The following is a 108839-nucleotide window of genomic DNA, read 5'->3' as shown; positions in this document are numbered from 1 at the left end:
GATAGGCCGGAGATGTAAGCCAGGTAACTGGTTCAGTCGACCGGTACTAATAGGCCGAGGGCTTAACCACCTAAAATTTGGTGCTCGATATGCGTCCACTGTGTGATTCACAGCAAACAACCACCCCCCAACACGCCCTGGCTAACCCCAGGGTGTGGGGTTTGGGGAATGTGTGGTTGTGCCGCTGATAGGTGTTTCGGTGGTTATAGCGGAGGGGAAACGCCCGGTCTCATTCCGAACCCGGAAGCTAAGCCCTCCAGCGCCGATGGTACTGCACTCGGGAGGGTGTGGGAGAGTAGGACGCCGCCGGACTCAACGTGATGGTGACGCCCGTCCAGGACTTAACAGGTCCCGGACGGGCGTCACTCTTTTGTATGCCCTGCTTTGTTGTGATGGCCGGCCCGATTACACGGGACCGGCCATTCTGCGTTTCTGGGGTAGGTCAGGAGCGGGTTTGCGCGGCGGAGCGAATCTCCTGGAGGAGCTTTGCTGAGTCTGGCTGCGTACGGCCGGGGAACATGGCTAGGGCGAGGCTTCCGTGGTCTGCCCAGCCGCACACTGGCATGTCCGTACCGTCGGATTTGGTGGTTCCACATTTCATCGTGCCGCCGAGAGGGCCGGCTGGGACCCCGTGAAGGTCGGTGACCGCGCCTTGGTCGTCGGAGACCAGGTCGAAGGCGGTGTCGAGGTCGCTCTCCGGGGTCCAGAACAGGGTCGTGCCGCCGAAGAAGAGGACGTCTTTGCCGTCGCCTGCGGAGTAGACCGCTCCCACGGCGTTGTCGAGGTCGACCTCCGCGGAAAGGGCCGTCTGGAGGTAGTCGGCCGTACTCTTGCCGTTGTCACTGGTGTCGAGCTTGAGGGCGCCGATCTGCTGGGGAGCCGTGAGGGTGGCGTCCTTCTGCGAGGCGATGCGCCAGCCGGCGTACCCGATGATCCCTGCACCGGCCAGGCTCGCCGCCAGGAGCGAGGCGAGCACGATGGTCTTGGTCCGCGACCTGGGTTCCTTGCTCTCCGGCTTCGCCTCGGAGGGCTCGGTGAGCGTGAACGGCTCCGGTGCGATCTCGACCGGCTCCGCCGGGGAATCGGACATCGGGCCAGGACGATCGGACATCGTGCGAGCCTAACAACAGTTATCCACAGGCAGGGCATGCGGCCGCGAGTCACCCCCGCGGGCTCCGTAGACTTGGCGGGTGACCGAAGCAACCGACACCCGTACCCCCGACAGCCGGCCCACCGGTGGCCTCTCCGCCCAGTACCAACCGGGCGAGGTAGAGCAGCGGCGGTACGAGCACTGGGTATCGGCCGGCTACTTCACGGCGGACCCGGCGAGCGACAAGCCGCCCTTCTCCATCGTCATCCCCCCGCCGAACGTGACGGGTTCCCTGCACATCGGGCACGCGCTCGACCACACCATCCAGGACACGCTCAGCCGGCTGAAGCGGATGCAGGGCTTCGAGGTCCTGTGGCTGCCCGGCATGGACCACGCCGGCATCGCTACGCAGAACGTCGTGGAGCGCCAGCTCGCCTCGCAGAAGCTGTCCCGGCACGACCTCGGGCGCGAGAAGTTCGTCGAGAAGGTCTGGGAGTGGAAGGCCGAGTCCGGGGGCGCGATCCTCGGGCAGATGCGGCGCCTCGGCGACTCCGTCGACTGGAGTCGCGAGCGGTTCACCATGGACGAGGGGCTGTCGCGGGCCGTACAGACGATCTTCAAGCGGCTGTACGAGGATGAGCTGATCTACCGTGCCAACCGGATCATCAACTGGTGCCCGCGGTGCCTCACCGCGCTCAGTGACATCGAGGTCGAGCACTCCGAGGACGATGGCGAACTCGTGTCGATCCGGTACGGCGACGGGGACAACGCGATCGTGGTCGCCACCACGCGGGCGGAGACGATGCTCGGTGACACGGCTGTGGCCGTACATCCGGATGACGAGCGGTACAAGCACATGGTCGGGACCGAGGTGGAGCTGCCGCTGACCGGCCGGCGCATCCCGATCGTGGCGGATGAGCACGTGGACCCGAGCTTCGGGACCGGTGCCGTCAAGGTCACGCCCGCACACGACCCCAACGACTTCGAGATCGGGCAGCGGCACAACCTGCCGAGCATCACGATCATGGACGAGCGGGCCGTGGTGACCGTACCCGGGCCGTTCGAAGGTCTTGATCGTTATGAGGCGCGGCCGGCGGTGGTGGACGCGCTGCGCGAGCAGGGGCGGATCGTCGCGGAGAAGCGGCCTTACGTGCACTCCGTCGGCCACTGCTCTCGGTGCAAGACCACGGTGGAGCCGCGGCTGTCGCTGCAGTGGTTCGTGAACACCGGTCCGCTGGCCAAGGCTGCCGGAGATGCCGTGCGGGACGGCCGCGTGGCCATCGAGCCCGCCGAGCTGTCGAAGCGGTACTTCGCCTGGGTCGACAACATGCATGACTGGTGCATCTCGCGACAGCTGTGGTGGGGGCACCGGATTCCGGTCTGGTACGGGCCGAACGGCGAGGTCGTGTGCGTTGGGCCGGACGAGGAGCCGCCGGCCGGCGAGGGCTGGAAGCAGGACGAGGACGTGCTCGACACGTGGTTCTCGTCGGCGCTGTGGCCGTTCTCCACGATGGGCTGGCCTGAGCAGACCGACACGCTGGCGAAGTTCTATCCGACCAGCGTGCTCGTCACCGGGTACGACATCCTGTTCTTCTGGGTCGCCCGGATGATGATGTTCGGCCTGTACGCGATGGAGGACGTGCAGCCGTTCAACGTGGTGAACCTGCACGGCATGGTCCGCGACGGGCACGGCAAGAAGATGTCGAAGTCGTTCGGCAACGTCGTGGACCCGCTGGACTGGATCGACCGGTACGGCGCCGACGCCACCCGGTTCACGCTCGCGCGGGGCGCCAACCCCGGTTCGGACGTACCGATCAGCGAGGAGTGGTGCCAGGGCTCGCGCAACTTCTGCAACAAGCTGTGGAATGCGACGCGGTTCGCCCTGATGAACGGGGCGACCGTCGAGGGCGAGCTGCCGCCGGTCGGTGAGCTGTCCTCCGTCGACAAGTGGATCCTGTCGCGGCTGCAGCACGTCATCGGTGAGGTGGACGAGCAGTTTGCGGCGTACGAGTACGCGAAGGTGTGCGACACGCTCTACCACTTCGCGTGGGACGACGTCTGCGACTGGTACGTCGAGCTGAGCAAGCCGGTCCTGGCTGCCGACGGAGCGGAGGCGGCGCGTACGCGGCGGGTGCTCGGGCACGTGCTGGACCAGCTGCTGCGCCTGCTGCACCCGGTGATCCCGTTCGTCACCGAGGAGCTGTGGACGGTGCTGACCGGCGCCGAGACCATCGTGCGGGCCTCGTGGCCGACGGTGGACACCGCCCTGATCGACGACGCGGCCGAGGAGGAGATCTCCGCGTTGCAGAAGGTCGTGACCGAGGTCCGGCGGTTCCGCTCCGACCAGGGCCTGCGCCCCGGCCAGCGGGTCAGCGCGGCGCTCACCGGGCTGGGCAATGTCGGCATCGACACGCACGAGCCGTTGATCCGGTCACTGGCCCGGCTTGACGCGCCGACCAGCGAGTTCAGCGCAACGGCGACGCTGGCCATCACCGGTGGTATCACCGTGGACCTCGACACCCGGGGGACGATCGACGTCGCAGCCGAACGGGCGCGGCTCGAGAAGGACCGCGCGGCGGCCGAGAAGGAAGCGGCCCAGTGCCGGGCGAAGCTCGACAACGCCGCGTTCGTCGGCAAGGCGCCGGAGCCCGTGGTGGCCAAGATCAAGGACCGGTTGGCAACCGCGGAGGCCGACCTGGCCCGGATCGCGGCGGCCCTGCAGAGTCTGCCGGCCGCATGAGCGGGCGGTTCTCGGTGTTGGCCGGCCGCGTGAGCAGGTTGTTCTCGGGGGAGGCCGGCCGCGTGAGCAGGCGGTCCTCGGTGTTGGCGGGCCGCGTGAGCAGGTTGTTCTCGGGGAAGACCAGCCGCGTGAGCGGGCGGCCGTCCGTGGAAGTCGGTGTGGCATGAGTACGTATGACGAGGTGGTGGCCGCGCTGAACGGGCGCGGCTTCACCCGCATGGCGTTCGACATGCAGAAGATCCGGGACCTCATGGATGTGCTGGGGAGCCCGCAGCGGGCGTACCCGGCCATTCATCTGACCGGGACGAACGGCAAGACGTCGACCGCGCGCATGATCGACAGTCTGCTCCGGGCGCACGGGCTGCACACCGGGCGCTACACCAGCCCGCATCTCGAGACCGTCCGGGAACGGATCAGCCTCGACGGGGAGCCGGTGTCCGAGGAGCGGTTGGCTGCCACGTACGACGAGGTGGCGCCGCTGGCCGACCTTGTCGACAAGCGGGCGGCCGAGCCGCTGACGTACTTCGACATGACCACGGCCATGGCGTACGCGACATTTGCGGATGCTCCCGTGGACATCGCCGTGGTCGAGGTCGGGCTCGGCGGTGAGGAGGACGCCACCAACGTCATCGAGGCGGGGGTCTGCGTCATCACGCCGATCGGGCTCGACCACACCGAGTGGCTCGGCGACACGATCGAGGACATCGCCTGGGCCAAGGCCGGCATCATCCACCAGGGCGCGACCGTGATCAGCGCGGTGCAGACCGAGGAGGCGATGCGGCCGCTGCTGGAGCGCTGTACCCAGATGGGTGCCACGCTCGCCCGGGAGGGCAGCGAGTTCGGGGTGATCCGCCGTGACCAGGCGGTCGGCGGGCAACTGCTCACCCTGCAGGGGCTGGGGGGCGTGTACGACGAGGTGTTCCTTCCGCTGTTCGGCGCACATCAGGCTCAGAACGCGGCGCTGGCTCTCGCGGCCGTCGAAGCGTTCCTGGGAGCCGGGAGCGGGCGGCAGCTCGAGGCTGAGCTCGTACGCGAAGGCTTTGCGGGGGTGGATTCTCCCGGCCGGTTGGAACGCGTCCGCAGCGCGCCCACGATCCTGCTCGACGGCGCCCACAACCCGCACGGCATGGCCGCGACGGTGAACGCGCTGGAGGAGGAGTTCGCGTTCCGCCACCTGGTTGCGGTCGTCGCCGTGCTCGGCGACAAGGACGTGTCCGGGCTGCTCGACCTCATGGAACCGGTCGTCGCGCGACTCGTGGTGACGCAGAACAGCTCGCCGCGGTCGATGCCGGTCAACGAGCTGGCTCAGATCGCGTCGGACATCTTCGGCGAGGACCGGGTGACGGTCGCGCAGACGATGCCGGATGCCATCGAGGAGGCCGTGGTGCTGGCTGAGGAGGACACCGGTGGGGAGCTGAGCGGGGTTGGGGTGCTCATCACCGGGTCCATGGTGACTGTGGCGGATGCTCGGAAGCTGCTGAAGAAATGAGTGAGGGGGCTGGGCCTTCCTCTTTGCCTGAGGAGTCGGGTTCTCCTTCTGCCGGGCGGTCTTCGGAGGACGGTTCCGCTTCCGGTGAGCCACGGTCGGGGCTTCGGAATCCGGCTGGGGCCGTACGGGGGCTCGGAGCCGGCACGTTGGTGCTCGAGGCGATCGTTCTGCTGCTTGCTATACAGCCGATTCGGATTCTCGGCGGGGATTTGAGCGGGTGGGGGATCGGGGCTGTCGTCGGGCTCGCCGTTCTGGCCGCCGGGGTGGCTGGGAGTATGCGGCGGGCATGGGCCTGGCATGCGGGTACCGGGATTCAGGTGCTGTTGCTCGGGTGTGGGCTACTGCATTGGTCGTTGGCTGCTTTGGGGCTCATCTTCGGGGCTGCCTGGGCTTATGCGAGCTATGTGCGGCGGACGATTCTGGGGTGATGGATCGCCGCGGCGGGGTCGGCTAGAGGTTGGGCTGATCTCGCTGGCGGGCGCGGCGTTGTGGTAGTTGGTGGCGCTGTGCGGGCGTCGCTTGTGCGTCTTTGGAATGGTGACGGCCGCCGGGGCTGGTGCTCCGGCGGCCGTCTCTCGTGCGGCCGTCTCTCGTGGTGCTTCGCTGGGCGTCAGCCTGCTTCGCTTGTGTCAGCTTTGCTGGGTTCGGCGCGTTGTGCTGTGGGTGGTCAGCGGATGGCGCGCCATTGGGTTATGGCGATGTTGTGGTCGTCCGGGTCTCGGAATGAGGCCGCCCAGAGTTCGAGCTTGTCGCCGCGGTTGACCGGGCGGGGGCCGTGGACGAACGTCACGCCTTTGCGCTTGAGCTCCTCGTACACGGCTTCTACGTCGCCTACCTCCAGGTTGAGGTGGATGAGGCGGCCGGCCACGGTGGAGAGGTCGTGGACCGTACGCAGGACGAGGCGGGTGTCTCCCGAGGCCAGGACCGCGCTCGCTGAGCCCGCGTCGATGACGTAGAAGCCGAGCATGTCCTTGTAGAAGGCGATCGAGCGGTCGAGGTTCGTCACCAGGACCGTGATGCCCACGCCGTGGATGGCTGCCGACGGGCCGGGGCGGGCGCTCGGGTACGCGGTGATGAGGTCGTTCGTGCGGTCGTCCGGTTCGAAGCCGCCTTCGAGGGCTGACCAGGGGCTTCCGGGCTGACCTTCGCCCGCCGGCGGAGCGTTCTCGGCGGCGCGCTCCGGGGGCTGGGGCGGCGTGGTGGACACAGGAGTGGGAGCCGGCGGCTGCGTGGCAGTCGAGGGCGGCTGCATGGGCTGCGTGTCGTGCGTGGGCTGCGCGGCGGTGGGCGGCACGACGGGCTGTGGGTCGGGTCGCGGCGGGGCCGGTTGGGGTGCTTGGTGGGTGGTGGCTGCGTCGGGGGCCGTCGGTTGCGGTGCTTGGTGGGTGGCGGCTGCGTCGGGGGCCGTCGGTTGCGGTGCTTGGTGGGTCGCGGCTGCATGCGCGGCCGTCGGTTGCGGTGCTGGGTGGGTGGCGGCTTGCTGGGGGGTCGTTGGTTCGGGGGTGGGCTGCTTCGCTGATGGGTGGGGGGAGGTGGGCTGCGGCGCGCGTGGGGGTTGGCCGGCGGTGGGGTGGGGGGTCGGTTGCGGCGTGCGTGGTTGGGGGGACGGCTGTTGGGGTGCCGGTTGAGGTCGCGGTGCTGGGTGGGGTCGCGGTGCTGGGTGGGGGGTGGCTGCTGCTTCTGCGTGGGCGGTGGGGTCGGGGTGGTTCTCCTCGGGGCGGGGGTCGTTTCTGGAGCGGAAGGCGTTGCTGATGGCTGATACCCCTGCGGCGACCGCTGCGGCCAGGCCGGTGGCGGCCGGCTTCGGGCGGAGGGTGGGGTGGTCGGCCGCGGGGGCCGATGCCGCTACCACGCCCGTCCTGGGGGTGGCTTGGGGATCGGGGCCTTCGGGTCTCGGCTGAGGCTGCGGGGTGGCCGACGAGGGCACTTCCGGCCGGCGGGTGGGCGGGGGCGAGGCGGTTTGCGGGTCGGCGGCGGCCTGCGGGGCGGCGGGTTCCGGGGCGGCGGCCTGGGGGGCGGCGGCCTGGGGGGTGGCGGCGGGTTCCGGGTCGTCGGCCTGGGGGGTGGCGGCGGGTTCTGGGATGGCCGCGGGTGCCGGTTGGCGCGTGGGTGCCGGGGCCGGGGTGGGGGAGGTGCGCTGCTGCCAGGGGGGTGGTTCGAGGTCGCCCAGGAGGTCGTCGTCCAGCGGCTTGGGGGCTGGGGGGCGGGTGGATTCCGTGTCCAGGAGGCGGGCCGCTCTTGCCTGGGTTGGGGGGTGGCCGCCTGAGGTCGACCCGGTGGTCGTCTCGCTGCCGGCCGCGGAGGTAGGGCCGGTTGTGGGTGCGGACGCGGGGGTGGCGCGGGTGGGGGTTTCGGTTGGCGGCGGGGCCAGGATGTCGGTGGCCAGTGCCTGCTGGGAGCGGAGTTGGGTTTCTGGGGGTGGTTCCGGGTCGCCGTCCAGGGGGAGGTCGATGTCGTCGTCGCGGAGGTGGGGGGGTGCTTGATCGGCCGGGTGGCCTGTGGGGGGTTCCGGGTCGTCCGGGATGGTGCGGTCGGCCGTTGCCGGGGCGTCCGGAGAGTTGGTGACGGCTTCGGCGGGCGCAGGTGGGGTTGTGGGTGACGCCGTCTGCTCAGCTGCGGTTGTGGGCGTCGCCGTCTGGGCGGCTGGGGTTGTGGGGCGCGCCGGCTCGGTGTCGTGGGGCTTGGTGGCTGGGGCTGCGGGGGCTGGGGCTGCGGTGGCTGGGGCTGCGGGGGCTGGGGCTTCGCTGGCTGGGGCTTCGGGGGCTGGGGCTTCGGGGGTCGCTGACGGCGCGGCTGGGGTGGCCGCGGTGGCAGTGGGAGGTTCCGGGGGCTGCGGTGGGGGAGCAGTCGGGGTTGCGGCGTCTCGGGGTGGGGCTGTCTCTGGGGAGGGGGCCGGGCGGGGCCGGGGGCGCGGGCTGGGGCGAGGGCTTGGGCGGGGTTCTGGGCGCGTGGGCGGTGTGGCTGTGGCTGTGGCCGTACGGGCTCGTTGGGGGAGGGGCTGGGTGTAGTCGCCCTCCACGACCTGGCCTTCGAGGATCGGGCCGCCCGGGTCGTCGCGGACGATCACGTGGGCTGGGGGTGGTGGGGGTGGGATGTCGTCGTCGAGGGTGCCCGTTCGGGGGGCTGGGGGTGGCGGCGGGGGCGGTTCGTCCGGGCCTCGGCCCCATTGGCGGTCTCGGGTGGCCCACGGGGGTGGCTCCGGGTCTCCGCCGAGGAGGTCGTCGTCCGGCAGGTCCTCCTCGTAGAAGGCCGGCGGGACGTTGGTGACCGTCGCGCCGTGGGTGTCGGCCTCTTCCCAGTCGATTTTCACCCGGCGCATGTCGTCGACGTCGACCGTGACCGGCAGCATGTCGCCCGGCTGGGGCCACTTGGCGACCGGGACGCGGGGGTCGCGGACCGTCACCTCCCGGGCCGGCAGGCCCGGGGCGATGATCACGACCTGGAGCTCGGCCCGGCCGTAGATCGACGTCGTGGGCGGGTCCGAGACCGCCTTGACCTGGGCGGAGCCCGCCACCCAGGCGCGGGCGCCGCGGCGCGCGACGTTGACCATGCCGATGCCGATCGCCAGCGCGAGCATCGCCGCGCCCAGGGCGACGATCGCCCAGCTCGACATGCCGAGGCCGAACACCATCACGAAGCCGGCGATGGTGCCGACCACCGCGGCCACGACCTTGCGGGCCGGGGCTACCGGCCTGCCGTTCTGGTTCGCCACTGTGGACCTCCCGGGATTACCCATGAGGTTACGTAGCGGCGAGCACCCGGGGAAAGGGCGCTACCCGGCGGTTGGCACCCGGGCCGAAAACCGTACCGATAGGCTGACCTCCCGGCCGCGTACCCGGCGTGTCGGCTTGTCACGTGCTCACTCAGGAGGCCCTTCCCGTGTCCACCAGCACTGCCGAGCGGACGCTCGTGCTCGTCAAGCCCGACGCGCTGCGGCGCGGTCTGCTCGGGGAGATCCTCGGCCGGTTCGAGCGCAAGGGCCTGGTCATCGAGGCGCTCGAGCTGCGGACCATGGACGCGGGGCTGGCCGACCAGCACTACGCCGAGCACGTCGACAAGGCGTTCTACCCGCCGCTCAAGGAGTTCATGACCGGCGGGCCGCTGGCCGCGCTGGTGCTCTCCGGCGACGAGGTGATCTCCGTCGTGCGGACGCTGGTCGGCGCCACCGACGGGCGCAAGGCCGCCGCGGGGACGATCCGCGGCGACCTGTCGCTGTCCAACCGGGAGAACCTGGTGCACGCCTCCGACTCCCCGGAGAGCGCGGCCCGCGAGCTCGCGCTCTGGTTCCCCAAGCTCTAGGCGGCCTCTTCCAGCGCGGGCGGCTCGTTCTGGACGGCGATGGAGAGCCGGTTCCAGACGTTGATGGTCGCGATGGCCATCAGCAGGTTGCCCAGTTCCTCCTCGGTGAACTCCTTGGCGGCCGGCTCCCAGACCTCGTCCGGGACGCCGTGCTCGCCGAGGCGGGTCACCGCGTCCGTGAGAGCCAGCGCGGCGCGCTCCTTCGCGGTGAAGAAGGGTGCGTCGTGCCAGGCCGCTACCGCGAAGAGCCGGCGGCTGGACTCGCCCATCTTCAGCGCCTCGGTGCTGTGCATGTCGGTGCAGAACGAGCAGCCGTTGACCATGGACGCGCGCAGCTTGACCAGCTCGTACAGGGTCGGGTCGACGTTCTCGCGGCAGTACTTCTCCATGCCGTAGACCGCGCGGTACGCGCCCGGTGCCACTTTGTCGATCGTCAAGCGGGGCATGTGTTCCTCCTGGTGGGGTGCGTTGTCGGTACCTGGACGAGTCAGGCCGCCGCGATGTGACATTCACCGGGGATTCATGTCCGGCCGATAGACCTGCCTCATGACCTCGATCGATCGACGCAGCCTGCTGCGCGCCGGCCTCGCCGGTGGTGTGCTGAGCGCCCTGCCCGCCGGGTCCGCGCTCGCCGGCGGACCCTGGAGCGGGTGGAGCGCCAGCCGTCCCGTCATCACCCACGGCGTGCAGAGCGGCGACGCCACCGCCTCCTCCGCCGTCGTGTGGACCCGGGCCGACCGGCCGGGCCGGATGTGGGTCGAGGTGAGCCGCCGCCCCGACCTGCGGGGTGCGCGCCGCATCCGCGGCCCGGTACTCACCCCGGACACCGACTTCACCGGCAAGGTGCGGCTGCGCGGGCTGCCGCCGGGGGAGCGCTTGTTCTTTTCCGTACGGGTGGAGAGCCTCGACCGTCCCGGCCTGCTCAGCGAGCCCGTCGACGGGCAGCTCGGCACCGCACCCACCCGGCGGCAGGACGTCTCGTTCGTCTGGACCGGTGACGTGGTCGGGCAGGGCTGGGGCATCGACCCGGCGTACGGGGGACTGAAGATCTTCGAGTCGATGCGGGCCCGGCGCCCCGGCTTCCTGCTGCACAGCGGCGACACGGTGTACGCGGACGGCCCGCTGAGCGCCCAGGTGACGCTGCCGGACGGGCGGATCTGGCGGAACCTGATGACCGAGGAGAAGTCCAAGGTCGCGGAGACGCTGACCGAGTACCGAGGGCAGTACGCGTACAACCTGCTGGACGAGGCGTACCGGGCGTTCGCCGCGGAGGTGCCGCAGGTGAACCAGTGGGACGACCACGAGGTGCTGAACAACTGGTATCCCGGGGAGATCCTCGACGACGCGCGGTACACCGAGAAGCGGGTGGACGTCCTGGCGGCTCGCGCGCATCAGGCGTACCACGAGTGGGTTCCGATTCCGTCGCAGTCGGGACCGGTTCATCGCGTGATCCCGTACGGTCCGCTTCTGGATGTTTTCGTGCTGGACATGCGCACCTTCAAGGACCCGAACGACGGCAATGTCCATGCCGACCCGAAGCGTGGGCTGCTCGGCAGTGAGCAGCGGGAATGGCTGATCCGCGGGCTGAAGGAGTCGCGGGCGACCTGGAAGGTGATCGCCAACGACCTGCCGCTCGGCGTCGTCGTGCCGGACGGGCCCGCCGCGCAGGAGGGTGTCGCGCAGGGTGACCCGGGCGCGCCGAAGGGGCGGGAGCTCGAGTTCGCGCAGGTCCTGCAGGAGGCGCACCGCGCCGGGGTGACCGGGATCGTCTTCCTCACCGCGGACGTGCACTACACGGCCGCGCACCACTACGACCCGGCGCGGGCGGCTGTGCAGGACTTCACGCCGTTCTGGGAGTTCGTCTCCGGGCCGGCGCACGCCGGGGCGTTCGGGCCGAACAAGCTCGACGCGACGTTCGGGCCGGACACCGCGTTCATCCACACCCCGCCGGTGGCGAACGCGTCGCCGGCGGAGGGGTACCAGCACTTCGGCGAGGTGCGGATCGACGGCCGCACCGGCGACTTCCGGGTCGACCTGCGCGATCGTGACGGCGTGTCGCTCTGGTCGACCACGCTGAAGGCGCCCCGTCGGCGGTAGGGAACATTTGCGGGCCGGTATCGTTGTCTCCTGCAGGCGTCGATCCGGCCATCACCGGGGAGCCTCCGGAAGAACGGACCTGTCCAGGTCTCAGTAGAACCGGGCGGCACCGGCCCGCACCCCAGCCGGCGAATGAGCGGGCGGCTCGCATGGGCCGTCAAGCGAGGTGGTACCGCGGGCCCAGGCTCGTCCTCGCAGTCCACGTGACCTGCGAGGAGAGCGAACCACCGATGGCGTATCCGCAGCACACCGACGGCGTCGTGCCCGCGAGCCCGGACCTGCCCGCGGTCGAGCGGGCCGTGCTCGAGCACTGGGCGGCCGACAAGACCTTCGAGGCCTCCGTCGACCAGCGCCCGGCCGGGCAGGACGGCAGCAACGAGTACGTCTTCTACGACGGCCCGCCGTTCGCCAACGGGCTGCCGCACTACGGCCACCTGTTCACCGGGTACGTCAAGGACGTGGTCCCGCGGTACCAGACCATGCGCGGCAAGCACGTCGAACGCCGCTTCGGGTGGGACACCCACGGGCTGCCCGCCGAGGTCGAGGCCGAGAAGCAGCTCGGCATCAGCACCAAGGCGCAGATCCTCGAGCTGGGCGTCGACAAGTTCAACGAGGCCTGCCGCACGTCGGTGCTGACCTACACCAAGGACTGGGAGCGGTACGTCACGCGCCAGGCGCGCTGGGTCGACTTCGGCAACGACTACAAGACCCTCGACCCCAGCTACATGGAGTCGGTCATGTGGGCGTTCAAGACCCTGCACGACAAGGGCCTGGTGTACGAGGGCTTCCGGGTGCTCGCGTACTGCTTCCGGTGCGAGACGCCGCTGTCGAACACCGAGACGCGCATGGACGACGTGTACCGGGACCGTACGGACCCGGCGCTGACCGTCACTTTCCGCCTGGAGACCGGCGAGGACATCGCGGTGTGGACCACCACGCCGTGGACGCTGCCGTCGAACCTCGCGCTCGCCGTCGGCCCCGACATCGAGTACGCCGTGCTGGAGAAGGACGGCCGGAAGGTCATCCTGGGGGCGGGGCGCGTCTCGGCGTACGCGAAAGAGCTCGAAGGTTTTGAGCAGGTCGGGACGGTACGCGGCAGCGAGCTGGCCGGCCGCCGGTACACGCCGATGTTCGACTTCCTCGTCGAGCGGGCCGGGCCGAACGCCTTTCAGGTGCTGGCCGCCGACTACGTGAGCGACGAGGACGGCACCGGGGTCGTGCACCAGGCGCCCGCCTTCGGTGAGGACGACCAGAACGTCTGCAACGCCGCCGGCATCCCGACCATCGTGACCGTGGACGAGCACACCCGGTTCACGGCGCTGGTCGGGCCGTGGCAGGGCGTGCAGGTCTTCGAGGCGAACAAGCCGATCATCGCCGACCTCAAGGGACGCGGGCTGGTGCTGCGGCACGAGGGGTACACGCACTCGTACCCGCACTGCTGGCGCTGCGACACCCCGCTGGTCTACAAGGCCGTGTCGTCCTGGTTCGTGGCGGTCACGACGTTCCGGGACCGGATGGTCGAGCTCAACCAGGAGATCACCTGGACGCCCGCGCACATCAAGGACGGCTCGTTCGGCAAGTGGCTGGCCAACGCCCGCGACTGGTCGATCTCGCGGAACCGCTTCTGGGGCTCGCCGATCCCGGTGTGGAAGTCCGACGACCCGACCTACCCGCGGGTCGACGTGTACGGCTCGTTCGAGGAGCTGGAGCGCGACTTCGGGGTGAAGGTCACCGACCTGCACCGCCCGTACGTCGACGAGCTGACCCGGCCCAACCCGGACGACCCGACCGGGAAGTCGACGATGCGCCGGGTGCCGGAGGTGCTCGACTGCTGGTTCGAGTCCGGGTCGATGCCGTTCGCGCAGGTGCACTACCCGTTCGAGAACAAGGACTGGTTCGAGCACCACTACCCGGGCGACTTCATCGTCGAGTACATCGGCCAGACCCGCGGCTGGTTCTACACCATGCACGTGCTGGCCACCGCGCTGTTCGACCGGCCCGCGTTCCGCAACTGCCTCAGCCACGGCATCCTGCTCGGCGAGGACGGGCGCAAGATGTCCAAGAGCCTGCGGAACTACCCCGACGTCTACAAGGTGTTCGACTCGTACGGCTCCGACGCGATGCGCTGGATGCTCATGTCGTCGCCGGTGCTGCGGGGCGGGGACATGCCCGTGACCGAGACGGCGATCCGGGATTCCGTACGGCAGGTGCTGCTTCCGCTGTGGAACGTCTGGTACTTCTTCAGCCTGTACGCGAACGCCTCGGGGCACACGGCGACGCTGCGTACCGACTCCACGCACCTGCTGGACCGGTACATCCTGGCGAAGACGAACGAGCTGGTCGCGGACGTCCAGGCGAAGATGGACGACTACGACATCTCCAGCGCCGCGGGGTCGGTGCGGGCGTACCTGGACGCGCTGACCAACTGGTACGTGCGCCGCTCCCGTGACCGGTTCTGGGAGGGCGACGCCGACGCGTTCGACACCCTCGCCACCGTGCTCGAGGTGCTGTGCCGGGTGCTCGCCCCGCTCGCGCCGCTGACCACCGAGGAGATCTGGCGCGGGCTGACCGGCGGCCGTTCGGTGCACCTGACCGACTGGCCGCAGGCCGACGCGTTCCCCGCCGATCACAAGCTCGTGGCCTCCATGGACGCGATCCGGGACGCGGCGTCGGCGGCCCTCTCGCTGCGCAAGGCCAAGGCGCTGCGGGTACGGCTGCCGCTGGCGAAGCTGACCGTCGCCACCCCGGACGCCGCGGGCCTCGAGGCGTTCAAGGACCTGCTGGCCGACGAGGTCAACGTCAAGGACGTGCTGTTCAGCGGCGACGTCAGCGCGTACTCCCGGCAGGTTCTGACCGTGGTGCCGCGGGCCCTCGGCCCGCGCCTGGGTAAGCAGGTCCAGCAGGTCATCAAGGCCGTCAAGGCCGGCGACTGGGAGCTGGTGGACGGCGCGCCGGTCGCGGCCGGCGTCGCCCTGCAGGAGGGCGAGTACGAGCTCAAGCTCGTCGCCGCCGACGCGGACAACTCGGCGCCGCTGCCCGCGGGCCGGGGCGTGGTCGTCCTGGACACCGAGGTCACCCCCGAACTGGCGGCCGGGGGCCTGGCCCGCGACGTCATCCGCGTCGTGCAGCAGGCCCGCCGCGACGCCGACCTGGACGTCTCGGACCGCATCGCGCTGACCCTGGCCGGGTCCGCGGCAGTGGAGCAGGCGGTCGACGCGCACCGCGACTTCGTGGCCGCGGAGACGCTCGCGACGTCGCTGACCTTCGGTGAGGTGGCCGGGGGCTTCGCGGGGGAGGCCGGCGAGGGCGAGACGGTGACCGTCTCGGTGACCCGCGCCGTGTGAGACACGCCTCGCCGGGCTCGGCATTTGCCGTGTTGCGCGGTAAATGCCGAGCCCGGCATCCAAGATCAACGGGTTGACGGCCCTGACGTCGGATAATGTCTCTGCGCCCCCCGCTTTTTCGCTGCACGTCCCCGCCGGAGGAACACGTTGCCGCTGCTCTACTCGATCGGCAAGGTCACAGTCGGTAACGTGATGAAGCTCGGCTGGCGGCCGCACGTCGAAGGTCTCGAGAACATCCCCGCGACCGGCGGCGCGATCCTGGCCGGCAACCACCTGTCCGTCGCCGACGAGCTGTTCCTCGGCTCCACCGTCCCGCGGCACATCGCGTTCTGGGCCAAGTCCGAATACTTCCGGGGCGGCGGCCTCCGCGGGAACGCCACCAAGTGGTTGATGGAGGGCCTCGGCGCGATCAAGGTCGAACGGGCCGGTGGCCGGGCGGCGCTCACCGCGTTCGACGGCGCGATCCCGGTGCTCAAGGCCGGCGACCTCGTCGCGATCTACCCGGAGGGCACCCGCTCCCCGGACGGGCGGCTCTACCGAGGGCGAACGGGCGTGGCGCGGCTGGCGGTGGCGGCCGGGGTGCCGATCATCCCGGTCGGCATGGCGGGTACGGACAAGGTGCAGCCCATCGGGCAGCCGTACCCGAAGCTCGGCAAGGGCAAGGTCGTCGTGAAGTTCGGCAAGCCGATCCCGGTCGCCGGGCGCCCGAACGACCGGACCGCGCTGCGTGCGCTGACCGACGAGGTCATCGCCGAGATCCAGAAGCTCACCGGCCAGGAGTACGTGCCGCGCTACGCGCCGCCGCGTGCAGCGCCCGAAGAGGCCTAGGGAGCTCTGTCGCCGCGGGCCCGTTCCTGCTCGACGAGCGCCTCGACGTCCGGGAGCCGGTCCAGGCCCTGCATCGGGCGGCGCATGCGGTGGTTGGCGCGCAACCGGCCCTCGTTGCGCTGCAGGAAAGCCCAGTAGCCCGCGGTGTACGGGCACGCGTTCTCACCCACGCGGACCTTCGGGTCGTACCGGCAGCCGCCGCAGTAGTCGCTCATCCGGTTGATGTACGCGCCGCCGGCCGTGTACGGCTTCGTGCTCATCCGGCCGGCGTCCGCGTACTGGCTCATGCCGACAACGTTCGCGGTCATGACCCACTCGTACCCGTCGACGAACGCCCGGTGGAACCAGTCGGACAGGGCGCCCGGCTTCCAGCCCCGCTGCAACGCGTAGTTGCCCAGCACCATCAGCCGCGGGATGTGGTGCACCCAGCCGCGGTCGCGGACGCCGGCCAGCACGTCGGACAGGCAGCGCGCCTCGACGGCGTCCGCGTCCAGCTCGGCGAACCAGCGCGGGATCGCGTCGTCGGCGTGCAACTCGTTCGAGGCCCGGTAGGTGGGCTCGAAGTGCCAGTACAGGTGCCAAATGAAGTCACGCCAGCCGATGATCTGCCGGACGAAGCCCTCGACGCTGCTCAGCGGCGCGGCACCCGACCGGTACGCACCCTCCGCCTTCTCGACGATCTCCAGCGGGTCCAGCAGGCCGAGGTTCAGCGGGGCGCTGAGCATGCTGTGCGCCATCCACGGGTCGCCGGCCAGCATCGCGTCCTCGTACGGCCCGAACGCGCCGAGCCGATGGGTGACGAAGTGGCGCAGCCGGGCCAGCGCCTCCCGCCGGGTCGCGGGGAACTGCCGCGGACCGTCCCGGCCGATGAACTCGACGCCGTCGTCGCGCTCCCACCGGTCGAGATCCGCGCGGACCTCGGCGTCGATGTCGTCCTCACGGATCCGCGGCGGCGGCGGGACGTCGAGCTTCTGTGCCCCGCGGGGCGGCGGCTCCCGGTTGTCCGCATCCAGGTTCCACTTGCCGCCCACCGGCTCGTCGCCGTCCATCAGCACCGCGTGCCGGCGCCGGGCGTCGCGGTAGAACTCCTCCATCCGCAGGTGCTTGCGGCCCTGCGCCCACGCCACGAAGTCCCCGGGCGCCGTGGCGAAACCGCGCGGCGGCAACAGCTCGACGTCCAGCCGCTGCACGAGCTCGCGGGCGGCCCGGGACGTCGGATGGCAGACGCTCAGCTCGTCGGGGTGCGCGCGGACGATCTCGCCGTACGTGTCCGCGCGGGCGTACTCGGCCTGGTCGCCCAGCTCGGCGGCCCGGTGCCGGAGCGCGGAGAGGATCAGGTGCGCCTTCTGCCGGTGGAAGCGGCGCCGGCGGAACACCGCCTTCGACTCGATCAGCAGCACCGGCTGCCGCGGGTGGTCGAGGAAGTGCGGGCCGAGCTGGTCGGCGAAGATCCAGCGCCTCGTCATGCCGACGTTCTACCCCTGGCTGAGCTGCGCATTCCTCCCGATCCGCGGATGCAGCAGGACGTCGCGGAAGACCCCGGTGAGCCGGGCGCTCTCGGCCGCCGACCGGCGGGTCAGCACCACGGTGGCGAGGCTGCCGCGGTCGGCCCAGGCGCAGACCACCACGGTGTCACCGCCGGACCGGCCGACGCCGCAGCGCTCGTGCACGCCGGTCTCGCCCAGGTCGTACGCCTCGACGTCCTTGATCTGATACTCGTCGGTGAGGTGGCTCAGCTCCGCCTCGACATCCGCCTCCGGGGTGAGGCGCAGGCCGGTGCTGCCGAAGATCGTGACGCGTTTGCCGTTGCCGTCGGCGTACATGCCGGCGAACACGTCACCCGACACCAGGCTCAGACCTCCGACCTGGTCGGCGAGGCGTTCCACCGCCCGCTTGCTGGCGCCGTCGTCGCGCAGGTCGAAGTCGGCGACCGAGGACGGCAGCACCGCCGAGACCGGATATTGCTGGGCGGCCGGCCAGAGGAAGTAGCCGGGTACGCCGCAGCAGCACAGGGCGCTGAGCAGGGTGAACATGAGCAGGCGCCGGCCCCAGCGGCGCTTGCGGCGCGGCGGTGGCGGCAGCGGCCGGTGTGGTCCGCCGGGCTGCGGTGGCCGGTGCGGGCCGGCGGCCTGCGGTGGGCGCCAGGCGGGTGGGGGCGGCGGGGCCTGCTTGTGCCGCTTCCGGCCCTTCGCCGGCGGCGGCGGGAGTGGGCGGGCGCGTTCGGCGTAGGCGGCCGGGAGAGCGGGGCCCGGTGGTGCCCACGCCGGCGGGGGCGCGGGGCTGGGCTGGGCCTTCTCCGCGCCCGGGTTCGTGCGGCGCTTGCGGAGCCAGCCGCGGCGCTCCGAAGGCGGGGCGCTGGATGCGGGGCCTGCGGCCGCGGCCGGTGGGGGTGCGGGGGCCGGGCTCGCCGGGGGTTCGACCCTGGTCGGGGGTAGCGGGCTCTCCATGCGGGTCGGCGGCAGCTCCGCGCGGGGGGCGTCGATGCGGGTGGGTGGCAGCGCCTCCGGGAACGGCTCCATGACGTCGAGCGGGGTGTCGTGATCGGCCCACGGGTCCACAGGCGGGGTCGCCGACCAGTCCTCACTGTCCGCCCACGGGTCCACCGCCGGAATGTCCTGCTGCGGCCGGCGGCGGGACCAGCGCGACTTCTTCGGCGTGGGTGGCGGCACAGCCGCGGATCCGCTCCAGCGTTCCGGCACGTCTTCGGCCACCGCAGTGGGCGGCTCGGCGGCCGTATGTGGTTCCGCGGCGGTGGGTGGCTCGGCGGCGGTGGGTGGCTCCGCGGCGGTGGGTGGCTCGGGCGTGCGGCCGGCCGGGTCGATGCGGGTCGGGTCCGGGGTGCCGCCCGGGGCCGCGGCGTCCGGGTGGTGGTCGGATTCGCCCGCCGCCGGATCACCCGGCTGCTGGTCGGTCATCCGTCGATCTCCTCCCGCTCTGCTCAGGGCCCCGTAGCGCCAGGTTAGAAGCGTCCCGCCACCTCGCCCGGCGCGAGATCGTTCCGGGGAACGGACACGGGGGGTGATGTGGCCGACGGTACGGAGTCGTATGGTGACCCCGTGGTGACCCGTACATGAGCACGATTCAGCGACACGCCATCACCATCAGCGGGAAGCCGGACGGGCAGCCGATGCTGTTCGCCCACGGCTACGGCTGCGACCAGAACATGTGGCGGTTCGTGGCACCCGAGTTCACCGGCACGCACCGGGTGGTGCTGTTCGACCACGTCGGCGCCGGGCGGTCGGATCTGCGGGCGTACGACGACCGGCGCTACGCGACGCTCGACGGGTACGCGTCCGACGTGCTGGAGATCATCCACGACCTCGACCTGCACGACGTCATCTTCGTCGGGCACTCGGTGAGCTCCATGATCGGTGTGCTCGCCGCCGCGCGGGAACCCGACCGCTTCGCCAAGCTCATCCTCGTCGGCCCCTCGCCCCGGTACATCGACACGGCGGACTACGTCGGCGGCTTCCGTACCAGCGACATCGAGTCGATGCTCGAGTCCCTGGACAGCAACTACCTGGGCTGGTCCAGCGCGATGGCGCCGGTCATCATGGGCAATCCCGACCGCCCGGAGCTCGGCCAGGAGCTGACCAACAGCTTCTGCGCCACCGACCCCGAGATCGCCAAGAAGTTCGCGCGCGTGACGTTCCTGTCCGACAACCGCGGGGACCTCGCAAAAGTGCGTACGCCCGCATTGATCCTGCAGTGCACCGACGACGTCATCGCGCCCGCCGCGGTGGGCGACTATGTGCACGCGCACCTGAAGGGGAGCACACTGGTGGCCATGAATGCGACCGGGCACTGCCCGAACCTCAGCGCCCCGGCCGAGACCGTGGCCGCCATCAAGGCGTACGTCTGAGATTCATGACGGAGAACGGCGGTGGTGGGCCGGACGTGACGCAGGACCTGCGGGTGCCCTGGGAGGAGGAGCCCGGGGACCTCTACGAGAACGCGCCGTGCGGCTACCTGACGACCCTGCCGGACGGCACGATCGTCCGGGTCAACAGGACGTTCCTGGCCTGGTCCGGCTACGACCGCGCCGAGCTGGTCGGCCGGCGGCGGTTCCGTGACCTGCTCGGCGCCGGCGACCGGATCTTCTACGAGACGCACTACGCGCCGCTGCTGGCCATGCAGGACGGCGTCCACGAGCTGGCGCTGGAGCTGATCTGTGCGGACGGCACCCAGCTGCCCATCCTGGTCAACGCGGCGCTCGGCCGCGACCCCGCCGGCCTGCCGCGGGTGGTGCGGACCATGATCTTCAAAGCCACCGACCGCCGGCAGTACGAGCGGGAGCTGCTCACCGCCCGGCGGGCGGCCGAGGCGTCCGAGAAGCGCGTCCGCGCGCTGCAGCAGGTCGTCGCCGACCTGGCCGCCGCGCCCACGGCCGCCGAGGTCGCCGAGGCGGTGATCGGGGCGCCCGCCGCGGCGTTCGGCGCCGCGGGCAGCAGCGTGTGGCTCGTCGACGCCGACAGCGACCAGCTCATCGCGCTGGCCGGCAGCCGGCCCGAGGCCATCGAGTACCCCGACATCCCGCTCGGCTCGCCGAACCCGGTCGCCGAGGTCGCCCGCCGCGGCGACCTGCACGTCTTCGGCTCGATCGCGGAGGCGGAGGAACACTTCCCGGTACTCGGGGAGGCCATGCGCCCGGCCGGATACCGGACGGCGGTGATGCTTCCGCTCACGGCCGGCCTCGCGGGTGAGGCGATCGGCGCCGAGGTGCTCGGCGTGCTCTGCTTCGGCTTCACCGAGGAGCGCGAGCTCAGCGACAGCGAGCTGCGCGTCGTCCGGCTCCTGGGCCATCAGGTCGGGCAGGCGCTGGACCGTGCCCGCCTCTACGACGCCGCCCGCCGCCGCGAGGCGCGCGCCACGTTCCTCGCCGAGACCACCCGCTCCCTCGAGGAGTTGCAGCGGCTCATGCCCCGGGCCCGGCGCCTGGCCGAGCGGCTGGTCCCCGAGATCGCCGAGTGGGCCGCCGTACGCCTGCAGATCGGCCCGGCCGGCCTGGTCGCCGACGCCGGCGGTCCCGAGCCCGACCCGGACCGGCTCGCGGAGCGGACCGCCCTGGTCGTGGCCAACGGCAAGGCCGAGTTCGCCGAGCCCGGCGCCGGCCTCGACTGCGCCGTGCTGCCGCTGAGCGTGGGCGGCAAGGTGCTGGGCACCCTCGCGCTGCGGTCGGCCGCGGGCCGGCGTACCGCCGAGGAGACCGCCTTCCTCACCGACCTGGCCGACCGCGCCGCGCTCGCGCTGGAGAACGCCCGGCTCTACGAGCAGGAACGGGCCATCGCCCGGACGCTGCAGCGCAGCCTGCTCGCCGGCGACGTGCCGAGCGACCCGCGTTTCGCCGTCGAGACCCACTACCAGGCGGCCGCCCACGATCTCGAGGTCGGCGGTGACTGGTTCGACGCGTTCCTGATCACCCCGGACAAGCTGGCCGTGGTCGTCGGCGACGTGGTCGGGCGGGGCATCGACGCGGCCACCACCATGGGCCAGCTGCGCAGCGCGATCCGCGCCCTCGCCTCGGCGGAGGCCGGCCCGGCCCGGCTGCTGGAACGCCTGGACCGGTTCGTCGAACGGGTCGAGTCGGCGCGCATGGCCACAGTCGCGTACGCCGAGGTCGACCTGAGCACCCGCGAGATGACGTACGCCTGCGCGGGGCATCTGCCGCCGCTGCTCGCCGAGCCGGGTGGCTCCCCGCGCTACCTGCTCGACGGCCGTTCCGGTGCGCTCGGCTCGCACGCCGGGCGCCGGACGCGCATCGAGCACCGTACGCCGCTGGCGGCCGGCACCAGGGTGCTGCTCTACACCGACGGGCTGATCGAGCGCCGGAACCGCCGTATCGACGCCGGCTTCGAGATGCTGGCCCGGGCGTACGCGGGCCGGCGCGACGCCCCGCTGCCCGGCCTCACCGCCGGCCTGGCGCAGAGCCTTGTCGGCCGCGAGCACGGCGACGACGTCTGCCTGCTCTGCCTGGCGATCGGCACCGAGGACCGGCTGGAGCGCTCCATCGGCGCCGACCCGGTGCAGATAGCGCTGCTCCGCAAGGATCTGCGCGGCTGGCTCCTGTCGCACGGCCTCGACGAGGAGTGCACCCAGGCGGTGCTGCTGGCCGGCTCGGAGGCGGTCGCGAACGCCATCGAGCACGGCTACCGCAACGACCCGTTCGGCATCGTCGACGTCACCGCGACGATCTCCGAGGAGGCCGTCGAGATCCGCGTGACCGATCGCGGCGACTGGCAGGCGGCGGGCGCCGACCTGTCCCGCGGGCGCGGCCTGCAACTGATCCACCAGGTGATGGACGACGTGACATTCGACCGTACGGACGGCACGACAGTGACCATGCGGCGTTCCCGCGGAGAGGCGCGATGACCGACCAGTGGGTGACCTTCGCGAAGGTTGGCGACGCCGCGGTGGTCCGCCTCACGGGTGAGATCGACCTGGCGAACGCCCCGGCGATCGGCCGCGAGATCGTGCGGCACACCGGCCGGGCCGGCGCGGTGCTCATCGACCTGACCGCCGTCTCGTTCCTGGACAGCGCGGGCGTGCGGCTGCTCGACTCGCTCGTGGGTGACCTGGATCGCAACGGCACCCCGATCCGGCTGGTGGTGGGCGAGTCGGGGCCGGCCCGGATGACGCTTCAGCTGTGCGCGTTCCGAGATGATCTTCTGGCCACGAACCTGCGCCAGGCCGCGGAAGAGGTGAACCGCTAGCCCGCGTACGCTGGATGCCCATGAGCGAGCAACGCGAGCGAATCAGTCAACTCAGTGCGCTCGTGCCTCATGGCGCGGGGGAGCGAAGCGAGGCCGTGGCATGAGTATCGCTTCGGTCTTTCCTCAGCTCGAGCAGTTGCTGCCCCGGGTCAGTAAGCCGATCCAGTACGTGGGCGGCGAGCTCGGCGCCGTCGTCAAGGACTGGGACGCGACCACCGTGCGCTGGGCGCTGATGTACCCGGACGCGTACGAGGTGGGCCTGCCCAACCAGGGCGTGCAGATCCTGTACGAGGTGCTCAACGAGCAGCCCGACGTGCTGGCCGAGCGGACGTACGCGGTCTGGCCGGACCTCGAGGCGCTGATGAAGGAGCGGGGCGTCCCGCAGTTCACGGTCGACGCGCACCGCCCGGTGAAGGCGTTCGACGTGCTCGGCATCTCGTTCGCGACCGAGCTCGGCTACACCAACATGCTCTCCGCCCTGGACCTGGCCGGCATCCCGCTGGACGCCGCCGACCGGGGCGACGACGACCCGATCGTGCTCGCCGGCGGGCACGCGTCCTTCAACCCGGAGCCGATCGCCGACTTCATCGACGCCGCGGTGCTCGGCGACGGCGAGGAGGCGGTCCTCGAGATCACCGGCATCATCCGGGAGTGGAAGGCCGAGGGCTGCCCCGGTGGTCGTGAGGAGCTGCTGCTGCGCCTCGCGCGTACGGAGAGCATCTACGTGCCGCGCTTCTACGACGTCGACTACCTGCCGGACGGCCGGATCCAGCGCGTCGTGCCGAACCGTCCGGACGTGCCGTTCCGGGTGGCCAAGCGCACGACCATGGACCTGGACGCCTGGCCGTACCCGAAGAAGCCGCTGGTTCCGCTCGCCGAGACGGTCCACGAGCGGTACGCCGTGGAGATCTTCCGCGGCTGCACCCGGGGCTGCCGGTTCTGCCAGGCCGGCATGATCACCCGCCCGGTACGCGAGCGGTCGATCACCACCGTGGGGCAGATGGTGAAGGAGGGCCTGGAGTTCTCCGGCTTCTCCGAGGTCGGCCTGCTCTCGCTGTCCAGCGCCGACCACTCCGAGATCGGCGACATGTGCTCGGGCCTGGCCCAGCAGTACGCCGACACCAACGTCTCGCTGTCGCTGCCGTCCACCCGGGTCGACGCCTTCAACATCGACCTGGCGCAGGAGCTGTCCCGCAACGGTCGGCGCACCGGCCTCACGTTCGCGCCCGAGGGCGGCTCCGAGCGGATCCGCAAGGTCATCAACAAGATGGTGACCAAGGAGGACCTGATCCGGACGGTCGTCACCGCGTACTCGAACGGGTGGCGGCAGGTGAAGCTGTACTTCATGTGCGGCCTGCCCACCGAGACCGACGAGGACGTGCTCGAGATCGCGCACATGGCGCACGAGGTGATCCGGGCCGGCCGGGCCGCCGCGGGTACCAAGGACATCCGCTGCACGGTCTCGATCGGCGGGTTCGTGCCGAAGCCGCACACCCCGTTCCAGTGGGCCGCCATGGAGCGCCCGGAGGTCATCGACAACCGGCTCCGGCTGCTCAAGCAGGAGATCAACAGCGACCGGTCGCTGGGCCGGGCGATCGGCTACCGCTACCACGACGGCGAGCCGTCACTGATCGAGGGCCTGCTCTCCCGCGGCGACCGCCGGGTCGGCAAGGTCATCCGGCGCGTCTGGGACAAAGGCGGGCGTTTCGACGGCTGGTCCGAGCACTTCTCGTACACCCGCTGGGTCGAGGCCTGCGCCGAGGTGCTCCCCGGCTTCGGCGTCGACCTCGACTGGTACACGACCCGCGAGCGTGACCAGCTCGAGGTGCTGCCCTGGGACCACCTGGACTCGGGTCTGGACAAGGACTGGCTCTGGCAGGACTGGCAGGACTCGCTCGGCGAGTACGAGCAGGACGACTGCCGCTGGACCCCGTGCTTCGACTGCGGCGTGTGCCCGGCGATGGACACCGAGATCCAGATCGGCCCCACCGGCAAGAAGCTGCTGCCCCTGACCCCCGTGAACAGTCTGCGAGTACCCGTCTAGCCATGGCCAAGAACCAGCCCGTCGGCGGTCAGGCGCCCGTCGTCCAGCGGATCCGCCTGCGCTACGCGAAGCGCGGCCCGCTGCGTTTCACCTCGCACCGCGACTTCGCGCGAGCCTTCGAGCGGGCCCTGCGGCGTGCCGCGGTCCCGATCGCGTTCTCCCAGGGCTTCACCCCGCACCCCAAGATCTCGTACGCGAGTGCCGCGCCGACCGGCGTCGGGAGCGAGGCGGAGTACCTGGAGATCGGGCTGCAGGCCGAGGTGGACCCGCAGCAGCTGCGCGTGGCGCTGGACGCGGCGCTCTCCCCGGGCCTGGACGTCCTTGACGCCGTGGTGGCGCGCGAGGGCAGCCTGGCCGACCGGATCGACGCGTCCCGGTGGCTGATCGAGCTTCCCGAGGTCGAGCCCGCGGTGGCGGCCGAGGCCGTCCGGGCGTTCCTCGCGGCCGAGGAAGTGCTGGTCGAGCGCATGACGAAGCAGGGACGGCGCTCGTTCGACGCCCGAAATGCAGTTGCGTTCTTCGCTGTGACCGAGCAGTCTGGCGCACCTTCCGGGGCCGGGGCGGCACGGTGTGCGATAATCGACCTTGTCGTGCGGCAGGTCACGCCCGCCGTACGGCCCGATGACGTCTTGTCCGGCCTGCATGTGGTGGCCGGCCTGGAGCCGCCGGTGCCCCCACGGGTGACCCGGCTGGCCCAGGGTTCGCTCACCCCGCAGGGGGAGATCGTCGATCCGTTGGACGCGGATCGCGAGGACGCACCCATCGGAGGGCGTTGACCGGTTCGGCCGGCGCCCGCGTTGGCAGACTTCGGAAGCCCGTCCGACGGCCGGGACCGAAAAACTTGCGGCGACCCTGCGTGGCAGCGCTCACCCGCGCCCGGGGCCGCCAGAACTGGAGAGCGCCCGATGCTCGATAACGAGCCACAGGGCGGTGAACGGGACGAGGCAACGCCTCCCACCGTTGAAGCCGCCGAGACCGCTGCACCCGCGCGCCGCACCCGCGCCCCGCGTCGCAAGGCCACGCCGCCGGCTGTGCCGGTGGACGCGCCCGGCGCGGAGCCCGGCGCCGCCGACGAGGCGGCCAACGCCGGCGACGCCGTCGCCGCGGCGGAGACCGCTGCGACACCCCCGGTGAAGGCCACCCGGAGCCGGGCGCGCAAGAAGGCCGCCCCGGCTGCTGCGGAGGCCCTGGCGGAGGAGCCCGCCGCCGTTGCGGAGAGCCTGCTCAGCGATGCCGAGCCGGTCGCGCCCGTGAAGGCCACCCGGAGCCGGGCGCGCAAGAAGGCCGCGCCGGCCGCCGCGCCCGCCGAGCCGCCGGCCGCATCCCTGGACGAGACGCCGGCCGTGTCCACGTCGGCCGTGTCCACGCCGGTCCCGGTTCCCGCTGTCGAGGAGCCGGTCGTCGAGGACGAGGACGAGACCGCTCAGGACGCTGCTGCCGGCGTACCCGTCATCGGGGTGTTGCCGCTCGACGACGACTTCGTCGAGGAGGAGCCGAAGCCGCGCCGTGGCCGGAAGGCCGCCTTGCCGCCCGCCGTGCTGTTCATGCCGCCGGACCCGGAGGCCGAGCCCGCGCCGACGACCCGCCGCACCCGGCGCGGAGCCGCCGCTTCCGCAGTCGAGCCGGTCGCCGAGACCACCGAGGCCGTCGCCGAGCTCGTGGCTCCCGACGCTGCGGAGGAGCCCGCCGAGGGCGTCCGCAAGAGCCGGCGTCGCCGCCGGGGTGGCGCCGCGGCCGAGGCCGAGGAGACGACCGCCGTCGAGGCCGTCGAGGCTCCCGTGCTCGAGGAGACCGACGAGACCGCGGACGACATCGAGGACGGCGCCGACGAGGACGATGACGACGAGGACAGCGCCGGCCGCCGCCGGCGTCGCCGGGGACGCCGGGGACGCGGGCGCGGCAAGGGCCCGTCCGACGAGGCCGACGAGGATGACGGCGCCGCCGAGCAGCCCGAGGACGCCGCCGAGGCCGAGGGTGACGAGGACGACGCCGAGGAGGGCGACGGGGTCACCCGCCGCCGCCGGCGCCGGCGCCGCAAGGGTTCGGGCGACGCCGAGTCCGGCGGGGTCGAGGACGGCGTGCACACGGTCGTGCGGGTGCGCGAGCCGCGCCGCAGCGACGAGGTGCAGGGCGTCTCCGGCTCCACGCGCCTGGAGGCGAAGCGGCAGCGCCGCCGGGACGGCCGCGAGCAGCGCCGGACCCGCCCGCCGATCCTGAGCGAGTCGGAGTTCCTGGCCCGCCGCGAGGCCGTCGACCGGGTCATGGTCGTCCGGCAGAAGCCCGACCGGACGCAGATCGCCGTGCTCGAGGACGGCGTCCTGGTCGAGCACTACGTGTCCCGGTCCACCTCCGGCACCATGGTCGGCAACGTGTACCTCGGCAAGGTGCAGAACGTGCTGCCGAGCATGGAGGCCGCGTTCGTCGACGTCGGCCGGGGGCGTAACGCCGTCCTCTACGCCGGCGAGGTCAACTGGGACGCCACCGGGCTCGAGGGGCGGGCACGCTCGATCGAGCAGGCGCTGCGCTCCGGCGACTCCGTGCTGGTCCAGGTCACCAAGGACCCGATCGGGCACAAGGGCGCACGGCTGAGCAGCCACATCGCGCTCTCCGGCCGGCACCTGGTGTACGTACCGAACGGGAACGCCTCCGGCATCAGCCGCAAGCTGCCCGACAACGAGCGCAAGCGGCTGCGTGACGTGCTGAAGAAGCTGGTCCCGGACGGCGCCGGCGTGATCGTGCGCACGGCGGCCGAGGGCGCCAGCGAGGACGAGCTGGCCCGCGACGTCAAGCGGCTGCAGGCGCAGTGGGAGGAGATCCAGGCGAAGGCGGCCGAGGGTGCCGCGCCGCGCCCGCTCTCCGAGGAGCCCGACCTGGTCATCCGCGTCGTCCGCGACCTCTTCAACGAGGACTTCCGCGAGCTGATCGTGCAGGGCGACCAGGCGTACGGCGAGCTGGAGAACTACCTGAACTCCGTCTCGCCCGACCTGGTCGAGCGGATGCACCGCTACACCGGCGGGGGCGACGTGTTCGCGGACAAGCGCATCGACGAGCAGATCCTCAAGGGCCTGGACCGCAAGGTGTTCCTGCCCTCGGGCGGCCACCTGGTCTTCGACCGTACCGAGGCGATGACCGTCGTCGACGTGAACACCGGCAAGTACACGGGCGCCGGCGGCAACCTCGAGGAGACGGTCACCCGCAACAACCTCGAGGCGGCCGAGGAGATCGTCCGGCAGCTGCGGCTGCGCGACATCGGCGGCATCGTGGTGATCGACTTCATCGACATGGTGCTGGAGAGCAACCGCGAGCTGGTGCTGCGGCGGCTCACCGAGTGCCTGGGCCGGGACCGGACGAAGCACCAGGTCACCGAGATCACCTCGCTGGGACTCGTGCAGATGACCCGCAAGCGCATCGGCGCCGGGCTGCTCGAGGCGTTCAGCGAGACCTGCGAACACTGCAAGGGCCGCGGCGTGATCATCCACACCGAGCCGGTGCCGGAGAAGCGGTCGGCCGGTACGGGCGCGGGCACCCAGGTGAAGGCTGTCGCGGCGGCTGCGCGGACGGAGGCCCCGGCTCAGCCCGCCAAGTCGCGGCGCCGTCGCGGCGGTGGCGGCGAGCAGGCCCCCGTCGAGCCCGAGGTCGTGGCGGCCGAGGAGCCGATCGCGGAGCAGCCGGTCACCGCGCACGCGGTGGCCGAGGACCCGGCGGCCGAGACGGCGGGGCTGCCCCCGGCCGGCTCGGGGATCGTCGCGGCCGGCTCGGGTGTGATCAGTCCCGCGCCGAAGGTCTCCTCGGACGACGATGACGACGACTACGACATCAGCGGCTACGACCTGTCGCGGTACGAGGCCGACGGCACGGAGCCGCTGCAGTTGACGGGCGCGGACGACCCGGACGCGGCCGACGACGACGAGGACGACGACGGGTCGGTCGGTGCGGGCACCGGCGGACGGCGTCGCTCGCGGCGCGGTGGCGCACGGCGGCGTACCCGGCCCTGAGAAGTGTGGTTTTCCGGGCGGTCCTGGCAGAACGTGCTGCTGGGGCCGCCCGCTCCATGTCGGATGATCTATGTCGGCTAGTCTCGTGATCCCCTCGCTCATCCCCTGTAGGAGCATCATGCGACGCGTTCTGTGCGCGGCGGTCCTGAGCAGCGCCCTGCTGCTCGGCGCCTGCTCGACCGACAAGTCCGCCGACACCCCGGCCGCGGCGACGCCGGCGGCTTCCGTCCCGGCGGGCACGCCCACGTCCGGCGGGAGCAGCGCACCGGCACCCCGCTCGTCGGCGGCCGGCAAGGGTGACGCGGCGCTCAAGGGCAACACGAAGGCGATCTGCGACCAGGCCGCGAAGACCGGCGGTGACGCCGCGAAGAACTTCGCCCAGGACCTCAAGCTGCTGATCGACGCCGAGTCGGCGCAGGACAAGGCCGCGGTCGCCGCCGCCAAGGCGAAGACCACCCGGGACGTGGAGAACTACTCCTTCGCCCTGGGCGACATGGCGAAGCTGGCTTCGGAGCCGCAGCTGAAGAAGGCCCTGGGCGCGATGAGCAAGCAGGTGTCGGCGCTCAAGGGCGACGTGCGCAAGCTCGACGCCGAGAAGCTGGACGGCCTGCAGGAGACGCTGTCGAAGGCCTGCGGGACCGACTGACGCTCCCCGGTTTGGGAAGCGGCAGTCTCATGAAGTACTCTTTCTGACGGCGCATTTTCGTGGCGCCATGTTCCCGTGCGTGACGCAGTGACTGCCTGACAGTAGTTGGTCGTGACAGTGAGCTGCGGGGCCGGGACCGAGTTTCATCCGCCAAGCAGCGATCTTCGCTGCGTAAGTCTCAGGGAGTCCGCGTCCCATGTACGCGATCGTCAAGACCGGCGGCAAGCAGTACAAGGTTGCCGAGGGCGACGTGATCGAGGTCGAGAAGCTCGCGGGTGTGCCCGGCGACTCGCTGACGCTCGCCGCGGTCCTCCTCGTCGACGGTGACAACCTGGTGACCGATGCGGCCAAGCTTGCCAACGTGACGGTGTCCGGCGAGATCGCCGAGCACACCAAGGGTCCGAAGATCCGGATCCACAAGTTCAAGAACAAGACCGGCTACCACAAGCGCCAGGGTCACCGTCAGCCGCTGACCCGCGTCAAGGTGACCGGCATCTCCAGCGGGAAGTAGGGACGAACCGCCATGGCTCACAAAAAGGGTGCATCCAGCTCTCGGAACGGCCGTGACTCCGCCGCCCAGCGGCTCGGTGTCAAGCGGTTCGGCGGCCAGCTGGTGAACGCAGGCGAGATCATCGTCCGGCAGCGCGGCACGAAGTTCCACCCGGGCGACCTGGTCGGCCGCGGTGGCGACGACACGCTGTTCGCGCTCGCCGCGGGCAACGTGCTCTTCGGTCACAAGCGTGGCCGCAAGACCATCAGCATCGTGCCGGTCGCGGCTCCGGCCTCGGCAGAGTAAGACCCGGCCGCCGCGGCGGCCGACAGCATCGCAGCGGGTCGTGGACCTTACGGGGTCCGCGGCCCGCTGGCGTTTCCCCGGCGGGAAGCCGGGCGACCCTGCGGGCGTTGCCACAAGGGTCTGTTTCGTACCTCGAGGAGTTGGCAAGGTGGCTACGTTCGTCGACCGGGTCGTGCTGCACCTGCAGGCAGGTGACGGCGGCCACGGCTGTGTCTCGGTGCGCCGGGAGAAGTTCAAGCCCCTGGGCGGGCCCGACGGCGGCGACGGCGGCCACGGCGGCAGCATCACGCTCGTCGTCGACCCGCAGCAGCACACGCTGCTCGACTTCCACTTCCGCCCGCACGTCAAGGCGCAGAACGGCACCGGCGGCATGGGCGCCAACCGGGACGGCGCGAACGGCGCGAACCTCGTCCTGAAGGTGCCCAACGGCACGGTCGTGCAGACCCCCGAGGGCGAGGTCCTCGCCGACCTCGTCGGGGAGGGCACCACCTTCGACGTGGCCCGCGGCGGCCGGGGCGGACGCGGCAACGCGTCGCTGGCCAACACCCGGCGCAAGGTGCCCGGCTTCGCCGAGCTGGGCGAGCCCGGCGACCGCTTCGACGTGGTCCTGGAGCTCAAGAGCGTCGCCGAGGTGGGGCTGGTGGGCTTCCCGTCGGCCGGCAAGTCCTCGCTGATCTCGGTCATCTCCGCGGCGAAGCCGAAGATCGCCGACTACCCGTTCACCACGCTGGTGCCGAACCTGGGCGTCGTGCAGGCCGGTGAGGAGACCTTCACGGTCGCCGACGTGCCCGGCCTGATCCCGGGCGCGGCCACCGGCAAGGGGCTGGGCCTGGAGTTCCTGCGGCACATCGAGCGCACCTCCGTGCTGGTCCACGTCCTCGACGCGGCGGCGCCCGAGATCGAACGCGACCCGATCGCCGACCTGGACGCCATCGAGGCGGAGCTGGCCGCGTACGGGGGGCTCGAGGAGCGGCCGCGCATGGTGGTGCTCAACAAGATCGACATCCCGGACGGGCGGGACCTGGCCGAGATGGTCCGCCCCGACCTGGAGGCCCGCGGCTACCGCGTCTTCGAGGTGAGCGCGATCACCCGCGAAGGGCTCAAGGAGTTCACCTACGCGCTGGCCGAGGCCGTCGCCGCGCACCGCCTGGCCACCCCGGTCATCGAGCCCACGCGTACGGTGGTCCGCCCCCGCGCCGTGGACGAGAAGGGCTTCACGATCGAGCAGGACGCCGACGGCGTGTACGTCGTCCGGGGCGTCCAGGTCGAGCGCTGGATCCGCCAGACGAACTTCGACAACGACGAGGCCGTCGGCTACCTGTCCGACCGGCTCGAGCGTGTCGGGGTCGAGGCGGCGCTGGCGAAGAAGGGCGCCAAGGCCGGCGACCCGGTGCGCATCGCCGAGCAGGAGTTCGACTGGCAGCCCAACGCCGGCGAGTTCGTCTCCGGCCCGCGCGGCACGGACGCCCGCCTCGAGGAGGCCACGGGCCGCGCCTCGGCCGCGGAACGCCTGGCCGCCCGCAAGTCGCGCCGCATCCGCTCGGACGACGAGCTGCTGCACATGTCCGAGGACGGCACGGTGTCGACGGTCTCGATGGCGGCCAAGCCCGTTCTCGTCACGGACGACGACGACCTGGACGACGAGTGATCCGCTCCCGTCCAGATGGGCGCAACGTGCTGGAAACGGGCGCGATCTAGGTTGTACGGATGCTGATCGAGTCCCGTACCGCCACCGATCCCGAGCTCGCCGCGCTGCTCATGGCGCAGCAGCGCGAGCTGGGGGAGGCCGGTGAGGGCGCGGACGACGAGGTCTACGAGCTGCACGACGACGTGTCGTACCTCGTCGTGATCGTCGATCAGCGGGTCGTGGCGTGCGGGGCGTGGCAGCCCCTGGAGCCGGGGGCCGCCGAGCTCAAGCGGATGTACGTGCGGCCGGCGTACCGGGGGCGGGGCATCGCCCGGCAGCTGATCGTGGCGCTCGAGGAGGAGGCGCTCGCGGCGGACCGGCCGGTGCTGCGCCTCGAGACCGGCACCTACCTGCCGGCGGCCATCGCGCTGTACCGCTCCGCGGGCTACGTGCCGATCCCGGTGTACGGGGAGTACGTGGGGAATCCGTACAGCGTGTGCTTCGAGAAGTCGCTGGCGCTCACTTCTCGCTGACGTCGCTCACCGCGGAGCTGAGCACCATCGGGTCCGCGTTCCACTTCTGGCCGCGCGTGCCGTCGCAGACCGCCAGCGTGCCTTTGCTGACGTCCTTGTTGCCCGTGTACCAGTAGTCGTACGCGGTGTCGGTGGGGGCGAGGCACCAGGCGGTCCCGGTCGGGGCGCCGTACGTCGTCTCGATCCGGTACGCGGTGGCGAACACGCCCGTGGCACCGCGGCGCGTCCACGTGGTCGCGAGGGTGGCGGGTGCCGTCGGGTCGCAGGTGACCAGCTTCGGGTACGACGCGGTCGCCGGGGCGTAGCCGGGCGGGTTGAGCCAGCCGGGGCTGCTGAGGCAGTAGGTGCGGTTGTCCTGGTCGCTGTGCAGCCAGATGACGCCCGTACCGCTGCTGTGTCCGTCCGGGATCGCCGGCAGGTGCCAGACCTGGTTCCACTGCACGACGCCGTTGGGGCTCTGCTTGCACGGCCAGATGACCATGTACTTCTCGGACACGTCGTTGCCCGAGACGTCGAAGCAGCGGCCGAACTGCTCGAAGTTCACCAACTGGTTGCTCCTGGCGCCCGCGCCGCCGGTTCCGACGGCCGCCTCCGGCTGGAAGCTGCGGGTGACGGTGTAGTCGTCTCCGCAGGCCTTGTCGTACTGCGAGACGCCGGCCGGGTCATTGGCGGCCGCGTGCAGCACGATCGTGCTCCCGGCGATCCCCGGGCTGACCACATGGAAGCACTGCTGGTCGCGCACGGCGTTCTTGGTGCCCTCGAAGTTCGCGCGGTCGTTCAGGCTCCACTGCTGCTGTTCCGCGGTCGGGTCGGCGCAGGGACGGAAGACGACCTGCTCGCCGTGCACCGGCGCCGCGTCCAGGCACATGCCTGTCGAGCCGTCCGCGCGGGAGGCCACCAGGACCAGGTTCAGGTTCGACACGTACGCGAACTTCTGCCGGTCGTCGTTGCTGTCGCACACCTGCAGGGTCAGCGGCGCACCGGCCACCGGCGTTTTGCCGGGCGCGGAGAAGCACAGGTCGGGGTTGTTCTGCCCGAGAACGTGCACGAGTCCGCCGGCGACGTTCTCGCGGGTGGTGCTGTGCATCGTGTACGTCGCTGTGACCGTACGTGGAGCAGTTGTTCCTCCGGTGTCCAGAGCGCGACCGGTCGACGAGAGCAGGACGTAGACGGGGGTTTCCGCCCCTGACAGGTGGCTGCCCGTGCACGTCATCTTGTTGGCCTGCGCCCAGCCGACGTCTCCGGCGGGCGGCTGCGTGCGCAGATAGAAGATGGCGACGGTGTACGACTGGTCGGTGGCGGTGTTGACCGCGCCGGTGAACGGGCCGCAGGGCAGCTTCGCCGGGTCGCCTGCCCCGTCGGTGACGGCGAGGCGGATCTGGCCCAGGGCGACGTCGATGCCGGACTGTGCCGCGTCCAGGGCCTCGGAGCTGTGCACGGTCGCGCGGGTGCCGGAGATCTGCGCGGACACCGCGGCGGCGAGCAGGCCGCTGAGCGACACGCCGACGAGGATCAGCAGCATCGCCATGGGCAGCGAACCGCGGTCGCCGGTGGCCCGGGAGACGGCCCGGCGGATCACTGCGCGAACACCGGGTCGGACGGGTCCGCGCTGAACAGCGAGGTGGCGGCGCGGATGCACACGGCGTGGCGGCAGTCGGGGGAGCGCCAGGCGACGCCGACGACGAGCCGGACCATCGCCGCGGGCAGCGCGTTGTTCACGCCGCACCGGCCGCCGCCGGACGCCTGCCAGCAGCGTCCGACGAAGTAGTAGCGGTAGTAGGAGACGCCGTTGACGGAGGTGATCTCCGCGACGTCCGGAAGCGGCACGGTCGCCGTCACGGCGGCCACGGGCGCGTCCCAGCGCACGGTGTCGGACAGGTAGCCCAGGGAGTCGAAGCCGCTCACGTCGGTGCAGGCGCCGCACTGCGCGCGCCCGACGAGCAGGGTCGGCCCGCCGAATCCGCGAGCGGCCTCCATCCCGCTCTGGGCGAGGCGCGTCGCGGTCTGGATCTGGGCCTGATAGCGACTCGTACGCGCCGACGACACGAAGTACGTGCCGAGCGCGGCCATCACCGTGCTGATGAGGGCGAGCGCGACCATCACCTCGATGATCGTGAACCCGTCGTCGGCGGGCCGCCCGCTGCTGAGCCGCATGACCACCTCAGTCGGCATCGGTCAGCAGTCTGTGAGAAGCCGTGACGATGTTCTCGGGCATGATGGTCGGCATGCCGAGCCTGACCCGCGCCGAGGCCACCGAGAGGGCCGCCGCCATCACCGTCACGGATTACGCCGTCGACCTGGACATCACCGCACCCGGTGACACGTTCCGGTCGCGGACGGTGCTGACCTTCTCCGCCGAACCGGGCGGCTCGACGTTCGTCGAGTGGGAGCCGGCCTCGCTGATCTCGGCGACGCTCAACGGCACGCCGCTGGAGCCGTCCGCGTCGGCCGGCGAGCGGCTCACGCTGACCGGGCTCGCCGCCGCCAACGAGCTGGTGGTCGAGGCGGAGATGCGCTACTCGAACACCGGCGAGGGTTTGCACCGCTTCGTCGACCCGGCCGACGACCGCGTCTACCTGTACGCGCACATGTTCCTGGACGGCGCCCGGCGCATCTTCCCCTGCTTCGACCAGCCGGACCTCAAGGCGCCGTTCACGCTGGCGGTCACCGCGCCCGAGGGCTGGCTCGTGGCGGCCAACGGCGAGCGGGCCGGTGCGGCGAGCGGCGGGCGCTGGGAGTTCGCGCAGACCAAGCCGCTGGCCACGTACTTCGTGTCGCTGATCGCCGGGCCGTACCACGCGGTGACCGACGAGCACGACGGCATCCCGCTGGCGCTCTACTGCCGGCAGGCGCTCGCCGAGCACCTCGACGGGCAGGCGGACGAGCTGTTCACGGTCACGAAGCAGTGCCTGGACCGCTACCACGAGCTCTTCGAGGTGCGGTACCCGTTCGGTCACTACGGGCAGGCGTTCGTGCCGGAGTTCAACTTCGGCGCGATGGAGAACCCGGGGATCGTCGTGTTCCGCGACGAGTTCATCTACCGCTCCGCCGTCACCGACGGCCAGCGCGAGCAGCGGGCGATGGTCGTCGCGCACGAGATGGCCCACCAGTGGTTCGGCGACCTGGTGACCATGGCGTGGTGGGACGACCTGTGGCTCAACGAGTCGTTCGCGGAGTACCTGGGCACCCGGATCACCGCCGAGGCCACCCGCTTCACCGAGACCTGGACGACCTTCGCGATGCAGCGCAAGGCGTGGGGCATGCGCGCCGACCAGCGCCCCTCGACGCATCCCGTCGCGCCGGCCGACGTCGACGACACCGCGCTGGCGCTACTCAACTTCGACGGCATCTCCTATGCGAAGGGCGCGGCCGTGCTCCGCCAGCTCGTCGCGTACGTGGGGGACAAGGCGTTCCTCGCGGGGCTGAACGAGCACTTCGCGGCGCACGCGTACGGCAACGCCACGCTGGCCGACCTGCTGGCCGCCGTGTCCCGGGCCAGCGGCCGTGACCTCGGCGCGTGGGCCGACGTGTGGCTGCGCCGCGAACAGGTCAACACGCTGCGCGCCGAGGTGGAGCGCACCGGCGACGGCCGGTATGCGCAGGTCACGCTCGTGCAGACGGCGCCGGACGAGCATCCGGTGCTGCGGCCGCACAAGCTCTGCCTCGGCCTCTACGACCGCGGCGCGGACGGTGCGGTGGCCCTGCGCCGGATGATCGAGGTCGACGTGGACCCGGAGACCGACGGCGCCCGGACGGTGATCGCGGAGCTGGCCGGGGAGCCCGTCGCCGACCTGCTGCTCGTCAACGACGGCGACTTGGCGTACGCGAAGATCCGGCTCGACCCGGAGTCGGCCGCGGCGGTGCCCGCGGTCCTGCCGCTCCTGGACGACTCGCTGGCGCGCGCGGTGCTCTGGAGCGGGATGCTGGACGCCGTCACCGACGGCGAACGGCCCGTCGCCGAGCTGGTCACGCTGGTGCTGGCCGCGCTGCCGGTGGAGCGCGAGGTGGTCATCGTCGAGGACGTGCTGCGGATGACCCGGGCCCTGGTGGACCGCTACCCGACGCCGGAGTCCCGGCCGGCCGCGCTGGAGATGCTCGCGCAGGCCTGCGACCGGCTGGTCGCCGCCGCCGAGCCGGGCAGCTCGCGCCAGCTCGCCGGGGTGCGCGGGTTGATCGGCTCGAGCGTCGACACGGCCCGCCTGCAGGGCTGGCTCGACGGCGAGAACGTGCCCGACGGCGTGGCCGTGGACGCCGACCTGCGCTGGCTGATCCTGCAGCGCCTGGTGGTGCTGGGCGCGGCCGGACCGGAGCGGATCGAGGCCGAGCTGGCGCGCGACCGCAGCGCCCAGGGCGAGCAGGCGGCGGCCCGGTGCCGCGCGGCGCTGCCCGACCCGGAGGCGAAGGCGCGCGCCTGGGAGTTCGTGATCTCGGATCCGGACGCGTCCAACCGCATCCTCGAGGCCACCGCGCAGGGCTTCTGGCAGCCGGAGCAGCTGGCGCTGGTCGAGCCGTACGCCGAGCGGTACTTCGCCGACATGCCGGGAATGCTCGCGCGCCGGACCGGCATGAGCGGGGAGCGGCTGGCCGTCACGGCGTACCCGTCGGTGGTGGTGGCCGAGCGCACCCGCGAGCTCGCCGCCGAGCTGCTGGGCCGCGGCGACCTCTCGGCGATCCTGCGCCGGGTGGTCACCGACGGCGACGACGACGTCCGGCGCGCGCTGCACGCCCGCGGATAGATGATTTCGCCCCTTGCTCCCGGTTCGAGAGGATAGCCTCGACAGCACGGGGGTGAGCGGTGGAGTGGTCCGAGGAGCTGTCCGGCGGTCTGCTGCAGGCCGCCCCGGATGCGATCGTCGTCATGGACGAGGGCCGGATCGTCCTGCTCAACGACCGGGCCGAGGAGATCTTCGGCTGGACCCGCGGCGAACTGCTCGGCAAGCACGCCGGCGTGCTGCTCACCGAGGCCGCCCTCGAGGCCTTCCCGGAGGAGGCCAAGCGTTCCGGCCGGGGGATGGGCGCCGGGCCGATGGGCACGATCTCCCTGAACGTGCTCCGGCGCGACGGCACGGAGTTTCCCGCCGAGGCGTCACTCGCCGTGGTCTCCACCCCCCAGGGTGAGCTCACCGTGGCGGTGGTCCGGGACGTCACCGAGCGCCGGCAGCTGGAGGCGGCGGCGCACGGGCACCGCAGCCAGCGGCTCGAGGCCCTGGGGCAGCTGGCCGGCGGCATCGCGCACGACTTCAACAACCTCCTCGGCGTGATCGTGAACTACGCCCACTTCGTCATCGAGGAGGCCGAGTCGCCCACCCCGGACGTGGCCACCATCGCGGCCGACGCGCGCCAGGTGGTCAAGGCCGGCGAGCGGGGCACCGGCCTCACCCACCAGCTGCTCAAGTTCGCCCGCCGCGAGGTGATCCGGCCGCAGGTGCTCAACCTGAACGAGGTGCTCCGCGAGGTCGAGGAGCTGTTGCGCCGTACGCTCGGCGAGCACATCGGGCTGGTCACCAACACGGCCGCGGCGCTGCCCCCGGTGACCTGTGACCCGGGCCAGATCGAGCAGCTCCTGGTCAACCTCGCCGTGAACGCCCGCGACGCGATGCCCGGCGGCGGCAGCCTCGTCATCGACACCGCGGCCGCGCACCTGTCGCCCGGCGAGCACCCGGAGCTGGCCCCCGGCGACTACGTCCGGCTGCGGGTCTGCGACTCGGGCCGCGGGATGACGCCGGACGTGGTGGAGCGGGCGTTCGAGCCGTTCTTCACCACGAAGCCCAACCACGAGGCGACCGGGCTGGGCCTGGCGACCGTGTACGGCATCGCCACCCAGGCCGGCGGCAGCGTCGGCATCGCCTCGGAGCCCGGCGTGGGCACCACCGTCACCGTGCTGCTGCCGGCCTCGCAGGAGGAGGCCACGGAAGAGCCGGCCGAGCCGGAGCCCGTCGCCACCCTCGGCCACGGCGAGACGCTCCTCGTGGTCGAGGACGAGGCGGCGCTGCGGGACGTGGCCGGGCGCATCCTGTCCGGGGCGGGCTACCACGTGCTGTCGGCCGACGGCGGCACCCGGGCGCTCGAGGTGGCGGCGCTGCACGAGGGCGCGATCGACCTGCTGGTCAGCGACGTCGTGATGCCCGGCATGCTGGGCAAGGAGCTCGCCGAGCGGCTCACCGGCGTACGGCCCGAGACGCGGGTGCTCTACATGTCCGGGTACGCCCAGCCGGTCCTGGCCTCGCAGGGCACCCTGGACCCGGGCGTGGCGCTGCTCGAGAAGCCGTTCACCGCGGAGGACCTGCTGGCAGCGGTCCGCAAGCGCCTCGACAGCTGAACGGACGATTGATCTAGGATTCGCCGATGGACAGGCGTCGACGGATCGGGATCATGGGCGGGACGTTCGACCCGATCCATCACGGTCACCTGGTGGCGGCGAGCGAGGTGCAGAGCCGCTTCGACCTCGACGAGGTGGTGTTCGTACCGACCGGCCAGCCCTGGCAGAAGGGCGCGGTCAGCCCGGCCGAGGACCGCTACCTGATGACGGTGATCGCGACCGCGTCGAACCCGCGCTTCCACGTGAGCCGGGCCGACATCGACCGGGACGGGCCGACGTACACGATCGACACCCTGCGGGACCTGCGCGCGATCTACGGGCCCGAGACCGATCTCTACTTCATCACCGGTGCCGACGCGCTGGAGCGGATCCTGTCGTGGAAGGACGCGCTCGAGATGCTCTCGCTGGCGCACTTCGTCGGCGTCACCCGGCCCGGTTTCGAGCTCTCCGCCGCCCACCTGCCGGCCGACAGCGTGACGCTGGTGGAGGTGCCGGCGATGGCGATCTCGTCCAGCGACTGCCGGGCGCGGGTCGCGAAGGGGCACCCCGTCTGGTACCTGGTACCCGATGGTGTGGTGCAGTACATCGCCAAGCGGCATCTTTATCGGGACTGACGACCGCTTTCGGGGTGTCTGTCCGGATCGGGTTGTCATACCGGTGTGAGAGGCTTGAGCCCGACACGAAACCTAACGAGGGGAGACCGGTGCCCGTCACCGACCGCGCCCGCGAGCTCGCGCTGACGGCAGCGCAGGCCGCCGCCGACAAGAAGGCTCAGGACATCGTCATCATCGACGTGGCCGAGCAGCTGTACATCACCGACGCGTTCGTCATCGCGTCGGCCTCCAACGAGCGGCAGGTCGTCGCGATCGTGGACGCCGTCGAGGAGGCCCTGATCAACCTCCCGGAGAAGGCGAAGCCGGTCCGCCGCGAGGGCGAGCGCCAGGGCCGCTGGGTCCTGCTGGACTACGTCGACATCGTCGTGCACATCCAGCACACCGAGGAGCGGGAGTTCTACGCGCTCGACCGGCTGTGGAAGGACTGCCCGACGATCGAATTCGTCGACCGGGACATGGTCGAGGCCGACTCCTCCGGCGTGGCATGACCACGACCCGCCTCATCGTCTGGCGGCACGGCAACACCGACTGGAACGCGGCCGGCCGCGTCCAGGGGCAGTCCGACGTGCCGCTCAACGGGCTCGGCGAGCAGCAGGCCGTCGACGCGGCCGAGCTGCTCGTCCGCCTGCGCCCCGCCGCCCTGGTCTCCAGCGACCTGCGCCGCGCCGCCGACACCGCGGCCGCCCTGGCCGCGCTGACCGGGCACTCCGTGCGCCACGACGAGCGGCTCCGGGAGCGCTACTTCGGCGCCTGGCAGGGCCTGACGATGGACGAGGTCGCCGAGACCCGCCCGCAGGAGCACGCCCGCTGGAAGGCGGGCGAGGACGTCATCGGCGGCGACATCGAGACCCTCGACGCCATGGGCAAACGGGTCGCCGACGCGTTCCAGGAGGCTGTCGGCTCCGCGCCCGCGGGCGGCACGGTCATCGTGGCCACCCACGGGGCCGCGGCCCGCCAGGGGATCGGCACCCTGCTCGGCTGGCCCCGCGAGCAGCTGCGGACGCTTCGGGCGCTGCAGAACTGTCACTGGGCGGAGCTCACCCACGACGAGTCGCGCGGGTGGCAGCTGGCGGCGTACAACGTGGGGCCGTTCTCCGAGCGGCCGGTCCCGCCGCCGGTTTGACCACCTCCGCCCGGAACGGATCGGCGGACCGGTAGCGTCCAAGGGCCATGATGATCCGACGTATGACTCTGCTCGCCGCCACCGCGCTGGCGCTGTCCGTCGCCGGCTGCGCCAACGGGGGCGGCGATGCCGCCGAACCGGCCGGAGCACCCGCCCCGCAGACGCCCGCCTCTTCCGCCGTCCCCACGGAAGAGCCCAGCACGCCCGTCGACACCCGCACCCGGACGATCTCCGGCACGATCACCGCGGGCGTCGAGCCGGGCTGCCTGATGCTCGACGACAACCTGCTGATCATCCGGGACGAGAAGCTGCGCCCGGCTGCCAAGGACGGCGCCTCCGTCACCGTCACCGGGCGCTCCCAGCCCGGCACGATGACCACCTGCATGCAGGGCACGCCGTTCCTTGTGACCGCGATCCGCGCGAACTAGGCCCCGCATCGGCTACCGTGCCCGCATGCCCGTCGCGGTCGTCACCGACTCCACCGCGTACTTTCCCCCCGAGCTGAGCGGGACGTACGACCTGACCGTCGTACCGCTCACCGTCGTCATCAACGGCGACGAAGGGCTCGAAGGGCAGGAGATCTCGCCGGCCGAGGTGGCCCGCGCGCTCGGCGGCCGGCGCTTCGCCGTCAGCACCTCACGCCCCGCGCCCGGGCAGTTCGTCGCCGCGTACCACAAGCTGCTCGACTCCGGGGCGGACGGCGTGGTGTCCGTGCACTTGTCGTCGCGGCTGTCCGGCACGTACGACGCCGCGGTGCTGGCGGCCGGCGAGGTCGGTCCGCAGGTCCAGGTCGTCGACAGCGGCACCACCGGCATGGGGCTCGGCTTCGCGGCGCTCGCCGCGGCCAGCACGGCCCGCGCGGGCGGCACGCTGGAACAGGTACGCCGATCCGCGGCCGACAACGCCGCACAGGTGAGCACGCTCTTCTACGTCGACACGCTGGAGCACCTGCGCCGGGGCGGCCGCATCGGCGCCGCCTCGGCCCTGCTCGGCACCGCGCTGTCGGTGAAACCCATCCTGCACGTGGTCGACGGGTCGATCGTCGTCCGCGACAAGGTGCGTACGGCGGGCCGCGCGCTCGCCCGGCTCGTGGACCTCGCCGTGGAAGCCGCCGGCACCGGCGACGTCGACATCGCCGTGCACCACCTGGGCAGCGCCGACCGGGCCAGGTCGCTCGCCGACGCGGTCTCCATGCGGCTGGGTGACCGGCTACGGGACTGCTACATCACCGAGATCGGGGCCGTGGTGGCTGCGCACGTCGGGCCGGGCGTGGCGGGCGTGGTCGTGCACCGGCGCGGCTAGGGTCTGTTTCGCACCCGGAGGCCGGGCTGCGGCGGGCCCAGATCCCGCCTGCGCACGTCCCGCGAAAGCCGGGATACAACACCGGTATCCAGGCTTCCCCGGGCCGCACGCAGACGAAATCTGGACTCCGCCTCGCTCCGACCCCGGGCACGAAACAGACCCTAGACCGGCCACTTCTCGGCGCGCCAGCGTTCCGGATCGAGGCCCTGCGCGGTCAGGTGCGGTGCCAGCTCGTCCCACGGCCGGACCGTCTCGCCGAACTGGACCTCATCCGCGCGGGGCAGCAGCGCCGGGCCGTCCGAGGGCCAGACCGCGCGGGTGCGCCCCTGCCCCGTGATGAGCAGCTCAGCCGCGAGCGGGAGGCTCTCCGCCTGACGTTCGTACGCCCGGGCCGCGAGAACGGCCTCGGCCCGCCGCACGCAAACCTCGAACGGCGAGCCGGGCGGCGCCGGATACGGCACGGTCCGGCCGCTCCCGTCGGAGACGTACGCCATCGGGGTGATCGCCCGCGGCGACGCCAGGAAGGCCGCCTCGGCCTGCTCGAACAACCCCGGAAGCAGGTCGCTGCCGTCCGCGGTGACCAGCAGCGTGCCCCGCTCCGGCGCGAACGCCACCGGCCGGCCACCCACCTGCCCGGCCAGCCCCGCGAGCCAGCCGTCGAGCAGCAGGTGCGACGTCCAGTACGAGTCGCCGTCGTCCACGAACTGCACCACCACAGGCTCGTCGGCGGCACCCATCAGCGTCGCCCCGGACAGGTTGGCGCGCGCGGCGGCGAACACCTCGTCGTCGGTCACGCCCCAGCCGTGCGCCGCGTTCACGTACGTCATCGTGTCGGGCTGGTCGACCACCACGTACTCCGCGAGGAAGGGGAACGCGGGCCGGCGCAGCGGCGTGCCGACGTCGGCCGGTGGAACGATGCCGCGCAACACCGGGCGCAGCAGCGGCCGCGCCTCGGCCCAGGTCGCCGGCAGCCCGGGCGCCCGCAGGAACGCCGCGACGAACTCGCGCACCCGGCCGCGGCGGACCTCGTCGAGGCGGAGCACGCTCGGCTCGCCGTCGCCCGGCCGCGTGGCGTGAACCGAGAAAGTACCCCGGTGGTAGCGGGCATCCGGCACGCCGGCCCGGCGCAGGCGCCGGAGGACCTGGCTCGCCAGGCGCGCCCGGGCAACACTGCGGAACAGCCCCACGGCGCTCGTGCCCTCCCCGCGTGTCGGTCGGCCGCCGACCTTATCGCCTCGGGGACGCGCCTGTCACGACCGTCGCATCAAGGTCGTCATCGGAATGGACGGCGGCCCGCAGGCCCGCCGCACGCACGGCATCGATGGCGGCCGGTACCTGCGCCTCGGTGACCTCGGAGAGCAGCAGGCCGCCGGGGGCGAGCCAGGCCGGAGCCGCGGCCACGACGGCGCGGAAGAGGTCGAGGCCGTCCTCACCGCCGTCCAGCGCCGTGCGGGGCTCGTGCAACCGCGCCTCGGCGGGGAGGAACGGCAGGTGGCGGGTGGCGACGTACGGGACGTTCGCGAGCAGGACGTCGACGGTCCCGCGCAGGTGCGCGGGCAGGCCGGCGAAGAGGTCACTGCGGTGCACGCCCCCGCCGAGGTTGTCGCGGGCGCAGGTTACGGCGGCGGGATCGGCGTCCGCGGCGTGCAGGGTGATGGACGGTACGCGGTGACGAACGGCCATCCCGAGGGCTCCGGAGCCGCAGCAGAGGTCCAGGACCGTGCTCCGCGCTCCCGCATGCGCCGCCGCCAGCTCGACCAGCAGGCCGCTGCGCCATCGGGGAACGAAGACCCCGGGGCGTAGCCGGACCCGGACGCCGCAGAAGTCCGCGTAGCCGACGACCTGCTCCAACGGCTCGCCCTCGACCCGGCGACGGACGAGTTCGCCCAGCGTGGCGGCGTCGGGAGCGGCCTCGGTGAGGACCGCCGCCTCGTCCTCGGCGAACACGCAGCCGGCGGCGCGCAGCCGCTCCACGACCTCGGGCTGTACCACAGATTTCATCGATCTCCCGGTTGTCCACACTGCGCCGTCGTCCACAGGGGTGCCGGCGCTCCTCGCCGCCGAAACCCTACGGTCGCGGCGTGTCTGAGGCGAACGAATCCGAAGCGGCCGTACGTGCCAGGCTCAGCACTGTCCTGGCGCGGGCGGCGGTGCCATCTGCCGAGTCCTCCGGGTTCCGGGCTGGGTCGCCGTGGGCTGCGCCGCCCGGGGAGGCTGTTCCTCCTTCCTCGCCGGCCTCGCTTTCCTCGCCGGGCCTGGCTTCTCAGGCGGGCCTGGCTTCTCAGGCGGGCCTGGCTTCCCAGCCGGGCTCGGCTTCCCGGTCGGGCTTGGCTTCCTCCTCGGGATGGCCGGTTCCCGGTGGGTCTCGGCTGAGCTGGGTGGATGTGGTGCCCGGGTGGTCGGACGCCGTGCCGGGGTGGCCGCATGACGCGCCGGGCTGGCCCGATGATGTGACGCTGCCTCCCTCGTCGCTGGGTGCCTTCCGGGCCTCCCCGGACGATCCGCCCGGGGATGACGGGGCCGCCGTGGGCAGCTCGGGGGATCTTGCTTGCCGGCCGGCCTGGTCCGCCTCCGACGCGCCGCTTCGATCAGCCGAGGAACCCGCACCCGGCTCGGGGGTGTTCGGCGGGGGTGCGGGCCCGCGGCTGGGGGCGTTCGACCCGGGGCGGCGGGGCGTCAAGGCGCTCGCTGCCGTCGCGGCCGTGGTCGTGCTGGTCGCCGCTCTGATCGCGTGGCGGTCGCGGCCGCGGGTGGAGCCCGTGCCGCTGCCGTCGACCGAGGCCGTCACCGGCGCCCCCGTCACGTCGTCCGCGGCGGCCGAGGTGGTGGTGGCGGTCGGTGGCAAGGTGCGCAGGCCCGGGCTCGTGCAGTTGGCCCCCGGGGCGCGGGTGGCCGATGCGCTGCAGGCCGCCGGGGGTGCGGTGCCCGGTGTCGACGTCGCCCCGCTCAATCTGGCCCGCAAGGTCGTCGACGGCGAGCTGATCATGGTCGGGGTCACGCCGCCGCCCGGGGCCGCACCGAGCGCACCGGCCGGCCCTGGATCGGCGGCCGGCGGCGGGCTTGTCAATCTGAACACCGCGACCCTCGCCGACCTCGACACGCTGCCGGGGGTGGGGCCGGTGCTCGCCCAGCGGATCCTCGACGCCCGGGACGCGCAGGGCGGCTTCAAGGCCGTCTCGGACCTGCGGAAGGTCGACGGCATCGGGGACGCGCGGTTCGAGCAGCTCAAGGACCTGGTGACGGTATGATGGCCGATCTGCGGCTCGCCGGGTTCGCCGTCGGATGCTGGCTGGCCGCGCTGGCGGCGCTCCACCTGTCGTTCCCCGTGGGGCTGGTCGTGGGTGGAGCCGCTCTGCTCACCGCTGCTGCCGCGGCCCTCGCGCCGGCTTCGGCTGCGGGTGGGAAGGCCGGACGGCTGTGGCTAGGCGGCGGGCGGTGGGTGGTCGCGGCAGTGCTGCTCGGTGCCGGGTGCGGGGCCGTCGCCACCGCCGCGCGGGTCAGTGTGCGTGAGGCCGGCCCGCTGGCCGCTCTGGTCGCTGCCGGGGCCACCGTACGGGCGGAGCTGGTCGTGCGCGACGATCCCCGGGCGCTCGACGGGTCGCCGGGCCTGCCTCCCACGTACCTGGTCTCGGTGGAGCTGACCGGGCTGCAGCCGGAGGACGCCCCCGCGATGCGGCTGTCGGCGCGGGCGATCGTGCTGGGGAAGAACCCGGCGTGGCGGCCGTTGCTGCCGGGGCAGCGGCTCTCGGCCACCGGCAAGCTTCTCGGCCCGCGCGGTGGCGACCTGCGCGCCGCCGTGCTGTCCGTCAAGGACGCTCCGGTGCTGCACGGGCGGCCGTCGTGGTCGCAGCGCGCCGCCGGTTCGCTGCGGGCCGGGCTCCAGCGTGCCTGCGAACCGCTGCCCGACGACGTCGGTGGGCTGCTGCCCGGGCTGGTCGTCGGGGACACGAGCCGGTTGCAGCCCACGCTCGAGGAGGACTTCCGGACCACCGGCATGACCCACCTCAACGCGGTGAGCGGCGCGAACGTGGCGATCATCCTCGGCGTGGTGCTGTTCGCCGTCCGGCGCACGCGGGCCGGTCCGGTGGTCACCGCGGTGATCTGTGCCGGCGGGCTGGCCGGCTTCGTGATCCTCGCCCGGCCGTCGCCGAGCGTCGTACGGGCCGCGGCCATGGGGGCGATCGGGCTGGTAGGGCTGGCTTCGGGGCGGCCCCGGGCGGCTGTGCCGGCGCTGGCGGCGGGAGTGGGCGCCCTGATCGTTGCCGACCCCGAGCTCGCCGGGGACCCCGGGTTCGCCTTGTCCGTGCTGGCCACCGCCGGGCTGCTCCTCGTGGCGCCGGGGTGGCGGGACGCGCTGGTGCGGCGCGGCTGGCCGTCCTGGGCGGCGGAGGCGCTCGCCGTGCCCGCTGCGGCCCAGGTCACCTGCGGGCCCGTCGTCGCGGGACTCTCCGGCAGCGTCAGCCTCGTGGCCGTACCGGCGAACCTGCTGGTCGTGCCGGCCATCGCGCCCGCGACGCTGCTCGGGGTGTCGGCCGCCGTGCTGTCACCGGTGTGGCCGGCCGGCGCCGAGTTCACGGCCTGGGTGGGGCAGTGGCCGGCGCGGTGGCTCGTGGTCGTGGCGACGTACGGGGCCCGGGTGCCCGCGGGAGCGCTGCCGTGGCCCGGTGGCGTCGGCGGGGCGGTGCTGCTCGGGGCGCTCACCGTGACGTTGCTGGTGGCGGCGCGCAGGCCCGTCGTACGGCGGCTCGTGGCGGTGGTCGCGGCCGGGGCGATGCTGGGTGCGCTGCCCGTACGGCTGCTCGCCTCGGGATGGCCGCCGCCGCGCTGGATCGTCGTGACCTGCGCGGTGGGGCAGGGCGACGCCGTGGTGCTGCCGGTGGGCCGGGGACAGGCGATCGTCGTGGACGCCGGGCCCGAGCCCGAGGCGGTGGACCGCTGCCTGCGGCGGCTGGGCGTACGGCAGGTCGTGCTGTTCGTCGTCAGCCACTTCCACGTGGACCACATCGGTGGGGTGAAAGGGGTGTTCCGCGGGCGTACCGTCGGCGCGGTCGTCACGCCCGACTGGCCGGAGCCGCCCGCGGGCCGGGCCGCCGTCGCCGCCGAGGCCGGGAGCGCCCGGGCGCCCATGGCCGCCGTCGGGCCGGGCTGGCGGTACGCGGCCGGCGGCCTGGAGCTGACCGTCATCGGGCCGTTCGAGCCGCTGCACGGGACGAACTCCGATCCCAACAACAACTCGCTCGTCCTGCTGGCCCGGGTCGACGGCCGGACGGTGCTGCTGCCGGGCGACGCGGAAACCGAGGAGCAGGACGAGCTGCTGCGGCACCTCGGCGCTCGTGCGGTACGCGCCGACGTGCTGAAGGTGGCGCATCACGGCAGCGCGTACCAGTCGCCCGAGTTCGTCGACGCCGTGGACCCGGCCGTTGCGCTGGTGTCGGTGGGGCTGCACAACGACTATGGGCACCCGAACGCGTCGTTGCTCGCGAAGCTCGGGCGGGACGGGGCCACGGTGCTGCGTACCGATGAGGAAGGTGATCTCGCGGCGGTGCGCACCGGAGGAGGGTTGGCCGTGGTGGCACGGGGTGACCCGCCGTCGTGAGCCGGCCTGTCACGTTCCGGCCCGGTGTCTCGTCCCCTGAGCGAGACAACCGGTGGTTCTCGGAGGGAGCGAACGATGAAGGTTGCAGTCGCGGGAGGCACCGGCCTGACCGGGCGGCACGTGGTCGAGCTGCTGGACCGGGCGGGGCACGAGCCGGTCCCGCTGTCGCGGGCGGCGGGCGTCGACCTGCTCACCGGCTCGGGACTCGACGCGGCGCTGGCCGGGGTGGAGGCGACGATCGACGTCAGCAACGTCACCACGATGAAGCGGGAGGCGGCCGTCGGCTTCTTCGACAAGGCCGGGCGCACCCTGGCGGAGGCGGAGGCGCGGGCCGGCGTCCGCCACCACGTCACGCTCTCGATCGTCGGCATCGACCGCGTGAAGACCGGCTACTACCAGGGGAAACTGCGTCAGGAGGCGGTCGTGCGCGAGGGCGGGGTCCCGTGGAGCGTGCTGCGGGCGACGCAGTTCCACGAGTTCCCGGGACAGATCCTCGAGCGGCTGCCGGGACCGGTGGCGCTGGTGCCGGCGATGAAGGTGCAGCCGGTCGCGGTCAGGGAAGTCGCCGAGGCGCTGGTGGAGCTGGCCGTCGGGGAGCCCAAGGGCATGGCGGGGGACCTGGCCGGGCCGCGCGTCGAGTCCCTGGTCGACATGGCCCGGCGGGTGATCCGGGCCGGGCTTGCCCGCCGCCGGCCGGTGGTGCCGCTCTGGCTGCCCGGCCCGATGCGTACGGGTGGACTGCTGCCGACCGGTCCGGGGCCGCGCGGGGTGCAGACATTCGACGAATGGCTGGCCGAGGCGGCGGGTTCGCCGAGCATTCACCGCGACGATGATCCTCGGACGTATCGGTGATCATCGACGTCGCCGTAGGGTTCGGTCCATGGTGAAGCCTCGTGTTCGTTCCCTGCTGGCCGCGGCTGTGGGAACGGTGCTGGTCGTTTCCGTGGCCCCGGCCGTACGGGCGGAAGCCGCGCCCGTGCCGCTCGTGGCGGATCCCGCCGCGTACGTGGACCCGTTCATCGGCAGCTCGCGGGGCGGCAACACGTGGCCCGGGGCGACCCGGCCGTTCGGCATGATCGCGTGGAGCCCGACCAGCACCACCGGCGACCAGACCAGCACCGGCGCCGCCAACGGGTACGAGTACAACGTCACGAAGGTGCGCGGGTTCAGCCTCACCCACGTCAACGGTGCCGGGTGCAATCCGGGCGCCGCGGGCGACGTGCCGATCATGCCGTACGTGGGCGACGTGGACACCTCACCGACCGCGGACACCCGCGACGCCAAGTACGCGGCCACGTTCTCGCACGCCAACGAGTCGGCGAGCCCCGGGCGGTACACGGTCACGCTCGACTCCGGCGCGCGGACCGACCTGGCGGTGAGCACCCGGGCGGGCGTCGGGGACTTCTCGTTCCCCGCGGGGGCGGCCGCGAACTTGCTGTTCCGCACCTCGAACTCGCTGAACGGCAGCGAGGACGCCGAGATCAGCATCGACGCCTCCGCTCGTACGGTGAACGGCTCGGTCCTGACCGGGGGTTTCTGCGGGCGGCGCGGCAACGGGGGCGGCGCCTCCAACCCGAACCGGCGCTCCTACTACCGGCTCTACTTCAGCGCGGTGTTCGACCGTGACTTCGCGCGGACCGGCACGTGGAAGGACTCGGCGGTCACGCCCGGAGGCACCACGGCCGGCGGCGGCGAGGGCTACCTGACCGGCGCCGATCGGGCCGGCCGCGGCTCCGGCGGGTGGGTCGGCTTCGACACCGGTTCGGACACGGACGTGCGGATGCGCATCGGGATCTCGTACGTTTCATCGGCCGGCGCCGCGGCCAACCGGGAGGCGGAGGTGCCCGCCGGCGCGACCGTCGACTCGGTCGCGGCTGCCACCCGCACTGCCTGGACCACCGAGCTGAAGCGGATCCGCGTCGGCGGCGGCACCGAGGCCCGCACCACCGCCTTCTACACCGCCGTCTACCACTCGCTCATGCAGCCGCAGACGATGAATGACGTCGACGGCCGCTACCTTGGCGCCGACCTGCAGATCCACAGCCTCCGCCCGGGACAGGAAGCGGCGTACGGCACGTTCTCGGGCTGGGACCAGTACCGCGCGCAGATCCAGCTGCTGGCCATCCTGCGCCCGGACGTCGCCGGGGACATGGCGCAGTCGATGATGGACTTCGCCGCGCAGAACCGGGGCATCTGGGACCGGTGGCTGCACCTCGGCGCCCCGACCCACGTCATGACCGGCGACCCTGCGGCGCCGACGCTGGCCACGTACTACGCGATGGGCGTGCGCGACTTCGACGTCCGCGGGGCCCTCGACTCGCTGGTCAGGCAGGCCACCGTGCAGAACCCCGACGCGCTCTCCGACGCCGGGTGCCCCGGCCAGTGCCTGGGACAGCGGCCGACGCTCACCACGTACCTCGCCCTCAAGTACGCCGCGAACGACATCTGTCACTGCTGGGGTGGGGCGGCGGAAACGCTGGAGAACTCGCTCGCCGACTTCTCCCTCGCCATGTGGGCGCAGCGCGCCGGGCGTACGGATCTGTACCGCGAGCTGCTCCCGCGCGGCGACTACTGGACGAACACCTTCAACCCCGCGGTCGGCTACCAGGCCGCGCGCCGGGCCGATGGGAGCTGGCAGAGCGGCTTCACACCGGCCACGGACGTCGGCTTCGCGCAGGGGTCGAGCGCCACGTACACGTGGATGGTGCCGCAGGACGTGTCCGGCCTCGCCGCGCTCATGGGCGGCCGGACGGCGGCGGCCACCCGGCTCGACGGCTTCTTCCACGACGAGAACGGCAACTGGGCGGTGCTCGGCGGCAACGCGCTGCGCTACGACCCGACGAACGAGCCGGGCATCCACGCGCCGTGGCTGTACAACGGGCTCGGGCAGCCGTGGAAGACGCAGGAGACCGTACGGCAGATCGTGGACACCGCGTACGGCACCGGCCCGGCCGGCCTCCCCGGCAACGACGACCTGGGCACGATGAGCGCCTGGTACGTGTTCGCCGCCATCGGGCTGTTCCCGCAGGTGCCCGGCAGGGCGGAACTACTGCTCGGGAGCCCGGTGTTCACCCGGATCGAGATCGACCGCAGCAACGGGGTCCGGTTGGCGATCAACGCCGGCGGGACAGGGATGTACGTGCAAGGGGTGCGGTTGAACGGGGCGGTGCTGAAGAAGTCGTGGCTGCCGGAGTCGTTCGTGCAGCGGGGCGGAACGGTGGCGTTCGCACTGGGGGAGAAGGCGGATACGGGATGGGCTACGGCGCCCGGTGATCTGCCCCGGGACCACTGACGGATTCCTACTCGTAGCGGCGGGATGCTGACTGGCGGGTGCGTTGGTCCTGGTCGTCGAGCTGGGCCGGCCACGGCGTGGCAGCTCGCGGCCCGTTGATCGCCGACGGGTCGATGGGGAAGGCCGACGGGTCCGCGGTCGGGAACAGGTCCGGTTCCGTCGCGGCCGTGCCGCTGCGGAGCTCGCCGGCAGCGTCGCTGCGGAGTCCGTCGTCCGCGTGGCGGCGGAGTTCGCCGGCCGCGTCGCTGTGGAGCTCGCCCGCGAGTGGCGGCAGGTAGTCGTCGTGGGTTGCCCGTCGCCTGCGCTCTGACGGTCGACGCAGGCCTGCGCTCCCGTCGGGCACGGCGCCCGCGCCGGTGGAGGCGGGGTCGCCGTAGCCGGGGCGGAGCGGATAAGGCTCCGACGAGAAGGGGTCAGCTGCTGCGGTAAAGCGGTCACCCTCGGGCGCGAACGGATCAGGTGCTGCGGTGAAGTAGTCGTCCTCGCGCGCGAACGGCTCCGGTGACAGCGGCGGCGCCGGGGTGAACGGCTCGGGCGTGAGCGGTGCCGGGGTGAACGGCCCGGGCGCGAGCGGTGCCGGCGTGAATGCCTCCGGCGCGAACGACTCGGCCTCGGGCGCCAACACGACGGGTTCCGCCGAGAAGCGGCCTCGGTCGGCCGGGAACGGGTCGGCATCGTCCGGTTCCGGCGCGAAACGGCGCTGCTGCCCGGGCGGGAATCGGTCCAGCTCCTGAGTGGACAGGTCGATCCCGGGCTCGTCCCGAGCCGGTTCCGGCGTCACGGGACGGTCGGTCGCCCAGGTGCCGTACGCCGACTGGTCGTGGCCGGCGTCCTGGGCGGCCTGTTCGATCACGGAGGGTGGGAGCCGGACCGTCTGCACTCCAGGCGCCCGGCGCCTCGAGAGCCGCTGCGTCGCGTCACCCGAGCCCGTCGATGCGGCCATGCGACGGGTCGCTCCGCCGTCCCCCGGCTTCGCCCTGGTGCTCGCGTAGACACCGGAACCGCCCACCCCATCGTCATCGCGCAGGGAGAACCCGGTCTCGCGGTTCACGTCCGCCCGGCGCCCGGCGTCAGCCAACTCCGCTGCGAACCCGAGATCGCTCAGCCCCGCCTCAGCCAACGCCGTGCCATGCCCGGCGTCACCGAGCGCAGCGGAGCGGAACTCCGAACCGGAGCCCACCACGCCCAGCTCTGCGGCTTGCCGCCCATCGGTTGCGTGGCCGGCGGCCGCAGAACGCCGACCGCGTGAAGCACGCCCCGCGGCGCCGGCCCCGGGCCCGCCGGACGCAGGCCGGGACGCTCCCGTGGAAGCCCGGGTCAGCGCGCCCGCCACCGCATCGTTCAGCTTGACCATCACCGCGACCGTGACCGGCAGCACCAGCACTCCCCACCAGCTGACCAGCTCGGCCAGCGCCAGGAGGATGCCGAGGGCGATCGCGCCTTCGAGGAACACGAAGCACAGGAACCCGCTCGGGGCCAGATACTGCAGGCCGAGCATGCGGGCGTACAGGGGCTGGCGGCGGGCTTCGTCGCGGGAGAGGCCGGCGCGGCGGGAACGGGTCACCGGGATCCTCCGGAACGGCGCGCCTCGGCCACGGCGAACACGGCCTGCTCGAGCGCGTACCCCCGGTCCTCGCCGCCGCCCTTGACCGCGGCGTTGCACTCGGCGGCCGCGCGCATCGCGTCGACCAGACCCTCCGGGGACCAGCCGCGCGCCCGCTCCTGAGCCTTCTGGATCTTCCAGGCGGGCATCCCCAGCGAACTCGCCATCTGGTACGGATTGCCGCGACCCGCCGACGCGACCCGAGCGACCGTCCGCACGCCGTCAGCGATCGCGTCGGCGATCGGCACCGGGTCCACGCCGACATGCAGGGCCCACCGCAGCGCCTCGAGCGCCGCGGGAACGTCGCCGATCATCGCAGCGTCGGCCACCGCGAACCCGCTGACCTCCGCCCGGCCCTTGTAGTACCGCGCGACCACCGCAGGGGTGATCTTGCCGTCGGTGTCGGCGAGCAGCTGCGAACACGCGGCGGCGATCTCGCGCAGGTCGGTGCCGACGGCCTGGAGCAGCGCCGCGGCGGCCGGCTCGTCGCACCGCCCGCCGTTGCGCCGGAACTCGTCCCGCACGAACGCCGTCCGCTCCCGATCACCCTTGAGCTTCGCGGCGGCCACCACGGTCGCCCCCGCGGACTTCAGCCCGTCGGTCAGCGCCTTGCCCTTCGCGCCGCCGAGGTGCGTGACGATCAACGTCACGTCGGGGTCGGGATTCTTCGCATACGCGAGCAACGCGGTGATCAGATCCTTCCGCGCGTCCTGCCCGCTGCGGATCACCAGCACCCGCCGCCCGCCGAACAGCGACGGGCTCAGCATCTCGGCCACCTCGCCGGCGGCCAGCTGACCGCCCTCATACTCCCGGACATCCGCACCGGGCTCGGCCGCGCGGGCCGCCTCGACCGCCGCGGCGACCGCCCGGGCGGCAAGCAGCTCCTCGTCGCCGACGACAAGGAGCAGGGAGGGAGGCGCGCTGTTCACGCCGAGAATCTTCGCACGCTGGTCCGACACTTCCGTACGGCTCACTCCTGCGCGCATCCCTCTGACCGGGGAACGCGAAACCAGACATATCGGCAAACCGCCATGCCTGCCCCAGGCGTGACGTACTCGATCAGGCTGGATGTCTGGCCCGCGAGGCCAACGTGATCCGACGCACATCCGAACCGATCGCCGAGGGTCGAATCGCACAGACGGCCTAACTCGGGCGTGTCCGGTTGCCCTTTCGCGGTGATGGCCTATATAGGTACGGCCGCAGCACGGTCCCGTGGCGCACGGCCCGGCGGGTGCCGTCCCGGCCTGGTCGCGCCCGCATCCGGGCTTGGGTGCAATGCCGGCCCCGGCGGCCAAGTCGCGTCGCCGGCCGCCGTGCCGGTCGGTGGTTCGGGGTGCGGAAGAACCAATCGCGGCCCTCTCGGCCCGTGGCCGTCGCCCCGCGCCCGGCGCCGGTGGCCCGGCACCCATGGCCCCTCAGGCCGTCGCCCGTCGCCCGTCGCCCGTCGCCCGTCGCCCGTCGCTCGTGCCCGTGGCCCGTGCCGTCGCCCGTGGTCCGTGCCGTGGCCCGTGGTCCGTGCCGTGGCCCGTGGTCCGTGCCGTGGCCCGTGGTCCGTGCCGTGGCCCGTGGTCCGTGCCGTGGCCCGTGGTCCGTGCCGTCGCCCGTGGCCCGTGCCGTCGCCCGTGGCCCGTGCCGTCGCCACGTGGTCGGCGCCTCGCGCCCGGTGCCCGTGGCACAGCGCCCGTGGCACAGCGCCCGTGGCTCGGCGCCCGGCGTTTGTGGGCACGCCGTCCGCGGCCGCTACGAAGAGTGCAGTTCTGTCCACCAGGCTCACCGGATCGGTAGGAGCGCGCCGGAGGTGAGTGGTCTTCGCCACGTTCGCCGGCCGGCCGGGATGGGGCGCCTGGGCTGGGTGGGGATACGACTCAGGCACCGCTGGACCTGAAGGTCCGGCGGTGCCTGGAGTGTGGTCCTCGACCCGGCCGCTCACCCGGAGGCGGCGGCCGTTGTGCTGCTCCGCGGCGGGCGCGGGGCGGCGCAGGTCAGGCGGACAGCGAGGCGATCCGCTTGGCGATGGCCGACTTGCGGTTCGCCGCCTGGTTCTTGTGGATGACGCCCTTGCTAGCGGCCTTGTCGAGCTGGCGCGAGGCGACACGCAGCAGCGTGGTGGCCGTCGCGGTGTCTCCGGCCTCGCTCGCCTCGTTCAGCTTGCGGATCACGGTCTTCAGCGACGACTTGACCGACTTGTTGCGCAGCCGGGCCTTCTCGTTCTGCCGGTTGCGCTTGATCTGGGACTTGATGTTCGCCACGCGACAGCCTTGTCCTGACTAGTTCGGATGATGTACTCGGACGGTGGCGGGCGCAGCGGGTAGCAGCGCGTCACCACACGCGACGAACCAATGTATCAGGCTCGCTCGGGCGTCCCCAAATCCAGCCGGGGCACCGCGGCAGCTCAGCCCGTTGTCGGCCAGCCCCGGCGTGCCGCGAGCCAGGCCAGCGCCTGGCCGCCGCTGAACCGTTGGTGTTGCCGGCCGTGCGGGGAGGCGCTGCTCGGGCCACCGGCCGCCCGGGTCAGCCAGTAGCCGCTCATCGCGGCCAGCGTGCCGTCCACGCCGGCGTCCGGAGCTCCCCACGGCTCCAGCAGGCGGTCGGTGTCCAGGCCGCTCGCGTACACGGTGACGAGCAACGTGACGGTGTCGAACCACGGTGCGCCGAGGCAGGGCCACGTCCAGTCGCACAGCCAGCTCTTCCCGTACGCATCGATCATGATGTTGTCGATCCTGAGGTCGCCGTGGAGCATCGCCGGGCCCTCGACCAGCGGGGGAAGGCCCTGTTCCAGGCGCGCGAGGTCGTCGAGGTGACTACGGACCCACGCGGGCGACGGTGGGATCGGCGCGCGTCCCGCTGCGATCTCCGACCACCACGACAGCTCTCCGCGGACGATGTCGCTCAGCCGGGGCAACGCCGCCACCGGTGAGACGGCCAGTGCTGTCGATGCTCGCTGCCACGCCTGCAAGGCCGAGGCGAGGTCGTCCGGCTTCCAGGGCAGCTCGGGTACGCGCCCGCGAACCGCCTCCAGGCAGAGCACGTAGTGGCCTCCGGCGACGAGGGTCCAGCGCGGGCGGGCGGCGGGGACCTCGGGTGGCAGCGCTGATGTGATGGCCGCCTCACGGGCGTACGCGTCGGATGGGGGGTCTGCGAGCGGGGCCGCCTTGAGGAAGGCGCGTTCGCCGGCTGCCGTCTCGACGATGGCCGCGAAAGCCCTGGTGAAGCCGCCACCCGCGGTGGCGGCGGAAACGACCGGAGACCCGAACCGGTCGTTGATCGCCGACCGCACGGTGGGTGGCAGATCATCCCAATCCGGGCGTACGGCGGTAGCGCCGTAAGCGATCTCGGGCAGCGATACCGGACGCATGCCCCCATCCTGCCTCCCCGCTTTTGTCGTACCCGGCTGGCAGGCTGTCGGACATGAGAACGGACGACTTCTGGGCGGTCATCGACCGGGCGACCGCCGACCGGCCGGCCTCGCCGGACGAGGTGGCGAAACGGGCGGCAGCCGAGCTGGCCGGGCGCGACCCCGCCGAGATCGTGGACTGGGCCCGCCACCTCGACAAGGTGATGAGCGCCTCCGGCAAGGAAGACCTGTGGGCGGCGGCCTACCTCATCAACGGAGGCTGCTCCGACGACGGCTTCGACCATTTCCGTGGCTGGCTCATCGCCAACGGGCGCGACGTCCTGGCCCGGGCGGTCCGAGACCCCGACTCGCTGGCCGACGTCCCCGCCGTCCGCTCCGCCGCGAGCACCGGCGCGGTGTTCGAGGCCGAGGAAGTGCTGACGATCGCCCAGATGGCGTACCAGCAGGCGACCGGCGAGGAGATGCCGCCCAGCGAGGCGCCTCCTGGACGGCCGGACGCGGCGATGCTCTGGGATTTTGACGACGAGGAGGAGATGCAGCGGCGGCTGCCCCGGTTGTCGTCGCTGTTCCTGGAGCCGCCGGACTAGCTCTTGGAGCGAGGTGTTTTGGCATCTGCGGCTGGTTCGGCGGCGCCGCGCTGGGTGGCGGGGGTGATTGTGCCGCTGTGATGTGTGCCGCTGGTGATGTGGGCCGCTCGCCAGTGGGCGGGAAATGGGGTCGAGAAAGGACGGCGACCGTGGGCAGGGTTGGGCCATGAGCGTTGAGCAGCAGGTTCCCGCGGAAGTGTCGTTGCGTGGCGGAGTCGCCGCGGTGAGCTGCAACGATGCGTATTCGTTCAGCAAACCGAACCGGCCGGAGATCGTCCTGGTCCCCGGGCTGGGCGTCGAGGGCGACATCCACGCCGGTGTCACGGTCCGGCACCGCAGCCGGGTGGCCGTCGACCCGCTTCAGCCGAACCTGCGCCAGGTCCACCTCATCCAGGCCGAGCTGCACGACGAGGTACGAGCCGAGGGGTTCGACGTGCCGGCCGGTGGAATGGGCGAGAACGTCACCACTACGGGGATCGACCTGCTCGGCCTGCCGTGCGGCACGATCCTGCGATTCGGTGCCGGTGTGGGTGTGGGTGTGGGTGTCGGTGTCGGCAGCGGTGGGGGAGCTGGGGCCGGGGCTGGCGCGAGCGTCGGAGCCGGCGTTGGGCCGGGGCAGGGGCCTGCCGATGTGGTGGCGGCCGCCGGGCGGGCCACGCTGGATGATCCCACCGCCGGCGCTGTTGCGGTGCTTTCGGCTGTTGTGGCCGCCGAGGCCGAGCGGGCTGACGTCGATGACCGGCCTGCGGTTGTGGTGACCGGGCTGCGGAACCCGTGTCAGCAGATCAACCGCTTCCGGCCCGGGCTGCTGAAGCGGGTGCTCGGCAAGGACGAGGCCGGCAATCCGGTGCGCCGGGCCGGGGTGATGGCGGTCGTGTTGCGTGGTGGCGTGATCAGGCCGGGCGATGCGGTATCCGTGGAATTGCCGGCCGGGCCGCATCGGCCGCTGGATCGGGTGTGACCGACGTCTGTGCGCGGTGGCGGGCCGTTGCTCGGGCCCCGGCGCTGGGCGTGGTGACGGTGCGGTGACCGGCAGGCGCCTGAGCGCGGTGACCAGCTGGTGCCGGAGTGCGGTGACCGACCGCCATCGGAGTGCGGTGACCGGCCGCCGTCGGAGTGCGGTGACTGGCCGGCGGGCGGGTCTGGGGGCGGTGGTTCGGGGGGTGGCTCGGGTCTCGTCCGGGGTGGGGTTCGCGGCGTGGGACGATAGATGGGCCGGTGTTCCTACCGGTTGCCAGTCCGGCAGGGTGGACCCTGCCGATCGGTAGGCCAGATCCTGAGTGAGAAGAACGGACGAACGTGCCTGGACCGCTCGACGCCGGCGTGAACATCATCGGAGCGACCGATCCGCGTCGTATCCGCAATTTCTGCATCATTGCGCATATCGACCACGGGAAGTCGACGCTGGCCGACCGCATGCTGCAGATCACCGGCGTGGTCGATCCGCGGCAGATGCGGGCCCAGTATCTCGACCGGATGGACATCGAGCGTGAGCGTGGCATCACGATCAAGAGCCAGGCCGTGCGGATGCCGTGGGTCGTGCGCGAGGGCGACCTGACCGGCGACTCCGCCGTCCTCAACATGATCGACACCCCCGGGCACGTCGACTTCACGTACGAGGTGTCGCGCAGCCTTGCCGCCTGTGAGGGTGCCGTCCTGCTCGTCGACGCCGCTCAGGGCATCGAGGCGCAGACCCTGGCCAACCTGTACCTGGCCATGGAGAACGATCTGCACATCATCCCCGTACTGAACAAGATCGACCTGCCGGCCGCGCAGCCGGAGAAGTACGCCGAAGAGCTCGCCAAGCTGATCGGGTGCGAGCCCACCGACGTGCTGAGGGTGTCCGGCAAGACCGGTGAGGGCGTGGCGCACCTGCTGGACGAGATCGTCCGGCAGTTCCAGCCCCCGGTCGGGGAGGCCGACGCGCCCGCGCGGGCGATGATCTTCGACTCCGTGTACGACGTGTACCGGGGCGTGGTCACCTACGTCCGCGTCATCGACGGGCGGATCGAGGCGCGCGACCGGATCAAGATGATGTCGACCGGAGCCGTGCACGAGCTGCTCGAGATCGGCGTCGTGTCGCCCGAGATGGAGAAAGCCGGCGCGCTCGGGGTCGGCGAGGTCGGCTACCTCATCACCGGCGTGAAGGACGTGCGGCAGTCCCGCGTCGGTGACACCGTGACCGGGAACGCGCGGCCCGCCAAGGAGGCCCTCGGCGGGTACAAGGACCCGAAGCCGATGGTGTACTCCGGGCTGTATCCGATCGACGGCTCCGACTACCCGGCGCTGCGGGACGCGCTCGACAAGCTGAAGCTCAACGACGCCGCGCTCACGTACGAGCCGGAGACGTCGGCCGCGCTGGGATTCGGGTTCCGGTGCGGCTTCCTCGGGCTGCTGCACCTCGAGATCATCGGGGAGCGGCTGGAACGCGAGTTCAACCTCGACCTGATCTCCACCGCGCCCAACGTGGTGTACCAGGTGATCACCGAGGACATGCAGGAGCACGTCGTCACGAACCCGAGCGAGTTCCCGGACGGCAAGATCGCCGAGATCCGCGAGCCGGTCGTCCGCGCGACGGTGCTGGTGCCCAACGAGTTCGTGGGCGCGGTCATGGAGCTGTGCCAGAGCCGGCGCGGCAGCCTGCTCGGCATGGAGTACCTGTCGGCCGAGCGCGTGGAGCTGCGCTATACGCTGCCGCTCGCCGAGATCATCTTCGACTTCTTCGACCAGCTGAAGAGCAAGACCAAGGGGTACGCGTCCCTCGACTACGAGCCCTCCGGCGAACAGGTGGCCGACCTCGTCAAGGTCGACATCCTGCTGCACGGGGAGCCGGTCGACGCCTTCAGCGCGATCGTGCACAAGGACAAGGCGTACAACTACGGCGTCACGATCGCCGCCAAGCTGCAGAAACTCATCCCGCGCCAGCAGTTCGAGGTGCCGATCCAGGCCGCGATCGGCAGCCGGATCATCGCCCGGGAAACCATCCGCGCCATCCGCAAGGACGTGCTCGCCAAGTGCTACGGCGGTGACATCAGCCGTAAGCGCAAGCTGCTCGAGAAGCAGAAAGAAGGCAAGAAGCGGATGAAGATGGTGGGCCGGGTGGAAGTGCCGCAGGAGGCCTTCATCGCCGCGCTGTCGACGTCGGACGGGCCGGACACCAAGGGCACCAAGAAGTAGAGGCCGGGCCGCGTTCGCTGCGGTGACCTGAGGAAGCTGGCTGGGCGGCCGGCGGGTAACGGCGCTCGGCTCGGCTGATGCGTGGGAGTGGCTGGCGGGCGGTGCGAGGGCGGCCGCTGGGTGGTGCATGAGCGCGCCGGCTGGGTGGTGCACGAGCGCGGCCGGCATGGCGGTACACGAGCGTGGTCGGCTGGGCGGTACACGAGTGTGGTCGGCTGGGTGGTGCGCGGGCGGCCGGCTGGGTGGTGCATGAGCGTGGTCGGCTGGGTGGTGCATGAGCGTGGTCGGCTGGGTTGTGCATGAGCGTGGCCGGCTGGGTGGTGCACGAGCGCATTTGGCTGGGCGGGTGCGGGGATGCCTGGCTGAGTCCTGGGAGGCGCGCGGACCAGTGCTGTGGGCGGTCGGCGACCGGGCTCGGGTGGGTCGTTGCTGGTGGGCTCTGGGGGAGCTCTGGGGCCGGTGGGGACGCCCGGTATGTCACCCGCGGATCAATCTTGGTGGCGGGCCGGTGCGGGTTGGGGTCGGGTGGAGGGGCGCTGACCTGCGGGTTTGTCGGTGGGTGGGGATCTTGGGGCGGTTGGCTGAGAGGTTCCTGCGAAATCGGCGGTTTGATTTTCGAGGCGGTCGGGAAATCTGCCGTTCGACGGACGCAACGAATGCTCCACCCCCGAGGAGGAACAACCCATGACTGTCACCGGCATCATCACCGCGCTCATCGTCGGTCTGATCATCGGCGCGCTGGGCCGCCTGGTCGTACCGGGCAAGCAGAACATCCCGATCTGGCTGACCATGGTCATCGGTGTCGTCGCCGCGCTGCTGGGCACCGTGATCGCCCGCGCCGTCGGCCTGGCCGACACGAACGGCTTCGACTGGACTGAGCTGCTGTTCCAGGTTGTTCTCGCCGCCATCGGTGTCGCGCTGGTTGCCGGCATCGGCGGTCGCCGCAGCTACACCCGCTGACCTTCGGGCCCTCGCGGCCCGCAGGAACCGCACTGCCACAGAACGCCGGGTCTCCCATGGGGGCCCGGCGTTTCTGCATGTCCGGAATAGGTCCGAGGAAAAGGTCCGGGCGGCCCGCCGGAAAGGAAGCGAGGAAAGCGCGGAGAACGGTCGGGCAGGGCGCGGGGAAGCGGTCCGGACGGCCCGCGAAGAAAGGCCCGCGACGGCCGCGAAAGGTCGGACCCGGGCGCGGGCAAAGGGCGGAGACGCGGAAGGGCGGGAGCGGGCAGGGGAGGGCTGGAGAGGAAGCAAGCGGGGGGCGGGGAGGAAGCAAGCGGGGGAGGGTGGGGAGGAGGCAAGACGGCGGGGCGGGAGGTGAAGGGCGGAGAGGAAGCAACAGGGCGGGGAGGAAGCAAGAGGGTGGGGCGGACCCCGCGGGTGAGCCCGGCGGTCCCGTTACGGCCTGGACCGGCCTCCGCGGTCGGGTGTGGGGCACGGGACGTGGCTGTGACCGTACCTATGGGGGTCGGGGCGTTTCAGTAGCGGAATTTGTGCTGGGCGCTGCGGCGGTTCACCCAGGCCGGGAGTTCGTCGACGTGCTCGACGTGGGGGATTCTTTCGAGCGGGTCGTGGGCCTTGGTGACGTCGCGCAGGGTGACGACGAAGCCTTGGACGAGGCGGTCTTTTCGCAGGTCGCGGTAGGTGGCCTCGACCAGGATCTGGGTGTCGTCGGGGCGGCGCAGGGCGCAGTGGAGGATGCCGTCGCCCTCGTCGCGGAGGGCTCGGCGGACGTGGCTGCTGTCGTCGGGGTGGACGAGGTCCGGCAGGGTGGCGAACGGGGGCAGGCCGTCCGTGCCGAGGAGTTCCTTGAGGGCCGGGCTGGCGTAGCGGATGACCTGGTCCTCGTCGATGACCAGCATGAGGTCCGCGGTGTTGCGGATGACCGCTCGCAGGTAGAGGTCGCTGTCGCGGCGGCCCACCGCTTCGACCAGGGCGATGCGGTCCAGGGCGAGGGCCGCCTGGCCGGCCAGCACCTCGAGGACGTCGCGGCCCGCGGTCAGGATGTCGTGGCGGCCCGCCAGGATCAGGGCGCCGCCGTTGGGGCGGGCCACCGCGAGGGGTTCGAGCCGGAGCGGGCAGACCAGGGTGGCGTCCTGCGGGCCCGGCCCATCTGAAGCTACGCCGGGAATATCGGAAACATCTGATAAAGCGACCGCGGGGTCGGCAGGGGCCCACCAGCTGCGCTGGCCGGTGCCGGCGGACGCCGGTGGGGGCTTCACGGTGAGCTGGCGGTCGTCGGTGGCGAAGTCGATGCGGTGGATCGTGCCCGGCGGGAGGAGCTGGGTGACGGCCGCGCGCACCGCGGTGCCGACGGCGGCCTCGTCCGCCGCCGCCACCAGGGCCTCGCCGGCCTCGCGGAGTGCCCGTTCGCGGGTCAGTGACTGGCTGTTCTGGGTCACCGAGTCGGCGAGGCGGGTGATGGTCAGGACCAGGGTGAGCAGCCCGGTGACCGCGATGGCGACGCCGTCGGTGACCGTGCCGGACACCGCCTCGGTGAGCAGGACCAGCGGGGGCGTCGCCACGGACAGGCCGAGCAGCGCCGCCCAGCGGCCGTCCCACGGGACCGGGCGGGCCGACGCCGGGTCGGTGAGGCGGGCCATCGAGGGGTGCAGGGCCGCCGCGCCCCAGCTCAGGTACAGCACCATGTAGCCGGTCTCGGCGAGCGGGCCGGGGGCGAGCGGGTACGCGATGTCGCTCATCAGCATCGCGATGGCGCCGGTGCACAGCAGCACGGCCGACCAGTTCAGCCAGGTGGCGGCGGCCAGGCGGGCGGCGACGACCACGAGCAGGAGGCCGCCGATCACGTCCGACGCCGAGATCGTGGCGAACTGCTCGTTGGGGCCGACGCCGAAGACCCACACCACCAGCAGCGCCGAGCTGGCGCAGGCCAGCAGGTCGATGAGGCGGGCTCGGCTCAGCAGGGCCGCGCCGCCGCGGGTGAACTGCAGGAGCGCCAGCACCACGAAGACGAACATGGTGAGGTAGCAGACGTCGGAGGCCGTGTACTTCGCGAACGCGTAGAAGACGTCACCGACGGCGAGGCAGGCCACCGAGGCGGCCAGCATCAGCCATGGACCGATCCGGGCGGGTCGGTGCCGGCTGATCCCGGCGGCCACGGCGCCGACGCTCACGGCTCCGAAGAGGATCCATTCGAGGGCTTGGAGCACGAATAACTAGTACCAGTACGGTCGCTGTCTGTCCATGTCGATGTATACGCAGCGCAATGACCAGGGCGGCCGCCGACGACCACATCGAGCTACGTGCCCGGCCGTGAAGACGAGAGCTGGTCGGGAAAGCCCGCAGCTCAGCGGAACACCTCGGCCACCACCGTGTCGTTGCCGACCCGGCGGTCCCCGGTTACGGGCTGCCACTTCCCATCCGGGGCGGTCCACTCCAGATCCGCGAAACGTACCCGTTCGAGTCCGGTGGTCTTGGCGTGCGAGACGAGCCAGTGCGCGTACCGCCAGCCGGAGCTCGGGTTCTCGACCGTCACCTCGATACCGGCCGCCCGGGCCGCCGGGATGCCCCAGTCCAGCTCGAAGCCCTCGGCGAGCGCGGCGGTCGCGGCGGCCCCGCGCAGGGCGGGCTCCCCGGACACCGTGCAGGCGACGGCGCCGGTGGCCCGCCCGGTCAGCGCCCGCGCCAGCACCGCCGACTCGTCGGCCCACTTCTCGTACGCGTTCGGGTAGGCCGAGCGCTGCACCTTCTGGGCGGCGTCGGTGACGCGCATCTTCTTCCAGCCCTTGACCTTCTTGAGGGCCGAGTAGAACTTCTCCGCCGCGTACCTCGGGTCCTGGATCTCCGCCGCCGAACCCCAGCCCTGGCTGGGACGCTGCTGGAACAGGCCGACGGAGTCGCGGTCGCCGTCGTCGCGGTTCTCCAGCTTGGACTCCTGCAGCGCGGTGGCGAGGGCCACGACCACGGCACGCTCGGGCATCTTGCGGCGGATGCCCACCGCCGAGATCGTCGCCGCGTTCGCCATCTGCACGGCGTCGAGGGTGACCTCGCCGTCGGCGCGCACCGTGCACTCCGGGCCCAGGTGGGGCAGCTTGAGGCCGCCGCCGAAGGACGAGCTGACGATCAGTCCGAGGGCGCCGAGCAGCACGACCACCGCGATGATCGCGATCGGCTTCTTCACCTCGAACCTCCTCGTCGTCGCTCAAGCCTAGACAACGATCACTCGCGGGTTACGCGAGCGGCACCCAGCTCGCCGGGCGCTTCTCCCGGAATGCGGCCACGCCCTCGCGTCCCTCCGCCGATCGGAAGTAGCCGGCGGAGCGTGCGGACAGGTCGGCGAGGTCGGCGCGGATCGAGTCGGCGGCCGGGCGGCGCAGCAGCTGCTTGGTGCCGGCGAGGGCGAGCGGGCCGCCGCGGACCAGGGAGTCGCAGTACGCCTGCACCGCGGCGTCGAGCCCGTCCGCAGCGACCGCCGCGGTGACCAGGCCGATCTGTGCCGCCCGGTCGCCGTCGAACACGTCGCCGGTCAGGTACAGCTCGGCGGCGGCCCGGGGGGCGAGCCGGGGCAGCACTGTCGCGCTGATCACCGCCGGGATCACGCCGAGCCGCACCTCGGAGAAGGCGAACGTCGCCTCCCGGGTGCAGACGGCCAGGTCGGCCGCCGCGATCAGGCCCAGGCCGCCCGCGCGAGCCGGGCCGGCGACGCGCGCCACGACCGGCTTGGGAAACTCCCAGATCGCGGCCAGCACGTCGGCGAGCATCTCGGCGGGCACCCGGCCGTTCTCCCGGGCCTCGGCCGTCTCCTTGAGGTCGGCGCCCGAGCAGAACACCGGTCCGGTGTGCGAGATCACGACCGCGCGGACCGCGGTGTCGGTCAGGGCGGCGGTGAGGCCGTCGAGCAGCTCACGCATGAGCGGGGAGGACAGCGCGTTGCGGTTGGCGGGACTGTCCAGCGTGAGGGTGGCCACGCCGGCGGCGGTGACGGTACGGACCAGAGCCATGCGCCAGACCCTAACGGCACCCGGGCACACTTGACGGATGCCTGGTCCCATGCCCGAGGGTGAGCCCGTACCGAGTGACGGCTCGCTGCCCCCGTCCGCGCTGCACGACGTGGGCCGCAACGGCTTCGGGGTGTACGTGCACGTGCCGTTCTGCGCCAGCCGGTGCGGATACTGCGACTTCAACACGTACACGGCGGCGGAGCTGGGCGGCGGGGCGAGCCGCGACGAGTATGCGGACACCGTGCTGCGCGAGTTGGCGCTGGCCGGAGGCATCGTGCAGGCCCGGGTCGACACGGTGTTCGTCGGCGGCGGCACCCCGACGCTGCTCGAGCCGCGGGACCTCGGCCGCATCCTCGAGGGCATCGACCGCACCTGGGGGCTCGCGGCCGACGCGGAGATCACCACCGAGGCCAACCCCGAGTCGGTGACCCCGGCGTCCCTGCAGGCGCTGCGCAAGGCCGGCTACAACCGGATCTCGCTGGGCATGCAGTCCGCGTCGCCGGGCGTGCTGGCGATCCTCGACCGCCGGCACACCGCCGGGCGCGCGCCCCGGGCCGCCCAGGAGGCGCGCGAGGCCGGCTTCGACCACGTCAACCTCGACCTGATCTACGGGACGCCGGGGGAGACCGCCGACGACTTCGCCGCCTCGCTCGACGCGGTGATCCGGGCGGGGGTGGACCACGTCAGCGCGTACTCGCTGATCGTCGAGGACGGCACCCGCATCGCGGCCCGGATGCGGCGCGGGGAGCTCGCGTACCCGGACGACGACGTCGCCGCGGACCGCTATCTGGCCGCGGAGGCAGCGCTGGGCGCCGCCGGGTTCTCCTGGTACGAGGTCAGCAACTGGGCCACCTCACCCACGGCGCAGTGCCGGCACAACCGCCTGTACTGGACCGGCGGCGACTGGTGGGGGCTCGGGCCGGGCGCGCACAGCCACGTCGGCGGGGTGCGGTGGTGGAACGTCAAGCACCCTTCCGCGTACGCGAAGAGGCTGGCCGAGGGCGTTTCCCCGGGGCTGGGCCGCGAGGTGCTGTCGGACGAGGACCGCCGCGTCGAGGAGGTCATGTTGCGGCTGCGCCTCGCCGAGGGGTTGCCGCTCGAGCTGGCCGACCCGGCGGGGGCCCGGCAGGCGCTGGCCGACGGTCTCCTGGAACCCGAGGCGTACGCCCGGGGCCGCGCGGTGATCACTCTGCGTGGTCGCTTACTCGCGGATGTGGTGGTTCGCACGCTGGTTTAGCTATCCGCCGCGAAAGGTCTGCCGATTGTCCGTTGGTGCCGGAAGCTCCGGGCGCCAGGGGAGGGATCGGCATGCGGGCAGGAACCCGGCGGTGGCTGACAACCGCGGTGGCGGGCGGCGTGATCGTCCTGGGCGCGGCGACCCCGGCTGTCGCGGCCGACGGCGAGACCGCGGACACGTACGCGACGATCGTCGACCCGTCCGGCCGCCCCACGTACGTCGAGGTCGAGGCGCCCACCGCGGCGCAGGAGATCCGCCGCGCCGAGAGCCTGCCGGGCTCGGTCGGCGCGGCCGTCGAGACCCCGGTCACGATCACCGGCGCGGCCTCCGCCGACCCGCTGCGCTCCCTGCAATGGGACAACGACGCGTTGCGCCTCGACGCCATCACGCCCCGGCCCGCGGTCGCCGGGCAGCTCGTCGCGGTGATCGACACCGGGGTGAGCGCCGCCGAGGAGGACTGGGCGTCCGGCCAGGTGCGCTGCGACCTCGGCACGGATGTGGTGGGTGACGCGTACACGGCGTCGAGCGGCGGCACCGGCTGCGTCGACCCGCACGGACACGGCACCCACGTCGCCGGGACCGTCGGGGCGGTCGCCGGCAACGGCATCGGGATGGCCGGGGTCGCGGGCGGGGTGCAGATTCTGCCCGTACGGGCGCTGGACGCCTCCGGCTCCGGCGGCGACGTCGACATCGCCCGGGGCCTCGTCTGGGCCGTCGACCACGGCGCCACGGTGATCAACATGTCGATCGGCGGGCCGCAGTCGGGTGCGTACGACGCGGCTGTCGCGTACGCGGCCGGCCACCGGGTGCCCGTGGTCGTGGCGAACGGCAACAACCGCCTGAGCGGGAACGCCCCGCAGTGGCCGGCGGCGGCGCCCGGCGTCATCGCGGTCGCGGCCACCGAGGCCGGCGGAGACTCGGCGTACTACAGCAACAGCAGCGGCACGGCGCTGATCGCGGCCCCGGGCAGCCGGATCCTCAGCATGGACGCCAGGCACACCACGCCCGGCACGCCGTACGTGTACATGAGCGGCACCTCGATGGCGAGCCCGCATGTGGCCGCGATCGCCGCGCTGTGGCTGGCGGCACACCCGGCCGGCACGGTCGAGCAGCTGCGTGACGCGCTGATCGCCACGGCCACCGACCTGGGCACCTCCGGCTTCGACGACCTCTACGGCTACGGCCTGGTGAATCCCTACGAGTTGCTGACGCCGGCCCCGGAGCCTGTTGTCGAGGATCCCGAGCCCGCTCCCGCTCCCGCTCCCGTCGTGGACGAGCCGGCGCCCGTTCCTTCTCTGGTGGCGCCCGAGGCTCCGGCTTCGGTGCAGGTCGTCGCGCAGACGGAGGCGCTGCGGGTGACGTGGACCGCCGTCGCCGGCACGGACACCGCGCCGGTCGAGGGCTACCGGGTGTATCGGAACGGGACGCTGCGGGCCACGCTCGCCGGGACCAGCTTCACCGATCCGGTGGACGGCGGGGTCGCGTACACGTACGCCGTGGAGGCGTTCGGGGCCGGTGGCACGTCGGCGCGGGTCAGCGCGGTGGGCACGGCACGCTGGGCGGCCGCCGGGCTGTCGGTGAACCGTACGTCGGTGCTCAAGAAGGGCCGGATCGTCGTGCGCGGGACGTCGCTGCGGCCCGGGAGCACGGTCGTGGTGCGGGAGACGTACGCCTACCGGAAGTCGACCCGGACCGTCGTGCTGGCATCCGTGCGGGTGAGCGCGGGCGACAACGTGTCGTTCTCGGTGCTGCCGGTGCAGGGAGCCCGGACCGGGACGCTGAGCCTGCAGGCCGTCGACCACAACGGCCGGGTCCTTCGGGCCGGCCGCTCGATCCGGGTGGGATGACCGGCGGCCCGGTGGGGGCCGGGCGGGCGGCGCCGTCGAGAGCCCGGCGCCGCCGTGCGGTCACTTGATCATCGAGACCGTCATCGGATAGTTGTACGGCTCGTTGTTGTTGGCCTTCACGCCCGCGATGACGCCGACGATCGTGGCGATCAGCCAGGCAGCGATGCCGATGAAGATGCCGATGACGATGCAGCTGAGGATCCAGCCCACCACCGCGATGATCGACCAGAGGATCTGGAAGTTCAGCGCCTTGACCGCCTCCGCGCGCACCACCGGGGACTGGTTGCCCTTGGCGAGCAGCGCGATCAGCGGCGCGATCCATCCGGAGCAGCCGCCGCCGAGGAACGCGCCGGCCGCGCCGCCGAAGTGGGAGACGAGGATCCAGGTCTTGTCGTCGCCGCCGCCCTGGCCGTAGCCCTGCGGCGGGTAGCCGGGCTGGCCGTACGCGCCGGGCGGCGGGGTGCCGTACCCGGGCGGCGGGGTGCCGTAGCCACCCGCGCCGGACGACGGGGGCTGGCCGTAGCCGGCACCGGACGACGGGGGCGGGCCGTAGCCGCCGGCACCCGACGAGGGCGGCGGGGCGTAGCCACCGGCACCGGACGGCGGCGGCGGGGCGTACCCACCGGCGCCGGACGTGGGCGGCGGGGTGCCGTAGCTCGGCGGCTGGGGAGAGCCGTACGCCGGAGGCGGCGGCGGGGTCGGGTCGTTGCCCGGATATGGGTTGATCGGCGCGGTGGGGTCCGAGGGATTTCCCTCACCGGGCGGACGCGGCGGTTCAGTCATGGGCAACACGGTAGGACCGCCGGTCGAACGTGGCGAGGGCAACACCCTGGTGAGGTCGGAGAATAGACACTCGGCTAAGTACACCCGGACCACCGGCCGATCATCGCGCGCGGGCGTGCGGCGACGTAGACTGGCACTCTGCTCACGGGAGTGCCAAGAGCTCTTGCAGACGATCAGGGGGAGGGGTCATGCCGCTCGATGACCGCAAGCTCGAGGTGCTCCGGGCCATCGTCGAGGACTACGTCGCCACCCAGGAGCCGGTGGGCAGCAAGGCGCTCGTGGAACGGCACCAGCTGGGGGTCTCCCCGGCGACCGTCCGCAACGACATGGCCGTCCTCGAGGAGGAGGGCTACATCCGGCAGCCGCACACCAGCGCCGGGCGCGTGCCCACCGACGCCGGCTACCGGCTCTTCGTCGACCGGCTGTCCCGGATCAAGGCGCTGAGCCCGGCCGAGCGGCGGGCGATCGAGCGGTTCCTCGCCGGCGCGGTCGACCTGGACGACGTCGTGCACCGCACCGTACGGCTGCTCGCCCAGCTCACCCGCCAGGTCGCCGTCGTGCAGTATCCGAGCCTGTCCCGCTCCTCGGTGCGCCATCTGGAACTTGTGCCGATTTCCACCACCCGGCTCATGCTCGTGATGATCGCCGACACCGGCCGGGTGGAGCAGCGCCTGGTGGAGCTGCCCGGCCCCACCGACAGCGACGACGTGCTGGACATGCGCCGCAAGGTCAACGCGAAGCTCGCCGGTGAGCGGCTCGCCGACGCGCCGCCGCTGGTGCAGGCGCTGGTCGACGAGTGCGCGCCGGAGAAGCGCAACACGATGACGTGCGTCGCGTCGGTGCTGCTGGAGACGCTGGTCGAGCGCAGTGACGAGCGCCTCGCGCTGGCCGGGACCGCCAACCTCACCCGCGGTGGCGTGCTGGACTTCCAGGGTTCGCTGCGGCCGGTGCTCGAGGCCCTCGAGGAGGAGGTCATCCTGCTCAAGCTCATCGGCGAGGTGGAGCCCAGCACGACCCGGGTGCGCATCGGCGATGAGAACGAGATCGACAATCTCCGGGCGGCATCGGTGGTGAGCACCGGTTACGGACCGGGTACCACAATCGTTGGTGGGCTCGGCGTGCTGGGGCCGACCCGGATGGACTACCCCGGCACCATCGCGACTGTGCGTGCCGTGGCACGCTACGTTGGCGATCTGCTCGCACAGAACTGACGGACAAGCGACGGACGACGGTCTCCAGCGCACAGCGCGGGGCAGACATGAGGACTCGAAACCCTGTGGCCAAGGACTACTACGGAATTCTCGGCGTCAGCCGCGAAGCCACCGACGACGAGATCAAGCGCGCCTACCGCAAGCTGGCCCGTCAGTACCACCCGGACGTGAACCCGGACCCCGAGGCGCACGAGAAGTTCAAGGACATCAACGCCGCGTACGAGGTTCTCTCGGACGACCAGAAGCGGCAGATCGTCGACCTCGGCGGCGACCCCCTGGCGCCCGGCGGCGGTGGTCCCGGCGGCCCCGGTGGTCCCGGCGGCGCGGGCCCGTTCGTGGGTTTCCAGGACATCATGGACGCCTTCTTCGGCACGACCGCCGGCGGCGGCGCCCGGGGACCGCGCCCGCGCACCCGGCCCGGCGCGGACGCGATCCTGCGCCTGGAGCTGGACCTGGTGGAGACGGCGTTCGGCGTCGAGGCGCCGATCACCGTGGACACCGCCGTGCTGTGCACCCAGTGCTCCGGCGCCGGCACCGCGCCCGGAACGCACCTGGCCACCTGTGAGACGTGCGGCGGCCGGGGCGAGGTGCAGTCGGTGCAGCGGACGTTCCTGGGCCAGGTCGTCTCGTCGCGTCCGTGCCAGACCTGCCAGGGGCACGGCACGGTCATCCCGCACCCCTGCCCGACCTGCGCCGGCGACGGCCGCATCCGGACCCGCCGCTCGCTGACGGTGAAGATCCCGGCCGGCGTCGAGGACGGCATGCGCATCCGCCTGGCCCAGCAGGGCGAGGTGGGCCCGGGCGGCGGCACGGCCGGCGACCTGTACGTCGAGATCCACGAGCGGCCGCACGACGTGTACTCGCGTAAGGGCGACGACCTGCACTGCCGGGTCACCCTGCCGATGACCGCCGCGGCGCTCGGCACCCGGCTGACCATCAAGACGCTGGACTCCGAGGAGAACATCGAGGTCAAGCCCGGTACGCAGCCGTCGTCGACGTTGCGCGTCCGCGGCAAGGGCGTGCCGCACCTGCGCGGGCAGGGCCGCGGCGACCTCTTCGTGCACCTCGACGTGAAGACGCCGACGAAGCTGACCCCGGACCAGGAGCGGATGCTGCGCGACTTCGCCAAGACCCGCGGGGAGGACGTGGCGGAGCTCAGCAAGCAGGGTGGTTTCTTCTCGCGTATGCGTGACGCGTTCAACGGCCACTGACCGTGTCGGCTCCGCTGTTCCTCGTGGAGGACCTGCCGGCCGGGCCGCGCCACACGCTGGCCGGCAAGGAGGGCCATCACGCCGCCGACGTGCAGCGGGTCCGCCCGGGCGAGGAGATCGTGCTGGCCGACGGCCGGGGCGGGTCGGTCCGGGCCGAGGTCACGGCGGTGGGCCGGGGCAGCGTGGACGTCGTCGTGGGCGAGCGGTCGTTCGCGGCCGCCGCGGACCCACGCCTGGTCGTGGTGCAGGGCATCGCCAAGGGCGACCGGGGCGAGCTCGCCGTGCAGGCGATGACCGAGACCGGCGTGGACGAGATCGTGCCGTGGGCGGCGTCCCGGTCGGTGGCGCAGTGGCGTGGCGACCGGGGCGTACGAGCCCGCGAGAAGTGGGTCGCCACCGTGCGGGAGGCCGCCAAGCAGGCCCGCCGGCCGTGGCTCCCGGTGGTCGCCGGCGACCCGGACGTCTCCACCAAGCAGGTCGCCGCCCGGCTGGGGCGGGCCGCGGCGGCGTTCGTGCTGCACGAGGAGGCGACCGACCGGCTCAGCGCCGCGAAGCTGCCCGAGTCCGGCGAGGTCGTCCTGGTCGTCGGGCCCGAGGGTGGCATCAGCGACCAGGAGCTGGGCGCGTTCGTGGCCGCCGGTGGGCAGCCGGTGAAGCTCGGCGACTCGGTCCTGCGAACGTCCACCGCGGGGGTCGCGGCGCTGGCTGTGCTGTCGGTGCGGCTGGACCGATGGTGACGGGTAGGGAAGGCTAGCCTAAGCTCACCGCATGGTCCTGACGCGTACGCCGGCGCCTGCGCGTCCGCAGCCGGCGTCCGGTGTCGCACGGACCGGGGCCCGTCGTGGCGTGGGCCTGCTGGTCTGCCTGGGCGTCCTGGCCGCGGTGTGCGTACTGAGCATCGCGCTGGGCACCCGCACCGTCTCAGCCCAGACCGTCTGGGACGCGTTCTTCCACTACACCGACACCGACGACCAGTCGATCGTGCGCGACCTGCGCGTGCCGCGGACCGTGCTGGGGCTGCTCGCCGGGGTCGCGTTCGGACTGTCCGGCGCGGTGATCCAGGCCGTCACCCGCAACCCCCTCGCCGACACCCAGATCCTCGGCATCAACTCCGGCGCCGGGCTCTTCGTCGTCTTCGCGGTCGGCGTGCTCGGCCTCACGAGCCTCTCCCAGTACCTGTGGTTCGGTTTCGCCGGCGTCGCGTTCGCGCTGACGCTGGTGTACCTGCTCGGTGCGGCGGGGCGGGCCGGTGCGACGCCCGTACGCCTGACCCTGGCCGGGGTGGCGCTCGGCGCGGTGATGGACGGCATCTCCGGCGGCATCCGGCTGGTCCGCCCGCGCGCCTTCGATTACCTGCGGTTCTGGGACATCGGCTCGCTGGCCGGCCGGCCCGCCGACGTGGCCGTGACGATCCTGCCGTTCGTCGCCGCCGGTACGGTGCTGGCCCTGCTCGTGGCCCGCTCGCTGAACGCGGTGGCGCTCGGCGACGACCTGGCGCGGACGCTGGGCGCCGGCGTCGGGCGTACCCGGATCCTTGCGACCGCCTCGGTCATGCTGCTGGCCGGCGCGGCTACCGCGGCGGTGGGTCCGATCGGGTTCGTGGGCCTGATGGTGCCGCACGTCGTGCGCTGGATCGTCGGGCCGGACCAGCGCTGGATCTTCGGGTACACGGTCGTGCTGGGGCCGGTGCTGCTGCTCGTCGCCGACATCGTGGGGCGGCTCGTGGTGCGCCCGGGCGAGCTGCGCGTCGGCGTGGTCACCGCCTTCGTGGGCGCGCCGGTGCTGATCTGGTGGATCCGCCGCCGCACGGTGAGCGCCCTGTGAACGTGGACTTCGGGCGGCGCGTTCTGACGGTCCGCGCCGGCCGGCACGTCAGCGGCCGGATCGCGGTCAAGCCCGCGCTCGTCTGCGTCCTGCTCACCCTCATGGCGCTGGCCGTGGCCGTGCTGGCGCTGGGTACGGGCGAGTTCACGCTGTCCCCGGCCGAGGTGCTGCGGGCGCTGGCGGGCGAGGGCACCCGCGCCGCCCGTCTGGTCGTGGTCGAGTGGCGGCTGCCGCGCGTGCTGCTCGCCCTGATGATCGGCGCGGCGCTCGGGCTGGCCGGGGCGATCTTCCAGGCGCTGACCCGTAACCCGCTGGGCAGCCCGGACGTCATCGGCTTCAACACCGGCGCGTACACGGGCGTGCTCGTCGTGACGGTCGTCGCCGGCAACGGCTACTACCCGGTCGCGGCCGGCGCGCTCGTCGGCGGCCTGGCCACCGCGGTCGTCGTGTACCTGCTCGCGTTCCGGCGCGGCGTGCAGGGCTTCCGGCTCATCATCGTCGGCATCGCGATCAGCGCCATGCTGGCCTCGGCCAACCAGTGGTTCATCGCCGAGGCCGACCTGCAGGCCGCCTTCGCCGCGGCGCTGTGGGGCCAGGGCAGCCTGAACGGGCTCGGCTGGGCGCAGGTCACCCCGGTGGCGGTCGCGCTGGGTGCGCTCTGCCTAAGCCTTGTCGCGTACGGGCCACGCCTGGCGCTGCTGGAGATGGGCGAGGACGCGGCGGCCTCGCTGGGCGTCCGGGTCGGTGCCGTCCGGCTCGCGTACCTGGTCATCGGGGTGGCCCTGACCGCGGTCGCGACGGCCGCCGCCGGGCCGATCTCGTTCGTCGCGCTGGCCGCCCCGCAGCTGGCGCGGCGGCTGACCCGGACGCCGGGCATCGCCCTGGTCCCGTCGGCGGCGATGGGCGCGTTCCTGCTGATGCTCAGCGACTGGCTCGCGCAGCGGGCGTTCGCGCCCACCCAGCTGCCGGTCGGCGTGGTGACCGTGTCGGTGGGCGGCGTCTACTTCGTCTGGCTGCTGCTGCGCCAGGCCCGTCGGTGAGGGGGCAACCGTGACCTTGGCAGCGCGCGACATCACGATCGGCTACGACCGCCGGACGATCTCCGAGCACCTCGACCTGGACCTGCCGGCCGGCCGGTTCACGGCGATCATCGGCCCGAACGCGTGCGGGAAGTCGACGCTGCTGCGCGCGCTGTCCCGGCTGCTCAAGCCGTCGGCCGGCGCGGTGCTGCTGGACGGGCGGGACATCCACGCGCGACCCGCCAAGGAGGTCGCGCGCCGGCTCGGGCTGCTGCCGCAGTCGTCGATCGCGCCGGACGGCATCTCGGTGGCGGAGCTGGTCGCCCGGGGGCGGTTCCCGCACCAGAAGCTGATCCGGCAGTGGTCGCCGGAGGACGAGGCGGCCGTGGTCGCCGCGATGGCCGCCACGGGCGTCGGTGACCTCTCCGGCGAGCTCGTCGACACGCTCTCCGGCGGCCAGCGGCAGCGCGTCTGGGTGGCCATGGTGCTCGCCCAGCAGACCCCGATCGTGCTGCTCGACGAGCCCACGACGTTTCTGGACATCGCCCATCAGATCGAGCTGCTGGAGCTGTGCGTACGCCTCAACCGCGAGCAGGGCACGACGATGGTGGCGGTGCTGCACGACCTGAACCAGGCGGCCCGGTACGCCGACCACCTCGTCGTGATGCGGTCCGGTGCCGTGGTGGCCCAGGGCGATCCCCGCGAGGTGCTGACCGCGGCCCTGGTGGAGCGGGTGTTCGGGCTGGGCTGCCGGATCATCGACGACCCGGAGACGCACACCCCGATGGTCATTCCGCGCTCCGGCTTAGGCTAGCCTTACCTGGCTAACCCCGCCCCTGAAGGAGTCCGCGTGTCCAGCAACCCGTTCGACGACGAGAACGGCACCTTCCACGTCCTGGTGAACGACGAGGAGCAGCACTCCCTCTGGCCGGCGTTCAAGGAGATCCCGTCGGGCTGGCGCAGCGTCTTCGGCCCGTCGTCGCGGCAGGAGGCCCTGGACTACGTGGACGAGCACTGGACCGACCTGCGCCCGAAGAGCCTGCGCGACAGCATGGCGCGGTGAATGAGTCGCTGAGCCGCTCCGGCGGTCGCATCCTGCGCCGGACGATCACCCGCAACGGCCGGCGGCTCTGGCCCGGGACCGCGCTGATCGGCGTGCACCAGGCCTGCGAGGCCGCCATCCCGATCCTCATCGGCGTGGTGGTCGACACCGCCGTCACCCCGGGCGACGGGACCGCGCTCGCGCTGTGGGTGGCGGCGCTCGGCGTGCTGTTCGTGCTGCTGACGACGGCGTACCGGCTGGGGGCGCGGCAGCTCATGCGCGCCATCGCCGAGGAGGCGCACCTGCTGCGGCTGGAGGTGGCGGCGAAGATCCTGCACCCGCGCGGGGCCCGTACCGGCATGCGCACCGGTGACCTGCTCACGGTGTCCACGAGCGACGCCGACAACACGTCGTACCTGCTGGACTACGTTCCCCGGATCGCCGGGGCGATCGTGGCCACCGCCATCAGCGCGGTGACGCTGCTGCTGATCTCCGTACCGCTGGGGCTGGCCGTGCTGGTCGCCACGCCGCTCGTGCTGGTGGTGCTGCAGGTCAGCTCGCCGGTGATCACCCGGCGCGTCGCCGACCAGCAGGAACAGGCCGGCCGTGCCACCTCGCTCGCCACCGACCTGGTCACCGGCCTGCGGCCGCTGCGCGGCATCGGCGCCCAGGACGCGGCGGCCGAGCGCTACCACGCGGTGAGCCGGCGGTCGCTGGCCGCAACCCTGCGTGCTGCCCGGACCCAGGGCGGCTACCTCGCCGCCTCCACCACCCTGAGCACGCTGCTGGCCTGCGGCGTCGCGATCCTCGCCGGCTGGTTCGCGCTGACCGGCCGGATCACCGTGGGCCAGTTCATCACCGTCATCGGCTCCGCCCAGTTCCTCGTCGAGCCGTTCGGGCTGCTGGCGGTCGTCCCGAGCTGGATCGCCGAGGCGCGTGCGTCGGCCGACCGGGTCGCGCAGGTGACGGCCGCCGGGATGGTGCTGCCGGAGGGCATCGCGACGCCCGCGGCGGACGGCTGCGACCTGCGCCTGACCGGGGTGCGGCACGGCCCGCTCGCCGGCCTCGACCTGCACGTACGGCCTGGCGAGTTCGTCGGCGTGGCCACCCGCCGCCCCGCCGACGCGGAGGCGCTGGTGCGGCTGCTCGCCGTACCGGCCGGGTATCAGGGGGAGGTGCTGCTCGGCGGCGAGCCGCTCGAGACGATCGACCGGGAGCACGCCCGCCGGCTGCTGCTGGTGGAGCCGCACCACGCCGACCTCTTCACCGGCACGATCGCGGGGAACGTGGCCCCGCACGGCGACGCCGGGCTCGCGGAGGCGCTCAGCGCGGCGGCGGCCGACGAGGTCGCCGGCCTCGACACGAAGGTCGCCGAGCGCGGCGCCAGCCTCTCCGGCGGCCAGCGCCAGCGGCTCGCCCTGGCCCGCGCCCTGCTCGCCAGGCCGCCCGTGCTCGTCCTGCACGACCCGACCACCGCCGTGGACGCCGTCACCGAGCACGCCGTCGCGGAGGGCATCCGGGCGCTGCGGCACGGCCCGGGCTCGGCCTTCGCCACGATCGTGATCACCACCAGCCCCGCGCTGCTCGCCGCCACGGACCGGGTCGTGGTCCTGGGTGACGGCGAGGTCGCCGCCGAGGGCGGGCACGCCGAGCTGAGCGGCACGCACGACTCCTACCGCCGGATGGTGCTCCGATGACCCTGCCGATCGCCACCGCGCGGGAGAGCCGCGCCTGGCTGCGTGCCGAGCTGCGCGGCCGCCGGGCCGAGGTGGCCGGCACGCTGCTGGCCGGCGTGCTCGCGGCCGCCGCCTCGATCGTGCCCGTGTACGCCCTCGGCCTGCTGGTCGACCGGGTCCGCGAGAACGCCGGCGCGTCGGCGATCGTGCCCGTCGCCGTGGTGATCGTGGTGGCCGCGCTGGCCGGCGGGGCGGCGATGGGGCTGTCGACGTACCTGATCGGACGGCTGGGCGCGCGGATGCTCGCCGACCTGCGCGAGAGCACCGTGGCGACGGCGTTGCGGCTGCCCGCGCTGGTGCTGGACCGGGCCGGGCGCGGCGACCTGCTGTCCCGGGTCGGCGCGGACATCGCGGCGATCGGCAAGGCGGTCTCGGACGTGCTGCCGCAGGTGATCTCGGCGTTCCTGCTCGCCGTCCTCAGTCTCGCCGCGATGGCGGGGATCGACTGGCGGCTCGGGCTGGCCGGCGCGGTCGCCGTCCCGCTGTACGTGATCGCGCTGCGCTGGTACCTGCCGCGGTCGGCCCCCCGGTACGCCCAGGAGCGCGCGGCCGTGGCGGAACGCTCGCAGCTGCTCGTGGAGAGCATGCAGGGGCTGCGGACCGTGCACGCGTACCGGCTGGAGGACCGGCACCTGCGCGACCTCGACGGCGCCTCGGGCCGGGCCCGCGACATCTCGGTGGACGTCTTCACGCTCTTCACGCGCTTCGTCGGCCGGGTCAACCGCGCCGAGTTCGTGGGGCTGGCCGCGATCCTCGTCGTGGGGTTCCTGCTGGTCCGCGACGGGTCGGTGAGCGTCGGCGAGACCTCGGCGGCGGCCCTGCTGTTCCACCGGCTGTTCAACCCGGTCTCGACGCTGCTGTTCACCTTCGACGAGGTGCAGGCCGCCGGGGCGAGCCTGGGACGCCTGGTCGGGGTGCTGCGGATGTCCACCCCGGACCCCGCGGCCGGCCGGGCGCCGGGCGATGCCGCCCTGACCCTGGACGGCGTGAGCTTCAGCTACGACGGCGTGACCCCGGTGCTGCACGACGTGTCGCTGCGGGTGGAGGCGGGGGAGCGGGTCGCGCTCGTGGGCTCGACGGGTGCCGGGAAGACCACGGCCGCCTCGATCGCGGCCGGCATCCTGCGGCCCGGCGGGGGTGAGGCGCGGGTGGGGGGCGTACCGGTCCGGGACCTGCCCGCGCGGACGGTGGCCCTGATCAGCCAGGAGACGCACGTCTTCGCCGGTCCGCTGCTGGAGGACCTGCGGCTGGCCCGCCCGGGCGCGGACCGGGCGGACGTCGAGGCGGCGCTGGAGACGGCCGGCGCGCTCGGGTGGACGCGCGCCCTGCCGGACGGGCTGGACACGGTCGTCGGCGAGGGCGGTCACGAGCTGACCGCCGCGCAGGCGCAGCACCTCGCGCTCGCCCGGCTCGTGCTGCTGGATCCGGCGGTCGTGGTGCTCGACGAGGCGACCGCGGAGGCCGGGAGCTCGGGCGCCCGGGTGCTCGAGGAGGCGGCCGCGGCGGCGACGAAGGGCCGGACGACGCTCGTGGTGGCGCACCGGCTGACCCAGGCGGCGTCGGCCGACCGCGTCATCGTGCTCGACCACGGCTCCATCGTGGAGTCCGGTACGCACGCCGAGCTGGTCGCCGCCGGCGGCCGGTACGCCGCGCTCTGGTCGGCCTGGGAGTCCCGGGCCCCCACGACGGCGGAGAGAAGGTTAGGCTAGCCTAAGTCCGCGTCGCGTGACGCCCCGCCTCGCGCGGGTCCACGTCGAAAGGTGCGCCACGGATGACGGCCGGCCTGCAGGACCCCACCCGCCCCGCCACGACCGCCACGGTGGTAGAGGCCTTCCGGGACCGGGCGGCCCGGACCCCGGACGCCCTCGCGCTCGTCGCGGGCGAGACCCGGCTGACGTACGCGGAGCTCAGCGGCCGGGTCTACGCGCTCGCCCGGGACCTGCGGGAACGCGGCGTCGGGCCGGAGGACGTGGTGGGCATCGGCATGCCGCGCTCGGCCGAGATGGTGATCGCGGTGCTGGCCACGATGGTCGCGGGCGGGGCGTTCGTCCCGGTCGACCCGGCCTGGCCGGACCGCCGCCGCGAGCAGGTCCTCGCCGACGCCCGGGCAAAACTGGTCCTGACCGTCGCCGACGTCCCGGCCGGCACCGCCGCAGCACCCGGCGTGGCCGTCGCGCCCGGGCAGCTCGCGTATGTCATCTTCACCTCCGGCTCCACCGGCCGGCCCAAGGGCGCGATGATCCGGCACGAGGCCATCCACGAGCGGCTGCGCTGGCAGCGCGAGGAGATCCTGCACTTCGGACCCGGCGACGCCGCGCTGTTCAAGGCGCCGCTGTCGTTCGACATCAGCGTCAACGAGATCCTGCTGCCGCTGGTCTCCGGCGGGTACGTCGTCGTGGCCGAGCCCGGCGGTGAACGGGATCCCCAGTACCTGCTCGACCTCATCGCGACCGAGGGCGTGACCTTCGTCTACCTGGTCAGCTCGATGCTCGACGTGCTGCTCCAGCTCGCCCGGGGCACGCACCTGCTGGACGGGCTGCGGCACGTGTGGTGCGGCGGCGAGGTGCTCACGCCGGAGCTGTTCGAACGCTTCCGCGCTCAGCTCACCACGACGCTCTACCACGGGTACGGCCCCGCCGAGGCGACGATCGGCGTCTCGCACGTCGTCTACCGGGACTCCGCCGAGCGCATCGCCACGTCGATCGGGCGGCCCAACCCGTACACGCAGCTGCACGTCCTGGACGACGACCTGAACCCCGTCGGCCCGGGCGTCACCGGCGAGCTGTACGCGGCCGGCTTCCTGCTCGGCCGCGGGTACGTCAACGCGCCCGCGCTGACCGGCTCCCGCTTCGTCGCCAACCCGTTCGGCGCCCCGGGCGAGCGCATGTACCGCACCGGTGACCTGGCCCGGTGGACCGGCGACGGCAGCCTCGAGTTCGTCGGGCGCGCCGACAACCAGGTGAAGATCCGCGGCATGCGGCTGGAGCTCGAGGAGGTCGAGGCCGCCGTCGCGACCCACCCCGCGGTGCGCCAGGCCGTCGTCACCGTCCACGAGCGGCACCTGATCGGGTACGCGACCCTGTCCGCCCCCGCCACACCCGAGGAGCTGCGCGCCTGGTGTACCGACCGGCTCCCGGAGTACATGGTCCCGTCGGCGTTCGTGGTCCTCGACGCGTTCCCGCTCACGGCGAACGGCAAGGTGGACCGCCGCGCCCTGCCCGTCCCGGTGCTGGGCCCTTCGCGGTCGCGACGCCCGCGAACCGAGACCGAGGCGCGGCTGTGTGAGGTGTTCGCGTCCGTGCTGGGTCTCGACGCGGTCGGCGCGGAGGACGACTTCTTCGCGCTCGGCGGCGACAGCATCGTGGCCATCGGCGCGGTCCGGGCCGCCCGCCGGGCCGGTTTCTCGCTGCGGGCCCGCGACCTCTTCGCCCACCCGACCCCGGCCGCGCTCGCCCTGGTGGTGGCCGAGGACGAGCCGGAGGCCGCCGCGGTGGACGCGGTCGGCGAGGTCCCGCCGACGCCGATCCTGGCCTGGCTGGACGAGGTCGGGAACGGGCTCGACGGCTTCTTCCAGGCCGTCACCCTGCCCGCGCCCGCGGGCGACGTCGCCGCGGTGATCGACGGCCTCCTCGAAGCGCACGACGTGCTGCGGGCGAGCATCGACGGCGCCGTGCTGACGGTCCGCCCGGCCGGTGAGCTGACAGCCGCGGACGTGCTGCGCACCGGTGAGGACCTGGAGGCGACGGTTGCCCGGCTGAGCACCGGACGGCTGGCCGCCTTCTCGCATCTGCCGGAGAGCGGCGAGCTGATCGTCGCCCTGCACCACGTGATCGCCGACGGCGTCTCGCTGCGGGTGCTCGCCGAAGACCTGCGTGGCGGCCTGCCGATCGCCCCGGCGCCCACCTCGTTCCGGCAGTGGGCCACGGCGCTGCGTGAGGCCGACGTCAGCGCGGATCTGCCGTTCTGGACCCGGGCGGCGCAGACACGGGTGGGCCTGCCGGCGGCCACCGGCACCGTGGCCACCGAGGAGACGCTGACCGTCACCCTGCCCGCCGAGGTGACCGAGCGGCTGCTGAGCGCCGTACCCGCGGCGATCCATGGCGGGGTCAACGACGCGCTCGTGGCGGCGTTGGCGCTGGCGGTCTCGCCGGACGAGCCGTTGCTGCTGGAGCTGGAGGGGCACGGCCGCGAGGAGGACATGGCCGATCTCGATCTGTCGCGGACGGTCGGCTGGTTCACCACGCTCTTCCCGGTGCCGCTCGATGTCACCGGGCTCGCGCCGGCCGCCGCGGTGAAGGCGGTCAAGGAGCAGCTGCGGGCCGTTCCCCGCAACGGCATCTCGTACGGCGTCCTGCGCTTCCTGCACGGCCACGACGAACTGGCCGTCCAGCCGCAGGTGCTGTTCAACTACCTCGGCCGCTTCGACGACGGCGAGGTGGTCGTCGAGCGGCGGGACCCGCGCATGCCGCTGCCCCGGGCGCTCGAGGTCAACGCGGTCACGGTCGGCGCCGAGCTGTCCGCCGTGTTCAGCTGGCCGGGCGAGGCGCTGGCACGCGAGACAGTTCAGGCGTACGCGGACCGCTGGGCGGAACTCCTCACGGCGATCGCCGCGGACCCCGACGTGGCCGGGCACACGCCATCGGACTTCCCGCTCGTACGCCTGACCCAGCCGGACGTGGACGCGCTCGGGCCGGACGTGCGCGACGTGCTGCCGTTGACCCCGTTGCAGGCCGGGCTGTACTTCCACGCCACGTACGCGCCGGGCGCCGACCCGTACGTGGTCCAGCAGCTGATCCACCTCGACGGCCCGCTCGACGCCGACCGCCTGCACCGGGCCGCCGCCGACCTGTTCAACCGCCACCCCAACCTCGCGGCCGCCTTCCGGGCGACCGGTGACGGTGAGGTCGTGGCCATGCTCGGCGGCCCGGTCCAGACGCCGTGGCGGTACGTCGAGACCGGCGACGTGGAGACGGCCTTTAGTCCGCTTGTGGGTGGCGGCGGGGTGGTCGGATCGGGGGTTGCGGCCGCCGAGCGCGCCCGCCCGTTCGACCTCGCCCGCCCACCGGCCATGCGGTACGCGCTGGTCCGCCTCGCCGCCGACCGGCACGTCCTCGTGCAGACCGTGCACCACATCGTCGCCGACGGCTGGTCCGTACCGCTGATGCTCACCGGCCTGCTCGCCCGGTACGCCGGACAGCCCCTGCCGCCGGCGCCGCCGTACCGGGACTTCCTGGCCCGGCGCGGCGAGGGCGACCCGGACGCGTACGCCCGCCTCCTCGACGGCGTGACCGAGCCGACCCTGCTGGCACCCGGCGCGAACGGCCCCGCGGCGAGCGTGACGGCCACCGTGGACGGCGCGGCCGTGCAGGCCGTGGCCCGGCGGCTCGGCGTGACGACCGGCAACGTCCTCGCCGCCGCCTGGGGGGTGCTTGTCGGCCGGGTCACCGGCCGCACCGATGTGGTGATCGGCTCGGCCGTGGCCGGGCGCTCCGGTGACCTGCCGGGCATCGACGCGATGGTGGGGCTGCTCCTCAACACCGTGCCCGCCCGGGTCCGCTGGTCCGGCTCGGAGACCCTGGCCGACGTCCTGTCCCGGTTCGCCGCGGATCAGCGGTCGGTGGTCGAGCACGAGCAGACCTCGCTCGCCGAGATCCAGCGCCGGACCGGGCTGCCCGAGCTGTTCGACACGCTCGTGGTCGTCGAGAACTATCCGGTTGCGTCGGCTCCGGCCGCGGACGGGCTGCGGATCACCGGCGTGGACGTGGTCGAGGCCCCGCACTACCCGGCGACGCTGATGGTGACGCCGGGGGACACCGTCACCGTCACGCTCACCCACCGGCTTGACCCGGCCGTCGCCGCGCGTCTGCTCGACCAGTACGTGCGCGTGCTCACCGCGGCTGCCGACACCCCGGTCGCCGCCATCGACCTGCTCTCCGACGTTTCACGCGCCGAAGTGCTCGCGCTCGGCAGGGGCGGACCGGCCCGCGCCGAGACGTTGGTGCCCGACCTGATCGGGGCGGTCGAGCCCGGCCGGATCGCCGTGCGCAGCGGTGCCGCCGAGCTGACGTACGCGGACCTGTGGGCCCGTTCCGGCTCGGTCGCCGCCGCGCTGCACGCCGCCGGGGTACGCCGCGGGGACGTGGTCGCGGTGGCCACCCGGCGTACGGCCGACCTGCCCGTCGCGCTGCTCGGTGTGCTGCGCGCGGGGGCCGCGTACCTGCCGGTGGATCCGGCGTACCCGGCGGCGCGGATCGAGTTCATGCTCGATGACGCGCGGCCGGTGTGCGTGCTCACCGACGACGCCGCCGGGCGCGCACTGCCCCCGCACGACCTGCCGTCCCTGCGGCTGCGGACCGCCCGCGGCGCGGCGCCGGCCGTCGAGATCGGACCGCTCGACGCGGCGTCCGTCGTCTACACCTCCGGGTCGACCGGGCGCCCGAAGGCGGTCGTGGGCACCCACGCCGGCCTGGCCAACCGTCTTGCCTGGGCACGCGAGCGGTGGGACGGCGACGTGCGGGTCGCGAAGAGCTCGATGAGCTTCATCGATGGCACCACCGAGCTGCTCGGCGGCCTCGTCGCCGGCGCCACCGTGGTGATCGCCGACGAGACCGCCGCGACCGACGGAACCGCGCTGGCCCGGCTGGTCGCGGAGTCCGGCGCCACGCAGCTGCTGGCCGTGCCGAGCCTCGCCTCCGCTCTCGCCGAGACGGCTCCGGAGCAGGTCCGCGGGCTGCGCCGGTGGATCACCAGCGGCGAGGCGCTGGACGCCGCCACGGTTGCCGCACTGGCCACCGCGTCGCCGAACGCGGAGATCGTCAACTCGTACGGTGCCTCGGAGAACACCGGGGACGTGCTGGCCGGAACCGTCACGCCCGGCGGAACCGTCACGCTGGGCCGGGCTGTTCCGGGCGTCCGCATCCACCTGCTCGACGCGGCGCTGGAGCCGGTGGCGCCCGGCGCGGTGGGCGAGATCTACGTCGGCGGCGTGCAGCTCGCCCGCGGCTACCGGGGGCAGGGTGGCGCGACCGCGGCCCGGTTCGTCGCCGACCCCCATCTGCCGGGCGAGCGCCTCTACCGCACCGGCGACCTGGGCCGCTGGATCGGCGACCGGGTCGAGTTCCTCGGCCGCAACGACGACCAGGTGAAGGTCAACGGTCACCGCGTCGAGCTCGCCGAGGTCGAGGCCGCGCTGCTGCGGCGGCTGGGCGTGCGGGAGGCGGTCGCGGTCGCGCGCCGCAACACCCTGCACGGGTACGTCGTGCCCGAGCCGGGGGAGCGGCTGGACCCGCAGGCCCTGCTCACCACGCTGCGCGGCGAGCTGCCGGCGTACCTGGTGCCCGCGACGGTCACCGTGCTGGACGCCGTACCGCTGCTGCCCAACGGGAAGCGTGACCGGCGCGCGCTGCCGGACCCGGCCGCCACGGTGGCCGAACCGCCGAGGACGCCGCGCGAGGCCCAGGTCGTGGCCCGTTTCGCCGAGGTGCTGGGCGCCGCGACGGTCGGGGTGCACGACGACTTCTTCGCGCGCGGCGGTGACAGCATCACCGCGATCCGCCTCGTGAATCTGCTCGCCCGCGACGGCATCGACGTGTCCATCCAGGACGTGTTCCAGAACCGTACAGCCGCCGCGATCGCCGCGGACGAGCCCGGCGAGGTGTGGGAGCTGTCCCCGCTGCAGCAGGGCGTGTACTACCAGGCCACGTTCACCGACGGCGCGGCCACGTACATCGCGCAGAACGTGTTCGACCTGGACCGGCGGATCGACGTACCCGCGCTGGAGCTGGCGTTCGCCGCCCTGCTCGACCGGCACCCGACCCTGCGCGCCGCGTTCGTCGGCGAGCCGCGCCCGCGGCAGCACATCGCCGCTCGCGTCCCGGCAACCGTGACCGTGGTCGAGGGCGACCCGGAGGCGGTCGCGGCCGAGGACCGGGAGAAGCCGTTCGACCTCACCGAGCCGCCGCTCATCCGGCTGACCGTGGTCCGCAACCCCGACGGGACCGACCGGCTGCTGCTCACGTGCCACTTCCTGCTCTGGGACGGCTGGTCGCGCGAGCTGGTCCTGCGCGAGCTGTTCGCGCTCTACGACTCGCGTGGCGCCCGGGGCGCCCTGCCCGCCGGCGGCCCGTCCTTCACCGACTACCTGGCCTGGATCGACGCCCAGGACCGGGACGCGTCCGCGGCCGCCTGGGCAGCGCGGACGGGCGAGCCGACGATCGTGGTGCCGGAGGCCGCCGGACGCGCGCCGATGCTGTCCGAGCGGGTGCTCGCCGCGCTCCCGACCGCGGTCACGACCCGCCTCACCGAGCAGGCACGCCGGGCCGGGATCACCCTCAACTCGGTGCTCACCGTGGCGCTCGGGCTCGTCCTCGGGCACCGTACCGGCCGGGGGGACGTCACCTTCGGCACGACCGTGGCGGGCCGCCCCACCGAGCTGCCCGGCATCGAGAACGTCATCGGGCTGTTCCTCAACACCGTGCCGGCCCGGGTCGCCGCGAGCCCGTCGGACACCGTCGCGGATCTCGCCCGCCGCGCCCAGCGGGACCGGCTGGACCTGGCGCCGCACGAGTATCTCGGCCTGGGCGACATCCAGCGCGCGGCCGGGCACGAGCAGCTCTTCGACACCCTGTACGTGCTGCAGAACTTCCTCGGCGACAGCACGTTCGACGACCTCGAGGCCGCCCAGGGCATCGTGAACGTCGAGTACACCGACACCACGCACTACCCGCTGACGTGGGTGCTGACGCCGGGCGCGAACCTGCGCGTCAAGCTGGAGTACCGCCCCGACGTGGTCACCGAGGCCGAGGCCCGGTCCATGGTGGACCAGCTGGCGGCCGTGCTCCGGACCCTGGCCGACGGGCTGGACGTGCCTGCCGGCTCGGTCATCACCGCCGAGGACCACGCGCTGCGCGGCCGGTCGACGGACATTCCGGGCGAGACGATCGCCGACATGCTCGCCGCCCAGGCCCGGCGGACCCCGGACCTCACCGCCCTCGTGTCGGGTATCCAGCGGCTGACCTACGCCGAGCTGGATGCCCGGATCGACGCGGTGGCGCGGGGGCTGATCGGGCGTGGGGCCGGGCCGGAGAAGATCGTCGGGTTGGCGCTGCCGCGGGGCATCGACATGGTGGTCGCCCTGTTCGCGGTGTTGCGGGCGGGGGCGGCGTACCTGCCGTTGGATCTGGATCTGCCGGTCGAGCGGCGGCAGGTGATGATCGAGGACGCGCGGCCGTTGCTGGTGGTGTCTTCGTTGGACGGGCTGGCCGTGGATGGTGGGCCGGTAGTAACGTCGGTACATCCGGACGATCCTGCGTACGTCATTTACACCTCGGGGTCGACGGGTAGGCCGAAGGGTGTCGTCACGCCGTACCGGGGGCTGACGAACATGCAGCTCAACCATCGTGCCGAGGTCTTCGGGCCGACCGTGGCGCGGGCCCGGGCGGCCGGCGTCGAGCGGCTGCGGATCGCGCACACGGTCAGTTTCTCCTTCGACATGTCGTGGGAGGAGCTGCTGTGGCTGGTCGAGGGCCACGAGGTGCACGTCTGCGACGAGGAGCTGCGGCGGGACGCGACGGCGCTGGTCGCGTACTGCCGCTCGCGCGGCATCGACGTGGTGAACGTGACGCCGACGTACGCCCAGCACCTGATCGACGAGGGACTGCTGGACGGGCACCGGATGTGGCTCGTGCTGCTCGGCGGTGAGGCGGTCAGCGAGGCCGTCTGGTCGCGACTCGGGGAGCTCGGCTACAACCTGTACGGCCCGACCGAATACACGATCAACACCCTGGGCGCGGGTACGGCGGACAGCGCCACGCCCACGGTCGGCAAACCGATCTTCAACACCGTCGGGTACGTGCTCGACGGCTGGTTGCGTCCGGTACCGCCCGGTGTCGTGGGTGAGCTGTACATCGGCGGCGCCGGACTGGCCCGCGGGTATCTCGGCAGCCCCGCGCTGACCGCGTCCCGGTTCGTCGCCGGGCCGGACGGCACCCGGCTGTACCGCACCGGCGACCTCGTCCGCGAGCGCCCGGACGGCAACCTGGACTTCCTCGGGCGCAGCGACGACCAGGTGAAGATCCGTGGCTACCGGATCGAGCTGGGCGAGGTGGAGTCGGCGGTCGCGGCGGTGCCCGGCGTCCGGCAGGCCGCGGTGCTCGCCCGGGACGGGAAGCTCCACGCGTACGTCGTCGGTGACGTCAGCGTGGCGGACGTCCGGACGGCCGTGGCGGAGCGGCTGCCGTCCTACATGGTGCCGTCGCTGTACGCGGCGGTGGAAGCGTTGCCGCTGACGGTGAACGGCAAGCTGGACGCCGCCGCACTGCCGGACGCGACGCCGATCCTGATGGCCGCCCGTGGGCCGCGCGACGAGCGGGAACGCGCGCTCGCCGGCATCTACGCGGACGTGCTCGGGCTGCCGGGTGTCGGCATCGACGACGACTTCTTCGCGATCGGCGGGGACAGCATCTCGTCCATCGCGGTCGCCGGCCGGGCCCGCGCGGCCGGGCTGCGGGTCACGCCCCGGGACGTGTTCCGCCGCCGTACCGTCCAGGCGCTCGCCGCCGCCCTTCCCGCCGCGGCCGTGGAAACCGTGGCCGACGACGGCCTGGGCGAGATCGCGCTGACGCCGATGCTGGCCGAGACGGTGACGTCGGCGACGCCGCTGGGCCACTTCTACCAGTCGATGGCCTGGCACACCCCGGCCGCGCTCACCCGGGCCCGCCTCGAGGAGATCCTGCAGGCGCTGCTCGACCGGCACGACCTGCTGCGCGCCACCTTCGACGGCACCCTGCACGTTCCCGCCCCCGGCCTGCGCGCCGCCGGGCTGATCAGCGAGGGCGGAAGCGACGAGGCCGCCGAGGTCGCCCGCCTCGACCCGGCCAACGGCGTCATGCTGCGCGCCGCCTGGGACGGGCGCACCCTGCTGCTGGTCATCCACCACCTCGTCGTCGACGGCGTCTCGTGGCGGATCCTCGCCGACGACCTGCGTCGCGCCTGGGGTGGCGAGGAGCTCGAACCGGTCGGCGCGTCGTTCCGTACCTTCGCGGCGTCCCAGCCGGCGTACGCGGGCCAGGAGGACTTCTGGCGCGCGACGCTCGCCGAGCCTCGCCCGCTGCTCGGCGACCGTCCCGCCGACCCGGCGACCGACACCGCGGCGACCGTCCGCTCGGTCACTGTGACGCTGCCCGCCGACGTGACCGTGCCGCTGCTGACCACCGTGCCCGCGTCGCTGTACGGCGGCGTCGACGACGTCCTGCTCACCGCCCTCGCCGTCGCCGTGAACCGGTGGCGGGGGACCGACGCGCCGGTCCTGGTCAGCCTGGAGGGCCACGGCCGCACCGGCGACCTGGATCTGTCCCGCACGATCGGCTGGTTCACCGCCATCCACCCCGTACGCCTGGAGCCCGGCACCACGACGGACCTGGCCGCGGCGGCCCGCGCGGTCAAGGAGCAGCTGCGCGCGGTCCCGGACGGCGGGTTCGGGTACGGCTCCCTGCGCTGGCTGCACGGCCAAGACTTCGGGCCGGCGCCGGAAATCCTGTTCAACTATCTCGGCCGCTTCGGTGCGGACGACGGGGGCGACTGGAGTCCCGCCGCGCCGCTGCGCGAGGGCGTCGACCCCGCCAACCCGGCGATGCCGCTGGAGATCAACGCGCACGCGACCGGCGACGTGTTCGAGGCGACCCTGTCCTGGCCGTCCGCGCTGTTCCCGGAGGAGCGGATCGTCGCGCTCGCGGAGCACTGGACCGCCGTCCTGCGGGAGCTGGCCGTGACGGACGTCGGCGGGCACACGCCGTCGGACTTCCCGCTCGTCGCGCTGACCCAGGACGACGTGGACGCGTTCGCGGGCGCCGCCGACGTGCTGCCGTTGCTGCCGCTGCAGGAGGGCATGTACTTCCACGCCGTCACCTCCGGCGTGGACACGTACGCCGTCCAGCAGGTCGCGGAGCTGACGGGCGCGGTGGACCCGGCCCGGCTGCGCGCCGCGGTGGAGGCCGCCGTACGCCGCCACGCCGCCCTGCGCGCCTCGTTCCGGGAGACCCGCGACGGCCGCATCGTGCAGGTCATCGCCGCGGACGTGCAGGTGCCGTGGCGGGAGGTGGACCTGACCGGCGACACGCAGCGCCTGGCGGAGGTCGCCGCGGAGGAGCTGGCGCAGCCGTTCGACCTGGCGCGGCCGCCCGTGCTGCGCTACGCGCTCGTCTCGCTGAGCGCCACCGAGCACCGGCTGATCGAGACGATGCACCACCTCCTCGCCGACGGGTGGTCGTACCCGCTGGTGTTCTCCGACATCGTTGCCGCGTACCACGGCCGGAGCCTGCCGGAGCCGGTGAGCACCTTCCGCGACCACGTCGAGTCGGTCGTCACCCGCGACCGCGACACCGCCCGGGCCGCCTGGCGCACCGCCCTCGACGGCGTCGAACCGGCCATGCTGTACCCGGACGTCACCGAGGTCTCGCGCCACGACAGCGCGTTCGCCCACGTGGACCGGGCCGACGCGCTGGCCGGGGTCGCGCGGGCCCACGGCATCACGGTCAGCACGCTGATCCACGGTGCGTGGGGCCTGCTGCTGGGCCGGCTGCTCGGCCGCGACCGGGTGGTGTTCGGCTCCACCGTCTCCGGCCGCGGCGGCGACCTGCCCGGCGTCGAGTCGATCGTCGGCCTGCTCATCAACACCGTGCCCGTTCCGATGGCGTGGCGCCCGGACGAGCCCGTCGGCGACGTGCTGAGGCGCCTGCAGGAGCAGCAGACCGACGTGCTCGACGTGCAGCAGGTGGGCCTCGCGGAGCTGAACCGCCTCACCGGGGTCCGCGAGCTGTTCGACTCGATGGTCGTGGTGGAGAACTTCCCGCCGGTCACCGGGGGCGACTCGCGCGGCCTCCGCGTGCGCGGCTTCACCGGTACGGACTCACCGCACTACCCGGTCTCCCTCGTCGCGTTCCCGGGCGACCGCCTCACCCTCGAGGTCAAGTACGACGCGGCCGTCGGCGCCGCCGCCGCGGACCGGCTCGTCCGTCAGGTGGCCGCGCTCCTGAACCAGCTCATCGACGGCCTGGACCGTCCCGTTTCGTTCCTGTCCCTGGGCGGCACCGTCGGCGTCACCTCGCAGAGGCACGGCATCGACGGCATTCTGGACATTTCGCTCGAGACCCCGGACGCGATCGCCGTGGGTCACCTGACCTACGCAGAGCTGGAGTCGCGGGCGAACCGGCTCGCCCACGAGCTCGTCGCGCGCGGCGTGCGGCCCGAGTCGCGGGTGGCGGTGAGCCTGCCGCGCTCGGAGGAGCTGATCGTCGCGCTGCTGGCCGTGGTCAAGGCCGGTGGTTGCTACGTGCCCGTCGACGCCGCGGCGCCGGAGGCCCGGCAGCGGTACATCCTCGACGACGCGCGACCGGTCTGCGTGATCGGCGAGGGTGGCATCGGCGTGGACGCGCCCGGCCGCCCGGAGACCCGCCCTGCCGTGGAGGTGAGCCCGGACAACGCCGCGTACGTCATCTACACCTCCGGCTCCACCGGCCGGCCGAAGGGCGTCGTGGTCACCCACCGCGACGTCCGGGCGCTCTTCGCCGCCGCGGACCGTACGTTCGACTTCAGCGCGGACGACGTCTGGACGATGTTCCACTCGTACGCGTTCGACTTCTCCGTGTGGGAGCTGTGGGGCCCGCTGCTGCACGGCGGTCGCCTCGTGCTCGTCCCGCACGACGTCGCCCGCGACCCGCAGCGGTTCCGGGCGCTGCTGCGCGACGAGAGGGTGACCGTCCTCAACCAGACCCCGTCCGCGTTCTACCCGCTGATCGAGGCGGACGCGGCCGAGCCCGACCGGTTGCCGCTGCGCTACGTCGTGTTCGGCGGCGAGGCCCTCGACCCGTCCCGCCTCGCCCCCTGGTACGAGCGCAACGCCGGCCCCGTGCTGGTCAACATGTACGGCATCACCGAGACCACGGTGCACGTGTCGTTCCGCGAGCTCGACCCCCCGGACGTGACCCGGCCCAGCGTCATCGGCGGCGCGCTGCCCGGGCTGGCCGTCCACGTGCTCGACGCGTACCTGCAGCCGGTGCCGGAGGGGGTGACCGGCGAGATGTACGTGGCCGGCGCCCAGCTGGCCCGCGGCTACCTGGACCGCCCGGCGCTGACCGCGTCGCGGTTCGTCGCGAACCCGTACGGCCCCGGCCGCCTCTACCGCTCCGGCGACCTGGCCCGCTGGGAGAACGGCGAGCTGGTCTACCTGGGCCGCTCGGACCAGCAGGTGAAGGTCCGCGGCTACCGCATCGAGCCGGGCGAGATCGAGGCGGCGCTGCTGGCGCTGCCCGGCATCGCGAACGCGGCCGTGGTGGTCCGCGACGGCAGGCTGGTCGCGTACCTCGTGGCCCGGGCCGGCAGCCGCCCGGACCTGGACGCGATCCGCGCGCACCTGGCCTCCGTGCTGCCGGACTACATGGTCCCGGCGGCGTTCGTGACCCTCGACGCCCTGCCGCTGACCGTCAACGGCAAGCTCGACCGCGCCGCCCTGCCGGCCCCGGCCCGGACCGTCGCCGCGCCGGTCGAGGCGGCGGGGGAGAGCCCGGCGGTCACCGCGCTGCGCGAGCTGTTCGCCGAGGTGCTGGGCCTGGACGGGGTCCCGGCGGACGGCGACTTCTTCGCCCTGGGCGGCGACAGCATCGTCGCGATCCAGCTGGTGAACCGGGCCAAGCGCAGCGGCATCAAACTGTCACCGCGCGACGTGTTCCTCAAGCGCACCCCGGCCGCGCTGGCATCCGTGCCGGAGAAGTCCGGCGCACCGGCGAAGGCGGCCGACGGCGTGGGCGAGGTCGCGTTGCTACCGATCGTGCACCGGCTCGCCGAGCTGGGCGGCGGCATCAACCGGCTGCACCAGGCGAACGTGCTGCGGACGCCGCCGGGTGCGACGGCTGCCCGGCTGCGGGCCGCGCTGGACCGGCTCGTCGCCCACCACGACGCGCTCCGGCTCACGTTGAGCCGCCCGGCGCCGATGCTGTGGTCGCAGGAGGTGCGGGCGACCGGGTCGGTCACTTTGACCACAGTGGACGGCGTCGACCCCGAGCTGATCCGGCGGGAGGCCGAGGCGGCGGTGGGCCGGCTCGACCCCGATGCCGGCCGCGTCCTCGAAGCCGTCTTCCTCGCGGACCAGGACCGCCTGCTGCTGATCGCGCATCACCTGGTCGTCGACGGTGTCTCGTGGCAGATCCTCGGCGAGGACCTGTGGCAGGCGTACGAAGGCCGCGAGCTGGAACCCGCCGGGACGTCGCTGCGGTCGTTCGCCCGTACGCTCACCGAGGAGGCCGGCACCGCCGCGCGCCTGGCGGAGTTCCCGCACTGGCAGCGGACGCTCGCCCCGGGCGCGGAGCTGAAGCCGGACGCGGTGACGTTCGGGCTGACCGTCGGGCAGACCCGGGACCACGAGCTCCGCTTCCCGGTCGACCCGGCGGTGCTCACCGGCGACGTCACCGCCACCCTGCTCACCGCGCTGCACGCCGCCGTGAACCGCTGGCGGGGCGAGGAGGCCGAGCTGGTCGTGGACCTGGAACGGCACGGCCGCGAGCCGATTCGGGACGCGGACCTGACCCGTACGGTCGGCTGGTTCACCTCGATCGCCCCGGTCCGGCTGCCGGAGCTGCCGCAGGGCGACGGGCTCGGGTACGGCCTCCTGCGCTACCTGAACCCGCGCGCCGCCGCGGCCCTGGCCCGGCTCGGGACCCCGCAGGTGCTCTTCAACTACCTGGGCAGGTTCGGCGCGGACGAGGAGGCGGACGTCCGGGTACGCCCCGACGACGACCTCGGGACGCCGTACCTGCTGGAGATCAACGTGGCGGCGGTCGGCGGCGAGCTGCGGGCCGTGCTCACGTACGCCGACGAGGGTCTGGGGCTGGACGCCACCCGCTCGATCGCCGACGGCTGGGCCGCCGCGCTGGCCCCGGCCGACGAGCGGGAGTGGCCGCTGTCCCCGCTGCAGGAGGGCCTGTTCTTCCAGGCGAGGCTGGCCGGTGACGCGGACGTCTACATCGCGCAGAACGCGTTCGACGTGGACCACCGCCTCGACGTGCCCGCGCTGGAACGCGCCTTCGCGGCCGTGCTCGACGCCAACCCGGCCGCCCGGCTGGCGTTCACCGACGCCGGCCGGGAGAGGCCGGTCGCCCTGCTGCGCCGTTCGGTCCCGGTGACCGTCGAGGTGATCGAGGATCCGGCCGACCTCGACGCGGTGATGGCCGCCGACCGGAGCCGGCCGTTCGACCTCGCCGAGCCGCCCCTCGCGCGCCTCACCGTCGTACGGCTGCCGGGCGGGCGGGACCGGCTGCTGTTCACGTACCACCTGCTGCTGTGGGACGGGTGGTCGCGGGAACTGGTGCTGCGGGACCTGTTCGGCGCGTACGCCGGCCGGCCCGTACCGCACAGGAGCGCGAGCTTCACCGACTACCTCGCGTGGATCGACCGGCAGGACACCGCGGCGTCCCTGCGGGCGTGGGCCGATGCCCTGGCCGGGGCGGAACCGACGATCCTCCACCCGGAGGCGGCCGGCACCAATCCGGTCCTCGCCCGCAGCCTCGCCGTGCGGTTCACCGAGGAGGAGACCGCGCACCTGACCGAGCAGGCCCGCTCGGCCGGGGTGACGCTCAACGCCGTGCTGAGCACCGCGCTCGGGATCGTGCTCGGCCACGCGTCCGGCCGGTCCGAGGCGGTCTTCGGCACCACCGTGGCCGGGCGCCCGACCGAGCTGGACGGCATCGAGGAGGTCGTCGGCGTCTTCCTCAACACCGTGCCGCAGCGCGTCACCCTGGACGCGGCCGAGCGGGTCGGCGACGTCCTGCGGCGGGTCCAGGCCGAGCGCCTCGACCTGATGGCCCACGAGTACGTCGGCCTGGGCGACATCCAGCGCGCGGTGGGTCGCGGCCCGCTCTTCGACAGCCTGTACGTGCTGCAGAACTTCCTCGCCGACGACACGTTCGACGACCTGGAGGCCGAGCACGGCATCGTGGGCGTCGAGGCGGTCGACGCCACCCACTACCCGCTGACCTGGGTGGCCACTCCGGGGCGGGCGCTGTGCGTCCGGCTCGAGTACCGGCCTGACGTGGTTCCGGCCGAGCAGGCGCAGTCCCTGCTGGACCGGCTGCACGCGGTACTCACCGGCTTCGACGCGGAGGCGAGCGTCGCATCGATCGAGTTGCCCACGCCCGCGCCGCGGACCGGTGTCGTGGCCGGCATCCCGGCGGTCACGATCGCGGACATGCTGGCCGAGCAGGCGGCCCGTACGCCGGACGCCGACGCGCTCACCCACGACGGCACCACGCTCAGCTACGCCGAGCTGGACGCCCGGATCGACGCCGTGGCGCGTGGGCTGATCGCGCGTGGGGCCGGGCCGGAGAAGATCGTCGGGTTGGCGCTGCCGCGGGGCATCGACATGGTGGTCGCCCTGTTCGCGGTGTTGCGGGCGGGGGCGGCGTACCTGCCGTTGGATCTGGATCTGCCGGCTGAGCGGCGGCAGGTGATGATCGAGGACGCCCAGCCGTTGCTGGTGGTGTCTTCGTTGGACGGGCTGGCCGTGGATGGTGGGCCGGTAGTAACGTCGGTACATCCGGACTATCCTGCGTACGTTATTTACACCTCGGGGTCGACGGGTCGGCCGAAGGGTGTCGTCACGCCGTACCGGGGGCTGACGAACATGCAGCTCAACCATCGCGCCGAGATCTTCGGGCCCACGGTGGCCGCGGCCGGCGGGCGGATCCTCACGATCGCGCACACGGTCAGCTTCTCCTTCGACATGTCGTGGGAGGAGCTGCTGTGGCTGGTCGAGGGGCACCACGTGCACATCGCCGACGAGGAGCTGCGGCGCGACGGGCGGGCGCTGGTCGCGTACTGCGCCGAGCACCGGGTCGACGTCATCAACGTGACGCCCACCTACGCGCAGGCGCTGCTGGACGAGGGGCTGCTCGACGGCGACCACCGGCCCTGCCTGGTGCTGCTCGGCGGCGAGGCGGTCAGCGACGCCGTCTGGTCGCGGCTCGGCGGGATCGGCTACAACCTGTACGGCCCCACGGAGTACACGATCAACACCCTGGGCGCGGGCACGATGGACAGCCCGACGCCCACGGTCGGCAAGCCCATCTTCAACACCACCGCGTACGTCCTCGACGGCTGGCTGCGTGCCGTACCGCCCGGTGTCATCGGTGAGCTCTACATCGGCGGCGCCGGGCTGGCCCGCGGCTACCTGAACCGTCCGGGGCTCACGGCCTCGCGGTTCGTCGCCGGGCCGGACGGCACCCGGCTCTACCGCACGGGCGACCTCGTCCGCGAGCGTCCGGACGGCAACCTGGACTTCCTCGGGCGCAGCGACGACCAGGTGAAGATCCGCGGCTACCGGATCGAGCTCGGCGAGGTCGAGTCCGCGGTCGCGGCGGTGCCCGGCGTGCGGCAGGCGGCGGTGGTGGCGCGCGACGGACAGCTGCACGCCTATCTCGTCGGCGAGACAAGACCCGCGGACGTCCGGGCCGCGGTGGCTGACCGGCTGCCGTCCTACATGGTCCCCAGCCTGTACGGGGTGCTCGACGGGCTGCCGCTGACCGTCAACGGCAAGCTCGACACCGCCGCGCTGCCGGCCGCCACGCCCGTGGCGACGTCGTCGCGGCCGCCCGCCGACGACCGGGAACGCCGTCTCTGCGACCTCTTCGCCGAGGTCTTGGGCCTGCCGTCGTTCGGCGTGGAGGACGACTTCTTCGACGCCGGCGGGCACTCGCTGACCGCCCTGCGGCTGCTCGGCCGGGTGCGTACGGAACTCGGCGGCGACCTGACGCTGCGGGCGCTGTTCGATGCGCGTACGCCCGAACGCCTCGCCCGGGCCACCACCGGCCCGGCGCGTGCCGCCCTGACCGCCCGGCAGCGGCCCGAGGTCCTGCCGCTCTCGCCGGCGCAGCAGCGGCTGTGGCTGCTCGACCAGCTCGATCCCGGCTCGAGCGCCTACACCTACCCGCTGCTCGTCCGGCTCGGCGGGCACCCCGACCTGACCGCCCTGTCCCGGGCCCTCGCGGACGTGGTGGCCCGCCACGAGGTGCTGCGCACGGTGATCCGCTCGTCCGCGCAGCACATCCTCCCGCCGCCGCCGGCGGTCCCGGTGGAGACCGGCACGACCGTCTCCGACCTGGTCGCGCGCCCGTTCGACCTGGCCGCCGACCTGCCGATCCGGGCCGCCGTGATCGACGAGGGCGCCACGAGCGTGCTCGCGCTCGTGCTGCACCACATCGCCATGGACGAGTGGTCCGACCGGCCGCTGCTGCGCGACCTCGACACCGCGTACGCCGCACGTCTCGCGGGTCACGCCCCGGGCTGGGCGCCGCTGCCGGTGCAGTACGCCGACTACGTCCTGGCGCTGCCCGAGCCGTCCGGCGACTTCTGGCGCGACGCCCTGCGCGGCCTGCCCGACGAGATCAGCCTGCCCGCGGACGGGCCGCGTACGGCCACCCGCAGCCCGGCCGGGGTGGTCACGACAACCCTGCCGGCCGCGCTCGCCGAGAAGCTGCGGGACCTCGCCGCGGCGGAGTCGGCGAGCCTGTTCATGGCGCTGCACGCCGCCCTCGCCACGCTGCTGCACCGGCACGGCGCCGGCACCGACATCCCGATCGGCAGCCCCACCTCCGGCCGCGGCGACGCCGCCCTGGACGACCTCGTCGGGTTCTTCGTCAACACCGTCGTGCTGCGCGCCGACCTGTCCGGCGCGCCGAGCTTCGCCGAGCTGCTGCGCCGGGTGCGCGCCGCCGACCTGGCCGCGTACGAGCACGCGGACGTGCCGTTCCAGCAGGTCGTGGAGCTCGTCAACCCGCCGCGGGTGCCGGGTCGCAACCCGCTGTTCCAGGTGATGATCGGCTACTTCCCGCGGCCCGGCGGCGACGGCCCGCTGCTGGGTCTGCCCCTGCTGGAGGCGCCCGGGTTCGCCGCCGATCCGAAGGTGGACCTCAACGTCACGTTCGTCGACGGCGGCGCCGACGGCCTCGAGGTCACCTGCGAGTACGACGCGGCCCGGTTCGCCGGCGCCACGGCGTCCCGGCTGCTCGACCGCCTCGGCGTGCTGCTCGCTGCGGTCGCCGAAGACCCGTCCGTCCCCGTCTCCCGGGTGCCGGTGCTCACGCCCGCGGACCTCGCCGAGCTGGACCGGCAGCCGGTCACGCCGGCCGGCTCCCCGGCGGTCGCGCGGCCGGACGATGTCGCGCTGGTCGCCGACGGGCATCGATACACGTACGCGGACCTCGACCGGGCCTCGGACGCGGTGGCCGCGGCGCTCGCCGCCCGGGGTGCCGGGCCGGAGAGCATCGTCGGCATCCACCTGTCGCGCTCGGCCGACCTGGTCGTCGCGGTGCTGGGCGTGGGCAAGGCCGGCGCCGCCTACCTTCCGCTGGACCCCGCCTTCCCGCAGGCCCGGCGGCAGCTCATGATCGAGGACGCGCGGCCCGCTGTGATCATCGACGAGTCCTTCCTCGCCGGCGTCGCCCCGGCGCCCGCGCCGGAGGTGACCCCGCACCCGGGCACCGCCGCGTACGTCATCTACACCTCCGGATCCACCGGGCGTCCCAAGGGCGTCGTCGTCACCCACCGCGATCGCGAGGCGTTCCTGGCCGCGCTCCCGCTGGAACCCGGCGAACGCCTGCTGGCGGTGACGACGCTGTCCTTCGACATCTCGGTGCTGGAACTGCTCGGCACGCTGCGCGCGGGCGGCACGATCGTTCTCGCCACCCCCGAGCAGGTACGCGACCCGCTGCTGCTGGCCCGGCTGCTGGAGACCGAGCGGATCACCGCGATGCAGGCGACGCCGTCGCTCTGGGCGGCGCTGCTGGAGGCGTCCGACGTGGACCTGTCCGGCGTCCGGGCGCTCGTCGGCGGCGAGGCGCTGCCCGTCCCGCTCGCCCGGGCCCTGCACGAGCGCGCCGCCGCGGTCGTCAACCTGTACGGCCCCACCGAGGTCACCGTGTGGGCCACCGCCGAGCAGGTGGACGCCGGTTGGGACGGCTCGATCGGCCGCCCGTTGCCCGGCACCACCGCCCACGTGCTCGACGAGTGGCTGGAGCCCGTACCGCCCGGGGTGGCGGGGGAGCTGTACCTCGGCGGCGCCCAGGTCACCCGGGGTTACCTCGGGCGGCCGGGGCTGACCGCGTCCCGGTTCGTCGCCGACCCGTACGGCCCCGGCCGGCTGTACCGCACCGGGGACCTCGCCCGATGGCGCGATGGGCGCCTGGACTACCTCGGGCGCACCGACCACCAGGTGAAGGTCCGCGGCTTCCGCATCGAGCTGGGCGAGATCGAGGCGGTCGCCCTGTCCCACCCGGACGTCACCCGGGCCGTCGTGGTCGCGCGCGGGGACCGGCTGATCGCGTACGTGACCACGACCCCGCGGTTCTCCCGGGCGTCGCTGGCTGCGCTGTTCGAGTCGGCGCTGCCCGGCTACATGATCCCCGCGGTGTGCCAGGTCCTCGACGAGCTGCCGCTCACCCCGAACGGCAAGGTCGACCGCAACGCGCTGCCCGCGGCCGGCGTCGCGGCGGTCACTTCCACCGCGCCACGGTCACGGACGGAGGAGGCGGTGGCGCGGATCGTCGCCCGGGTGCTCGGGGTCGCGGCGGTGGGCGCCGACGACGACTTCTTCGCGCTCGGCGGGCATTCGCTGCTGCTCGTACGGCTGGCCACCGCCCTGCGGGAGGAGCTGGGCGCGGAGATCCCGGTGTCCCGGCTGTTCACGGCACCGACCGTTGCCGGAGTGGCGCGGCTGCTGGCCGGGGACGCCCCGCCCGGCGACGCGCTCGCACCGGTCCTCCACCTTGCCGCGGGCGACGGGCCGCCGCTGTTCTGCGTGGCCCCGGCGAGCGGGCTGAGCTGGCAGTTCGCCGGGCTCCAGCGGCATCTCGGCGTACCCCTGATCGGCCTGCAGTCGCCGCTGCTCTCCGGCGGGGACCGGCCGGCGTCCCTGACCGCGCTGGCCGCCGCGCACGCCGACCGGGTCGAGGCCGCGTGGCCGGCCGGGCCGGTCCGCCTGCTCGGCTGGTCCTTCGGCGGTGCCGTCGCCCTCGCCATGGCGGCCGACCTGCACGCCCGCGGCCGCGAGGTGACGTTCGTGGGCATGCTCGACGCCCGCCGCGACGGCGCCGGGGCGTCCACGGTGGCGGCCCTGCTGACCGAGATGGGCTACACGGTTCCGGGCGAGCTGACGCTGCCGGAGGCGGTCGCGTTCGTCCGGGATTGCGGGGGTGCCGTGGCCGCCCTCACCGACGAGCAGATCGGGCGGGTGCTGGAGAGCTACCTCGCCGCCGACGCGCTGATGGCGGACGCCGAGCTGCCCGCGTACCCGGGGAACGTCTTCTTCGTCGAGGCCACCGTGCCGGAGCAGGGCTTCGCCGGACCGGCCGCACCCGCGTGGCGCCCGTTCACCGCCGGCCTCGAGGTTCATGAGCTGCCCGTGGCGCACTCGGAGCTGCTGGACCCGGCGACGCTGGAGAAGCTCGGCCCGCTGCTCGCGCCCGCTCTCGGCACCTGACACGGCGACAGGGGCGGCCCGCGAAGGACCGCCCCTGTCGTGAACGTCCGACGGTCAGCAGTTGCCGGGACCGCCGTACCGGAAGTTCCTGTTGCCCTCGGTCTCCGCCCTGGCGGAGGTGTAGAACTCGGCGTTCGTGTCGTCCATCAGGTCCACCTTCACCGGCACCTGGACGTTGGTCAGCGAGATCGTGCCGAACGTCAGGGCCGTCTTGCTGGTGCCGTGCTGCCCGTTGCCCATGTCGGTGCACGGCTTGGTGTTGAGGGCGGCCACCTCGCCGAAGAACTGCACCATGCCGGACTTGGTGTAGCGGCCGTCCCAGAGGCTGTCGTCGAAGTAACCGAGCCACTCGGAGTCGTACGCGACCCACCACACGCCGTCGAAGTGCTGGATGCCGAAGCGCTTCGTCGTGCCCGTCGGCAGCGTGTCACCGGGCTTGACGTTGTCGCTCTTGGACGTGAAACCGCACTTGTTGTAGCAGGTGCGGGTCTTGTCCTTCCAGTAGTAGACGAACAGGTGCGGATCGTCGTCCTTGTTCAGCTTCCGGTCGATGGTCCAGCCGACCTCGACGATCTGTTTGCTGTCGGCCGACTGCACCGAGATCTCGGCGAGCGTGTGCGCGTCGTTCGCGCTCAGCCACGGCTTGCGGATGTCCAGGTTCGCCCAGCCGCCGTCGGAGGTCTCGATCTGCCGGGCGCCCGAGTAGAAGTAGTTCCAGTCGCTGGCCGCGGCGGCCGTCGTGGTGGGAGTGCCGGCGGCGGTGACCTCCGCGGGCGCCGGGGCGGCCGTCTTCGCCCCGGCGGTGCGCTCGCGCTTGAGCGAACCGGAGGGGCCGGTGCGGCCCTTCGGCCCGTACCCGGCGACGGGGGTGTGCGACGCGTTGACCGGCGCCGCGTCCGCACCGGTCGCCGTCACGGTGGCGCTGTCGGCACCGACGGGCGCCTTCTTGGCGGAGGAGGGGGCCTCACCCCACGGCAGCAGGGGCGGCGGGCTCGGCTCGTCCGCCCGGGCCGGCGTGCCCGGGTCGTCGGCCTCCACGGCTGATGCGGCGGCGGGCGCGCTCGGGTCCGGGCTCTCGGCGGCGTCCGCGCCGAGCGTCCACACGACTCCCATCGAGCCGACCACTGCGGCGGCCAGGCCGGCCGCCATCAGACCACGGTGAGCTTTCGACACGTGTCCGTCCTCGTTCGTCGGGCGCTCGGGAGGGGGAGCTCCCGGCGGATGTCGCAGGCGCCGCCGACCATACAACGCGCTCGATGACCCTGGCTGCGGCCGAGTGACCAGGGATTTCAACCGAACGGCCGAGGTCGATGCGCTGGGCTGAGGTTTGGGCTTCATATGTGCCGATTCCCGCCGCCGGCCGATTCACCCGTACGGGGTCAGGCGACCGCGGACAGGTCCGTGACCGCCGTCGCCGGGTCGCCATCCGTCGCGTTGCGCAGCTGCGGCACGAGGACGTCCAGGGCGTAGAGCAACGCGTTCGGCCCGCTGTACGCCAGCGCCCCGCCCAGCGGCGTGGAGAAGGACGTGTAGAGGGTGCGGTCCTCCTTGACCACCTTCAGGCGGGCGAACGCTGGTGAGGCCGCCATGTCCTTCTTGGTCGCACCGTTGACGAACAGCACGTCCCGGTCGAGCAGGTCGAGCCGCTCCTCGCTGACCTCCTCCGACTCGGTCTGCGCCGTGAAGCCGAGCGCGTCGAACAGCGCCCGGCGCGGGTCCTTGGCCGGGATCAGCCAGTGCTGGCCCTTCTCGGGACCGAAATCGACCACGAGCGTCCTGCCGGCGAACTGGGGATTGGCGCGCTTCGCCTCGTCGATCTTCGCGTTGACCTTCGCCACCAGCGCCTCCGCCTCGGCGGTCTTGCCGAGCGCCCTGCCGACCGTACGGGTCTGCACGTCCCAGGGCGTCTGCTCGTCGGCGTACGCGGAGGACTGGATGACCGTCGGCGCGATCTGCGAGAGCTTCTCGTACGTCTCCTTCGAGATCGTCTCGTAGATCGCGAGGATGAGGTCCGGCTGCTGCTTGATGATCGCCTCGAAGTTCAGCTCCGCGGAGAACGTGCTCAGCTGCTTGCCGCCGAGCGCGGACTGCACCCACGGGTACGTCGGGTACTCGGTGAACCACTCCCGCGTGCTGACCGGTACGACGCCCAGGGCGAGCACCGGGTCCTGGTCGTTCCAGCCGACGGTCACCACCCGCTCGGGCTGCTTCTCGATGGTCGTCGAGCCGAACTTGTGCTCGATGCTCACGGGGAAGGCGGCGGCGGAGCCGGAGGTCACGGGTGCGGCGGCGGTGTCCTCATCGGACGTGCACGCGGTGGCTGTGGTGGCGGCGAGCAGGCCGGCGGCGGCGACGGTGAGGGCCCGTCGCCAGCCGTGGACGCGGGAAGTCATGAGGTCTCCAGGGGGTCGGTGATCCGTTGGCCGAGCCGTCAGATTAGGTTAGGCTAACTTTGCTTCCCCGCCCGGGGGTACCGCCCCGGCCCGATCCGTAAGGACCGCAGACATGCAGCGCACCCTGCTCGGTGGCAAGATCCACCGCGCTACCGTGACCCAGGCGGACCTGCACTACGTCGGCTCCATCACGATCGACCGGACCCTCATGGACGCCGCCGACCTGGTCGAGGGCGAACAGGTCCACGTGGTCGACATCGACAACGGGGCCCGGCTGGTGACGTACGTGATCGAGGGCCCCGCGGGCTCCGGCGTGATCGGCATCAACGGCGCGGCCGCCCGGCTCGTCTCGGTCGGCGACCTGATCATCATCATGTCGTTCAAGCAGGTCGACGAGGCGGAGCGGGCCGCGTACCGGCCGCGGGTCGCGCACGTCGACGAGCGCAACGAGCTCGTCCGGATCGGCTCCGACCCGTCCGAGCCGGTGCCCGGCGCCACCGGTCAGATCTCCGGCAAGGTCCTGGTGCATTGACCCGATGGGAGCGCTGACCGTCTGCCGCGACTGCTGCTGCGGCAGCAGCGAGAAACACCCGGGGGTCGATCACGACGCGCAGCTCGCCGCCATCCGCGGCGCGGTGGGGGAGCGTCATCGGGTACGCGTCAGCGAATGCCTGCGCGTGTGCGAGCGGTCCAATGTGGTCGTCGTGCACCCGACCCCCGCCGCCCGCCGGGGCGGCGCCCGCGTCGTCCACCTCGGCGACGTCCTGGACGACCGGGTCGTCGGCGCGGTGGCGGACTGGCTCGACGCGGGCGGCCCGGGACTGGCCCGGGTCCCGGCGGAGCTCACGGACCGAATCTTCGATCCGGCGGAATACGCGGACTGACAGCGGTTCGGGTCTATGCTTTGCCCGCAACGATCGAGGACCTGGGACGGGTCAGGACTGGGACGATCCAGGACCTGCGAGGATCGTGGACCTGCGACGATCGAGGACTTAGCAGCCGAACGTGAGGACGCGCACGTGAGCACGCCGTTGTCGTCCGCCCGCCGTAACCAGAGGAGCCTGCCGGTGAGCGCCCCGGAGCAGAACGGCGGGCCGACGGTCCGCCGGCTCCAGCTGGGCGCCCGCCTGCGCAGCCTGCGCCTGGCCGCCGGCATCACCCGCGACAAGGCGGGCTACGAGATCCGCGGCTCCGAGTCGAAGATCAGCCGGATGGAGCTGGGCCGGGTCGCGTTCAAGGAGCGCGACGTCACCGACCTGCTCAAGCTGTACGGCGTCACCGATCAGCGCGAGCACGAGCGGCTGCTCGCACTGGCCCGGGAGGCCAACTCGCCCGGCTGGTGGCACTCGTACGGCGACGTGCTGACGACGTGGTTCCAGAACTACCTCGACCTCGAGCAGGCCGCCGAGCTGATCCGCACGTACGAGATCCAGTTCGTGCCCGGGCTGCTGCAGACCGACGCGTACGCCCGGGCCGTCATCATGCTCGGCCACGGCACCGCGTCGGCCGACGAGATCGACCGCCGCGCCGACCTGCGGATGGCTCGCAAGCAGCTGCTGGCCCGCGAGGACCCGCCGCGGCTGTGGGCGGTGATCGACGAGGCGGTGCTGCGCCGCCCGATCGGCGGCAAGCAGGTGCTGCGCGAGCAGATCGAACACCTCATCGAGGCCTGCCGGCACCGCTACATCCGCCTGCAGGTCATCCCGTTCCGCTCCGGCGGCCACGCGGCGGCCGGCGGCGCCTTCACGATCCTGCGCTTCCCGCACCAGAACCTGCCGGACGTGGTCTACATCGAGCACCTGACCAGCGGGCTCTACCTGGACAAGCGCGAGGACGTGGACCACTACGCCGCGGCGATGGGCCGGCTCTTCATCGAGGCCGAGCCGCCGGACCGCACGCCGGACCTCCTCCGCGAGGCCCTGCGCGCCCTCGACGACGACTGAGCGGTCAGCGGGGGAAGCTCGTCAGGTAGCCGCCCATCGTCGTGAAGTAGTCGTGGGCCGCCAGCTCGGTGCCGTCGTCCGTGCGTACCTCTCTGATGAGCAGGGCCCTGCTGCGTCCACGCCGCGCGTCCGCGCCCGCGACCACCGCCACGCCGTCGCCCTCGCGGTAGAAGATGCGGCCCGGGGTGCCGCCGTACACGGCCTGCGACACGCCCGCGCGGACGATCTCGAGGCGGCGGCCCTTGTGGAAGCAGAACGCCTGCGGGTACGGCGCCGACTGCGCGCGGACGAGGCGGGAGAGTTCTTCGGCCGTCCAGGTCCAGTCGATGCGGATGTCCTCCTCCGACCGCTTGTGGAAGAAGCTGGCCCGCGAGCGGTCCTGCGGGGTGAAGTCGCGGCGGCCGGTGGCGATCTCGGCCAGCCCGTCCACGGTGATCGGGCCGAACAGCGCCAGCGTCTTGTGGAAGAGGTCCGTCGCCGTGTCGCCGGGGCCGACCGGGACCGCGCGCTGCAGCACGATCGGGCCCGCGTCGAGGGTCTCGTCCATCAGGTGCGCGGTCACGCCGACCTCCTTCTCGTCGTTGAGGAGGGCCCAGATCAGGGGCGAGAAGCCCGCGTACGCCGGCAGCAGCGCGTCGTGCACGTTGAGCGTCCCGAAGGCGGGCAGGCCGAAGATGCGTGGCGGGATCCAGGTGCGCCAGTTGGTGGCCACGATGACGTCGGGGGCGGCCTGTTTGAGGGCGTCGTACAGCTCGTCGTCGTCCGGCCGGTCGCGGATCAGCACCGGCACACCCGCCGACTCCGCGAGCTCCTCGACCGAATCCGACCAGACCTTCTCGTACGCTCCCTCGCCCCGCGGATGGGTGACCACCATGACGACGTCGTGGTCCGACTCGAGCAGGGCCTGCAGCGTGCGATGCCCCCACGTCTGGAAACCGAACATGACGACTCGCATGGATTTCTCCCTCACCAGGCTCTGCGGACCGCGCCGTTGCTTAGGTTAGGCTAACCAACACCTCGGGGTCAGGTCGGCCCCGCCGCGGAGGGGACGGTCATGTCTGAACCTGAACTCGATGTCGTGGGAATCGGCTTCGGCCCGTCGAACCTCGCCATGGCCATCGCCGTGTCCGAGCACAACGACGGTGCCGGGCCGGGCGGCGGCGTCACGGCCCGCTTCCTCGAACGGCAGCCCGCGTTCGGCTGGCACCGGGGGATGCTCCTGGACGACGCCACCATGCAGGTGTCGTTCCTGAAGGACCTGGTGACGCTGCGGAACCCCACGAGCGAGTTCAGCTTCCTGCGGTACCTGCACAGCCGCGGCCGGCTCGTCGACTTCATCAACCACAAGAACCTGTTCCCGCTGCGGGTCGAGTTCCACGACTACTTCGCCTGGGCCGCCGAGCAGGTCGCCGACCAGGTCACGTACGGCGCCGAAGTGCTCTCGGTGACCCCGGTCGAGGACGCGGCCGGCGACGTCACCGCGGTCGACGTGCTCTCCCGCCGGGGCGGCCGGCTCGTCACCCACCGGGCCCGCAACCTCGTCGTCGGCACCGGGCTCCGGCCGCGGCTGCCCGAGGGGATCGCCGCTTCGCCGCGGATCTGGCACACCAGCGACCTGCTGCACAACCTCCCCGGCATCCGCGACGCCCGGCCGCGCCGCTTCGTCGTGGTCGGCGCCGGGCAGAGCGCGGCCGAGGCCGTCGCCACGCTGCACGGCGCGTTCCCCGAGGCCGAGGTGTACGCCGTCTTCTCCCGTTACGGCTACTCGCCGGCCGACGACAGCGCGTTCGCCAACCGCATCTTCGACCCGGACGCCGTCGACGAGTTCTACCGCGCGCCGGAAAGCGTCAAGCAGCTGCTGATGGACTACCACGGGAACACCAACTACTCAGTGGTGGACATCGACCTCATCAACGACCTGTACCGGCGGGCGTACCAGGAGAAGGTCCTGGGCCGGGAACGCCTGCGGATGCTGAACGTCTCGCGGCTCACCCAGGTGACCGACGGGCCGGCCGGCGTGACCGCCACGGTCCGGTCGCTGCTCACCGGGGAGGTCACGACGCTGGAGGCCGACGTCCTCGTCTGTGCGACCGGATACCACCAGGCCGACCCGTACGCGGTCCTCGGCGACGTCGCGGAGCTCTGCCTGCGCGACGACCAGGGACGGCCGAAGGTCGGGCGGGACTACCGCGCCGCCACCGACCCGCGCCTGCGGGCCGGCGTCTACCTCCAGGGCGGTACGGAACACAGCCACGGCATCACGTCGGCGCTGCTGTCCAACACGGCCGTCCGGGTCGGCGAGATCCTCGAGTCGGTGCTCGCCCGGCGCGCCGCCCCGGCCTCCCTCGTGCCCGCCTGACCGCGCGCCCGCCCGGAAGTTCCCGGAAAATCTTGGGGGGTCGGTTGGCACTGTTTTCCACTGTCGACTCATCCGTTCGGCCAGTTCGGTGCTTGATCGTTGTCCTGATTCGGTACGCGGAGGAAACTTCGTCCGCGCGTTGATCCCTCCCCCTCGACGCACTAGGACGTGTTCATGACTCAGCCCCGCCACCCCGCCGCCGAATCCACCCGCAAGCGAAGTCCGCTGCCGTGGGTGCTCCTTGCCGTCTTCCTCGTCGCCCTCGGCGTCGTCCTTGTCCCCAAGCTGATCGGGGGCGGGGACGAGAGCCCCGCGCCCGTCGCCGCCTCCGAGGCCGACCCGCTGCTCACCGCCGCCGACAAGTGCGACCCCGCCAAGGAGGGCCTCAAGCTCTCCGACAAGAACCGCAAGCTGACCGTCAACGGCGCCGGTGACAAGTTCCCGGTCGGCCTCAGCGACGCGGCCATGACCTGCGTGTTCGACACGCTCGGGGTCCCCGGCGCGCTCAGCTCCCGGATGACCTCCACGGTCGGCGCCGACGGTCAGCTCGAGGGCGAGTGGCCCGGTTTCACGGTGGTCTGGACGAACGACAACGCCAAGGGCCTCGACCTCGTCGTCACGCGCGACGAGAGCTGAGGCGTCCGGCCCTCGTCGCACCGGCGACGAGGGCCGAAGTCTCTCTAGAGCTCCAGCGAGGCGGTCAGGCGCGGATCGTCCAGGGCGTGCGCGGCGGTGACCGCGTACGCCCCCGGGATCGTCCGCCAGCCGCCGTCCCACACCTGCCAGGTGCGCTCCGGCAGCGGGATGCGTACCGTCACCGTCTCGCCCGGGTGCGCGTCGACCGGTGCGAAGCCCGCGAGCCAGCGGGCCGGGCGCTCCGGGGACACCCCGTCGGCGCCGATGCCCTCCGGCGTGACGCCCGCCGGGCCCGCGTACACCTGCACCACCTCGCGCCCCGCCCGCGCGCCCGTGTTCGTCAGCGACACGACCGCCTCGGTGGGCGACACCTCGAGCGTCTCGTACCGCCAGGTCGTGTAGCCGAGGCCGTGGCCGAAGGCGTACAGCGGCGGCGTGCCCGCGCGGTCCCAGGCCCGGTATCCGATGAAGACGCCCTCGTCGTACTCCACGACGCCGTCGCGGGGTGTCACGTGCAGGATCGGGCAGTCCTGCTCGCGGCGCGGCCACGTGGTGGGCAGGCGCCCGCCCGGCTCCGCGACGCCCAGCAGCACGTCGGCCAGCGCCGCCCCCGCCTCCTGGCCGGGGAACCAGGTCAGCAGCACGGCCGCCACGTCGTCGGCCCACGGCAGCAGCACCGGCGAGCCCGCGTTGACCACCACGATCGTGCGGGGGTTCGCGGCGGCGACCCGGACCACCAGCTCGTCCTGGTTGCCCGGCAGTTCCAGCGACGTCCGGTCGAAGCCCTCCGACTCCACCTGCTCGGTCGTGCCCACCACGACGATCGCCACGTCGGCCTCGCGGGCCAGCTCCACCGCCTCGGCGAGCAGGCTGTCGGCCGAGACGCCGGGGGCCTGGTGGCCCAGCGTCGCGGAGACCGTGTGCGCCATCCCCGGCTTGATCGTCTGCCGCAGCGTCACCTCCACGGGTACGCCCGCAGCCAGCGTCACGCCGGCCCGCTGCTCCTTCGGCGACAGCAGCAGGTCGGCGCGCCCGGTGCCCGGCGGGTGCAGCGTGCCGGAGTAGAGCGTCTCCTCACCCACGATCAGCTCGAAGGTGCCGAAGCCGGAGACCGCGAAGGTGTGCTCGCCGTCCTGCTGAGGCGTGAACGTGGTGCGCAGCTCCAGCCCGGTGACCGTTTCCGGGGCGATCCCGCCCGGCAGGTCACCGATCCAGCGCACGGCCGCGACCGGCACCGTGAACGCGTGGTCCGCGCCGAGCAGCGTCACCGACGTCTCCTGCGGCAGCGCCGGCAGGAACGGCCGCGGGTCCGCGCCCACCGCGTGGGCCACGTCGACGCCGGACAGCGCGCGGGTGAGCCCCTCGAGCGGCGAGATCACGTGCGGCGGGGTCACCTGGGCGCTGCCGCCGCCGAGCACCCGCGCGTCGGTCGCCAGCGCGCCGATCACCGCGATCCGGGTCAGGGCCGCCGGCTCCAGCGGGAGCGCGAAGTGCTCGTTGCGCGCCAGCACGAACGACCGGGCCGCGACCTCGTGCGCCACGGCGCTCCCGTCCAGGTCCGCGGGGAAGGACGTCACCGCCGGGGGTACGCCGTCCAGCACGCCGACGCGAGCCGCCAGCCGCAGCACCCGGCGTACCTTGTCATCGATCAGGTCTTCCGGCACCTCGCCGGCGCGCACCGCCGCGACCAGCTTCTCCCCCCAGGGGTTCTCCATCGCCGGCATGGCGATGTCGAGACCGCCGAGGGCCGCGCCGACGGTGTCGCGGGCGGCACGCCAGTCCGAGACCACGATGCCGTCGAAACCCCACTCGTCCTTCAGCACGCCGGACTGCAGCGGGCCGTTCGAGGCCATCGGCAGGCCGTTCACCCCGTTGTACGCGCTCATCAGGCCCCAGCCGCCGGCGGCGACGACGCGCTCGAACGGCGCCAGGTAGACCTCGCGCAGCGCCCGCTCGCCGATGCGGACGTCGACGGTCATCCGCTCGGTCTCGAAGTCGTTGCCCACCAGGTGCTTGACCGTCGTGCCGACGCCGTGCGCCTGCACCCCCTCGACGAAACCGACCGCGATCTCGCCGCTGAGCAGCGGATCCTCGGAGTAGCACTCGAAGTGCCGGCCGCCCAGCGGGGTGCGCTGCAGGTTGACGGTCGGCCCGAGCAGCACGTGCACGTCCTTGCGGCGCGACTCCTGGCCCAGCAGGTTGCCGGCCCTGCGGGCGAGCGCGGGATCCCAGGTCGCCGCCAGCGCGGTGGGGCTGGGCAGCGCGATGGACGGGTCCTCGGGCGCCCAGCCGGTGCCGCGGACGCCGATCGGGCCGTCCGACATCACCAGCGACCGCAGGCCGATGCGGGGGATCGCGGGCAACGACCAGAAGTCCTGGCCGCCGAGCAGCGACACCTTTTCCTCCAGCGTCAGCTGCTTGATCAGATCGTCCATGGAAGCGCTCCCATCACATCGGCTGAGATGATCTTACGTACGCAGGTAAGAAGCGCCGTTCAGGTCGATGATCGAACCCGACGCCCACTCCGCTTCCGGCGACGCCAGCCAGTGCACCGCGCTCGCGATCTCCTCCGGACGCGCGACCCGGCCGAACGGGCTCTGCGCCCGGATCTCCGCACCGCGCTCCGCCTTCAGATGCTCGTTGGTCATGTCCGTCTCGACGAACCCCGGCGCCACGTTCGCCACCGCGATCCCGTACGGCGCCAGCGCCACCGCGAGCGACTGCGCCATCGAGTTCAGCGCGGCCTTGCTCGCGCCGTACGCGGGCTGCTCAGGCTCACCACGGAACGCCCCACGCGACGACACGTTCACGATCCGGCCGCCACGCCCGCGCATGTGCTGCGCCGCCGCCCACGCCGCGTTCGCCGCCCCGAACAGGTTCACGTCGAACGTCCGGCGCCACATCGCCTGCCACTC

71 protein-coding genes, 1 rRNA gene and 1 pseudogene (1 of these 73 running past the window's edge) are annotated in these 108839 nt (G+C 72.6%); 51 read left to right on the top strand and 22 right to left on the bottom strand.

What is annotated here, in order from left to right:
• Positions 1-195: 195 nt before the first annotated feature.
• Positions 196-312: ribosomal RNA gene (gene rrf / locus IT780_RS24810) — 5S ribosomal RNA — on the top strand.
• Positions 313-442: 130 nt separating this feature from the next.
• Here the strand turns inward: rrf and IT780_RS24805 are convergent.
• Positions 443-1111, bottom strand: a complete 669-nt coding sequence (locus tag IT780_RS24805; protein WP_199514042.1) for a hypothetical protein — start codon at positions 1109-1111, stop codon at positions 443-445.
• A 79-nt stretch (positions 1112-1190) separates the two neighbouring features.
• Here IT780_RS24805 and IT780_RS24800 point away from each other — a divergent pair, with 79 nt between their 5' ends.
• From IT780_RS24800 to IT780_RS24790, 3 genes are all read left to right on the top strand, one after another.
• The gene (locus tag IT780_RS24800) at positions 1191-3830 is read left to right on the top strand and encodes a valine--tRNA ligase (protein ID WP_199514041.1); all 2640 of its coding nucleotides are present in this window, start codon (positions 1191-1193) and stop codon (positions 3828-3830) included.
• A 163-nt stretch (positions 3831-3993) separates the two neighbouring features.
• A complete protein-coding gene (locus IT780_RS24795; RefSeq protein ID WP_199514040.1) occupies positions 3994-5319 on the top strand; it encodes a bifunctional folylpolyglutamate synthase/dihydrofolate synthase in 1326 nt (441 codons plus the stop codon).
• Positions 5316-5747, top strand: a complete 432-nt coding sequence (locus IT780_RS24790) for a DUF4233 domain-containing protein (protein WP_199514039.1) — start codon at positions 5316-5318, stop codon at positions 5745-5747. Before IT780_RS24795 ends, IT780_RS24790 begins: the two co-directional genes overlap by 4 nt.
• 239 nt (positions 5748-5986) lie before the next feature.
• Here the strand turns inward: IT780_RS24790 and IT780_RS42815 are convergent, their stop codons facing one another.
• Positions 5987-6526, bottom strand: a complete 540-nt coding sequence (locus IT780_RS42815; RefSeq protein WP_307831356.1) for a VOC family protein — start codon at positions 6524-6526, stop codon at positions 5987-5989.
• A 2672-nt stretch (positions 6527-9198) separates the two neighbouring features.
• On the opposite strand from IT780_RS42815, the gene ndk reads away from it, so the two are divergent.
• The gene (gene ndk / locus IT780_RS24780) at positions 9199-9618 is read left to right on the top strand and encodes a nucleoside-diphosphate kinase (protein WP_199514037.1); all 420 of its coding nucleotides are present in this window, start codon (positions 9199-9201) and stop codon (positions 9616-9618) included.
• Here ndk and IT780_RS24775 read toward each other — a convergent pair.
• Positions 9615-10064 (bottom strand): carboxymuconolactone decarboxylase family protein, encoded by a 450-nt coding sequence (locus tag IT780_RS24775; RefSeq protein ID WP_199514036.1) that lies wholly within the window; start codon positions 10062-10064, stop codon positions 9615-9617. The two genes, ndk and IT780_RS24775, sit on opposite strands and share 4 nt — an antisense overlap.
• Positions 10065-10164: 100 nt before the next feature.
• On the opposite strand from IT780_RS24775, the gene IT780_RS24770 reads away from it, so the two are divergent.
• The 3 genes from IT780_RS24770 to IT780_RS24760 all read left to right on the top strand — a co-directional run bounded on the left by IT780_RS24770 (position 10165) and on the right by IT780_RS24760 (position 15887).
• Positions 10165-11715, top strand: coding sequence for an alkaline phosphatase D family protein (locus IT780_RS24770; protein ID WP_199514035.1), 1551 nt, complete (start codon positions 10165-10167; stop codon positions 11713-11715).
• Between the two features lie 230 nt (positions 11716-11945).
• Positions 11946-15059 (top strand): isoleucine--tRNA ligase, encoded by a 3114-nt coding sequence (gene ileS, locus IT780_RS24765; protein WP_199514034.1) that lies wholly within the window; start codon positions 11946-11948, stop codon positions 15057-15059.
• A 147-nt stretch (positions 15060-15206) separates the two neighbouring features.
• Positions 15207-15887, top strand: a complete 681-nt coding sequence (locus IT780_RS24760) for a lysophospholipid acyltransferase family protein (RefSeq protein WP_199514033.1) — start codon at positions 15207-15209, stop codon at positions 15885-15887.
• Here the strand turns inward: IT780_RS24760 and IT780_RS24755 are convergent.
• Positions 15884-17353 carry a cryptochrome/photolyase family protein gene (locus tag IT780_RS24755; protein ID WP_199514032.1) on the bottom strand — a complete coding sequence of 490 codons (1470 nt, stop codon included), beginning with the start codon at positions 17351-17353 and terminating at the stop codon, positions 15884-15886. The two genes, IT780_RS24760 and IT780_RS24755, sit on opposite strands and share 4 nt — an antisense overlap.
• A gap of 9 nt (positions 17354-17362) precedes the next feature.
• Positions 17363-18802 (bottom strand): hypothetical protein, encoded by a 1440-nt coding sequence (locus tag IT780_RS24750; protein WP_199514031.1) that lies wholly within the window; start codon positions 18800-18802, stop codon positions 17363-17365.
• A 155-nt stretch (positions 18803-18957) separates the two neighbouring features.
• Between IT780_RS24750 and IT780_RS24745 the strand changes: the two genes are divergently transcribed.
• From IT780_RS24745 to IT780_RS24695, 11 genes are all read left to right on the top strand, one after another.
• Positions 18958-19749: an alpha/beta fold hydrolase gene (locus IT780_RS24745; protein WP_199514030.1), complete on the top strand. Its 792-nt coding sequence runs from the start codon at positions 18958-18960 to the stop codon at positions 19747-19749.
• A gap of 5 nt (positions 19750-19754) precedes the next feature.
• The gene (locus IT780_RS24740; RefSeq protein WP_199514029.1) at positions 19755-22256 is read left to right on the top strand and encodes a SpoIIE family protein phosphatase; all 2502 of its coding nucleotides are present in this window, start codon (positions 19755-19757) and stop codon (positions 22254-22256) included.
• Positions 22253-22597 carry an STAS domain-containing protein gene (locus IT780_RS24735; protein ID WP_199514028.1) on the top strand — a complete coding sequence of 115 codons (345 nt, stop codon included), beginning with the start codon at positions 22253-22255 and terminating at the stop codon, positions 22595-22597. The genes IT780_RS24740 and IT780_RS24735 overlap by 4 nt, the downstream gene beginning before the upstream one ends.
• 100 nt (positions 22598-22697) lie before the next feature.
• Complete coding sequence (locus IT780_RS24730; RefSeq protein WP_199514027.1) at positions 22698-24641, top strand: TIGR03960 family B12-binding radical SAM protein; 1944 nt, start codon at positions 22698-22700, stop codon at positions 24639-24641.
• A 2-nt stretch (positions 24642-24643) separates the two neighbouring features.
• A complete protein-coding gene (locus IT780_RS24725; RefSeq protein WP_267910129.1) occupies positions 24644-25417 on the top strand; it encodes a TIGR03936 family radical SAM-associated protein in 774 nt (257 codons plus the stop codon).
• Positions 25418-25546: 129 nt separating this feature from the next.
• Entirely contained in the window at positions 25547-28636 is a 3090-nt protein-coding gene (locus IT780_RS24720) for an Rne/Rng family ribonuclease (RefSeq protein ID WP_199514026.1), read from the top strand.
• Positions 28637-28754: 118 nt separating this feature from the next.
• Complete coding sequence (locus IT780_RS24715) at positions 28755-29282, top strand: hypothetical protein (RefSeq protein WP_199514025.1); 528 nt, start codon at positions 28755-28757, stop codon at positions 29280-29282.
• Between the two features lie 196 nt (positions 29283-29478).
• On the top strand, positions 29479-29793 hold the full coding sequence (rplU, locus tag IT780_RS24710; protein WP_015619590.1) for a 50S ribosomal protein L21: 315 nt from the start codon (positions 29479-29481) through the stop codon (positions 29791-29793).
• 12 nt (positions 29794-29805) lie between these two features.
• Entirely contained in the window at positions 29806-30078 is a 273-nt protein-coding gene (gene rpmA, locus IT780_RS24705; protein ID WP_199514024.1) for a 50S ribosomal protein L27, read from the top strand.
• A gap of 148 nt (positions 30079-30226) precedes the next feature.
• Positions 30227-31726, top strand: a complete 1500-nt coding sequence (obgE, locus tag IT780_RS24700; protein ID WP_199514023.1) for a GTPase ObgE — start codon at positions 30227-30229, stop codon at positions 31724-31726.
• A gap of 59 nt (positions 31727-31785) precedes the next feature.
• Positions 31786-32238 carry a GNAT family N-acetyltransferase gene (locus IT780_RS24695; RefSeq protein WP_199514022.1) on the top strand — a complete coding sequence of 151 codons (453 nt, stop codon included), beginning with the start codon at positions 31786-31788 and terminating at the stop codon, positions 32236-32238.
• Here IT780_RS24695 and IT780_RS24690 read toward each other — a convergent pair.
• Both IT780_RS24690 and IT780_RS24685 read right to left on the bottom strand, forming a co-directional pair.
• Positions 32225-33817, bottom strand: a complete 1593-nt coding sequence (locus IT780_RS24690) for a ricin-type beta-trefoil lectin domain protein (RefSeq protein WP_199514021.1) — start codon at positions 33815-33817, stop codon at positions 32225-32227. The genes IT780_RS24695 and IT780_RS24690 overlap by 14 nt on opposite strands.
• On the bottom strand, positions 33814-34410 hold the full coding sequence (locus IT780_RS24685) for a type II secretion system protein (RefSeq protein WP_199514020.1): 597 nt from the start codon (positions 34408-34410) through the stop codon (positions 33814-33816). Before IT780_RS24685 ends, IT780_RS24690 begins: the two co-directional genes overlap by 4 nt.
• A 53-nt stretch (positions 34411-34463) precedes the next feature.
• On the opposite strand from IT780_RS24685, the gene pepN reads away from it, so the two are divergent.
• The 7 genes from pepN (at position 34464) to IT780_RS24650 (ending at position 41596) form a co-directional block, all read left to right on the top strand.
• Positions 34464-36974, top strand: a complete 2511-nt coding sequence (gene pepN, locus IT780_RS24680; RefSeq protein ID WP_199514065.1) for an aminopeptidase N — start codon at positions 34464-34466, stop codon at positions 36972-36974.
• A 59-nt stretch (positions 36975-37033) separates the two neighbouring features.
• Positions 37034-38557 (top strand): hybrid sensor histidine kinase/response regulator, encoded by a 1524-nt coding sequence (locus IT780_RS24675; RefSeq protein ID WP_199514019.1) that lies wholly within the window; start codon positions 37034-37036, stop codon positions 38555-38557.
• Between the two features lie 26 nt (positions 38558-38583).
• On the top strand, positions 38584-39171 hold the full coding sequence (nadD, locus tag IT780_RS24670) for a nicotinate-nucleotide adenylyltransferase (protein WP_199514018.1): 588 nt from the start codon (positions 38584-38586) through the stop codon (positions 39169-39171).
• An 89-nt stretch (positions 39172-39260) separates the two neighbouring features.
• On the top strand, positions 39261-39659 hold the full coding sequence (gene rsfS, locus IT780_RS24665; protein ID WP_199514017.1) for a ribosome silencing factor: 399 nt from the start codon (positions 39261-39263) through the stop codon (positions 39657-39659).
• Positions 39656-40294, top strand: coding sequence for a histidine phosphatase family protein (locus IT780_RS24660; RefSeq protein ID WP_199514016.1), 639 nt, complete (start codon positions 39656-39658; stop codon positions 40292-40294). Before rsfS ends, IT780_RS24660 begins: the two co-directional genes overlap by 4 nt.
• Positions 40295-40356: 62 nt before the next feature.
• Positions 40357-40722, top strand: coding sequence for a hypothetical protein (locus IT780_RS24655; RefSeq protein WP_199514015.1), 366 nt, complete (start codon positions 40357-40359; stop codon positions 40720-40722).
• Between the two features lie 25 nt (positions 40723-40747).
• Entirely contained in the window at positions 40748-41596 is an 849-nt protein-coding gene (locus IT780_RS24650) for a DegV family protein (protein WP_199514014.1), read from the top strand.
• A 161-nt stretch (positions 41597-41757) separates the two neighbouring features.
• Here the strand turns inward: IT780_RS24650 and IT780_RS24645 are convergent, their stop codons facing one another.
• Positions 41758-42783 carry a DUF1444 domain-containing protein gene (locus IT780_RS24645; protein WP_199514013.1) on the bottom strand — a complete coding sequence of 342 codons (1026 nt, stop codon included), beginning with the start codon at positions 42781-42783 and terminating at the stop codon, positions 41758-41760.
• Between the two features lie 40 nt (positions 42784-42823).
• Positions 42824-43597, bottom strand: coding sequence for a putative protein N(5)-glutamine methyltransferase (locus IT780_RS24640; protein WP_199514012.1), 774 nt, complete (start codon positions 43595-43597; stop codon positions 42824-42826).
• A gap of 455 nt (positions 43598-44052) precedes the next feature.
• Here IT780_RS24640 and IT780_RS24635 point away from each other — a divergent pair, with 455 nt between their 5' ends.
• The 4 genes from IT780_RS24635 to IT780_RS24620 all read left to right on the top strand — a co-directional run bounded on the left by IT780_RS24635 (position 44053) and on the right by IT780_RS24620 (position 50484).
• Complete coding sequence (locus IT780_RS24635) at positions 44053-44844, top strand: ComEA family DNA-binding protein (RefSeq protein ID WP_372443790.1); 792 nt, start codon at positions 44053-44055, stop codon at positions 44842-44844.
• A complete protein-coding gene (locus IT780_RS24630; RefSeq protein WP_372443786.1) occupies positions 44841-47192 on the top strand; it encodes a ComEC/Rec2 family competence protein in 2352 nt (783 codons plus the stop codon). Before IT780_RS24635 ends, IT780_RS24630 begins: the two co-directional genes overlap by 4 nt.
• 75 nt (positions 47193-47267) lie before the next feature.
• The gene (locus IT780_RS24625) at positions 47268-48044 is read left to right on the top strand and encodes an SDR family oxidoreductase (RefSeq protein WP_199514011.1); all 777 of its coding nucleotides are present in this window, start codon (positions 47268-47270) and stop codon (positions 48042-48044) included.
• Positions 48045-48072: 28 nt separating this feature from the next.
• Positions 48073-50484: a GH92 family glycosyl hydrolase gene (locus IT780_RS24620; RefSeq protein ID WP_199514010.1), complete on the top strand. Its 2412-nt coding sequence runs from the start codon at positions 48073-48075 to the stop codon at positions 50482-50484.
• Positions 50485-51790: 1306 nt separating this feature from the next.
• Here IT780_RS24620 and IT780_RS42110 read toward each other — a convergent pair.
• From IT780_RS42110 to IT780_RS24600, 4 genes and pseudogenes are all read right to left on the bottom strand, one after another.
• Positions 51791-52048 (bottom strand): annotated as a pseudogene (locus IT780_RS42110) (hypothetical protein); the annotation flags it as partial.
• Positions 52045-53025, bottom strand: coding sequence for a DNA polymerase III subunit delta (holA, locus tag IT780_RS24610; protein ID WP_199514062.1), 981 nt, complete (start codon positions 53023-53025; stop codon positions 52045-52047). The gene holA and the pseudogene IT780_RS42110, both read right to left, overlap by 4 nt.
• Before the next feature lie 1044 nt (positions 53026-54069).
• Positions 54070-54336, bottom strand: coding sequence for a 30S ribosomal protein S20 (rpsT, locus tag IT780_RS24605; RefSeq protein ID WP_199514008.1), 267 nt, complete (start codon positions 54334-54336; stop codon positions 54070-54072).
• A 143-nt stretch (positions 54337-54479) separates the two neighbouring features.
• Positions 54480-55442: a phosphotransferase family protein gene (locus IT780_RS24600; protein ID WP_199514007.1), complete on the bottom strand. Its 963-nt coding sequence runs from the start codon at positions 55440-55442 to the stop codon at positions 54480-54482.
• Between the two features lie 53 nt (positions 55443-55495).
• On the opposite strand from IT780_RS24600, the gene IT780_RS24595 reads away from it, so the two are divergent.
• From IT780_RS24595 to IT780_RS24580, 4 genes are all read left to right on the top strand, one after another.
• On the top strand, positions 55496-56029 hold the full coding sequence (locus IT780_RS24595) for a DUF4240 domain-containing protein (protein WP_199514006.1): 534 nt from the start codon (positions 55496-55498) through the stop codon (positions 56027-56029).
• Positions 56030-56195: 166 nt separating this feature from the next.
• Positions 56196-56990: an MOSC domain-containing protein gene (locus IT780_RS24590; protein ID WP_199514005.1), complete on the top strand. Its 795-nt coding sequence runs from the start codon at positions 56196-56198 to the stop codon at positions 56988-56990.
• A gap of 338 nt (positions 56991-57328) precedes the next feature.
• Positions 57329-59206, top strand: coding sequence for a translation elongation factor 4 (gene lepA, locus IT780_RS24585; protein WP_199514004.1), 1878 nt, complete (start codon positions 57329-57331; stop codon positions 59204-59206).
• A gap of 684 nt (positions 59207-59890) precedes the next feature.
• Entirely contained in the window at positions 59891-60166 is a 276-nt protein-coding gene (locus IT780_RS24580; RefSeq protein WP_199514003.1) for a GlsB/YeaQ/YmgE family stress response membrane protein, read from the top strand.
• 515 nt (positions 60167-60681) lie between these two features.
• Here IT780_RS24580 and IT780_RS42810 read toward each other — a convergent pair.
• The 3 genes from IT780_RS42810 to IT780_RS24565 all read right to left on the bottom strand — a co-directional run bounded on the left by IT780_RS42810 (position 60682) and on the right by IT780_RS24565 (position 64164).
• Complete coding sequence (locus IT780_RS42810) at positions 60682-62373, bottom strand: PAS domain S-box protein (RefSeq protein ID WP_199514002.1); 1692 nt, start codon at positions 62371-62373, stop codon at positions 60682-60684.
• A 137-nt stretch (positions 62374-62510) separates the two neighbouring features.
• A complete protein-coding gene (locus IT780_RS24570) occupies positions 62511-63344 on the bottom strand; it encodes a hypothetical protein (protein ID WP_307831353.1) in 834 nt (277 codons plus the stop codon).
• A gap of 49 nt (positions 63345-63393) precedes the next feature.
• Positions 63394-64164 (bottom strand): enoyl-CoA hydratase-related protein, encoded by a 771-nt coding sequence (locus IT780_RS24565; protein ID WP_199514001.1) that lies wholly within the window; start codon positions 64162-64164, stop codon positions 63394-63396.
• A 37-nt stretch (positions 64165-64201) separates the two neighbouring features.
• On the opposite strand from IT780_RS24565, the gene hemW reads away from it, so the two are divergent.
• The gene (gene hemW / locus IT780_RS24560) at positions 64202-65401 is read left to right on the top strand and encodes a radical SAM family heme chaperone HemW (protein ID WP_199514000.1); all 1200 of its coding nucleotides are present in this window, start codon (positions 64202-64204) and stop codon (positions 65399-65401) included.
• A 71-nt stretch (positions 65402-65472) separates the two neighbouring features.
• Positions 65473-67248, top strand: a complete 1776-nt coding sequence (locus tag IT780_RS24555) for a S8 family serine peptidase (protein ID WP_199513999.1) — start codon at positions 65473-65475, stop codon at positions 67246-67248.
• A 60-nt stretch (positions 67249-67308) separates the two neighbouring features.
• Here IT780_RS24555 and IT780_RS24550 read toward each other — a convergent pair whose 3' ends face one another.
• Entirely contained in the window at positions 67309-68031 is a 723-nt protein-coding gene (locus tag IT780_RS24550) for a DUF4870 domain-containing protein (RefSeq protein ID WP_199513998.1), read from the bottom strand.
• A 188-nt stretch (positions 68032-68219) separates the two neighbouring features.
• On the opposite strand from IT780_RS24550, the gene hrcA reads away from it, so the two are divergent.
• From hrcA to IT780_RS24500, 10 genes are all read left to right on the top strand, one after another.
• Positions 68220-69242, top strand: a complete 1023-nt coding sequence (gene hrcA / locus IT780_RS24545) for a heat-inducible transcriptional repressor HrcA (protein ID WP_199513997.1) — start codon at positions 68220-68222, stop codon at positions 69240-69242.
• A gap of 65 nt (positions 69243-69307) precedes the next feature.
• Positions 69308-70453: a molecular chaperone DnaJ gene (gene dnaJ / locus IT780_RS24540; protein ID WP_199514060.1), complete on the top strand. Its 1146-nt coding sequence runs from the start codon at positions 69308-69310 to the stop codon at positions 70451-70453.
• 2 nt (positions 70454-70455) lie between these two features.
• Complete coding sequence (locus tag IT780_RS24535) at positions 70456-71190, top strand: 16S rRNA (uracil(1498)-N(3))-methyltransferase (protein WP_199513996.1); 735 nt, start codon at positions 70456-70458, stop codon at positions 71188-71190.
• A gap of 31 nt (positions 71191-71221) precedes the next feature.
• Entirely contained in the window at positions 71222-72277 is a 1056-nt protein-coding gene (locus IT780_RS24530) for an iron chelate uptake ABC transporter family permease subunit (protein ID WP_199513995.1), read from the top strand.
• Positions 72274-73317, top strand: a complete 1044-nt coding sequence (locus IT780_RS24525) for a FecCD family ABC transporter permease (protein WP_199513994.1) — start codon at positions 72274-72276, stop codon at positions 73315-73317. Before IT780_RS24530 ends, IT780_RS24525 begins: the two co-directional genes overlap by 4 nt.
• Before the next feature lie 31 nt (positions 73318-73348).
• The gene (locus IT780_RS24520) at positions 73349-74110 is read left to right on the top strand and encodes an ABC transporter ATP-binding protein (protein ID WP_199514059.1); all 762 of its coding nucleotides are present in this window, start codon (positions 73349-73351) and stop codon (positions 74108-74110) included.
• A 36-nt stretch (positions 74111-74146) separates the two neighbouring features.
• Complete coding sequence (locus IT780_RS24515) at positions 74147-74359, top strand: MbtH family protein (RefSeq protein WP_199513993.1); 213 nt, start codon at positions 74147-74149, stop codon at positions 74357-74359.
• Positions 74356-76035, top strand: a complete 1680-nt coding sequence (locus IT780_RS24510) for an ABC transporter transmembrane domain-containing protein (protein ID WP_307831352.1) — start codon at positions 74356-74358, stop codon at positions 76033-76035. Before IT780_RS24515 ends, IT780_RS24510 begins: the two co-directional genes overlap by 4 nt.
• On the top strand, positions 76032-77783 hold the full coding sequence (locus IT780_RS24505; protein WP_199513992.1) for an ABC transporter ATP-binding protein: 1752 nt from the start codon (positions 76032-76034) through the stop codon (positions 77781-77783). Before IT780_RS24510 ends, IT780_RS24505 begins: the two co-directional genes overlap by 4 nt.
• Positions 77784-77845: 62 nt before the next feature.
• Positions 77846-98593: a non-ribosomal peptide synthetase gene (locus IT780_RS24500; RefSeq protein WP_199513991.1), complete on the top strand. Its 20748-nt coding sequence runs from the start codon at positions 77846-77848 to the stop codon at positions 98591-98593.
• A gap of 54 nt (positions 98594-98647) precedes the next feature.
• Here IT780_RS24500 and IT780_RS24495 read toward each other — a convergent pair whose 3' ends face one another.
• Complete coding sequence (locus tag IT780_RS24495) at positions 98648-99742, bottom strand: neprosin family prolyl endopeptidase (protein ID WP_199513990.1); 1095 nt, start codon at positions 99740-99742, stop codon at positions 98648-98650.
• A 230-nt stretch (positions 99743-99972) separates the two neighbouring features.
• Positions 99973-100986, bottom strand: a complete 1014-nt coding sequence (locus IT780_RS24490; protein ID WP_199513989.1) for an ABC transporter substrate-binding protein — start codon at positions 100984-100986, stop codon at positions 99973-99975.
• A 112-nt stretch (positions 100987-101098) separates the two neighbouring features.
• On the opposite strand from IT780_RS24490, the gene panD reads away from it, so the two are divergent.
• From panD to IT780_RS24475, 3 genes are all read left to right on the top strand, one after another.
• Positions 101099-101518 (top strand): aspartate 1-decarboxylase, encoded by a 420-nt coding sequence (gene panD / locus IT780_RS24485; RefSeq protein ID WP_199513988.1) that lies wholly within the window; start codon positions 101099-101101, stop codon positions 101516-101518.
• A gap of 13 nt (positions 101519-101531) precedes the next feature.
• Positions 101532-101870 carry a hypothetical protein gene (locus tag IT780_RS24480; RefSeq protein WP_199514057.1) on the top strand — a complete coding sequence of 113 codons (339 nt, stop codon included), beginning with the start codon at positions 101532-101534 and terminating at the stop codon, positions 101868-101870.
• A 183-nt stretch (positions 101871-102053) separates the two neighbouring features.
• Complete coding sequence (locus tag IT780_RS24475; RefSeq protein WP_199514056.1) at positions 102054-102929, top strand: Sco1979 family transcriptional regulator; 876 nt, start codon at positions 102054-102056, stop codon at positions 102927-102929.
• A 4-nt stretch (positions 102930-102933) separates the two neighbouring features.
• On the opposite strand, the gene IT780_RS24470 is transcribed toward IT780_RS24475, so the two are convergent.
• Positions 102934-103884, bottom strand: coding sequence for a methionyl-tRNA formyltransferase (locus IT780_RS24470; protein ID WP_199513987.1), 951 nt, complete (start codon positions 103882-103884; stop codon positions 102934-102936).
• A 99-nt stretch (positions 103885-103983) separates the two neighbouring features.
• On the opposite strand from IT780_RS24470, the gene IT780_RS24465 reads away from it, so the two are divergent.
• Complete coding sequence (locus IT780_RS24465) at positions 103984-105288, top strand: lysine N(6)-hydroxylase/L-ornithine N(5)-oxygenase family protein (protein ID WP_199513986.1); 1305 nt, start codon at positions 103984-103986, stop codon at positions 105286-105288.
• A 174-nt stretch (positions 105289-105462) separates the two neighbouring features.
• The gene (locus tag IT780_RS24460; protein WP_199513985.1) at positions 105463-105924 is read left to right on the top strand and encodes a hypothetical protein; all 462 of its coding nucleotides are present in this window, start codon (positions 105463-105465) and stop codon (positions 105922-105924) included.
• 44 nt (positions 105925-105968) lie between these two features.
• Here the strand turns inward: IT780_RS24460 and IT780_RS24455 are convergent, their stop codons facing one another.
• Both IT780_RS24455 and IT780_RS24450 read right to left on the bottom strand, forming a co-directional pair.
• Positions 105969-108359, bottom strand: coding sequence for a beta-glucosidase family protein (locus IT780_RS24455; RefSeq protein ID WP_199513984.1), 2391 nt, complete (start codon positions 108357-108359; stop codon positions 105969-105971).
• A gap of 33 nt (positions 108360-108392) precedes the next feature.
• A protein-coding gene (locus tag IT780_RS24450; protein WP_199513983.1) for an SDR family NAD(P)-dependent oxidoreductase crosses the window boundary here: on the bottom strand, positions 108393-108839 show its 3' portion. Its footprint extends 315 nt past the window's final position; the window shows 447 of its 762 coding nt (coding positions 316-762); its start codon lies off the right edge, out of view; the stop codon is at positions 108393-108395.

The sequence above is a fragment of the Nucisporomicrobium flavum genome, from assembly GCF_016464385.1.
Taxonomy (GTDB): Bacteria; Actinomycetota; Actinomycetes; order Mycobacteriales; family Micromonosporaceae; genus Actinoplanes; species Actinoplanes flavus_A.
This window is presented reverse-complemented; position numbering and strand designations above follow the sequence as displayed.

Coding starts and splice junctions, on each gene's coding strand:
- IT780_RS24805 (WP_199514042.1), bottom strand. CDS start 1,111: ATGTCCGATCGTCCTGGCCCGATGTCCGATTCCCCGGCGGAGCCGGTC.
- IT780_RS24795 (WP_199514040.1), top strand. CDS start 3,994: ATGAGTACGTATGACGAGGTGGTGGCCGCGCTGAACGGGCGCGGCTTC.
- IT780_RS24790 (WP_199514039.1), top strand. CDS start 5,316: ATGAGTGAGGGGGCTGGGCCTTCCTCTTTGCCTGAGGAGTCGGGTTCT.
- IT780_RS24775 (WP_199514036.1), bottom strand. CDS start 10,064: ATGCCCCGCTTGACGATCGACAAAGTGGCACCGGGCGCGTACCGCGCG.
- IT780_RS24770 (WP_199514035.1), top strand. CDS start 10,165: ATGACCTCGATCGATCGACGCAGCCTGCTGCGCGCCGGCCTCGCCGGT.
- ileS (WP_199514034.1), top strand. CDS start 11,946: ATGGCGTATCCGCAGCACACCGACGGCGTCGTGCCCGCGAGCCCGGAC.
- IT780_RS24755 (WP_199514032.1), bottom strand. CDS start 17,353: ATGACGAGGCGCTGGATCTTCGCCGACCAGCTCGGCCCGCACTTCCTC.
- IT780_RS24750 (WP_199514031.1), bottom strand. CDS start 18,802: ATGACCGACCAGCAGCCGGGTGATCCGGCGGCGGGCGAATCCGACCAC.
- IT780_RS24745 (WP_199514030.1), top strand. CDS start 18,958: ATGAGCACGATTCAGCGACACGCCATCACCATCAGCGGGAAGCCGGAC.
- IT780_RS24740 (WP_199514029.1), top strand. CDS start 19,755: ATGACGGAGAACGGCGGTGGTGGGCCGGACGTGACGCAGGACCTGCGG.
- IT780_RS24735 (WP_199514028.1), top strand. CDS start 22,253: ATGACCGACCAGTGGGTGACCTTCGCGAAGGTTGGCGACGCCGCGGTG.
- IT780_RS24730 (WP_199514027.1), top strand. CDS start 22,698: ATGAGTATCGCTTCGGTCTTTCCTCAGCTCGAGCAGTTGCTGCCCCGG.
- IT780_RS24725 (WP_267910129.1), top strand. CDS start 24,644: ATGGCCAAGAACCAGCCCGTCGGCGGTCAGGCGCCCGTCGTCCAGCGG.
- IT780_RS24720 (WP_199514026.1), top strand. CDS start 25,547: ATGCTCGATAACGAGCCACAGGGCGGTGAACGGGACGAGGCAACGCCT.
- IT780_RS24715 (WP_199514025.1), top strand. CDS start 28,755: ATGCGACGCGTTCTGTGCGCGGCGGTCCTGAGCAGCGCCCTGCTGCTC.
- rplU (WP_015619590.1), top strand. CDS start 29,479: ATGTACGCGATCGTCAAGACCGGCGGCAAGCAGTACAAGGTTGCCGAG.
- rpmA (WP_199514024.1), top strand. CDS start 29,806: ATGGCTCACAAAAAGGGTGCATCCAGCTCTCGGAACGGCCGTGACTCC.
- IT780_RS24695 (WP_199514022.1), top strand. CDS start 31,786: ATGCTGATCGAGTCCCGTACCGCCACCGATCCCGAGCTCGCCGCGCTG.
- IT780_RS24685 (WP_199514020.1), bottom strand. CDS start 34,410: ATGCCGACTGAGGTGGTCATGCGGCTCAGCAGCGGGCGGCCCGCCGAC.
- pepN (WP_199514065.1), top strand. CDS start 34,464: ATGCCGAGCCTGACCCGCGCCGAGGCCACCGAGAGGGCCGCCGCCATC.
- nadD (WP_199514018.1), top strand. CDS start 38,584: ATGGACAGGCGTCGACGGATCGGGATCATGGGCGGGACGTTCGACCCG.
- IT780_RS24660 (WP_199514016.1), top strand. CDS start 39,656: ATGACCACGACCCGCCTCATCGTCTGGCGGCACGGCAACACCGACTGG.
- IT780_RS24655 (WP_199514015.1), top strand. CDS start 40,357: ATGACTCTGCTCGCCGCCACCGCGCTGGCGCTGTCCGTCGCCGGCTGC.
- IT780_RS24650 (WP_199514014.1), top strand. CDS start 40,748: ATGCCCGTCGCGGTCGTCACCGACTCCACCGCGTACTTTCCCCCCGAG.
- IT780_RS24640 (WP_199514012.1), bottom strand. CDS start 43,597: ATGAAATCTGTGGTACAGCCCGAGGTCGTGGAGCGGCTGCGCGCCGCC.
- IT780_RS24630 (WP_372443786.1), top strand. CDS start 44,841: ATGATGGCCGATCTGCGGCTCGCCGGGTTCGCCGTCGGATGCTGGCTG.
- IT780_RS24625 (WP_199514011.1), top strand. CDS start 47,268: ATGAAGGTTGCAGTCGCGGGAGGCACCGGCCTGACCGGGCGGCACGTG.
- IT780_RS24620 (WP_199514010.1), top strand. CDS start 48,073: ATGGTGAAGCCTCGTGTTCGTTCCCTGCTGGCCGCGGCTGTGGGAACG.
- IT780_RS24600 (WP_199514007.1), bottom strand. CDS start 55,442: ATGCGTCCGGTATCGCTGCCCGAGATCGCTTACGGCGCTACCGCCGTA.
- IT780_RS24595 (WP_199514006.1), top strand. CDS start 55,496: ATGAGAACGGACGACTTCTGGGCGGTCATCGACCGGGCGACCGCCGAC.
- IT780_RS24590 (WP_199514005.1), top strand. CDS start 56,196: ATGAGCGTTGAGCAGCAGGTTCCCGCGGAAGTGTCGTTGCGTGGCGGA.
- IT780_RS24580 (WP_199514003.1), top strand. CDS start 59,891: ATGACTGTCACCGGCATCATCACCGCGCTCATCGTCGGTCTGATCATC.
- IT780_RS24565 (WP_199514001.1), bottom strand. CDS start 64,164: ATGGCTCTGGTCCGTACCGTCACCGCCGCCGGCGTGGCCACCCTCACG.
- hemW (WP_199514000.1), top strand. CDS start 64,202: ATGCCTGGTCCCATGCCCGAGGGTGAGCCCGTACCGAGTGACGGCTCG.
- IT780_RS24555 (WP_199513999.1), top strand. CDS start 65,473: ATGCGGGCAGGAACCCGGCGGTGGCTGACAACCGCGGTGGCGGGCGGC.
- IT780_RS24550 (WP_199513998.1), bottom strand. CDS start 68,031: ATGACTGAACCGCCGCGTCCGCCCGGTGAGGGAAATCCCTCGGACCCC.
- hrcA (WP_199513997.1), top strand. CDS start 68,220: ATGCCGCTCGATGACCGCAAGCTCGAGGTGCTCCGGGCCATCGTCGAG.
- IT780_RS24530 (WP_199513995.1), top strand. CDS start 71,222: ATGGTCCTGACGCGTACGCCGGCGCCTGCGCGTCCGCAGCCGGCGTCC.
- IT780_RS24505 (WP_199513992.1), top strand. CDS start 76,032: ATGACCCTGCCGATCGCCACCGCGCGGGAGAGCCGCGCCTGGCTGCGT.
- IT780_RS24500 (WP_199513991.1), top strand. CDS start 77,846: ATGACGGCCGGCCTGCAGGACCCCACCCGCCCCGCCACGACCGCCACG.
- IT780_RS24495 (WP_199513990.1), bottom strand. CDS start 99,742: ATGGCGGCCGGCCTGGCCGCCGCAGTGGTCGGCTCGATGGGAGTCGTG.
- IT780_RS24490 (WP_199513989.1), bottom strand. CDS start 100,986: ATGACTTCCCGCGTCCACGGCTGGCGACGGGCCCTCACCGTCGCCGCC.
- panD (WP_199513988.1), top strand. CDS start 101,099: ATGCAGCGCACCCTGCTCGGTGGCAAGATCCACCGCGCTACCGTGACC.
- IT780_RS24470 (WP_199513987.1), bottom strand. CDS start 103,884: ATGCGAGTCGTCATGTTCGGTTTCCAGACGTGGGGGCATCGCACGCTG.
- IT780_RS24465 (WP_199513986.1), top strand. CDS start 103,984: ATGTCTGAACCTGAACTCGATGTCGTGGGAATCGGCTTCGGCCCGTCG.
- IT780_RS24460 (WP_199513985.1), top strand. CDS start 105,463: ATGACTCAGCCCCGCCACCCCGCCGCCGAATCCACCCGCAAGCGAAGT.
- IT780_RS24455 (WP_199513984.1), bottom strand. CDS start 108,359: ATGGACGATCTGATCAAGCAGCTGACGCTGGAGGAAAAGGTGTCGCTG.